The 114,118-nt window shown below is 62.5% G+C and carries 101 protein-coding genes, 1 tRNA gene and 3 pseudogenes (1 of these 105 only partly in view); 47 read left to right on the top strand and 58 right to left on the bottom strand.

Going from position 1 to position 114,118, the window contains the following annotated elements:
* Both J3R84_RS16525 and J3R84_RS16520 read left to right on the top strand, forming a co-directional pair.
* On the top strand, nucleotides 1-89 hold the end of the coding sequence (locus J3R84_RS16525) for a GNAT family N-acetyltransferase (RefSeq protein ID WP_203528594.1). It extends 835 nt beyond the left edge of the window; only the last 89 of its 924 coding nucleotides appear in the window; its start codon lies beyond the left edge, outside the window; its stop codon occupies nucleotides 87-89.
* Between the two features lie 39 nt (nucleotides 90-128).
* Nucleotides 129-1,265, top strand: coding sequence for an AAA family ATPase (locus tag J3R84_RS16520; protein WP_203528592.1), 1,137 nt, complete (start codon nucleotides 129-131; stop codon nucleotides 1,263-1,265).
* A 49-nt stretch (nucleotides 1,266-1,314) separates the two neighbouring features.
* Here the strand turns inward: J3R84_RS16520 and fsa are convergent, their stop codons facing one another.
* Nucleotides 1,315-1,968, bottom strand: coding sequence for a fructose-6-phosphate aldolase (gene fsa, locus J3R84_RS16515; protein WP_025425070.1), 654 nt, complete (start codon nucleotides 1,966-1,968; stop codon nucleotides 1,315-1,317).
* Between the two features lie 178 nt (nucleotides 1,969-2,146).
* On the opposite strand from fsa, the gene J3R84_RS16510 reads away from it, so the two are divergent.
* The 8 genes from J3R84_RS16510 (at nucleotide 2,147) to J3R84_RS16475 (ending at nucleotide 11,896) form a co-directional block, all read left to right on the top strand.
* A complete protein-coding gene (locus J3R84_RS16510; protein ID WP_025425069.1) occupies nucleotides 2,147-4,351 on the top strand; it encodes a primosomal protein N' in 2,205 nt (734 codons plus the stop codon).
* A gap of 132 nt (nucleotides 4,352-4,483) precedes the next feature.
* Entirely contained in the window at nucleotides 4,484-4,870 is a 387-nt protein-coding gene (locus tag J3R84_RS16505) for an AGROH133_08824 family phage infection protein (protein ID WP_025425068.1), read from the top strand.
* Nucleotides 4,871-5,126: 256 nt separating this feature from the next.
* Nucleotides 5,127-5,693, top strand: a complete 567-nt coding sequence (locus J3R84_RS16500; RefSeq protein ID WP_025425067.1) for a F0F1 ATP synthase subunit delta — start codon at nucleotides 5,127-5,129, stop codon at nucleotides 5,691-5,693.
* A complete protein-coding gene (atpA, locus tag J3R84_RS16495; RefSeq protein WP_025425066.1) occupies nucleotides 5,693-7,222 on the top strand; it encodes a F0F1 ATP synthase subunit alpha in 1,530 nt (509 codons plus the stop codon). The genes J3R84_RS16500 and atpA overlap by 1 nt, the downstream gene beginning before the upstream one ends.
* Before the next feature lie 27 nt (nucleotides 7,223-7,249).
* Nucleotides 7,250-8,131, top strand: coding sequence for a F0F1 ATP synthase subunit gamma (locus J3R84_RS16490; RefSeq protein WP_025425065.1), 882 nt, complete (start codon nucleotides 7,250-7,252; stop codon nucleotides 8,129-8,131).
* Between the two features lie 24 nt (nucleotides 8,132-8,155).
* Complete coding sequence (gene atpD, locus J3R84_RS16485; RefSeq protein WP_025425064.1) at nucleotides 8,156-9,670, top strand: F0F1 ATP synthase subunit beta; 1,515 nt, start codon at nucleotides 8,156-8,158, stop codon at nucleotides 9,668-9,670.
* Between the two features lie 126 nt (nucleotides 9,671-9,796).
* On the top strand, nucleotides 9,797-10,201 hold the full coding sequence (locus tag J3R84_RS16480; RefSeq protein WP_025425063.1) for a F0F1 ATP synthase subunit epsilon: 405 nt from the start codon (nucleotides 9,797-9,799) through the stop codon (nucleotides 10,199-10,201).
* Nucleotides 10,202-10,468: 267 nt separating this feature from the next.
* The gene (locus tag J3R84_RS16475) at nucleotides 10,469-11,896 is read left to right on the top strand and encodes a mannose-1-phosphate guanylyltransferase/mannose-6-phosphate isomerase (RefSeq protein ID WP_025425062.1); all 1,428 of its coding nucleotides are present in this window, start codon (nucleotides 10,469-10,471) and stop codon (nucleotides 11,894-11,896) included.
* Nucleotides 11,897-12,021: 125 nt separating this feature from the next.
* On the opposite strand, the gene J3R84_RS16470 is transcribed toward J3R84_RS16475, so the two are convergent.
* Complete coding sequence (locus J3R84_RS16470; protein WP_025425061.1) at nucleotides 12,022-13,125, bottom strand: saccharopine dehydrogenase family protein; 1,104 nt, start codon at nucleotides 13,123-13,125, stop codon at nucleotides 12,022-12,024.
* 126 nt (nucleotides 13,126-13,251) lie between these two features.
* Here J3R84_RS16470 and J3R84_RS16465 point away from each other — a divergent pair, with 126 nt between their 5' ends.
* Nucleotides 13,252-13,683: an Lrp/AsnC family transcriptional regulator gene (locus J3R84_RS16465; protein ID WP_038575742.1), complete on the top strand. Its 432-nt coding sequence runs from the start codon at nucleotides 13,252-13,254 to the stop codon at nucleotides 13,681-13,683.
* Nucleotides 13,684-13,805: 122 nt separating this feature from the next.
* Here the strand turns inward: J3R84_RS16465 and J3R84_RS16460 are convergent, their stop codons facing one another.
* Both J3R84_RS16460 and J3R84_RS16455 read right to left on the bottom strand, forming a co-directional pair.
* Nucleotides 13,806-14,750 carry a DUF6030 family protein gene (locus J3R84_RS16460; RefSeq protein WP_025425059.1) on the bottom strand — a complete coding sequence of 315 codons (945 nt, stop codon included), beginning with the start codon at nucleotides 14,748-14,750 and terminating at the stop codon, nucleotides 13,806-13,808.
* A gap of 148 nt (nucleotides 14,751-14,898) precedes the next feature.
* Entirely contained in the window at nucleotides 14,899-15,114 is a 216-nt protein-coding gene (locus tag J3R84_RS16455; protein ID WP_025425058.1) for a LysR family transcriptional regulator, read from the bottom strand.
* Between the two features lie 334 nt (nucleotides 15,115-15,448).
* Here J3R84_RS16455 and J3R84_RS16450 point away from each other — a divergent pair, with 334 nt between their 5' ends.
* Together J3R84_RS16450 and J3R84_RS16445 are read left to right on the top strand one after the other, a co-directional pair.
* A complete protein-coding gene (locus J3R84_RS16450; RefSeq protein WP_025425057.1) occupies nucleotides 15,449-16,354 on the top strand; it encodes an aminoglycoside phosphotransferase family protein in 906 nt (301 codons plus the stop codon).
* A gap of 362 nt (nucleotides 16,355-16,716) precedes the next feature.
* Nucleotides 16,717-17,462: pseudogene (locus tag J3R84_RS16445) on the top strand (F0F1 ATP synthase subunit A).
* A gap of 47 nt (nucleotides 17,463-17,509) precedes the next feature.
* On the opposite strand, the gene J3R84_RS16440 reads toward J3R84_RS16445, so the two are convergent.
* Genes J3R84_RS16440 through J3R84_RS16425 form a run of 4 tightly spaced genes read right to left on the bottom strand, consistent with a single transcriptional unit; the run spans nucleotide 17,510 to nucleotide 21,052 of the window.
* Nucleotides 17,510-18,361: a metal ABC transporter permease gene (locus J3R84_RS16440; RefSeq protein WP_025425056.1), complete on the bottom strand. Its 852-nt coding sequence runs from the start codon at nucleotides 18,359-18,361 to the stop codon at nucleotides 17,510-17,512.
* The gene (locus tag J3R84_RS16435) at nucleotides 18,358-19,218 is read right to left on the bottom strand and encodes a metal ABC transporter permease (protein ID WP_025425055.1); all 861 of its coding nucleotides are present in this window, start codon (nucleotides 19,216-19,218) and stop codon (nucleotides 18,358-18,360) included. The genes J3R84_RS16440 and J3R84_RS16435 overlap by 4 nt, the downstream gene beginning before the upstream one ends.
* Nucleotides 19,215-20,150: a manganese/iron ABC transporter ATP-binding protein gene (locus J3R84_RS16430; RefSeq protein ID WP_025425054.1), complete on the bottom strand. Its 936-nt coding sequence runs from the start codon at nucleotides 20,148-20,150 to the stop codon at nucleotides 19,215-19,217. Before J3R84_RS16430 ends, J3R84_RS16435 begins: the two co-directional genes overlap by 4 nt.
* Entirely contained in the window at nucleotides 20,147-21,052 is a 906-nt protein-coding gene (locus J3R84_RS16425) for a metal ABC transporter substrate-binding protein (RefSeq protein WP_025425053.1), read from the bottom strand. Before J3R84_RS16425 ends, J3R84_RS16430 begins: the two co-directional genes overlap by 4 nt.
* 121 nt (nucleotides 21,053-21,173) lie before the next feature.
* Here J3R84_RS16425 and J3R84_RS16420 point away from each other — a divergent pair, with 121 nt between their 5' ends.
* The gene (locus J3R84_RS16420) at nucleotides 21,174-21,602 is read left to right on the top strand and encodes a Fur family transcriptional regulator (protein ID WP_025425052.1); all 429 of its coding nucleotides are present in this window, start codon (nucleotides 21,174-21,176) and stop codon (nucleotides 21,600-21,602) included.
* 72 nt (nucleotides 21,603-21,674) lie between these two features.
* Here J3R84_RS16420 and J3R84_RS16415 read toward each other — a convergent pair whose 3' ends face one another.
* Together J3R84_RS16415 and J3R84_RS16410 are read right to left on the bottom strand one after the other, a co-directional pair.
* Entirely contained in the window at nucleotides 21,675-22,586 is a 912-nt protein-coding gene (locus tag J3R84_RS16415) for a DMT family transporter (RefSeq protein WP_025425051.1), read from the bottom strand.
* Between the two features lie 39 nt (nucleotides 22,587-22,625).
* Nucleotides 22,626-24,169, bottom strand: a pseudogene (locus J3R84_RS16410) (nucleobase:cation symporter-2 family protein).
* A gap of 291 nt (nucleotides 24,170-24,460) precedes the next feature.
* On the opposite strand from J3R84_RS16410, the gene J3R84_RS16405 reads away from it, so the two are divergent.
* Nucleotides 24,461-24,922 (top strand): hypothetical protein, encoded by a 462-nt coding sequence (locus J3R84_RS16405; RefSeq protein WP_128090430.1) that lies wholly within the window; start codon nucleotides 24,461-24,463, stop codon nucleotides 24,920-24,922.
* 15 nt (nucleotides 24,923-24,937) lie between these two features.
* Here J3R84_RS16405 and J3R84_RS16400 read toward each other — a convergent pair whose 3' ends face one another.
* A complete protein-coding gene (locus J3R84_RS16400) occupies nucleotides 24,938-25,849 on the bottom strand; it encodes a LysR family transcriptional regulator (RefSeq protein ID WP_025425049.1) in 912 nt (303 codons plus the stop codon).
* Nucleotides 25,850-26,009: 160 nt separating this feature from the next.
* On the opposite strand from J3R84_RS16400, the gene J3R84_RS16395 reads away from it, so the two are divergent.
* Nucleotides 26,010-26,369 (top strand): antibiotic biosynthesis monooxygenase, encoded by a 360-nt coding sequence (locus J3R84_RS16395; protein ID WP_025425048.1) that lies wholly within the window; start codon nucleotides 26,010-26,012, stop codon nucleotides 26,367-26,369.
* 115 nt (nucleotides 26,370-26,484) lie between these two features.
* Complete coding sequence (locus J3R84_RS16390; protein WP_025425047.1) at nucleotides 26,485-27,705, top strand: MFS transporter; 1,221 nt, start codon at nucleotides 26,485-26,487, stop codon at nucleotides 27,703-27,705.
* Between the two features lie 95 nt (nucleotides 27,706-27,800).
* Here the strand turns inward: J3R84_RS16390 and J3R84_RS16385 are convergent, their stop codons facing one another.
* The 8 genes from J3R84_RS16385 to J3R84_RS16350 form a co-directional block, all read right to left on the bottom strand.
* Nucleotides 27,801-29,522 (bottom strand): ABC transporter substrate-binding protein, encoded by a 1,722-nt coding sequence (locus tag J3R84_RS16385; protein ID WP_025425046.1) that lies wholly within the window; start codon nucleotides 29,520-29,522, stop codon nucleotides 27,801-27,803.
* A gap of 78 nt (nucleotides 29,523-29,600) precedes the next feature.
* Nucleotides 29,601-29,885: a DUF2160 domain-containing protein gene (locus tag J3R84_RS16380; RefSeq protein WP_025425045.1), complete on the bottom strand. Its 285-nt coding sequence runs from the start codon at nucleotides 29,883-29,885 to the stop codon at nucleotides 29,601-29,603.
* A gap of 12 nt (nucleotides 29,886-29,897) precedes the next feature.
* Complete coding sequence (locus J3R84_RS16375) at nucleotides 29,898-30,722, bottom strand: carbohydrate ABC transporter permease (protein WP_057210833.1); 825 nt, start codon at nucleotides 30,720-30,722, stop codon at nucleotides 29,898-29,900.
* A gap of 20 nt (nucleotides 30,723-30,742) precedes the next feature.
* A complete protein-coding gene (locus tag J3R84_RS16370) occupies nucleotides 30,743-31,609 on the bottom strand; it encodes a carbohydrate ABC transporter permease (RefSeq protein WP_203528590.1) in 867 nt (288 codons plus the stop codon).
* A gap of 2 nt (nucleotides 31,610-31,611) precedes the next feature.
* Complete coding sequence (locus J3R84_RS16365) at nucleotides 31,612-32,682, bottom strand: ABC transporter ATP-binding protein (protein ID WP_025425042.1); 1,071 nt, start codon at nucleotides 32,680-32,682, stop codon at nucleotides 31,612-31,614.
* A gap of 23 nt (nucleotides 32,683-32,705) precedes the next feature.
* Complete coding sequence (locus J3R84_RS16360; protein WP_025425041.1) at nucleotides 32,706-33,776, bottom strand: ABC transporter ATP-binding protein; 1,071 nt, start codon at nucleotides 33,774-33,776, stop codon at nucleotides 32,706-32,708.
* Nucleotides 33,777-33,827: 51 nt separating this feature from the next.
* Nucleotides 33,828-35,345, bottom strand: coding sequence for a glycerol-3-phosphate dehydrogenase (gene glpD / locus J3R84_RS16355; protein WP_203528588.1), 1,518 nt, complete (start codon nucleotides 35,343-35,345; stop codon nucleotides 33,828-33,830).
* 130 nt (nucleotides 35,346-35,475) lie between these two features.
* Nucleotides 35,476-36,240: a DeoR/GlpR family DNA-binding transcription regulator gene (locus tag J3R84_RS16350; protein ID WP_025425039.1), complete on the bottom strand. Its 765-nt coding sequence runs from the start codon at nucleotides 36,238-36,240 to the stop codon at nucleotides 35,476-35,478.
* A 173-nt stretch (nucleotides 36,241-36,413) separates the two neighbouring features.
* On the opposite strand from J3R84_RS16350, the gene J3R84_RS16345 reads away from it, so the two are divergent.
* The 7 genes from J3R84_RS16345 (at nucleotide 36,414) to J3R84_RS16315 (ending at nucleotide 44,264) form a co-directional block, all read left to right on the top strand.
* On the top strand, nucleotides 36,414-37,181 hold the full coding sequence (locus J3R84_RS16345) for an SDR family NAD(P)-dependent oxidoreductase (protein ID WP_025425038.1): 768 nt from the start codon (nucleotides 36,414-36,416) through the stop codon (nucleotides 37,179-37,181).
* A gap of 10 nt (nucleotides 37,182-37,191) precedes the next feature.
* Complete coding sequence (locus J3R84_RS16340; protein ID WP_025425037.1) at nucleotides 37,192-38,088, top strand: LysR family transcriptional regulator; 897 nt, start codon at nucleotides 37,192-37,194, stop codon at nucleotides 38,086-38,088.
* Nucleotides 38,089-38,260: 172 nt separating this feature from the next.
* Complete coding sequence (locus J3R84_RS16335; RefSeq protein ID WP_025425036.1) at nucleotides 38,261-38,740, top strand: formate dehydrogenase subunit gamma; 480 nt, start codon at nucleotides 38,261-38,263, stop codon at nucleotides 38,738-38,740.
* Nucleotides 38,737-40,293, top strand: coding sequence for a formate dehydrogenase beta subunit (locus J3R84_RS16330; RefSeq protein ID WP_025425035.1), 1,557 nt, complete (start codon nucleotides 38,737-38,739; stop codon nucleotides 40,291-40,293). Before J3R84_RS16335 ends, J3R84_RS16330 begins: the two co-directional genes overlap by 4 nt.
* A gap of 11 nt (nucleotides 40,294-40,304) precedes the next feature.
* Nucleotides 40,305-43,184 (top strand): formate dehydrogenase subunit alpha, encoded by a 2,880-nt coding sequence (gene fdhF, locus J3R84_RS16325; RefSeq protein ID WP_025425034.1) that lies wholly within the window; start codon nucleotides 40,305-40,307, stop codon nucleotides 43,182-43,184.
* 5 nt (nucleotides 43,185-43,189) lie between these two features.
* Nucleotides 43,190-44,044 carry a formate dehydrogenase accessory sulfurtransferase FdhD gene (fdhD, locus tag J3R84_RS16320; RefSeq protein WP_025425033.1) on the top strand — a complete coding sequence of 285 codons (855 nt, stop codon included), beginning with the start codon at nucleotides 43,190-43,192 and terminating at the stop codon, nucleotides 44,042-44,044.
* Nucleotides 44,034-44,264, top strand: a complete 231-nt coding sequence (locus J3R84_RS16315; protein ID WP_025425032.1) for a formate dehydrogenase subunit delta — start codon at nucleotides 44,034-44,036, stop codon at nucleotides 44,262-44,264. Before fdhD ends, J3R84_RS16315 begins: the two co-directional genes overlap by 11 nt.
* A gap of 174 nt (nucleotides 44,265-44,438) precedes the next feature.
* Here the strand turns inward: J3R84_RS16315 and J3R84_RS16310 are convergent, their stop codons facing one another.
* From J3R84_RS16310 to rocF, 4 genes are all read right to left on the bottom strand, one after another.
* Nucleotides 44,439-46,223, bottom strand: coding sequence for a methyl-accepting chemotaxis protein (locus tag J3R84_RS16310; RefSeq protein WP_025425031.1), 1,785 nt, complete (start codon nucleotides 46,221-46,223; stop codon nucleotides 44,439-44,441).
* A 448-nt stretch (nucleotides 46,224-46,671) separates the two neighbouring features.
* The gene (locus J3R84_RS16305; RefSeq protein ID WP_025425030.1) at nucleotides 46,672-47,151 is read right to left on the bottom strand and encodes a chemotaxis protein CheW; all 480 of its coding nucleotides are present in this window, start codon (nucleotides 47,149-47,151) and stop codon (nucleotides 46,672-46,674) included.
* Between the two features lie 431 nt (nucleotides 47,152-47,582).
* Nucleotides 47,583-48,788 carry an ornithine--oxo-acid transaminase gene (rocD, locus tag J3R84_RS16300; protein WP_025425029.1) on the bottom strand — a complete coding sequence of 402 codons (1,206 nt, stop codon included), beginning with the start codon at nucleotides 48,786-48,788 and terminating at the stop codon, nucleotides 47,583-47,585.
* 24 nt (nucleotides 48,789-48,812) lie between these two features.
* Nucleotides 48,813-49,736: an arginase gene (rocF, locus tag J3R84_RS16295; protein WP_025425028.1), complete on the bottom strand. Its 924-nt coding sequence runs from the start codon at nucleotides 49,734-49,736 to the stop codon at nucleotides 48,813-48,815.
* 141 nt (nucleotides 49,737-49,877) lie between these two features.
* Here rocF and J3R84_RS16290 point away from each other — a divergent pair, with 141 nt between their 5' ends.
* Together J3R84_RS16290 and J3R84_RS16285 are read left to right on the top strand one after the other, a co-directional pair.
* On the top strand, nucleotides 49,878-50,312 hold the full coding sequence (locus tag J3R84_RS16290; protein WP_025425027.1) for an Lrp/AsnC family transcriptional regulator: 435 nt from the start codon (nucleotides 49,878-49,880) through the stop codon (nucleotides 50,310-50,312).
* 115 nt (nucleotides 50,313-50,427) lie between these two features.
* Nucleotides 50,428-50,925, top strand: a complete 498-nt coding sequence (locus tag J3R84_RS16285) for a VOC family protein (protein ID WP_025425026.1) — start codon at nucleotides 50,428-50,430, stop codon at nucleotides 50,923-50,925.
* Between the two features lie 37 nt (nucleotides 50,926-50,962).
* On the opposite strand, the gene J3R84_RS16280 is transcribed toward J3R84_RS16285, so the two are convergent.
* The gene (locus tag J3R84_RS16280; RefSeq protein ID WP_025425025.1) at nucleotides 50,963-51,754 is read right to left on the bottom strand and encodes an APH(3') family aminoglycoside O-phosphotransferase; all 792 of its coding nucleotides are present in this window, start codon (nucleotides 51,752-51,754) and stop codon (nucleotides 50,963-50,965) included.
* A gap of 301 nt (nucleotides 51,755-52,055) precedes the next feature.
* Between J3R84_RS16280 and J3R84_RS16275 the strand changes: the two genes are divergently transcribed.
* Nucleotides 52,056-53,141 carry a MerR family transcriptional regulator gene (locus J3R84_RS16275; RefSeq protein ID WP_025425024.1) on the top strand — a complete coding sequence of 362 codons (1,086 nt, stop codon included), beginning with the start codon at nucleotides 52,056-52,058 and terminating at the stop codon, nucleotides 53,139-53,141.
* A gap of 141 nt (nucleotides 53,142-53,282) precedes the next feature.
* Here the strand turns inward: J3R84_RS16275 and J3R84_RS16270 are convergent, their stop codons facing one another.
* The 5 genes from J3R84_RS16270 to J3R84_RS16255 form a co-directional block, all read right to left on the bottom strand.
* A complete protein-coding gene (locus J3R84_RS16270; RefSeq protein ID WP_203528586.1) occupies nucleotides 53,283-57,458 on the bottom strand; it encodes a translocation/assembly module TamB domain-containing protein in 4,176 nt (1,391 codons plus the stop codon).
* 113 nt (nucleotides 57,459-57,571) lie between these two features.
* Nucleotides 57,572-59,485 carry an autotransporter assembly complex protein TamA gene (locus J3R84_RS16265; protein ID WP_025425022.1) on the bottom strand — a complete coding sequence of 638 codons (1,914 nt, stop codon included), beginning with the start codon at nucleotides 59,483-59,485 and terminating at the stop codon, nucleotides 57,572-57,574.
* Nucleotides 59,486-59,763: 278 nt separating this feature from the next.
* Nucleotides 59,764-60,306 (bottom strand): MFS transporter, encoded by a 543-nt coding sequence (locus J3R84_RS38755; RefSeq protein ID WP_309239152.1) that lies wholly within the window; start codon nucleotides 60,304-60,306, stop codon nucleotides 59,764-59,766.
* Complete coding sequence (locus J3R84_RS38750; protein WP_309239151.1) at nucleotides 60,237-60,992, bottom strand: MFS transporter; 756 nt, start codon at nucleotides 60,990-60,992, stop codon at nucleotides 60,237-60,239. Before J3R84_RS38750 ends, J3R84_RS38755 begins: the two co-directional genes overlap by 70 nt.
* Before the next feature lie 236 nt (nucleotides 60,993-61,228).
* Nucleotides 61,229-61,486: a YMGG-like glycine zipper-containing protein gene (locus J3R84_RS16255; protein ID WP_025425020.1), complete on the bottom strand. Its 258-nt coding sequence runs from the start codon at nucleotides 61,484-61,486 to the stop codon at nucleotides 61,229-61,231.
* Between the two features lie 432 nt (nucleotides 61,487-61,918).
* On the opposite strand from J3R84_RS16255, the gene J3R84_RS16250 reads away from it, so the two are divergent.
* From J3R84_RS16250 to hemA, 4 genes are all read left to right on the top strand, one after another.
* Nucleotides 61,919-62,407, top strand: coding sequence for a (2Fe-2S)-binding protein (locus J3R84_RS16250; protein ID WP_025425019.1), 489 nt, complete (start codon nucleotides 61,919-61,921; stop codon nucleotides 62,405-62,407).
* Nucleotides 62,408-62,490: 83 nt separating this feature from the next.
* Entirely contained in the window at nucleotides 62,491-64,839 is a 2,349-nt protein-coding gene (locus tag J3R84_RS16245) for a xanthine dehydrogenase family protein molybdopterin-binding subunit (RefSeq protein ID WP_025425018.1), read from the top strand.
* 15 nt (nucleotides 64,840-64,854) lie between these two features.
* Complete coding sequence (locus J3R84_RS16240) at nucleotides 64,855-65,652, top strand: FAD binding domain-containing protein (protein ID WP_025425017.1); 798 nt, start codon at nucleotides 64,855-64,857, stop codon at nucleotides 65,650-65,652.
* Nucleotides 65,653-65,877: 225 nt separating this feature from the next.
* The gene (gene hemA, locus J3R84_RS16235; protein ID WP_025425016.1) at nucleotides 65,878-67,092 is read left to right on the top strand and encodes a 5-aminolevulinate synthase; all 1,215 of its coding nucleotides are present in this window, start codon (nucleotides 65,878-65,880) and stop codon (nucleotides 67,090-67,092) included.
* A 102-nt stretch (nucleotides 67,093-67,194) separates the two neighbouring features.
* On the opposite strand, the gene dxr is transcribed toward hemA, so the two are convergent.
* Nucleotides 67,195-68,370, bottom strand: coding sequence for a 1-deoxy-D-xylulose-5-phosphate reductoisomerase (gene dxr, locus J3R84_RS16230; protein WP_025425015.1), 1,176 nt, complete (start codon nucleotides 68,368-68,370; stop codon nucleotides 67,195-67,197).
* 252 nt (nucleotides 68,371-68,622) lie between these two features.
* Here dxr and J3R84_RS16225 point away from each other — a divergent pair, with 252 nt between their 5' ends.
* The 3 genes from J3R84_RS16225 to J3R84_RS16215 all read left to right on the top strand — a co-directional run bounded on the left by J3R84_RS16225 (nucleotide 68,623) and on the right by J3R84_RS16215 (nucleotide 70,264).
* A complete protein-coding gene (locus J3R84_RS16225; RefSeq protein ID WP_025425014.1) occupies nucleotides 68,623-69,348 on the top strand; it encodes an META domain-containing protein in 726 nt (241 codons plus the stop codon).
* 227 nt (nucleotides 69,349-69,575) lie between these two features.
* Entirely contained in the window at nucleotides 69,576-69,737 is a 162-nt protein-coding gene (locus J3R84_RS16220; RefSeq protein ID WP_107027568.1) for a Thivi_2564 family membrane protein, read from the top strand.
* Nucleotides 69,738-69,895: 158 nt separating this feature from the next.
* Nucleotides 69,896-70,264: a VOC family protein gene (locus J3R84_RS16215; protein ID WP_025425013.1), complete on the top strand. Its 369-nt coding sequence runs from the start codon at nucleotides 69,896-69,898 to the stop codon at nucleotides 70,262-70,264.
* A gap of 25 nt (nucleotides 70,265-70,289) precedes the next feature.
* Here the strand turns inward: J3R84_RS16215 and J3R84_RS16210 are convergent, their stop codons facing one another.
* Together J3R84_RS16210 and J3R84_RS16205 are read right to left on the bottom strand one after the other, a co-directional pair.
* A complete protein-coding gene (locus J3R84_RS16210; RefSeq protein WP_025425012.1) occupies nucleotides 70,290-72,119 on the bottom strand; it encodes an ABC transporter ATP-binding protein in 1,830 nt (609 codons plus the stop codon).
* A 44-nt stretch (nucleotides 72,120-72,163) separates the two neighbouring features.
* The gene (locus J3R84_RS16205; RefSeq protein WP_025425011.1) at nucleotides 72,164-73,363 is read right to left on the bottom strand and encodes an aminotransferase class V-fold PLP-dependent enzyme; all 1,200 of its coding nucleotides are present in this window, start codon (nucleotides 73,361-73,363) and stop codon (nucleotides 72,164-72,166) included.
* A 230-nt stretch (nucleotides 73,364-73,593) separates the two neighbouring features.
* On the opposite strand from J3R84_RS16205, the gene J3R84_RS16200 reads away from it, so the two are divergent.
* Nucleotides 73,594-74,373: an IclR family transcriptional regulator gene (locus J3R84_RS16200; protein WP_051509186.1), complete on the top strand. Its 780-nt coding sequence runs from the start codon at nucleotides 73,594-73,596 to the stop codon at nucleotides 74,371-74,373.
* Between the two features lie 19 nt (nucleotides 74,374-74,392).
* On the opposite strand, the gene J3R84_RS16195 is transcribed toward J3R84_RS16200, so the two are convergent.
* The 8 genes from J3R84_RS16195 to J3R84_RS16160 form a co-directional block, all read right to left on the bottom strand.
* A complete protein-coding gene (locus J3R84_RS16195; RefSeq protein ID WP_025425009.1) occupies nucleotides 74,393-74,884 on the bottom strand; it encodes a RidA family protein in 492 nt (163 codons plus the stop codon).
* A gap of 44 nt (nucleotides 74,885-74,928) precedes the next feature.
* Nucleotides 74,929-76,140, bottom strand: coding sequence for an amidohydrolase/deacetylase family metallohydrolase (locus J3R84_RS16190; protein WP_025425008.1), 1,212 nt, complete (start codon nucleotides 76,138-76,140; stop codon nucleotides 74,929-74,931).
* 3 nt (nucleotides 76,141-76,143) lie between these two features.
* On the bottom strand, nucleotides 76,144-77,013 hold the full coding sequence (locus tag J3R84_RS16185) for an ABC transporter permease (RefSeq protein ID WP_025425007.1): 870 nt from the start codon (nucleotides 77,011-77,013) through the stop codon (nucleotides 76,144-76,146).
* Nucleotides 77,013-77,954, bottom strand: a complete 942-nt coding sequence (locus J3R84_RS16180) for an ABC transporter permease (RefSeq protein ID WP_203528584.1) — start codon at nucleotides 77,952-77,954, stop codon at nucleotides 77,013-77,015. Before J3R84_RS16180 ends, J3R84_RS16185 begins: the two co-directional genes overlap by 1 nt.
* 114 nt (nucleotides 77,955-78,068) lie before the next feature.
* Nucleotides 78,069-79,598 (bottom strand): ABC transporter substrate-binding protein, encoded by a 1,530-nt coding sequence (locus tag J3R84_RS16175; RefSeq protein ID WP_203528582.1) that lies wholly within the window; start codon nucleotides 79,596-79,598, stop codon nucleotides 78,069-78,071.
* Between the two features lie 328 nt (nucleotides 79,599-79,926).
* Nucleotides 79,927-80,346 carry a BA14K family protein gene (locus tag J3R84_RS16170; RefSeq protein WP_038576546.1) on the bottom strand — a complete coding sequence of 140 codons (420 nt, stop codon included), beginning with the start codon at nucleotides 80,344-80,346 and terminating at the stop codon, nucleotides 79,927-79,929.
* Between the two features lie 103 nt (nucleotides 80,347-80,449).
* Nucleotides 80,450-80,950, bottom strand: coding sequence for a GNAT family N-acetyltransferase (locus tag J3R84_RS16165; protein WP_025425003.1), 501 nt, complete (start codon nucleotides 80,948-80,950; stop codon nucleotides 80,450-80,452).
* Between the two features lie 91 nt (nucleotides 80,951-81,041).
* A tRNA-Arg gene (locus J3R84_RS16160) sits at nucleotides 81,042-81,118 on the bottom strand.
* Nucleotides 81,119-81,382: 264 nt separating this feature from the next.
* On the opposite strand from J3R84_RS16160, the gene J3R84_RS16155 reads away from it, so the two are divergent.
* The 8 genes from J3R84_RS16155 to J3R84_RS16120 all read left to right on the top strand — a co-directional run bounded on the left by J3R84_RS16155 (nucleotide 81,383) and on the right by J3R84_RS16120 (nucleotide 89,787).
* On the top strand, nucleotides 81,383-82,279 hold the full coding sequence (locus J3R84_RS16155) for an ROK family protein (protein WP_025425002.1): 897 nt from the start codon (nucleotides 81,383-81,385) through the stop codon (nucleotides 82,277-82,279).
* 11 nt (nucleotides 82,280-82,290) lie between these two features.
* Nucleotides 82,291-82,785 carry a heme-degrading domain-containing protein gene (locus J3R84_RS16150; protein ID WP_025425001.1) on the top strand — a complete coding sequence of 165 codons (495 nt, stop codon included), beginning with the start codon at nucleotides 82,291-82,293 and terminating at the stop codon, nucleotides 82,783-82,785.
* 4 nt (nucleotides 82,786-82,789) lie between these two features.
* Nucleotides 82,790-83,953, top strand: coding sequence for an AGE family epimerase/isomerase (locus tag J3R84_RS16145; protein WP_025425000.1), 1,164 nt, complete (start codon nucleotides 82,790-82,792; stop codon nucleotides 83,951-83,953).
* A gap of 349 nt (nucleotides 83,954-84,302) precedes the next feature.
* The gene (metH, locus tag J3R84_RS16140; RefSeq protein WP_025424999.1) at nucleotides 84,303-88,076 is read left to right on the top strand and encodes a methionine synthase; all 3,774 of its coding nucleotides are present in this window, start codon (nucleotides 84,303-84,305) and stop codon (nucleotides 88,074-88,076) included.
* Between the two features lie 518 nt (nucleotides 88,077-88,594).
* Nucleotides 88,595-88,804, top strand: coding sequence for a cold-shock protein (locus tag J3R84_RS16135; RefSeq protein ID WP_025424998.1), 210 nt, complete (start codon nucleotides 88,595-88,597; stop codon nucleotides 88,802-88,804).
* 124 nt (nucleotides 88,805-88,928) lie between these two features.
* On the top strand, nucleotides 88,929-89,213 hold the full coding sequence (locus J3R84_RS16130; RefSeq protein WP_025424997.1) for a hypothetical protein: 285 nt from the start codon (nucleotides 88,929-88,931) through the stop codon (nucleotides 89,211-89,213).
* 55 nt (nucleotides 89,214-89,268) lie between these two features.
* A complete protein-coding gene (rpsU, locus tag J3R84_RS16125) occupies nucleotides 89,269-89,505 on the top strand; it encodes a 30S ribosomal protein S21 (protein WP_025424996.1) in 237 nt (78 codons plus the stop codon).
* 57 nt (nucleotides 89,506-89,562) lie between these two features.
* Nucleotides 89,563-89,787: a hypothetical protein gene (locus tag J3R84_RS16120; protein WP_025424995.1), complete on the top strand. Its 225-nt coding sequence runs from the start codon at nucleotides 89,563-89,565 to the stop codon at nucleotides 89,785-89,787.
* Between the two features lie 147 nt (nucleotides 89,788-89,934).
* Here J3R84_RS16120 and J3R84_RS16115 read toward each other — a convergent pair whose 3' ends face one another.
* Nucleotides 89,935-90,960: a DUF1254 domain-containing protein gene (locus J3R84_RS16115; RefSeq protein WP_025424994.1), complete on the bottom strand. Its 1,026-nt coding sequence runs from the start codon at nucleotides 90,958-90,960 to the stop codon at nucleotides 89,935-89,937.
* An 18-nt stretch (nucleotides 90,961-90,978) separates the two neighbouring features.
* Nucleotides 90,979-92,373 (bottom strand): DUF1254 domain-containing protein, encoded by a 1,395-nt coding sequence (locus tag J3R84_RS16110; protein ID WP_057210812.1) that lies wholly within the window; start codon nucleotides 92,371-92,373, stop codon nucleotides 90,979-90,981.
* A gap of 80 nt (nucleotides 92,374-92,453) precedes the next feature.
* Here J3R84_RS16110 and J3R84_RS38485 point away from each other — a divergent pair, with 80 nt between their 5' ends.
* Nucleotides 92,454-92,588, top strand: a complete 135-nt coding sequence (locus tag J3R84_RS38485; protein WP_255569867.1) for a hypothetical protein — start codon at nucleotides 92,454-92,456, stop codon at nucleotides 92,586-92,588.
* Between the two features lie 39 nt (nucleotides 92,589-92,627).
* Entirely contained in the window at nucleotides 92,628-94,844 is a 2,217-nt protein-coding gene (locus J3R84_RS16105) for an adenylate/guanylate cyclase domain-containing protein (protein WP_025424992.1), read from the top strand.
* 11 nt (nucleotides 94,845-94,855) lie between these two features.
* Here the strand turns inward: J3R84_RS16105 and J3R84_RS16100 are convergent, their stop codons facing one another.
* The 9 genes and pseudogenes from J3R84_RS16100 to J3R84_RS16060 all read right to left on the bottom strand — a co-directional run bounded on the left by J3R84_RS16100 (nucleotide 94,856) and on the right by J3R84_RS16060 (nucleotide 104,168).
* Nucleotides 94,856-95,287, bottom strand: coding sequence for a YHS domain-containing (seleno)protein (locus J3R84_RS16100; protein ID WP_107027573.1), 432 nt, complete (start codon nucleotides 95,285-95,287; stop codon nucleotides 94,856-94,858).
* Nucleotides 95,288-95,402: 115 nt separating this feature from the next.
* Nucleotides 95,403-95,993, bottom strand: coding sequence for an ankyrin repeat domain-containing protein (locus J3R84_RS16095; protein WP_025424990.1), 591 nt, complete (start codon nucleotides 95,991-95,993; stop codon nucleotides 95,403-95,405).
* Between the two features lie 187 nt (nucleotides 95,994-96,180).
* Nucleotides 96,181-96,840, bottom strand: coding sequence for an aspartate/glutamate racemase family protein (locus J3R84_RS16090; RefSeq protein WP_057210809.1), 660 nt, complete (start codon nucleotides 96,838-96,840; stop codon nucleotides 96,181-96,183).
* The gene (locus J3R84_RS16085; protein ID WP_057210807.1) at nucleotides 96,837-98,300 is read right to left on the bottom strand and encodes an MFS transporter; all 1,464 of its coding nucleotides are present in this window, start codon (nucleotides 98,298-98,300) and stop codon (nucleotides 96,837-96,839) included. Before J3R84_RS16085 ends, J3R84_RS16090 begins: the two co-directional genes overlap by 4 nt.
* A 327-nt stretch (nucleotides 98,301-98,627) precedes the next feature.
* On the bottom strand, nucleotides 98,628-99,470 hold the full coding sequence (locus tag J3R84_RS16080) for a MurR/RpiR family transcriptional regulator (protein WP_025424989.1): 843 nt from the start codon (nucleotides 99,468-99,470) through the stop codon (nucleotides 98,628-98,630).
* Nucleotides 99,471-99,579: 109 nt separating this feature from the next.
* Nucleotides 99,580-100,500, bottom strand: coding sequence for a polyphosphate kinase 2 (ppk2, locus tag J3R84_RS16075; protein ID WP_025424988.1), 921 nt, complete (start codon nucleotides 100,498-100,500; stop codon nucleotides 99,580-99,582).
* A 135-nt stretch (nucleotides 100,501-100,635) separates the two neighbouring features.
* On the bottom strand, nucleotides 100,636-102,114 hold the full coding sequence (locus tag J3R84_RS16070; protein WP_025424987.1) for an aldehyde dehydrogenase family protein: 1,479 nt from the start codon (nucleotides 102,112-102,114) through the stop codon (nucleotides 100,636-100,638).
* 105 nt (nucleotides 102,115-102,219) lie between these two features.
* On the bottom strand, nucleotides 102,220-103,425 hold the full coding sequence (locus tag J3R84_RS16065; RefSeq protein ID WP_057218335.1) for an MFS transporter: 1,206 nt from the start codon (nucleotides 103,423-103,425) through the stop codon (nucleotides 102,220-102,222).
* 262 nt (nucleotides 103,426-103,687) lie between these two features.
* Nucleotides 103,688-104,168 (bottom strand): annotated as a pseudogene (locus J3R84_RS16060) (DMT family transporter).
* An 89-nt stretch (nucleotides 104,169-104,257) separates the two neighbouring features.
* Between J3R84_RS16060 and J3R84_RS16055 the strand changes: the two are divergent.
* The gene (locus J3R84_RS16055) at nucleotides 104,258-105,175 is read left to right on the top strand and encodes a LysR family transcriptional regulator (RefSeq protein WP_025424985.1); all 918 of its coding nucleotides are present in this window, start codon (nucleotides 104,258-104,260) and stop codon (nucleotides 105,173-105,175) included.
* A 153-nt stretch (nucleotides 105,176-105,328) separates the two neighbouring features.
* Here the strand turns inward: J3R84_RS16055 and J3R84_RS16050 are convergent, their stop codons facing one another.
* The 7 genes from J3R84_RS16050 to J3R84_RS16020 all read right to left on the bottom strand — a co-directional run bounded on the left by J3R84_RS16050 (nucleotide 105,329) and on the right by J3R84_RS16020 (nucleotide 112,852).
* On the bottom strand, nucleotides 105,329-106,369 hold the full coding sequence (locus J3R84_RS16050) for a Tim44 domain-containing protein (RefSeq protein ID WP_025424984.1): 1,041 nt from the start codon (nucleotides 106,367-106,369) through the stop codon (nucleotides 105,329-105,331).
* Between the two features lie 141 nt (nucleotides 106,370-106,510).
* Nucleotides 106,511-108,106: a GMC family oxidoreductase gene (locus J3R84_RS16045; protein ID WP_025424983.1), complete on the bottom strand. Its 1,596-nt coding sequence runs from the start codon at nucleotides 108,104-108,106 to the stop codon at nucleotides 106,511-106,513.
* A 161-nt stretch (nucleotides 108,107-108,267) separates the two neighbouring features.
* The gene (locus J3R84_RS16040; protein ID WP_107027569.1) at nucleotides 108,268-109,254 is read right to left on the bottom strand and encodes a branched-chain amino acid ABC transporter permease; all 987 of its coding nucleotides are present in this window, start codon (nucleotides 109,252-109,254) and stop codon (nucleotides 108,268-108,270) included.
* Between the two features lies 1 nt (nucleotide 109,255).
* Entirely contained in the window at nucleotides 109,256-110,143 is an 888-nt protein-coding gene (locus tag J3R84_RS16035) for a branched-chain amino acid ABC transporter permease (protein WP_025424981.1), read from the bottom strand.
* A 3-nt stretch (nucleotides 110,144-110,146) separates the two neighbouring features.
* Nucleotides 110,147-110,848, bottom strand: a complete 702-nt coding sequence (locus tag J3R84_RS16030; RefSeq protein ID WP_025424980.1) for an ABC transporter ATP-binding protein — start codon at nucleotides 110,846-110,848, stop codon at nucleotides 110,147-110,149.
* Between the two features lies 1 nt (nucleotide 110,849).
* Complete coding sequence (locus tag J3R84_RS16025) at nucleotides 110,850-111,632, bottom strand: ABC transporter ATP-binding protein (RefSeq protein WP_025424979.1); 783 nt, start codon at nucleotides 111,630-111,632, stop codon at nucleotides 110,850-110,852.
* A 14-nt stretch (nucleotides 111,633-111,646) separates the two neighbouring features.
* Complete coding sequence (locus tag J3R84_RS16020) at nucleotides 111,647-112,852, bottom strand: ABC transporter substrate-binding protein (RefSeq protein ID WP_025424978.1); 1,206 nt, start codon at nucleotides 112,850-112,852, stop codon at nucleotides 111,647-111,649.
* 236 nt (nucleotides 112,853-113,088) lie between these two features.
* On the opposite strand from J3R84_RS16020, the gene J3R84_RS16015 reads away from it, so the two are divergent.
* Entirely contained in the window at nucleotides 113,089-114,033 is a 945-nt protein-coding gene (locus J3R84_RS16015; protein ID WP_025424977.1) for a LysR family transcriptional regulator, read from the top strand.
* The last annotated feature ends 85 nt before the right edge of the window (nucleotides 114,034-114,118 follow it).

The raw sequence follows: 114,118 nt of genomic DNA, 5'->3' as shown, positions 1-114,118 counted from the left end.
AGGCACTGGAACGTCACACGGTGTCCGAACTGGCGCGCGACGCCGATGCGGTGTTTCGGCCGATGGTGCGCGCTTCCGTTGCCTGCTGATCCCTTCATGTGATGGCGGGAATGCGCTAAAGCAGAGCTATGCTGCTTCGTTCGATGTTCGCCGAAAATTACCGTTCCCTGAAGTCGATCCGCATGGATCTGACCGGTGTCAATTTGTTTATCGGCGAGAACGGCGTCGGCAAATCCAATCTCTATCGCGCGCTGCAACTGGTGCAGGCGGCTGTGCGCGGCAACCTTGCCCATGAGATCGCCAAGGAGGGCGGCATGTCGTCCGCACTTTGGAGCGGTCGGCGACGGGCCGACAAACCGGCGCGCATCCGGCTCGAGACGGAGTTGATGGACGAGGAGCGGGCCATCACCTTCCGCTACAGGATCGAAGCCGGCTTGCGTCCGCCAAAGGCGGCGGCAGGATTTGCCTATGAACCGCAGGTCAAGGAAGAAGAGCTGAGCGTCGAGACCGGACGACGTCCGGTGACGATGATGAAGCGCGCCGGTCCCGGCATCTTCGTGCGCGGCGACCGCGGGCGGATGGAGGACTATCCCGAGCAGGCGCTGCAATCGGAGACGGCCATCGCGCTGTTGGGCGATGCCGGGCACTATCCCGAGATCGGCACCTTCCGCCGGGCCGTCGATCAGTGGCGGTTCTTCCACGGCTTCCGCACCGATCGCGATTCACCCCTGCGCCTGCCGTGCCTTGCGGTCACCGCGCCGACGCTGGACGAGGACGGTACCAACATGGCGGCGGTCTTTGCGACACTGCGCCATACCCGCGAGGACACCGTCGATCTCGACCGCGCCATCGCCGATGCCTTCGGCGGCGCCTATCTGGACGTGCCGCATCCGGGTCAGTTTGCTGAATTCTCGCTGGTCTTTCCCGATTTCCCGCAGCGGCCGTTTTCGACGCGTGAGCTGTCTGACGGGCAGATGCGGTTTCTGGCGCTTGCGGCAGCGTTGCTTTCCTATCGCCGTCCGCCCTTCATCGCGCTCAACGAGCCGGAAACCAGCCTGCATCCGGATATGCTGCCGGCGCTCGCCGACATGATCGCCAGTGCTTCGCGCGACAGCCAGATCTGGATCGTCACCCATTCGGAGCGTCTGGCCGATGCCATCCGCGAGCGTTGCGGCGTTCGCGCCCGCCGGGTGATCCGCAAGGACAGCGCCACCTGGATCGACGGCATGCGGCTCACCGGCCTGATGGACGACGATGACGCATAAAAAAGGCCCCGCATCGCTGCGGAGCCTTCGAATCTTTATCGCGAAAAGATCAGGCGATCTTCTGGCCGGTCTTCGCCCAATCGGCGAGGAAGGTTTCGAGACCCTTGTCGGTCAGCGGGTGCTTGACCAGTGCCTTCAGTGTTGCCGGCGGTGCGGTGACGACATCGGCGCCGATGAGGGCAGCTTCCTTGACGTGGTTCACGGTGCGGATCGAGGCGGCGAGAATTTCGGTCTCGTAGCCGTAGTTGTCGAAGATGTGGCGGATTTCGCGGATCAGGTCCATGCCGTCGAACGCGATGTCGTCGAGGCGGCCGACGAAGGGCGAAACGAAGGTCGCGCCGGCCTTGGCGGCAAGCAGCGCCTGGTTGGCCGAGAAGCACAGCGTCACGTTGGTCTGATGACCGTCAGACGTCAGGGCCTTGCAGGCCTTGAGGCCGTCAAGCGTCAGCGGCAGCTTGATGCAGATGTTGTCGGCGATCTTCGAAAGAACGGCCGCTTCCTTCATCATCTCGGCGTATTCGGTGGCGGTCACTTCGGCCGAAACCGGGCCCTCGACGATGCCGCAGATTTCCTTGGTGACTTCGGTGATGTCACGGCCCGACTTGAGGATCAGCGAAGGGTTGGTGGTCACGCCATCAAGGAGGCCGAGATCGTTCAGCTCACGGATTTCCTTGACGTCGGCGGTATCAACGAAAAATTTCATGGGGTCACTCCCTTGGGGCACGATTGCCGTTCGGGCGCATATCTACCGGGAGGAATTCCTTTGGCAGAGAACGCGCGCGTTGAAACTCTGGTGGAACCGTGAGAAACCCTGCGCCGGCAAGGCTGCGGTTCGCAGCGCAGTTTTCTTTAACCGAAACACGTGGCAAGGTCACGGCAAAATGACTCGCGATTCAACCGATTTATTCGGGCCTGTTTCCGGCCGTCGCGTCGTGCCAGTTCTGGTGCCGATGCCGGCCTCGAAGGCCTATTCCTACGCGGTGCCTGATGGCATGGCGGTCGAGCCAGGCTCGATCGTCCAGGTGCCGCTCGGCCCCCGTCTGGTCGTGGGCGTCGTCTGGGATGGCGATGATGATGGCAGCGTCGATCCGAAGAAGCTGAAGTCGATCGAAAAGGTCTTCGACTGCCCACCGTTGACGCCCGACATGCGCAGCTTTCTCGACTGGGTGGCGACCTATACCGTGACGCCGCCAGGTCTGGTGGCGCGCATGGCGCTGCGCGCGCCGGCGGCCTTCGATCCGGAACCGATGGTAGAGGCGCTGCGGCTGACCGACATGCGCCCGGAGCGCATGACGACGGCCCGCGAGCGTGTCATCGCAGCGGCCGGCGACGGCTTTGCCTGGACCCGTTCGGGCCTTGCCCATGCGGCCGGTGCGTCATCGAGCGTCATCGACGGCCTTGCCCAGCAGGGCGTCTTCGAGACCGTCTTCATGGCGCCGCCGCCTGTAGTAGCGGCTCCCGACCCGGAATTCGCCGCCCACCGGCTCGAAGGACCGCAGAAGGATGCGGCTGCCGACCTTTTGGCCGCTGTCGAGCAGGGCGGGTTTTCGGTGTCGCTGATCGACGGCATCACCGGCTCGGGCAAGACCGAAGTTTATTTCGAAGCGATTGCCGCGACGCTCAGGGCCGGCAAGCAGGTGCTGATCCTGCTGCCCGAAATCGCCCTGACCGCAAGCTTCCTCGAACGCTTCCAGGATCGCTTCGGCAGCAAGCCGGCCGAGTGGCACTCGGATCTCGCGCCGCGGACGCGCGAAAAAGTCTGGCGGCAGGTGACGACCGGCACGGTGCGCGTGGTCGCGGGTGCCCGCTCGGCGCTGTTCCTGCCGTTCGAGGAACTGGGCCTGATCATCGTCGATGAAGAACACGACCCCGCCTACAAGCAGGAGGACCGGGTGTTCTACAATGCCCGCGACATGGCCGTGGTGCGCGGGCGCATCACCGGTTTTCCGGTGGTGCTTGTTTCGGCAACGCCATCGGTCGAAAGCCGGGTCAATGGCGAGGTTGGTCGCTATAAACCGATCCATCTGCCGACCCGCTTCGGCGATGCGGCGCTGCCGCGGCTCGGCGTCGTCGACATGCGCCAGCATCCGCCAGCGCGCGGCGGGTTCCTGTCGCCGGTTCTCATCAACCAGATCGGCAAGGCCGTCGAGCGTGGCGAGCAGGCGCTGCTGTTTCTCAATCGGCGCGGTTATGCGCCGCTGACCCTTTGCCGCGTCTGCGGCCATCGCTTCCAGTGCCCTGATTGTTCGAGCTGGCTGGTCGAGCATCGCTTCCGCGGCCAGATCCAGTGCCACCATTGCGGCTATGCGGAAAAGACACCCGAGGCCTGCCCGGAATGCGGCACCTTCGATCACTTGGTTGCCTGCGGTCCGGGTGTGGAGCGCATCGCCGAAGAGGTCGAGCGCCATTTTCCAGAGGCGCGCACGATCGTGCTCTCCTCCGATCTGATGGGCGTGAAGCGCCTACGGCTGGAACTGGAGGCGATTGCGCGTGGCGAAGCGGATATCGTCATCGGCACGCAGCTTGTCGCTAAGGGCCACAATTTTCCGCTGATGACGCTGGTCGGCATCATCGATGCCGATCTCGGGCTTGCCAATGGCGATCCGCGAGCGGCGGAGCGCACGTTCCAGCTCTTGTCGCAGGTGACCGGGCGCGCCGGCCGAACGGGTTTGAAGAGCCTCGGCCTGCTGCAGACCTACCAGCCGCAGCACCCGGTGATGCAGGCGATCGTCTCGGGCGATGCGGATGCCTTTTACGACCGCGAGATCGCCGAGCGCGAAAAGGCGCTGCTGCCGCCGTTCGGCCGGCTGGCGTCGCTGATCGTATCGGCCGATACGCGCCAGGATGCCGAGACCCACGCCCGCGGACTTCGAAGTGCAGCGCCGCGCACCGATGGCATTTCGATCCTCGGTCCGGCCGAGGCGCCGCTGGCGCTGATCCGCGGCCGCCATCGGTTCCGGCTTTTGGTGCACGGGCGCCGCAACAGCGACATGCAGGCCTTCGTCAAGGCAATGATTGCCGCCGGCCCGAAGGAGCGCGGCTCGATCAGCGTTCAGCTCGACATCGATCCCCAGAGTTTCCTGTGATCGCGGCCGTGAATGGCCCGTGGGCGATTCACAATGGCTGCAACATGCGCTAGAGGTCTGGGACGCTTCGCTCACGGGGACTGGTCCCGTGGCGACGTGATCAAGATCGGCGCTCATCTGCGGGAACGGGGCATGGAGTTCTATATTCCGACGGAAACCGGCGAGTTCCTCGCCTTCTGTGCGGCGGCGGTGGCGGCGCTGATCGGTGTCGTCATGCTGTTTGCGCCGCGGCTTACCTTTCGCGCCGCCGGCATCGGCATTGCCGAAGGCCGTCGCGGCGGTCTGGCCGAGGCGCGCTCGACCATGGGCGGCATGCATGCCGGCCTTGGCCTTGCCGCCATCCTGCTGGCGCAGCCGATGGTCTACCTCGCTGTCGGCGCCGCTTTTGCGCTCGCCGCCTTCGGCCGCATTCTCTCCATGATGAGCGACAACGGCGGCACGCTCTACAACTGGGTGGCGCTCCTGGTGCAGGCCGCACTTGCCATACTTCCGCTCGCTTATGTCTTCGGAATGATCTGACCGCCGCCCTCGCGTTTTCGCGATTCACATCCTCAGAAACCAATTTACGGCAAATTCGGCCAATCCGGGTCGACTTATGCCGCATTCCTGCCGTTCGCGTGTTGCGAGTCCAAACATCCTATGCTAGACGAACCGCGAATTGCGGGGGAAGTGGGTCGCCAGGCCTCGATATCCTGCAAATTATTGCAGCAAATTCAAAACGTTAAGTTGACGGCTCGCCGCCACCACCGTTCTTGGATGAAATTGAGAGAAGCTTGTGCCCGTGGCAGACACATCCCAGCTTATTTCCGGTGTTGCAGAAAGGTATGCGTCCTCGCTTTTTGACCTCGCTCTCGAAGCGGGTTCCGTCGAGGCGGTCGGTGCGGATCTTACCCGCGTCCAGGCCCTGATCGACGGCAGCGATGACCTGAAGCGGCTGATCGTAAGCCCCGTCTTTTCTGCCGACGACCAGTTCAAGGCCATTTCGGCGATCTCCGCCAAGGCCGGTATTTCTGGTCTCGTCGGTAACTTCCTCAAGGTTGTTGCACGCAATCGCCGCCTCTTCACGCTGCCGGGCATGATCAAGGCGTTTCGCCTGATCGCCGCGCGCCACCGGGGTGAAATCTCCGCCGACGTAATGTCGGCCCATGCGCTCACTGCAGCGCAGGAAACTGAATTGAAGGCGACGCTCAAGAGCGTCACCGGCAAAGACGTGACTGTTAACGTCACCGTCGACCCGTCTATTCTTGGAGGTCTGATCGTCAAGGTCGGGTCCCGCCAGATTGACACCTCCCTTCGCACCAAACTCTCTACCCTTAAGCTTGCACTGAAAGAGGTCGGCTGATGGATATCCGCGCCGCGGAAATTTCCGCAATTCTTAAAGATCAGATCAAAAATTTCGGCCAGGAAGCAGAAGTCTCCGAAGTCGGCCAGGTGCTTTCCGTCGGTGACGGTATCGCCCGCGTCTACGGCCTCGACAATGTTCAGGCAGGCGAGATGGTCGAATTCCCGGGTGGAATTCGCGGCATGGCGCTGAACCTCGAAGCCGACAACGTCGGCGTCGTTATTTTCGGTTCGGACCGTGACATCAAGGAAGGCGACACCGTTAAGCGGACCGGCGCCATCGTGGACGTTCCGGTTGGTCCGGAACTGCTCGGCCGCGTCGTCGACGCGCTCGGCAACCCGATCGACGGCAAGGGCCCGATCAACGCCAAGCAGCGCTCGCGCGTTGACGTCAAGGCTCCTGGTATCATTCCGCGCAAGTCGGTGCATGAGCCGATGTCGACCGGCCTCAAGGCCATTGACGCCCTCATCCCGGTTGGCCGTGGCCAGCGCGAGCTCGTCATCGGCGACCGCCAGACCGGCAAGACCGCGATCATCCTCGACACGATCCTCAACCAGAAGGCCATTCACGACAATGGTCCGGAAGGCGACAAGCTGTATTGCGTCTACGTCGCAATCGGCCAGAAGCGTTCGACGGTTGCCCAGTTCGTGAAGGTTCTGGAAGAGCGTGGCGCTCTTCAGTACTCGATCATCGTTGCTGCGACCGCATCCGACCCGGCTCCGATGCAGTACCTCGCACCGTTTGCAGGTTGCGCGATGGGCGAATACTTCCGCGACAACGGCAAGCATGCCCTGATCGGCTACGACGACCTGTCGAAGCAGGCCGTTTCCTACCGTCAGATGTCGCTCCTGCTGCGCCGCCCGCCGGGCCGCGAAGCTTACCCGGGCGACGTTTTCTACCTGCACTCCCGCCTGCTCGAGCGCGCTGCAAAGCTCTCGGACGACAATGGTGGCGGTTCGCTGACGGCTCTGCCGGTCATTGAAACGCAGGGCAACGACGTTTCCGCGTTCATTCCGACCAACGTGATCTCGATCACCGACGGCCAGATCTTCCTTGAAACCGACCTGTTCTACCAGGGCATCCGTCCGGCCGTTAACGTCGGTCTGTCGGTTTCGCGCGTCGGTTCCGCCGCGCAGATCAAGGCGATGAAGCAGGTTGCCGGCTCGATCAAGGGCGAACTCGCTCAGTACCGCGAAATGGCGGCCTTTGCGCAGTTCGGTTCGGACCTCGATGCTGCTACGCAGCGTCTGTTGAACCGCGGTGCACGCCTGACCGAACTCCTGAAGCAGCCGCAGTTCTCGCCGCTGAAGACGGAAGAGCAGGTTGCTGTCATCTTCGCAGGCGTCAACGGTTACCTCGACAAGCTGCCGGTCAATCAGGTCGGCAAGTTCGAGCAGGGCCTGCTTTCGTACATGCGTTCGGAAGGTAAGGACATCCTGGAAACCATCCGCAAGGACAAGGCGATCTCCGACGACGTCAAGGGCAAGCTGAAGGCTGCAATCGACAGCTTCGCCAAGTCTTTCGCCTGAGCGGATTTCATTTAGGACGGATAACGGATGCCTTCACTTAAGGATCTGAAGAACCGGATCGCCTCCGTCAAGGCGACGCAGAAGATCACCAAGGCGATGAAAATGGTCGCCGCGGCGAAGCTTCGGCGTGCGCAGGAGGCGGCCGAGGCCGCCCGGCCTTACTCGCAGCGCATGGCTGCCGTTCTCGCCAACATCGCCCAGGCGGTTGGCGCGGACGACGATGCGCCGCAGCTGATGACCGGCACCGGCAAGGACGATACGCATCTTCTGGTCGTCTGCACGGCGGAACGCGGTCTTTGCGGCGGCTTCAACTCGCAGATCGCCCGCCACGCTCGCGACCACCTTCGCAAGCTGCTTGCCGCCGGCAAGACGGTGAAGATCATCTGCGTCGGCAAGAAGGGCTTCGATATTCTGCGTCGCGAATACGCGTCGCTGATCATCGATCGTATCGACCTGCGTGAGGTCAAGAAGATCGGCTTCCAGAATGCCGACCAGATCGGCCACAAGGTCATCGCGCTCTTTGAAAAGGGCGAGTTCGATGTCTGCACGCTGTTCTATTCTGAGTTCAAGTCCGTTATCGCCCAGATTCCGACGGCACAGCAACTGATCCCCGCTTCGGCCGGCCCGGTCGCAGTGGAAGCATCGGATGCTTCGGCCGTCTACGAATATGAGCCGGACGCGGGCGCGATCCTGAGCGACCTCATTCCGCGCAACATTTCGGTGCAGATCTTCCGGGCCCTGCTCGAGAACGTCGCCGGCGAAATGGGCGCAAAGATGAGCGCGATGGACAATGCGACGCGCAATGCTGGTGACATGATCAATAAGCTGACGCTGAACTACAACCGTCAGCGCCAGGCTCAGATCACCAAGGAACTCATTGAAATCATCTCGGGCGCGGAAGCGCTCTAAGGTTACGAGAAGAGGGTAAGGATTATGGCTAAGGCAGCTACCCCGAAAGAAACCGCAGCGGCGAAGAAGCCGGCTGCACCGAGGAAGGCAGCTTCCGCCAAGACCGCAGTTGCGGCAGCCGGCGCTGTCGGTCGCGTAACGCAGGTCATCGGCGCCGTCGTCGACGTTGTGTTCGACGAAGGCCAGCTTCCGCAGATCCTGAACGCACTGGAAACCGAGAACCACGGTAACCGCCTCGTTCTCGAAGTCGCGCAGCACCTCGGCGAAAACGCCGTCCGCACGATCGCCATGGACTCGACCGAAGGTCTCGTCCGCGGTCAGCCGGTCACCGACACCGGGGCACCGATCACGGTTCCGGTTGGCGATGAAACGCTCGGCCGCATCATGAACGTCATCGGCGAGCCGGTCGACGAAGCTGGTCCGCTGATCACGTCGGGCAAGCGCGCCATCCACCAGGACGCGCCGTCCTACGTCGAGCAGTCGACGGAAGCGCAGATCCTCGTCACCGGCATCAAGGTCGTCGACCTTCTCGCTCCTTACGCAAAGGGCGGCAAGATCGGCCTCTTCGGTGGCGCAGGCGTCGGCAAGACCGTTCTCATCATGGAACTGATCAACAACGTCGCCAAGGCGCACGGTGGTTACTCGGTATTTGCTGGCGTGGGTGAACGTACCCGCGAAGGCAACGACCTCTACCACGAAATGATCGAGTCCGGCGTTAACAAGCTCGGCGGCGGCGAAGGCTCGAAGGCAGCCCTCGTTTACGGCCAGATGAACGAACCGCCGGGCGCCCGCGCTCGCGTCGCTCTGACCGGTCTGACGATCGCTGAAGACTTCCGCGACAAGGGCCAGGACGTTCTGTTCTTCGTCGACAACATCTTCCGCTTCACCCAGGCAGGCTCCGAAGTTTCGGCTCTGCTCGGCCGTATTCCATCGGCCGTGGGTTACCAGCCGACGCTGGCGACCGACATGGGTCAGATGCAGGAACGCATCACCACGACGACCAAGGGTTCGATCACCTCGGTTCAGGCCATTTACGTTCCGGCCGACGACTTGACCGACCCGGCGCCGGCAACCTCGTTCGCCCACCTGGACGCAACGACGGTTCTGTCGCGCTCGATCGCTGAAAAGGGCATCTACCCGGCCGTTGACCCGCTCGACTCCACGTCGCGCATGCTGGACCCGATGATCGTCGGCGAAGAGCACTACGAGATTTCGCGTAAGGTCCAGACGACCCTGCAGCGTTACAAGTCTCTCCAGGACATCATCGCCATCCTGGGCATGGACGAACTGTCGGAAGAGGACAAGCTGGCCGTCGCCCGCGCTCGTAAGATCGAACGCTTCCTGTCGCAGCCGTTCTTCGTGGCCGAAGTCTTCACCGGTTCTCCGGGCAAGCTCGTCGCTCTCGAAGACACGATCAAGGGCTTCAAGGGCCTCGTCAACGGCGACTACGACCATCTTCCGGAAGCCGCGTTCTACATGGTCGGCTCGATCGAAGAAGCGGTCGAAAAGGCCAAGAAGCTGGCTGCAGAAGCCGCTTGATAGCATCGTGAGCCTCGGCGCAGCGATGCGCCGAGGCTTTCATCCTGCGTTCCGCCATATTGCGGAGCAGGGAAGACATGCACAGCCTGCCACCTCAGGTGGCGCGCCCACGAGAAGTGAATGGTCATGGCCGACAGTTTCAATTTTGAGCTTGTTTCCCCCGAGCGCCTGCTCCTCTCCGAGAAGGTGACGGAAGTCGTCATTCCGGCGACCGAGGGCGAGATGACCGTGATGGCCAATCATGCCCCGACAATGACGACGGTGAAGCCCGGCGTCGTTACCGTGAAAACGGCTGACGGCAAGACCGAGCGGTTCGCCGTCTTCGGCGGCTTTGCCGATATCCTGCCGACCGGCTGCACTCTGCTTGCCGAATCCGCCGTGCACGTCGACGAACTCGACCGCACCGCGCTTGAAAAGCGCATCGAGGCGGTCCGTGCCGAGCTGGACGGTGCCGGCGACGAGAAGAAGACGCGCGCCGAGCAGTTCATCGCCGAACTGACGAAGCTCGGGGAAATCGTGATCCCGGCCTGAAAGGGACATCCCGACGGGATAAACCAATGAAAAAGCCCCGCCTTCGAGCGGGGTTTTTTGTTGCCCGCGATGGCCGCGACAGAGCCGCCTCATCGTTGTGCCGATGCGAATTGGTACGGCGTAAGACGATGGGCAAGCTGGCGTCCTATCCGAAGTGAGGGGCATGCCTCACCTTTGGTGCGGTTTGTTTGCACGGCCGGCTTCAGGCATTCTTTAGCATCGGTCCTGTATGGATGGACTCTCGTTCGATGCGCGCAGAGGCTTGGCATGACGTCTAAGATCGTTCCCGTGATCATGGCGGGTGGAAAAGGTACGCGCCTGTGGCCGCTGTCGCGCTCGGGCGCGCCGAAACAGTTTCTGCAGATCCTGTCCGATCGATCGCTGTTCCAGCAGACGCTGGAACGGGTGAGCGATAGCAGGCTGTATGAGCCGGCGATCATCGTCACCAACAGCGATTTCCGCTTCATCGTCGCCGAACAGGCGCGCGCCGTCGATGCGCCGCTCAGCGATATTCTGCTCGAGCCGGTGGCACGCAACACGGCGCCGGCACTGGCGGCGGCCGCCTTCGTCGTGCTCGCCAAGTTCGGGGAGGCGGCGATCATGCAGGTGCTCGCCTCCGATCACGAGATCGATGCCGGAGCGGTCTACATCGATTGCATGCTGCGGGCGCAGCTGGCAGCCGAGGCCGGTGAACTGGTGACGTTCGGCATCACTCCGACGGAGCCCGCGACCGGCTACGGCTATATCGAACTTGGGGAAGCGTTGCCGGCCGGCGCCAACAGGGTTGCCCGTTTCGTCGAGAAGCCGGATCGCGCCAAGGCAGAGGCGATGCTGGCGACCGAGCGCTATCTCTGGAACTCCGGCATGTTCATGCTGCCGGTTAAGGTGTTCCTCGACGAGATGCAGCTCTATGCGCCTGACGTCTATGCCTCGACAAAGGCGGCCGTCGAGGGCGCCAGCAAGGATCTCGATTTCAGCCGGCTGGAAGCGAAGGCCTTCTCCAAGGCGCCGGATATTTCCGTCGACTACGCGGTCTTCGAAAAGACCGTTCGCGCTGCCGTCGTTCCATCCTCATTCGCCTGGTCGGATCTGGGCAGCTGGGATGCCGTGTGGAAGATCGGTCGCAAGGACGGTGACGGCAATGTCGTTACCGACAAGGCGACGGTAGCGAACACGCGCAACTCATTAGTGCTCTCCCGCGACATCCACCTTGCTGTGCAGGGGCTTGACGATATCGCCGTGATCGCCAGCGAAGACGCCGTCTATGTCGGGCGCCTGGAAGACAGCCAGAGCGTTGGAAACATCGTCAAGGTGCTCGCACGGTCGCAGGCAACCTTAGGGCTTACACAGGAGCACCCGACGTCCTACAGGCCCTGGGGCGCGGTCTCTTCGGTCTCCAGCGGCGAGCGCTACGAGGTCAAGCGACTGAAGGTCAGCCCCGGCAAGAAGATCTCGCTGCAGAAGCATCATCATCGGGCCGAGCACTGGATTGTCGTGCGTGGCACGGCGGAGATCACCATGGCCGGCGAAACCCGTCTGCTGCATGAAAACGAGTCCGTCTATATCCCGCAGGGGACCGTCCACCGACTGCACAATCCAGGCAAGATCCCGCTGGAGCTGATCGAGGTTCAGACCGGGTCCTATCTCGGCGAGGACGACATCATCCGCATCGAGGATGAGTTCGGCCGGACATAATACGGCCATCCAACACGTTTCGGGTCGAAACCGCGGTAATCGAAGCGGCGACGTTCAGTTCGACACATAAAAAATGCCCGGGCAGGACCCGGGCATTATAGTCAGCGCAGACGAGCCGAGTGGCCTCAGCCGGCGACGCGTTCTGTCTCGCCCTTCTGGGCGTAGTAGTGACCGAAGCGGTTTGCGAGGAAGGTATCGAGAGCGATGTCTTCCTGGCGAACGAAGCCCTTGGATGCGATCTTGCCGTTGGCGAGCAGATCGAGCACGGCGCAGATGCTGCCGGCGGTGGTGATCTGGATGCCGCTCTGCATGCGGCCGGCGACGACGCCGCTATAGACCTTGTTGGCGTAGGTTTCCTGGATCAGGCGACCTTCGCGGAAGCCCGAAACCGTCACGAAGATCACGACGACGTCCTGGGTGGTGGTCGGCAGCGCGTTTTCGAAGATGTCCTTGAGGACTTCGCGGCGATGACGCAGACCAAGGTCGTTCAGCAGCGCCTTCATGATGGCGGCATGGCCGGGATAGCGGATCGTCTTGTAGTTCAGGGTGCGGACCTTGCCCTTCAGCGATTCGCAGAGCGTGCCGAGGCCGCCCGAGGTGTTGAAGGCTTCGTAGGTCACGCCGTCGAGCGAGAATTCTTCGCGCTCTTCCATGGCGGGAACTTCGATCAGGCTGCCTTCGACGATCGCTTCGCAGGGCTCGATATACTCGTTGATGACGCCGTCGGTGCTCCAGGTCAGGTTGTAGTTGAGCGCATTCGACGGGTACTGCGGCAGCGCGCCGACGCGCATGCGCACGCTTTCGAGCGTCTCGAAGCGGCTGGCAAGGTCATTGGCGACGATGGAGATGAAGCCCGGTGCGAGGCCGCACTGCGGAATGAAGGCGGTGCTGGCCTTGGCGGCGATCGCCTTGACCTGGCGGGTGGATTCGACGTCTTCGGTCAGGTCGAGGTAGTGGATGCCGGCTTCGGCAGCGGCTTCCGCAATGGCAACCGTCAGGTGGAACGGGGCGGCGCTGAGAACGGCGAACTTGCCGGAGAGAAGGGCAACGAGCGCCTTCTTGTCGCCGATATCGACGGCTGCCGTCGTGATGGCGGCATGCTTCTCGATCTGGCCCAGCTGCTCGGCGCTACGGTCGGCAACGCAGACGCTGTAATCGCCGGTGTGCGCGAGCATGCGAGCAATGGTGGAGCCGATCTTGCCTGCTCCGATGACGACGATGTCCTTCATGACTTTCCCCCAGGGTATGAAATGCGTTTCAGACCCTATTGTCCGACCGAGAGCTGTTGATTTGAAGCTGTAATATGACTAAATCGCCTATAGATATTCGGCAGAATGCCTATATGGACCGACGAAATGCAGATTACCGACAAGGATCGCGAGCTCCTCGCCGTGCTCAGCGAAAACGCCCGCATGCCGACAGCAACGATTGCCCGCAGGCTCGGCCTGTCGCGGACGACCGTGCAGGCCCGGATCGAGCGGCTGGAGCGCGAGGGCGTGATCGCCGGTTATGGCGTCCGCTTGTCGGAGAGCTATGAGAAGGGTCTGGTCAAGGCGCATGTGCTGATCACCATCGCGCCAAGGGCACTCAGCCGCGTCACCCCGGAACTTGCTGCCATCCGCGAGATCCGCACCCTTCATTCCGTCAGCGGTAGCTTCGACCTTATCGCCGTCGTTGCGGCAGCATCGATCAGCGAACTCGACCTGCTGATCGATCGTATCGGTGAAATCGACGGTGTCGACCGCACGCTGTCGTCGATCATCCTTTCGACCCGGATCGATCGCTGACCTCAAGCATGTCGCGCAAAAGTGCGTAGCGGCTTTGCGATAACGACATGCGCGAAACACGAGCTTAAAGCGCAGCGTCCAATAAGACGCGCGCCGCTGTAGAGACCGCGACGCGCTTCAAGTCAGGGTCTTGCGTCAGTGTTTGCCTTCGCAGTGCCGGCACCCTCTGGTGATGCCGGGTCTGCTACGGCGTCGCCGCCTTCGGGTATCTTCGCCGGGCCATTCCACGCCGTCGGGCCGAGAACGAAGCTACGCGCATCGGCGTTGCCATAGGCGAGCCATTTTTCACGGTCGAAATAGAGTTCGGCAATGCTCTTCGGGCGGGCGCGGGCCGGTTGGTTGGCGAGGAAATTGTAGCGTGCCGTGGTCTCGTCCGTTTCGCGCTTGAACTGCACGCGGCTGCCGAAGCGCTTTACGTCAAATTCCTTCAACGCCTGGATCTGCAGCGCAATGCTGCCGCCATCGGCCCAGCGGACATGGTCGAGGAAGACCGACGCGGCGCGCGCGGCGCTTGTTGTCACCACCTGCGCGTCCTCCGGGCGCTCGATGTTGAGCTTGACGCGAAACGAGGTGATCTCTTCTTCGCCGTTGCCCTTGATGAAAATGAAGATCGACGAGATCTTGTCGACCCCAGGGCGCGGAAAGGATACGAGTGAGGAGCATTCCCACTGGCCACGCTCGCCGGCGCTCGATTTCCATTCGAGTTCGCGGAATCCGGCCTCGCGCAGCTCATCGCAGAGAGCGCGGGGATCGCTGCGGAGCACCCGCAGGAACTGCTGTTCCGGCGTCTGCAGATCCTGAAACGTCCAGACCGGCAGGGCGATGCGCGGCGGCTGTCGCTTGACGTGGACCTCCGGGGCCTGCGCCACCGGCTTCTCCGGATCGAGAAACGTCGTCGGAAGATCGAGTGCCTTCAGCAACTGTCTCAGGTTCCTCTGTCCGTTGGCGAGCAGAGCGGTCGCCAGGATCACTGTTGCGATCAATGCAAAGGCAACGAGAAAGAAGGCGATGCCGGTGCGGCTCGGCTGTTTTGGCGGTGTCGTCGCCTTTCCGCGTCCGCCGCTCATGTCGATCTTCCGAGTGCGGCGTGCAGGCGCAGCGCCTCGTCCCTCGATGGCCGGTTGCGGGGCAGGCCGAGAGAGGCCAGCCTTTCCGCGTCGAGGGCGCGCGAAGCGAGATAGTCTGATGATGTGACCGACGAGAGCTCCTCTGCCATCAGCGGCGACAGGTGCCAGCGGGGATGATCGCCCGTACGTGCTGAAACAGCCGCTCGCCCAGCAGCGTCAATTCCAGGTCCTTGCCGCGGCAGCTGACGGCGGCATGAGTGATGTTGATCTCGCGACCGGCGCCAGAAAAATTCATATGCCGGCTGGCCGCGTCGAAAACGCGAAAAGCCTCCAGCGATATGCGGTCGAGCAGCCGGTGTTCCATGATCTCAGGTTATCAAAAAGGCCGAAAATTCGGTGGAGTTGAAAATATCAGATTGTGATGCGGGGTAAAGCGATCATCCCACGGCGACCGGAAGACGGCCTGTCCTTTTCCACTTCCATCATTCCCGGAATCCGCCTGGCAGACAATATCCATGCGACCATCGGGACGGTGACGCGTCCGGCCCGGTGTGGTGCTCGACGAAGGCAGGTTGAAGGCGACGCGTTTCGGCTGGATCGGGTTGTCCGTTCGCCATCCCCGAGCGGAAAAGTTGCGAACAGGCGACGATCGGCTAAAACAGGCGTCCGAGTTTCTGGCGTGAGGCATTTGTCCCGTTATGTCCGATCAATCGACGATCACTCCCACCATCGACGCGCTGCTCGTCCGGCGCCTGATCGCTGCACAGTTTCCGCAGTGGGCCGCACTCGACATCAGGCCGGTGCTGCCCGGCGGGTGGGACAACAGGACCTTCCATCTCGGGCGAGACATGACCGTGCGTCTGCCGAGTGCTGAGTCCTATGCGCTGCAGGTGGAAAAGGAGCAGTTCTGGCTGCCGAAGCTGGCGCCGCACCTGCCGCTGCCTATCCCGGTGCCCTTGGCAAGGGGCGTGCCAGGCGAGGGCTATCCATGGCCGTGGTCGGTCTATCGCTGGCGGCCGGGTGAGACGGCGACGGATGATCGGATCGGCGACCTCAAGGTCTTTGCGCAGGATCTGGCGCGCTTTCTTGTCGCCTTGCGGCAGGTCGATGCGCGCGGCGGGCCGTTGCCTGGCCCGCACAATTTCCTTCGCGGCGGGCCACCTGCCCATTATGACGAGGAAACCCGCCGCGCGCTCGTCGCGCTCGAGGGACGCATCGACACGGAAGCGGCGCGCGATGTCTGGGAGGCCGCATTGGCGGCAAGCTGGCAGAGCGCGCCGGTCTGGTTCCACGGCGATATCAGTTGGGGCAATCTGCTGGTCGAAGACGGTCGCCTGAGCGCAGTCATCGATTTCGGCACCTCGGGTATCGGTGATCCCGCCTGCGACCTTGCCATTGCCTGGACGCTGTTCCACGGGCAAAGCCGGGAGGCGTTTCGCGCCGGCGTGGCGCTCGACGCCGGCACCTGGGCGCGCGGTCGCGGCTGGACCCTGTGGAAGGCGCTGATCGTCTATGCTGGTCTTCCCGGTACCAACTCCGCCGAAGCGGAAAAGAGCTTGGCGGTGATCGAGCAGGTGCTTGCCGACCATCGGCAATTTGGCTGAGCCTCGGCGGGCAGATTGATGCCGGCCCCGATGCCGCAGGCCTATCGGCAGGTATCGTCTCGGCTTGACCTCATCAAAAATTGTCTCTAGGTCAGGCGCACGCGGGACGACCCGCGTCGATGCTTCGCCTGGGGACGGCCCCACTATCTCGACCGCTTGAGATAATGGAGTCGATCGCATCATGCAGCATCCTGGCCTGCGGCACGCCCGCGTGAGCTTTTCCTTCCTGACAGAGCTGAACGTTTGCTTCGGGCGCCATCGCGCCCCGTCTCGCGATCGGCTTTCACCCGCTTCCCACACACATTGATGCGCCCGCGGCCGCCGCGCCGTGGTTGCTCCGTTGCCAACGCACGAGGTTCATGATGGCCGGACCCATCGAACAATTCGAGATCAAGTCGCTCTTCCACATCGCCGAGGTCGGCGGACACGACATCAGCTTTACCAATTCGGCCGTCTACATGGCCGTGACCGTGGCGATCGCCAGCCTTTTCCTGATCCTTTCGACGCGCAGGCGCGGCCTGGTGCCGAACCTTGCCCAGTCGGCGGCCGAGATCCTCTACGAGTTCGTATCGAAGACGTTGCGCGAGAATGCCGGAGAGCACGGCATGCGTTTCTTCCCGCTGGTGTTCTCGCTGTTCATGTTCATCCTGGTCGCCAACCTAATCGGCATGTTTCCCTATGCCTTCACCGTGACGAGCCACATTGCGGTGACCTTTGCGCTGGCGCTGCTCGTGTTCCTGACCGTGACGCTCTACGGCTTGATTAAACACGGTTTCGGCTTTCTCAGGCTGTTCATGCCGTCGGGCGTGCCTTTGGTGCTGGCGCCGATCATCATCCCGATCGAGGTCGTTTCCTGTCGCGCCCGGTCAGCCATTCGGTTCGTCTTTTCGCCGTCATGCTCGCCGGTCACATCACGCTCAAGGTGTTCGCCGGCTTCGTCGTCAGCCTCAGTGGCTTCGGCGCGCTCGGTACGCTCGGCGCGGTCATGCCGCTGATGATGACCGTGGCGCTGACGGGTCTGGAACTGCTGATGTCGGTCATCCAGGCCTATATCTTCACCATGCTGACCTGCATGTATCTCAACGACGCGCTGCATCCGAGCCATTGAGGTTGCAGTGGAGAGGCTCCCTTCCCGGGGGGAGGGGAGCCCCGCCCTCATTCGACCGTCGTTCGCTGGGCCTCGATGCGGGCCGTCCGCCAGGACGACCAGAGGAAAGCTGCGAGGAAGATCACGGTCATCAACAACACGATGGTCGGTGCCGGGGCGCTGTCGATGAAGAACGAGAGATAGACGCCTGAGAACGAGGCGACGGTTGCCACCAGCACCGCAACGATGAGCATGCTGCCCATGGTGCGGGTGATCAGAAACGCGATGGCGCCGGGCGCGATCAGCATGGCGATGGCAAGGATCAGGCCGACGGCCTTCAGCGCGCCGACGATCGTGAGCGACAGGATCGCCAAGAGCCCGTAATGCAGCCAGTTGACGCGCAGGCCGACGGCCTTGGCCTGTGCGGGGTCGAAGGCGTGCAGCAGAAAGTCGCGCCATTTTACCGCCAGGATCCCGGTTGCCACCAGGGCGATCAGACCGGTTTCGATGATGTCGGGCCAGCCGATGCCGAGCATGTCGCCGAAGAGGATATGGTCGAGATGCACGTCGCTCTGGATCTTGGTGTAGAGCACCAGGCCGAAGCCGAACATGCCGGAGAACACCACGCCCATGACAGTGTCCTGCTTGATGCGGCTGTTTTCCTTGAGGTAGCCGGTCAAAAGCGCGCAGGACATGCCGGCGGCAAAGGCGCCGACGGCGAGCGGCAGGCCGACGATGTAGGAGATGACGACGCCGGGAAAGACCGCATGCGAGATGGCGTCGCCCATCAGCGACCAGCCCTTGAGCACGAGGAAGCAGGAGAGCAGGGCCGTCGGGATCGCCACCAGGACCGAGATCAGCAGCGCATTGCGCATGAACTCGAATTCGAAGACGGCAAGCAAAAGGTCGAGCGAGATCATTGCGTGACCTCCAGGGCTTCGGCGCTGCGCCTGCGGGCAGCCAGCAATCCGTGCTTGGGCGCGAAGACGAAGGCAAAGAGGAAGATCAGCGTCTGCAGCACAATGATGATGCCGCCGGTAGCGCCATCGAGGAAGTAGCTGAAATAGGCGCCGAAGAAGCTGGTGAGCGCGCCGATCGCGACGCTGATGACGATCAGCCGCGGAAAGCGGTCGGTGAGCAGATAGGCGGTGGCGCCCGGTGTCACCACCATGGCGATGACGAGAAAGGCGCCGACCGTCTGCAGCGCGGCGACCGTACAGGCGGACAGCAGCGTGAAGAACAGCACCTTCAGGAAGGTCGTCGGGATACCGATCGAGCGTGCGTGGCTCTCATCGAAGAAGGTGACCATCAGATCCTTCCACTTGGCCGTCAGGATGATCAGCGAGATGACGCCGATCAGCGCAAGCTGCAACGTGTCGGCAGGCGTGATGGCGAGGATGTTGCCGAGAACGATCGTCTGGATGTTTACTGAGGTTGGCGACAGCGACACCATGAACAGGCCGAGGCCGAAGAACGAGGTGAAGATCAGCCCGATGATGGTGTCTTCCTTCAACCGGGTGCGCTGGTTGAGAAACAGCATCGCGCCGGCCGCAAGCCCGCCGGAGAAGAAGGCGCCGAGCGAGAAGGGCAGGCCGAGCATATAGGCGCCGGCAACGCCCGGAACGATCGAGTGCGAGAGCGCGTCGCCGATCAGCGACCAGCCTTTCAGCATCAGATAGGACGACAGGAAGGCGCAGACGGCGCCAACCAGCGCGCTGACCCACATGGCGTTGACCATGTAGTTGTAGGTGAAGGGCTCGAAGAGCGTGGCGATCATTTGCCTGCTGCCTCCGGGTCGCTCTCAGGCTTGGCCGGTTGCGACACCATCTGCCCCTTGGCGCCATACATCACCAGCGGACGCTCGTCGTCGGTGATGACGGACAGTTGCCGCGGATCCGCGTCGTCATGCAGGCTGTCGCCACCGAGCACGAAATGCCTGAGGACGCCGCCGAAGGCGAGTTCGAGGTTTTCGCGGGTGAAGGTGGTTTCCGTCGGGCCATAGGCCAGCACCGTGTTCTTCAGGAGAACGGTCCGGTCGCAGAATTCCGGCACGCTGCCGAGGTTGTGGGTCGAGACCAGCATGACGCGGCCCTCGTCGCGCAGGCCGATCAACAGGCGGATGATGGCATCTTCGGTCTTGACGTCGACCCCGGTGAAGGGCTCGTCGAGCAGGATCACGCGGCCGTCCTGGGCAAGGGCGCGCGCCAGGAACACGCGCTTCTTCTGGCCGCCGGAGAGCTCACCGATCTGGCGCTTGCGGAAGTCGCTCATGCCGACACGGGCAAGCGCGGCCCCCACCGCCTCATGGTCGGCCTTCTTCGGGATGCGCAGCATGTTCATATGGCCGTAGCGGCCCATCATCACCACGTCCTCGACCAGAACCGGAAAATTCCAGTCGACCTCTTCGGCTTGCGGAACATAGGCGACAAGGTTCTTCTTCAGCGCCTCCTGGACCGAAAGGCCGAGAATGGAGATTTCTCCGCGCGCCAGCCGGGCAAAGCCCATGATCGCCTTGAAGAGGGTCGACTTGCCGCTGCCGTTGACGCCGACCAGTGCTGTGATCGTGCCGGTCGGGATCTCGAAGGAGGCATCGAGAAGCGCGCGGTGGCCGTTGCGATAGGTCACGGTCGCGCCGGAGACGCGGATGCCACCGCCTGCATCCCCGGAGGCGGCTTCCGGGCCGGAGCGAGGTTTTACCTGAAGGTTCATTGCGAAAGGCCTTTCGCGATGGTTTCGGACGTGACGCGCAAGAGGTCGATATAGGTCGGTACCGGACCGTCCGCTTCGCTCAGGGAATCAACATAGAGCACGCCGCCGTATTTTGCGCCGGTTTCCCGCGCCACCTGCTGTGCCGGGTCGGGCGAAATCGTGCTTTCGGAGAAGACGACCGGTATATTGTTGGCGCGCACCGCGTCGATGACTTTGCGAACCTGCTGCGGCGTGCCCTGCTGATCGGCATTGATCGGCCAGAGATAGAGTTCCTTCATGCCGAAGTCGCGGGTGAGGTAGCTGAAGGCGCCCTCGCTCGACACCAGCCAGCGCTTGTCTTCCGGGATCTTGCCGATCTCGGCGCGGATAGGGGCGATCGCCGCCTCGATCTTCTGCTTGTAGGCTTCGGCATTGGCCTTGTAGGTCTCGGCGTTGCCGGGATCGTATTTGACGAAAGCGTCGCGGATGTTGTCGACATAGATCAGCGCCGCCGAAGGCGACATCCAGGCATGTGGGTTCGGCTTGCCGCTATAGGGGCCTTCCGCGATGCCCATTGGCTCGATCCCTTGAGAAACCACGACGCCGGGCACCTCGTCGAAGTTCTGGAAGAACTTTTCGAACCAGAGTTCGAGATTGAGGCCGTTCCAGAGGATCAGCTTTGCATCGTGCGCCTTCAGGATGTCGCGCGGCGTCGGCTGATAGTTGTGGATCTCGGCGCCGGGCTTGGTGATCGATTCGACGATTGCCGCGTCGCCGGCGACGTTCTTGGCCATGTCGGCGATCACCGTGAAGGTGGTGACGGCCTTGAACTTTTCCTGCGCGCAAGCGGCACCCGGAACGAGCGCGAAACCTGCCAATGCCGTGGCGGCAACCAGGATCGCGCGTCTCATGTGATCGATCATTCCATACTCCCCGATGTTGTCGTTCACAGGACTAGGCGAATGATTTGCATAAGTCAATGCACATGAGAAGCATTCGCAACTAGCTATTTTCAAACTTATCGGCCTTGGCTAGTGTACGACCATGAAACAGAACAAAAATCGCATCGAAGAGCTGGAAGGCGTCCTGAGAGATGGTGGTGTGCGCGTGACGCGGCAGCGTGCGGCAATCCTGAAGATTCTCGCGACCGCCGAAGACCACCCGGATGCGAGCGAATTGCACCGCCGCGCCAAGGAAATCGATGCCACCGTTTCGCTGTCGACGGTCTACAGGACACTGTCGGCGCTGGAGCACCAGGGCGTCGTCCATCGCCACGCCTTTGAAAGTGCCACCGCCCGTTTCGAGACGGCCGACGCTCCGCACCATGACCACCTGATCGACATCGACACCGGCGCTGTGATCGAGTTTCGCTCCGACAAGATCGAGCAGCTGCAGGCGGAGATCGCCGCCGAACTCGGTTACGACCTGGTTCGTCACCGGCTCGAGCTCTATTGCCGCAAGCGCAAGGACTGATCGACATAGCGCCGTGACTGACGAAAGGCGCAGCGGGGCAATCGCTGCGCCTTTTCCGTTTTGGCCTTGAGACTAGCCGCGATCGGCAAGGGCCGGCCCGGCCCGGCGCGCCGGGATGGTCATGGCTGCGACGCCGATGACGACGCAGGCAAGGCCGATCCAGATCGTGTCCGACAATCTTTCTCCGAGAAAGAGAACGCCGATGGTGACCCCGACGGGAACGCGCAGGTAGGCTTGCGCGGTAGCGCCGACCGAACCGAGCGTCTGGATCAGCCGGAAATAGATGGCGAAGGCCAGCGCCGTCGAGAACACCGCCAAGCAGACGAGCGCGATCACCGACTGAGCGGAAGGGGCAAGCGTCCATGGCTGGTCGATGACAAGGCTTGCGGGGATGAGAAGCACGGCACCTGCAAGGAGCGAGCCTGCGGCCGGAACCATCGGGTCGAGGCCCCTGAAGCTCTTTCCGAAGATGGCGGCGCCGGCGTAGCAGACGGTTGCGAAGACCACGGCAAGCTGGGCCAGCAGCTGGTCACCCAGGCCGCCGAAGGCTTCAACGCCGATGATCAGGCTGATGCCGGCCATGCCGGCCACGACGCCGATCAGCTTTCTTGTCGATGCCGGCTCGTGGCGGGTGATCAGCGCCGTCAGCAGGAAGGCGAAGATGGGGGTGGCGGCGTTGAGGATCGAGGCGACGCCGGCGTCGATCGTCTGCTCTGCCCAGGCGATCAGGGTAAACGGGAAGACGCTGTTGAGGCAGGCCTGGAACAGGAAGCGCTTCCATGTGGCTGCGTCGCGCGGCAGCTTGATGCCGCGAAAGCGGAGGACGGCGAGCAGGATGGTGCCGGCGATCAGCGTGCGGGCGGCAATCAGCGTCACCGGGGGAATGGTTTCGACGCCGATCTTGATGAAGGTATAGGATGCGCCCCAAAGCGTTGCGAGAAGAGCGAGCAGCAGAAGCTCGAGGGTGAGGTTGGTCTTGGCCATCGTCGTCGAATCCTTCGGGGCGTTTTCGTTGTCCTCTTTCTACCGTGCCGACACCTGTCGATGCTTCGTTGGCGATCGAAGTGTCGGGGCTTTTTGGAACGGCCTGATGATAAAGCCCCGGCCTCCTCGCGGGGGCCGGGCAGAGCGTTCGACGCTCAATCCGTTGAAGAAGGCGTTGAGCACCACTGCCGAGATCGAGGCGAGCACGATGCCCGATTCGATGATCGGGTGGATCGCATGCGGCATCCACATCAGGAAGTTCGGCGCGATCAGCGGGATCAGGCCGAAACCGACCGAGACGGCAACGACGAACAGGTTGTTGCGCGATGACTTGAAGTCGACGGTCGACAGGATGCGCACGCCGGTGGCTGCCACCATGCCGAACATCACCAGGCCGGCGCCGCCGAGCACGAAGGTTGGAACCGCCTCGACCAGCGCGCCCATCTTCGGGATCAGGCCGAGCACGATCATGATCACGCCGCCCATGACGCAGACATAACGGCTCTTCACGCCGGTGACGCCGACGAGACCGACATTCTGCGAGAAGCTGGTGTAGGGGAAGGTATTGAACAGGCCGCCGATCATCGTGCCGATGCCGTCGACGCGAAGGCCGGCCGTCAGCTGCTGCTGCGAGACTTCCTTGTTGGTTATTTCGCCCAGCGCCAGGAACATGCCTGTCGATTCGATCATGACGACGATCATCACCAGCGACATGGTGGCGATCAGCACCGGATCGAAAATCGGCATGCCGAAACGCAACGGCGTGACGACCGCGAACCAGCCGGCATCCGCAACCCGGTCGAAATGCATCATGCCAAGGCTCGCTGCAAAGACGCAGCCGATGACGATGCCGGTCAGAACCGCAATGTTGCTGATCAGCCCGCGGCCGTAGCGCGCGACCACGAGGATGGAGATGAGCACGAAGGCGGCAAGTACCACATGGCTCAGTTCGGCATAAGCAGGGTTCGGCACCGTTGCGCCAAGCACGACGCCGTCGGGAACGGCCGGGCCGCCTGTCGTGGCGAGCTTCTTCAGCTCGGCCAGCCATTCGGCGTGGGTCGGATCGACCAGCTTCGGTGCCGTCGGTCCGAAGGGATTGCCGAAGATCCAGTTGACGCCGACGCGCATCAAGGTCACGCCGATCACCAGAATGATGGTGCCGGTGACGATCGGCGGGAAGAAACGCAACAGCCGCCCCATGATCGGGGCGAGCAGCAGCGCGACCAACCCGGCGCCGATAATGGCGCCGAAGATCAGTCGGGCGCCCTCCTGTCCGGGCGTCATCGTTGCCATCGACACCATCGGGCCGACGGAAGCGAAGGTCACGCCCATCATCACGGGAAGACGGATGCCGACGCTCCGGGTAATGCCGAGAGACTGGATGATGGTGACGAGGCCACAGACGAAAAGATCGGCGGAAATCAGGAAAGCGACGTCCTGAGGGCTGAGCTGCAGGGCCCGGCCAACAATCAGCGGAACCGCGACGGCGCCACCGTACATGACAAGGACATGCTGAATCCCGAGGGTCGCGAGCTTGCCGATTGGCTCTCGTCCACCGGGTGTATGCTGGATGCGTCGCTCATGGTTACTCCTCCCATCACGTCGACCAGTCCGCTTCCCCCGTCCTCCAACAGGGGGCCCCATCCTCCAACAGGGTAAAGGGTATCTTTGGTGCCGAGACAGAGTGCCGCAAGTGCAACCGTGGAGTAAACACTTTCGGGAATCCGGGGGGAGTGGGCAAAGGGAATGCTGCACCGAAGGCACCGCGGAAAAAGACGCCAACGGATGCAACGTTGCCGCAATGCAGCGCAGGCAGTGTGCACTGGCGTCGAGGCGAAGGCTCGCCTCCGCCGGTGTCCATGGGATTGCAGCATATGAGATTTTCGTCGCCTGCTGGCACGTTTCGCCGTTTGGTCGGCGCATTGATTGCCGTCGCCATTGTTCTGTGGCCGTTTGCCGCCAACGCCGAAACCGAAGATTTTCCGGGGCAGTGGCGACAGATGGTGTCGAACGCCGGCACCTGCGGAACCTGCTGGCTGGCGATCAAGCAGCACGGGCCTATCCTGAAGGTGTCTTCCAACAACGGCTGGTTTGCCTTTGCCCATGCGGACCTGAAGACGGGCTCCACGACTGCGGCCGGCATCGGCCGATGGAGCGAGAACGTCAGCGGCCACTATGGTGGCAAGCCGTTCGATGTCCGCTTCGTCATCGTCGACAAGCAGCTCTACCTCGACATGATCGTGCTGATGGACGATGGCACGAAACAGGCAATCAGAGCGATTTTCGACAAGGATCGGCCGGGCAAAACCGCGCGCCGCGTGATGGCGAAATCGTAGTGCGGCCGCTATCGGTCAAGCCGAGCCCGATGACGCACCACTGGTCGGGAAGAGATTGGCAGCCATGAAGTCGACGAAGACGCGCAGTTTCGGCGCGAGATGCCGGCTGGACGGCCACAGGATCCGGTAGGTGCCGTAGCGGCGCAGCTGGTTATCGAGAACCGATACGAGTGTTCCCTCGCGCATCTGCCGTCTGATCGTGAAGTTGGGAAGGCAGGCGATACCGAGCCCTTCCTCGGCCATATGGATCAGCGGCTCCAGGGCATTGGAGACGGCCGTTACCGGCACATCGACGTTGGCTTCGGCGCCGTCCTGCACCAGCGGCCAGGGCTCGAGCTTGCCCGTCGAGGGAAAGCGATGGTGCAGGCAGTGGTGTTGTTCGAGATCCGCAGGCGCCTCCGGCTTCCCATGTCTTTCGAAGTAGTCGGGTGATGCGACGAGATAGGGGTGAAACGTGCCAAGCTGACGCGTCATCAGCCTGGAGTCGCCGATTTCCCCGCTGCGCACGACCGCGTCGAACCCCTCCTCGATAACGTCGACCATGCGGTCGGAGAAATCGAGATCGATCTCGACCTCCGGATAGGCGCGCATGAAGGCCGTCAGCGTCGGCATCAGCAGCATGCCGGCCATGGGCAGGCTGACGCGCAGCTTGCCGCGCGGAGCCTCCTGGCTCTGAACCAGTTCGGCCTCGGCCGCTTCGATTTCGCAAAAAATCCGCCGGCAGCGTTCGAGAAACAGCGTGCCTTCCGGGGTCAACGTGACGCTGCGGGTGCTGCGATGAAAGAGGCGAACGCTCAACCGCTCCTCCAGCCGGGCAATCGCCTTGCCGACGGCGGAGGGTGAAACGCCGAGCTGGGTTGCGGCCTCCGTAAAGCTGCGGAAGTCCGCCGCCTGCACGAAAGCATTGAGTGCACCAAGGCTGTCCATCCGCCGTCCTCATCCGTTTCGGGAATTGTGGATATTTTTGTCCGATATCTTCGGAGCTGTAGCGTATTTTTCTCTGATTGGAAGCTCGTCATAGTCCGCCCGTCCGACAAACGCGCGTTCGTGACGTGCGAAAACATCGTCGGCGACAGAAGGAGAAAACATGCAGCAGGCACTTGTGGCGGGTTTCCATAGGGATCCGGAACCGACCGTCTTCATCGTCAATGTCATCCACGCCCACCCGGGCAAGCAGGAGGAAGCGTTCCGGCTGATCCAGGACGTCGTGAACTATGTGGCCGAGCGCAAGGAGGGCTTTCTCTGGAGCAACCTCTCCAAGAGCACCGACGGCCAGACGGTGGTCAATATCGAAGCGATAGCCGGCGAAGGAAACGTCGAGGAGTTCTTCACCGACGCGGTCTTCCTGGAAAAGTTCAGGGCGCTGAATTCGGTCTCAACCTGCGAGTTTCACACCTATCGCGTCGATGACATCGTGCTGCCCAAGCGCGCCGTAACCGCAGCTTAGGCACAAACGAGATCGCCGCCCGCTTCGGCCGGCGGCGAACACCTGGCACGCGCTTCCATTCCGCTATTGCCGTCAAGAGAGACGTCACTGGCGATCATCCTGAAAGACACTATCCATGCAATCCACCGACTGCGCGCTTCCGGCTCCGCAGGAAGCAGCATCCACGCCCGTCGTTGTCGCCGGGGCCGGGCTGCCGCTTGCGGCGCTGCTTGCGCTTGCGACCGCCGGCTTCATCACCATCCTCACGGAGGCGTCGCCGGCCGGCCTGTTGCTGCAGATCAGCGCCGATCTCGACGTCTCTCAGTCCCTGGCCGGGCAGATGGTGACGATCTATGCGATCGGCTCGCTGGTCGCGGCCATCCCGCTCGTGGCGCTGACGAAGACCTGGCGTCGGCGGCCGCTGCTGATCACGGCGATCTCGGGATTTGCCGTCGTCAACACGGTCACAGCGCTCTCGACCGACTATGTCGTGACGATGGCGGCGCGTTTCCTTGCCGGCGTCTTTGCCGGGCTGTTGTGGGCACTGGCCGCCGGCTACGCCAGCCGCATGGTACCGCCGCAGCAGCAGGGGCGGGCGATCACCGTTGCCATGCTCGGTGCTCCGGTGGCGCTTTCGATAGGCATTCCCGCCGGCACCCTGCTTGGCGCTATGGCCGGCTGGCGCCTGACCTTCGGCCTCCTGAGCATCATGGCGGCCCTGCTCGTCGGCTGGGTTTTATGGTCGCTTCCCAACTCTCCGGGGCAGCGCGCCGAACGACGCCTGGCGCTTTCGTCGGTGTTCCGGCTGCCCGGGATCCGACCCATTCTGTTCGTGATGTTTGCCGTCGTTTTCGCCCATAACATCCTCTACACCTACATCGTGCCGTTCCTGGAACCGTCAGGGCTTGATGCGCGGGCTGACACGGTACTTCTTGTCTTTGGCATCGCCTCGCTCGTTGTCATTCCGATCATCGGCGCCCTTGTCGATAGGCATCTGCGTTTGCTGGTGCTGGCGAGCATGATGCTCTTTGCGGCAGCGTCACTGCTGCTTGCCGTCTGGGGCGAGCAGTCGGCCGCGATCTATATCGGCGTTGTCGCCTGGGGTCTCGCCTTCGGCGGTGCAGCGACGCTGTTTCAGACCGCCTCCGCAAAGGCGGCCGGGACGGAAGCGGATGCGGCGCAGTCGATGATCGTCACGGCCTGGAACGCGGCGATGGCCGGCGGCGGCTTGGCCGGCGGCGTGCTGCTCGACAGTGTCGGCGCAGCGATCTTTCCAGCGGTCCTGCTGGCGATCCTGCTGCAGGCCCCGGCCGTGGCATGGGCTAGCCGGCATGGATTTCCGTCCCGCTCCGGCTGACAGGCATGAAAAAACCGGGGCCGTTGCCGACCCCGGTGCCGCATCTCCTGATCTTCGGCCGCCCGTTTGCACGGGCGGCCGTCGTCTTGGGCTTGTTACTGCTGCCAGCTTTTGACCAGTTCGTCGTAATTGACGGTCATCGGCTTTTCTTTTTCGTTCTCGATCTTCAGCTGCGGAGCGAGGTTGCCGGCCTTGACGGCTTCAGCGTTCCAGTATTCGAGGTCGTGTTCCTCGGCGAGCTTCGGACCGATCTCGCCCTGGATACCGGCGCGTTCGAGGCGCTGAAGCACCTTCTCCTGCTCGGCGCACAGCGAGTCCATCGCTTCCTGCGGTGTCTTGGCGCCAGAGGAGGCGTCACCGATGGCCTGCCACCAGAGCTGAGCCAGCTTCGGATAATCAGGAACGTTGGTGCCCGTCGGCGACCACTGCACGCGGGCCGGCGAACGATAGAACTCGATCAGACCGCCGAGTTCCGGCGCACGTTTGGTGAAGCTCTCGTGCTGGATCGAGGATTCGCGGGTGAGCGTCAGGCCGACATGGCTCTTCTTCACGTCCACGGTCTTCGACGTCACGAACTGCGCATAGAGCCATGCGGCCTTGGCGCGGTCTTCCGGGGTCGACTTCATCAGCGTCCAGGAACCCACGTCCTGGTAGCCGAGCTTCATGCCGTCCTTCCAGTAGACGCCATGCGGCGAGGGGGCCATGCGCCACTTCGGCGTGCCATCCTCGTTGACAACAGGCAGGCCCTTCTTGACGGCATCGGCGGTGAACGCCGTGTACCAGAAGATCTGCTGAGCGACGGCACCCTGGGCGGGGACCGGGCCCGATTCGGAGAAGGTCATGCCCTGGGCTTCCGGCGGCGCATAGGCCTTCAGCCAATCGAGGTATTTGGCGATCGAGTAGACCGCGGCCGGGCCGTTGGTGTCGCCGCCACGGGCGACGCACGAGCCGACCGGCTGGGATTTCTCGTTGACTTTGATGCCCCATTCGTCGACCGGCAGGCCGTTCGGGATGCCCTTGTCGCCGTTGCCGGCCATCGACAGCCACGCGTCGGTGAAGCGCCAGCCGAGCGACGGGTCCTTCTTGCCGTAGTCCATGTGGCCATAGACTTTCTTGCCGTCGATCTCACGGCCGGTGAAGAATTCGGCGATGTCCTCATAGGCAGACCAGTTGACGGGAACGCCGAGGTCGTAGCCGTACTTCGCCTTGAAGTCCGCCTTGTTCTTCTCGTCGTTGAACCAGTCGTAGCGGAACCAGTAGAGGTTGGCGAACTGCTGGTCGGGAAGCTGGTAGAGCTTCTTGTCCGGAGCGGTGGTGAACGACGTGCCGATGAAGTCGGCGATGTCGAGGCCGGGATTGGTGACGTCCTTGCCTTCGTTGGCCATCCAGTCGGTGAGGTTGCGCACCTGCTGGTAGCGCCAATGGGTGCCGATCAGGTCGCTGTCGTTGACATAGGCGTCGTAGATGTTCTCGCCGGACTGCATCTGCGTCTGCAGCTTTTCGACGACGTCGCCTTCACCGATCAGGTCGTGGGTGATCTTGATGCCGGTGATCGCGGTGAAGGCGGAAGCCAGCACCTTGGATTCGTATTCATGCGTGGTCAGCGTTTCGGAAACGACCTTGATGTCCATGCCGGCAAACGGCTTGGCGGCATCGATGAACCATTGCATTTCCGCTTCCTGGCCGGCGCGGTCGAGCGTGGAGAGATCGCCGACTTCCTTGTCGAGGAACTGTTTTGCCTCGTCCATGCCGGCGAATGCCGTGCCGGTAAGAGCCAGCAGCACTGCCGCTGTCGTCGTGAAAAGGTGCCGTCGCATAATTTCCTCCCTTTGGGTTTTGCGATTGCGTTCATTGCAGTGTCGGAAGGCCCTCCCGGACCTGCCATTTCGATCGCCTCAGACGTAGCGAAAGACGCCGACGGCATAGACGACGGAGAGCGCCAGCGCCCACCAGAGGTCCTGTCCGCCGCCGAAGCCGAGCCATGCGAGGTGAATGAAGGCGCTGCCGAGCAGCGAGACGAAGAGCCGGTCACCTCGGGTCGTTTCGAAGCGCAGGATGCCGACGCGCGGGTTGCCGCCCGGCGAGACATATTCCCACACGCCCATGCCGATGAGCAGCAGCGCGATGGTGATGAAGAACAACGCCGTCGGCAGCGTCCATGCCATCCATGAGAAATTCATCACGAAGCTCCTTTAGACGCGGCCCAGGGCAAAGCCCTTGGCGATGTAGTTGCGCACGAAATAGATGACGAGCGCGCCGGGGATGATGGTCAGCACGCCGGCCGCGGCCAGAACGCCCCAGTCGAGGCCGGAGGCGGACACGGTCCGGGTCATGATGGCGGCGATCGGCTTTGCCGCGGTTGTCGTCAGCGTGCGGGCCAGCAGCAGCTCGACCCAGGAGAACATGAAGCAGAAGAAGGCCGCGACACCGATGCCGGAGGCAATCAGCGGCGTGAAGATCTTCACGAAGAAGCGCGGGAACGAATAGCCGTCGATATAGGCGGTTTCGTCGATCTCCTTCGGCACGCCCGACATGAAGCCTTCCAGGATCCAGACCGCCAGCGGCACGTTGAACAGGCAGTGGGCAAGCGCCACGGCAATGTGCGTATCGATCAGGCCGAAGGCCGAATAGAGCTGGAAGAACGGCAGGGCGAAAACGGCCGGCGGCGCCATGCGGTTGGTCAAGAGCCAGAAGAACAGGTGCTTGTCGCCAAGGAAGCGATAACGAGAGAAGGCGTAGGCTGCAGGCAGGGCGGCTGCCACCGAGATCACCGTGTTCATGACGACATAGATGATCGAGTTGATATAGCCCTTGTACCAGGACGGATCGGTGAAGATCACCGTATAGTTCCGCAGGGTCGGGTTCTGCGGCCACAGCGAAAACGTGCTGAGGATCTCGCTCGTCTCCTTGAAGCTCATGTTGACGAGCCAGTAGATCGGCAGCAGCAGAAACAGGATATAGACCGTCGGGATCAGCCAGGAGAGGCGTTGCGACAGGGGTTGTGTTGTAGCGGTCATGGTTTTTCCTCCCTTCCGGCTCAGCTCTGCGCGTCGCTTGTGGTCATCACGGTGTAGAAGATCCACGAGAGCAGCAGGACGATGAGGAAGTAGATGATCGACAGGGCTGCCGCCGGACCGAGGTCGAACTGGCCGATGGCCATCTTGACGAGGTCGATCGACAGGAAGGTGGTCGAGTTGCCGGGGCCGCCGCCGGTGACGACGAAGGGCTCGGTATAGATCATGAATGAGTCCATGAAACGCAGCAGGAAGGCGATCAGGAGCACGCGCTTCATCTTCGGCAACTGGATGTAGCGGAAGACGGACCAGCGCGATGCGCCGTCGATCTTGGCGGCCTGGTAGTAGGCGTCGGGGATCGAGACGAGACCGGCATAGCACAGAAGTACGACGAGGCTCGTCCAGTGCCAGACGTCCATGACGATCAGCGTCACCCAGGCGTCCATGGGGTTTTGTACATAGTTGTAGTTGAGGCCCAACGCTTCCAGCGTGTGGCCGAGCAGGCCGATGTCGACGCGGCCGAAGACCTGCCAGATGGTGCCGACGACGTTCCACGGGATCAAAAGCGGCAGTGCCATCAGGACGAGGCAGACCGGAACGCCGAGGCCCTTCTTGGGCATGTTGAGCGCAATGATGACGCCGAGCGGAATTTCGATGGCGAGGATGATCGCCGAGAAGATCAGGTTGCGGGTGAGCGCGTCCCAGAACCGGTCTGAGGTCAGCACGTCGACATACCAGTCGGTGCCGGCCCAGAAGAACTCGTTGTTGCCGAAGGTGTCCTGAACCGAGTAGTTGACCACGGTCATCAGCGGGATCACCGCCGAGAAGGCGACGAGCACCAGCACCGGCAGAACCATGAACCAGGCTTTGTTGTTCCAGGTCTTTTCCATGATCAGGCCTCCCCGCCGACGCGCCAGGAATCGGCGTAGATGTTGATGGCCTTCTGGTCGAAGGCGATGCGCGGCTCGGCCGGAATGGCGCCGTCCTCGTCGAGGATGATCGAGATCGGCTGGTCGGCGAAGCGGGCGCGCACGATCTTGTGGCGGCCGATATCCTCGACCTTGGTGATCGCAACCGGCATGCCCTCGCGACCGATCGACACGAATTCCGGGCGAATGCCGAGTTCGGTCTTGGCGCCGGCCTTGATCTCGGGCCGGAAGTTGAGAGCGATGGTCTCGCTGCCGATCGTCGCGGTGCTGCCGTCGATCCTGGCCGGCAGCACGTTCATGCCCGGCGAACCGATGAAGTAGCCGACGAAGGTATGGCGCGGCCGCTCGAAAAGCTCGGCCGGCGTGCCGATCTGCACGATCTGGCCGTCATACATGACGACGACCTTGTCGGCGAAGGTGAGCGCCTCGGTCTGGTCGTGGGTGACATAGACCATGGTGAAGCCGAACTGCTTGTGCAGGCGCTTGATCTGCGAGCGCAGCACCCATTTCATTTCCGGGTCGATGACGGTCAGCGGCTCGTCGAACAGGATGGCGCTGACGTCGGAGCGCACCAGGCCGCGGCCAAGCGAGATCTTCTGCTTCTGGTCGGCCGTCAGCCCTTGCGCCTTTTTGCCCGCCCAGCCGCCAAGGCCGATCATCTCGATGATCTCCTTGACGCGGCGATCGACCTCGGTCTCCGGCACATGCCGGTTGCGCAGGGGAAAGGCGAGATTGTCGTAGACGGTCATCGTGTCGTAGATGACCGGGAACTGGAACACCTGGGCGATGTTGCGGTCCTGCGTGGACAGGTGCGTCACGTCCTTGCCGTCGAAGAGGATGCGTCCCTCGGACGGATTGATCAGGCCCGAGATGATGTTGAGCAGCGTGGTCTTGCCGCAACCGGACGGACCGAGCAGCGCGTAGGCGCCGCCATCGTTCCATTTGTGGTGCACTTCCTTGAGCGCGTAGTCGTTTTCCGACTTCGGCTTGGCGCCATAGGCGTGGCGGATATGTTCGAGATCGATGCGTGCCATTTTCGTTTCCTCCCAGCGCCTCCTCAGGCGGTTCCGCCGATCGCGCGCCCATCCGGCCCGAAGACCATCAGGTGGCGGATATCGACGAAAACCTCGAGGGTTGCGTCCGGTTCGATGTCGTGAATGCCCGGCGCCAGCATGACCCAGCGCGCGCCGGAAAATCCGACGTGGATGAAGCTTTCGGAACCTGCGATTTCCGAGATTGCCGTCTTTACCGTCAGCGGCGTCGCGCCGTCGAAGGGACGGTCGAACGACAGATGGTGCGGCTGGAAGGCGACCGTGCAGGGGCCGTCCGGCAACGCCGACAGATGGGCGGGAACCGACAGCACGTGTTTGCCGTCAAAGGTGAAGATCGAGCCTGATTTGATGAGCTCGATCGTGTTCAGCGGCGGATCGGCGAAGGTGCGTGCCGTCACCAGGTCCACCGGGCGACGGAAGACGTTGATGGTCTTGCCGAACTGGGTGATCCGGCCCTGGCTAAGCGTAGCGGTGTTGCCGCCGAGAAGCAGAGCTTCGGAAGGTTCGGTGGTCGCATAGACGAAGATCGCGCCGGAGGCTGCGAAGAGCTTCGGCAGTTCCTCGCGCAGTTCTTCGCGCAGCTTGTAGTCGAGGTTGGCGAGCGGTTCGTCGAGCAGCACGAGATCGGCATTCTTGACGATGGCGCGCGCCAGCGCCGTCCGCTGCTGCTGGCCGCCGGAAAGGCTGAGCGGCGTCCGGTCGAGATAGGGCGTGAGCTTGAGCAGTTCGGCGGCCTTGCGCACTTCGCGGTCGATCGTGGCTGCGTCCGAACCCTTGATGCGCATCGGCGAGGCGATGTTGTCATAGACGGTCATCGACGGGTAGTTGATGAACTGCTGGTAGACCATCGCTACGGAGCGCTTCTGCACCGGCAGGCCGGTGACGTCGGTGCCGTCGAAGATCAGCGAGCCGGAGGCAGGCTTGTCGAGGCCGGCCATCAGCCGCATCAGCGACGTCTTGCCGGAAAGGGTCGGGCCGAGCAGCACATTGAGCGACCCCCTTTCCAGCACAAGATCGGTCGGGAGGATATGCGTCTCCCCACCCACGACCTTGGATATCTTCTTCATTTCAAGCATTGAATTCTCCGGTGTTCCACCCAGCCATCGGCAGTCTTGAATGCGGGGCCCTCAGGCGGCGGCGTGCGCCGCGCCCCGCATGTATTCCTCCAGCGCCGTCGCCTCGCCGGACGTCAGCTTCAATCCCAGTTTGGTGCGCCGCCACAGCACGTCCTCGGCGTGCCGGGCCCATTCCTGCTCGATCAGCCACTTCACTTCCGCCTCATAGAGGTCGGCGCCGAAATGATGGCCAAGGGCTGCTTCATTCGCTGCCGCTCCAATGAGCGCGGACGCGCGCGTGCCGTAGAGGCGTACCAGCCGACGCACATGGCCGGCGGCAAGGAAGGGATACTTCTTGTGAAGTTTTGCGACTTCGTCGGCGTAGCCCTTGGCCGGGAAGTCCCCGCCCGGCAGGCTTGAGCCGGCGGTCCACTTGGCACCCTTGACGCCGATGGCATCGCCGATCTTCTCGAGCGCGGATTCGCTCAGGCGGCGATAGGTCGTCAGCTTGCCGCCGAAAACGTTGAGGAGCGGGGCCGCGGCCCTGTCGCCTTCGACGCGAAGAACGTAGTCGCGGGTTGCTTCCTGCGCCTTGCTGGCGCCGTCGTCGAACAGCGGGCGAACGGCGGAATAGGTCCAGACGATGTCGTCCTTTTCTATCGGCTCGAGGAAATACTCGCTCGCGGCCTTGCAGAGGTAGTCGACCTCGGCGTCGCTGATGCGGACGTCGGCCGGGTTGCCGGTATAGTCGCGATCGGTGGTGCCGATCAGCGTGAAATCGTCCTCATAGGGGATGGCGAACATGATCCGGCCATCCGGATTCTGGAAGAAATAGGCGCGGGGGTCGTTGAACTTCTTGCGGACGACGATGTGGCTGCCCTGGACCAGGCGCACATTGTGAACGTCGTTCTTGCCGAGCGCGGCTGATAGTACCGCATCGACCCAAGGGCCTGCGGCATTGACCAGCATGCGCGCTCGGATCTGCCGACGTTCGCCGGTCGCGGCATTTTCCGTGTCGACCACCCAGTTGCCGTTGTCGCGCTTTGCCGAGATCACCCGGGTGCGCGCCATGATCCGGGCGCCGCGGTCGGCGGCATCGCGGGCATTGAGCACGACCAGTCGGGCATCGTTGACCCAACCGTCGGAATATTCGAAAGCCTTGGTAAAGAGCCGCTTCAGCGGCTTTCCGGCCGGATCGCGCGTCATGTCGAGCGTGGCCGTTGCCGGCAGCAGCTTGCGGCCGCCAATATGGTCGTAAAGAAACAGGCCGAGGCGGATGAGCCAGGCCGGGCGCGGGCCGCCCTTATGATAGGGAAGGACGAAGCGCATCGGCCAGATGACGTGCGGTGCCATTGCCCAGAGCACTTCGCGCTCCATCAGCGCCTCGCGCACCAGGCGGAACTCATAATGTTCGAGATAGCGCAGGCCGCCGTGGATGAGCTTGGTCGAGCCGGACGACGTGCCGGAGGCAAAGTCGTTCATTTCAGCGAGCGCGACGGAGTATCCCCGACCGACCGCATCACGCGCAATGCCGCATCCGTTGATGCCGCCGCCGATAATGAAGACGTCGAAGATTGCCTGCTCTGCCACTGCTTTTCCCCTCCCACGTTTCGCAATGCACAAATTGATGCAGTCGCGAAAGCGAAATCAGTTAAAGCGAAAAGATATCGAATGTCAAACGAATGTTGTTCGAATCTCAGGACAGTCTAAAAAACGATCTTCAAGCCTCGGTTTCGATCAGGCGAACGTCCTGCTCTGCGCAGATTTTCCGCACGTTATCAATGAGACAGCGATCGGTGATGAAGGTCTGAACCTGGGAGATATGGCCGATGCGGACCGGGGCCGTTCTTTCGAATTTTGTCGAGTCGGAAACGAGGATGACATGGCGGGCATTGGCGATGATCGCCTGGGCGACTTTCACTTCGCGAAAATCGAAATCGAGCAGCGCGCCGTCATGGTCGATGGCCGAGGCGCCGATGACGGCGAAGTCGACCTTGAACTGCTTGATGAAATCGACCGCAGCCTCGCCGACGATACCGCCGTCGGAGCCGCGAACGACGCCGCCGGTGATAACCACCTCGATCGAGGGAAAGACGCGCAAGTGGTTGGCGACGTTGATATTGTTGGTGATGACCATCAATTCCTTGTGGTCGAGAAGTGCTTCGCCGACCGCTTCCGTCGTCGTGCCGATGTTGATGAACAGCGAGGCGTTGTCGGGGATGAGGGCGGCGGCCGCCCTGCCGATCGCCTGCTTCTCCGGTGCGGCGATCTGGCGGCGGGCATCGTATTTGACGTTTTCCTTGCCGCTCGGGAAGATCGCGCCGCCGTGAATCCGGTTCAGGATCTTGGCGTCGCAGAGGTCGTTCAGGTCCTTGCGGATGGTTTGCGGCGTCACCGAAAAGCGCTGCGCCAGCTCCTCGACGAGCACGCGTCCTTCGTTCTTCGCCAGTTCCAGGATTTCCGCCTGCCGCCCCGTCAGATACATTCCGAAACCTCCCGTTTTCGTTTTTTTTCATAATATGCAAAAACGAAAGCTGTGCAATTTCAGAAATCGGCGTTTGTCGCGAATCTGCTTTCGTCGTCGGCTATGTCGATTGCGCGCGTTGCAATCGCCTCGGCGATAGGCGACTTTGGCAATGACGGGAAGAGGGAAAAGACATGTTTCATCCGGCCTTGTTCAAGGGCATGAATGTGGTGGTGACCGGTGGCGGACGCGGCATCGGCCTTGAGGTGGCGCGCCAGTTCCTCGATTGCGGCGCGCGTGTCTTCGTGCATGCCGGGCGATCGGTCGGGGAACTGCCGGATTTTCTGGAGACGGCAGCGACCGAGGGCCGGGCGCATGTGGCTGCAGCCGACTTCCTGGCGGATGGCGGCGTCGAGGCTTTGGCGGAGGCGATCCGCAGCCGATTCGACAGCGTCGATATCCTTGTCAACAATGCCGGCACCATGGTTGGCCGCTTTCCGGCGGCGGAACTGACGGACGAACAGTATCGCACCGTCGTTCAGCTCAACCAGACCTCGGTGGTCGAGATGACACGCGCCATGTTGCCGCTTCTTCGCAAAGGCACGCATCCGGCGATCGTCAACACCGTGTCGATTTCGGCGCTGACCGGCGGCAGCGCCGGCTCCTCGATCTATTCGGCAACCAAGGCGTTCGTCTCCACCTATTCCAAGGCGCTGGCGCGCGAACTGGCCCCGGAAGGCATAAGGGTCAATTGCGTTTCGCCCGGCACCATCACGACAGAGTTTCACGAGCGTTACTCGTCGCCGGAGAAACTGGAGGCAACGCGCAAGACAATCCCGATCGGCAGGCTCGGAACCGCCGAAGACTGCGCGCCGGCCTATCTCTTCCTCGCCTCCCATGCGCTTGCCGGCTACATCACGGGCCAAGTGCTGGAGGTCAACGGCGGCCAGTTGATCGCTTGAGACACGTGTGATGATCGACAAGCTGGAAATGTTCCTGGTGCTCGCTCGCGAAAGGCACTTCGGCCGGGCGGCGCTTGAATGCGGCGTGACGCAACCGACGTTGTCGGCGGCAATCCGCCAGCTGGAAGAACAGCTCGGCGTCATGCTCGTCAGCCGCGGTTCGCGTTTTCAGGGGCTGACCCCGGAGGGGCAGCGGGTGCTGGAATGGGCGCGGCGCATCGTCGGCGATGCCCGCACGATGCGCGAGGAAATGCGCGCGGCGCGCAAGGGGCTCTCCGGGCATATCAGGCTGGCGGCGATCCCGACGACGCTTGCCATGGTGCCGATGATCACCGCGCCGTTTCAGGAGAAGCATCCGGATGTGACGTTCTCGGTGCTGTCGACCACCTCGTTGCAGATCCTGGCGCTGCTCGAAAACCTCGAGATCGATGCCGGACTGACCTATCTGGAGAACGAGCCGCTCGGGCGCGTGACCAGCGTTCCGCTGCAGATCGAGCGATATCACCTCGTGACGGCCACCGGAACGCCGCTTTCCGATCGCGAAACCGTGACGTGGAAGGAGGTTAGCAACGTTCGGCTTTGTCTATTGACCGCCGATATGCAGAACCGCCGCATCGTCAACCAGCATCTTTCCGAGGCCGGCGTCGTCGCTGAGCCGACGCTCGAATCAAACTCGATGATCGTGCTTTTCTCCCATGTGCGCACCGGTCGCTGGGCGAGCATCATGCCGTTTAACGTCGCGAAATCATTCGGCTTTCACGATGATATCAAGATGATTCCGATCGTCGAACCGGATGCCCGCCACACCGTTGGCCTGGTTGCGACCCATCGTGAACCATTCACGCCGCTGGTATCGGCGCTTTTGCACGAAGCGCGCATTCTCGGCGAACGAAATCAGGTTCAATAGATTTTTTCTATCAATCAACGAAACAGCCTTATTGACCCTTCCGGCCAGAAGGGCGAAGCTTTTCACTCTTGGGCAAGGGCGTGGAGGAAACGGCCTTCCCAGAAGATGCCAATTCGAGCTGGGCGAGGTCCGTACAAGGGGCGCTGCAGCCGCGAGCCGGGAGGGCTCCTGAGTGAATATTCACCAGCCGCGTGGCGATGTGCCCGGACGCACGCTTGCGATCGTCGAGGAACTGAAGGGGCTCGAAGGGCCGCTGCTGCCGATCCTGCATGAGATCCAGCACGAGTTCGGATATGTGCCGCAGGACTGTCTGCCTGTCATCGCGCGGGAGCTCAACCTGTCGCGCGCCGAAGTCTACGGCGTCTTTTCCTTCTATCACGATTTTCGCGAGCACCCGGCCGGTCGTCATGTGTTGAAGCTCTGTCGCGCCGAAGCCTGCCAGTCGATGGGCGGCGATGCGCTTGCGGAACGCGCCAAGCACCTGCTCGGCATCGACTTCCACGAGACGACACCCGACGGCGCGGTGACGCTCGAGCCGGTCTACTGTCTCGGGCTCTGTTCCTGCGCACCCTCCGCGATGCTCGACGGAGAGGTGCATGCCCGGGTCGATGCCGACGATCTCGAAGCTCTCGTCGCGGAGGCGCGCCGATGACAACAAAGATCTACATTCCCCGTGATGCCGCAGCATTGGCGCTGGGCGCCGACAAGGTTGCAAAGGCGATGGAGGACGCGGTCGCCGCGCGCGGCCTCGACGTTGCCATTGTGCGCAACGGTTCGCGCGGACTGCACTGGCTGGAGCCGCTGGTCGAGGTGGAAACCTCGGAGGGGCGCGTCGCCTATGGGCCGGTGAAGGCCCGTGATGTTGTCTCTCTGCTTGATGCCGGGCTTGTTGCCGGCGGCGATCACGCGCTCTGTCTCGGGAAGACCGAGGATATTCCGTTCCTGAAGCAGCAGACACGGCTGACGTTTGCGCGCTGTGGCGTCATCGATCCGCTGTCGCTCGACGATTACCGCTCGCATGGCGGTCTTCGCGGACTTGAGAACGCCATCGCCATGGAGCCGATGGCAATCGTTGCCCAGGTGACCGACAGTGGTCTTCGCGGTCGCGGCGGCGCCGGCTTTCCGACCGGGATCAAGTGGAAGACCGTGCTCGAAGCCGCTGGCGCACGCAAATACATCGTCTGCAACGCCGACGAGGGCGACAGCGGCACCTTTGCCGACCGGATGATCATGGAGGGCGATCCCTTCGTGCTGATCGAAGGCATGGCGATATCAGGGCTCGCGACCGGTGCGACCAAGGGCTTCATCTACACGAGGTCCGAATATCCGCATGCGATCGCGACGATGGCTAAGGCGATCGAGATCGCGCGTGCCGCTGGCGTGCTCGGGCCATCGGTGCTCGGCTCCGGCCGGGCGTTCGACATGGAGGTGCGCACCGGCGCCGGCGCCTATGTCTGCGGCGAGGAAACGGCGCTCCTGAACAGCCTCGAGGGCAAGCGCGGCATCGTGCGCGCCAAGCCGCCGTTGCCGGCACACAAGGGCCTGTTCGACTGTCCGACCGTCATCAACAACGTCATCTCGCTCGCCTCCGTTCCTGTCATCATGGACAAGGGTGCTGTCTTCTACCGCGACTTCGGCATGGGCCGTTCGCGCGGCACGATCCCGATCCAGATCGCTGGCAACGTCAAGCATCCCGGCCTATTCGAAACCGCCTTCGGCCTGGCGCTCGGCGAGATCATCGATCATATCGGCGGCGGCACGGCGAGCGGCCGTCGGGTCAAGGCGGTGCAGGTGGGCGGCCCGCTCGGCGCCTATTTCCCGCGCGCGCTGTTCGACACGCCGTTCGACTATGAAGCCTTTGCCGCAAGGGACGGTTTGATCGGCCATGCCGGCATCGTCGTCTTCGACGATACCGCCGACATGCTGAAACAGGCGCGTTTCGCCATGGAATTCTGCGCCATCGAGAGCTGCGGGAAGTGCACGCCCTGTCGCATCGGCTCGACCCGCGGCGTCGAGGTGGCCGACAAGATCGCCGCCGGCATCGAGCCGGAGAAGAACCGCGAATTGCTCTCCGATCTCTGCAACACCATGAAGTTCGGCTCGCTCTGCGCGCTCGGCGGGTTCACGCCCTATCCCGTCGTCAGCGCCATGACGCATTTTCCGGATGATTTTAAACCGGCTCCGCTTGTCGAAGCGGCGGAGTGAGGAGGAAGACCATGTCTCTCATTCATGAAATCGACTATGGAACGCCGGCCTCCCGCTCCGAAACCATGGTGACGCTGACTATCGACGGCCGTGAGGTGACGGTGCCCGAGGGCACGTCGATCATGCGGGCGGCGATGGATGCCGGCATCGAGGTGCCGAAGCTCTGCGCCTCCGACATGATGGACGCCTTCGGGTCGTGCCGGCTCTGTCTCGTCGAGATCAAGGGCCGGGCCGGCATGCCCGCCTCCTGCACCACGCCAGTGGCGCCGGGGCTCGAAGTGTCGACCCAGACGCCGCGGCTGAAGGACGTTCGCCGCGGGGTGATGGAACTCTATATTTCCGACCATCCGCTCGACTGTCTGACCTGTGCCGCCAATGGCGACTGCGAGCTGCAGGACATGGCCGGCGCAGTCGGCCTTCGCGATGTTCGCTACGGCTATGAGGGTGACAATCACGTCAAGGCGCGCAACAACGGCGGCATCAACGCCAAATGGCAGCCGAAGGACGAATCCAACCCCTACTTCACCTTTGATCCGGCGAAATGCATCGTCTGCTCGCGCTGCGTGCGCGCCTGCGAGGAAGTGCAGGGCACGTTCGCGCTGACGATCGGCGGCCGTGGTTTCGACAGCCGCGTTTCCGCAGGCATGGCCGAAGACTTCATGTCGTCGGAATGCGTCTCCTGCGGCGCCTGCGTCCAGGCCTGCCCGACGGCGACGCTGACGGAAAAGTCGGTGATTGAGATCGGCCAGCCGGAGCATTCCGTCGTCACCACCTGCGCCTATTGCGGCGTCGGCTGCTCGTTCAAGGCGGAGATGCGCGGCGAGGAACTGGTGCGCATGGTGCCGTGGAAGGACGGCCAGGCGAACCGCGGCCATTCCTGCGTCAAGGGCCGGTTTGCCTATGGCTACTCGAACCATGGGGATCGCATCCTCAACCCGATGATCCGCGAAAAGATCTCCGATCCCTGGCGCGAAGTGACCTGGGAGCAGGCCTATGCGCATGTGGCCGCGGAGTTCCGGCGCATCCAGTATCAGTATGGCCGCGATTCGGTCGGCGGCATCACCTCGTCGCGCTGCACCAACGAAGAGACCTATCTGGTGCAGAAGCTGGTGCGCGCCGGTTTCGGCAACAACAATGTCGACACCTGCGCCCGCGTCTGCCACTCGCCGACCGGCTACGGCCTCGGCCAGGCCTTCGGCACCTCGGCCGGCACGCAGAACTTCGATTCGGTCGAGTTCACCGACGTTGCGGTGATCATCGGCGCCAACCCGACGGACGGCCATCCAGTCTTTGCTTCGCGGCTGAAGAAGCGTTTGCGTGAGGGCGCAAAGCTGATCGTCATCGATCCGCGCCGCACCGATATCGTGCGCTCGCCGCATATCGAAGCATCCTATCACCTGCCTCTGCAGCCCGGCACCAACGTTGCCATTCTGACGTCGCTGGCGCATGTCATCGTTACGGAGGGCCTCGCCAACGAGGCCTTCATCCGCGAACGCTGCGACTGGTCGGAATATGAGGACTGGGCAGCCTTCGTCGCTGAGCCCTATCACAGCCCGGAAGCGACCGAGGCCTATACCGGCGTCCCTGCCGAACTGGTGCGTGGGGCGGCACGGCTCTATGCCACCGGCGGCAACGGCGCGATCTATTACGGCCTCGGCGTCACCGAACACAGCCAGGGCTCGACCACCGTCATGGCGATCGCCAACCTCGCGATGGTCACCGGCAATATCGGCCGGCCGGGCGTCGGCGTTAACCCGCTGCGCGGCCAGAACAATGTACAGGGCTCCTGCGACATGGGCTCGTTCCCGCACGAGCTGCCGGGTTACCGCCACGTCTCCGACGATGCAACGCGCGAGACCTTCGAGAAGCTCTGGGGTGTCGAGATTTCCAACGAGCCGGGTCTGCGCATCCCGAACATGCTCGACGCCGCGGTCGACGGCACCTTCAAGGGCATCTACATCCAGGGCGAGGACATCCTGCAGTCCGACCCGGATACCAAGCATGTGGCCGCCGGCCTTGCGGCGATGGAGTGCGTCGTCGTGCACGACCTCTTCCTCAACGAGACGGCCAACTACGCTCATGTGTTCCTGCCGGGCTCGACCTTCCTCGAGAAGGACGGCACCTTCACCAATGCCGAGCGCCGCATCAACCGCGTGCGCAAGGTGATGACGCCGAAGAACGGCTATGCCGACTGGGAAGTGACGCAGAAGCTGGCGCAGGCCATGGGTCTCAACTGGAGCTATCGCCACCCCTCCGAAATCATGGACGAGATCGCCGCGACGACGCCGAGCTTTGCGCTCGTCTCCTACGACTATCTGGACAAGATGGGTTCCGTGCAGTGGCCCTGCAATGAGAAACACCCGGAGGGCTCGCCGATCATGCATGTCGACGGCTTCGTACGCGGCAAGGGCAAATTCATCCGCACCGAATATGTCGCGACGGACGAGCGCACCGGTCCGCGCTTCCCGCTGCTTCTGACCACCGGCCGCATTCTCAGCCAGTATAATGTCGGCGCCCAGACGCGGCGCACCGACAATGTCGTCTGGCATGCGGAGGACCGGCTGGAAATCCACCCGCACGACGCCGAGCAACGGGGCATCCACGATGGCGACTGGATCAGGCTTGCCAGCCGCGCCGGCGAGACGACCTTGCGCTCGCAGATCACCGATCGGGTGGCACCCGGTGTCGTCTACACCACCTTCCACCACCCGACGACGCAGGCAAACGTCATCACCACCGACTTCTCCGACTGGGCGACCAATTGCCCGGAATACAAGGTGACGGCGGTTCAGGTGATGCCGTCCAACGGGCCGTCGGACTGGCAGCAGGATTATGACGAGCAGGCGCGGCAGTCACGCCGGATCGCCGGCAAGCTGGAGGCTGCGGAGTAGCCTCCATGTCCGGGCCATCAATGCCGAAATTCCAGATGTCGAAGACCGTGCCGGAAGCCGCCCGTCGCAATGGGGCCTTGCGGGACGGGTCCCGTGTGGTCCCGGAGGAGACGCCGGTGGCCTTCACCTTTGGCGGTTCGACCCATGCGGTGATGATGGCCACCCCCGGGAACCTCGAGGACTTCGCCGTCGGCTTCAGCCTGACCGAGGGTATCATCACCGAGCCCGGCCAGATCGAAGCGGTCGAGGCGATGGCCGACGAGGTTGCCGGCAACCTCGGCATCGACCTGCAGATCACGCTCAAGGACAAGCAGAACGACATGCTGCGCCTGCGCCGCCGCCATATGGCCGGCCCTGTCGGCTGCGGTCTCTGCGGCATCGAATCGATCGAGCAGGCGGTGCGGCCGACGCCCGACGTTTCGGCATCGACGCTTCGTCTGTCGCAGGAAGACGTGGTCAAGGCGGTCGCGCTGCTCAACGGTCAGCAGCCGCTGCATTTCGAAACGCGCGCCGTGCACGGCGCCGCATTCTATGTGCCGGGCAAGGGATTGATCGCGGTGCGCGAGGACGTCGGCCGTCACAATGCGCTGGACAAGCTCGTCGGCGCGGCAGCGCGTGCCGGCTTCCGCGGCTGCGACGGCGCCGTCATCGTTACCAGCCGCGTTTCTGTCGAGATGGTGCAGAAGACCGCTGTCGTCGGCAGCCCAGTCATCATCGCGATCTCGGCGCCGACGGCGCTGGCGATCCGCACGGCGCAAGCGGCGGGCATGACGTTGATCGCGCTGGTGCGCGGCGACGAATTCGAAATCTTCACCCATGCCGAACGCATCAAGTCCGGAGCCGTCGCCGATGTCGCATGACACCAATGCCAAGCTGATCTACATGGCGAACCAGATCGCCACCTTCTTCAAGAGCCAGCCGCAGGACGAAGCCGCTGAGGGCGTTGCGACGCATATCAACAAGTTCTGGGAGCCGCGCATGCGGCGACAGCTGTTCCGGCATATCGATGGCGGCGGCGAGGGTCTGAGCCCGTTGGTGCTTGAAGCGGCGTCGAAGATCAAGCGCCCGGAAGCGGCCTGAGGATCTTGATTGTCAGCTTGTTTGCGGAACCGCCTGACGATGTCGAACACTGGAGAGCGGCTGTCGATCGGTACTCGCCATGCGGCGATGGCGCGATCCCATAGAGTTTTTAGGGAAGGCGGCGACCGGTCGCCACCTTCCCTCATTCCTGAGCGCGGGGTGCAGGGATTGCGCTCAGAAATTCTGCCATCCGTCGTTCAATGGTGCGCCGGCGAGCGCTTGTCTTTGTCCGCCGCGCATGGCGCGGGCGGTGGCGTTCAGTCGTGTTGCCTGCTGTCGTTCCTCGGCGTGACGCTGCATCTCGAACGGCGCCGTGTCCTGGCCGATGCGGAACTGGCGTAGCAGGGCGTGGAGGGCTTCGGCTTCCCGCGACATGTTGTGGCTTGCGGCCGTGCTTTCCTCGACCATCGCTGCATTCTGCTGGGTTGCCTGATCCATCGAATTGACCGCCTGGTTGATCTCCTTCAACCCCGTCGACTGCTCGCGTGCGGCCTCGACAATGGCCGAAACGTTGAGATTGATCTCCTGGACCTGGACCAGAATTTCCTCGAGCGCCGCCCCCGTCTGTCCGACAAGCGATACGCCGTTCTTGACGTGGTCGCTGGAGGCGGTGATCAGCGCCTTGATCTCCTTGGCGGCCTGGGCCGAGCGCTGGGCGAGTTCGCGCACTTCCTGGGCGACGACAGCAAAGCCCTTGCCGGCTTCACCGGCACGTGCCGCCTCGACGCCGGCATTGAGCGCCAGGAGGTTGGTCTGGAAGGCGATGTCGTCGATGACGCCGATGATGTTGGAGATCTCGCGTGACGATTGCTCGATCTGATCCATCGCTCCGATCGCGTTCTTGACGACGTTGCCGGAGCGTTCGGCGCCCGCCTTGGTCTTGGCGACCAGTCCGCCCGCTTCTTCGGCGCGACGGCTGGAATCGACGACTGTCGTGGTGATCTCGTCGAGGGCGGCTGCGGTTTCCTCCACAGAGGCCGCCTGCTGCTCCGTGCGTTTGGAAAGATCGTCGGCGGCCGAGCGGATCTCGCGGGCGCCGGAAGCGATGGCGTTGGCATTGTCGCCAACAGTCTGCATCGCCCGACAAAGCCGATCGATCGCGCCATTGAAATCGGTACGCACCGTTTCCATGCTGGGAACGAAGGGTGTCGGCAGGCTGTGAGTGAGGTCGCCCTCGGCAAGCGCCTGCAGGCCGAGGCCGAGCGCCTTGATTGCGCCCATGCGCTCGCTGACGTCGGTCGCGAACTTGACGACCTTGTAGACCTTGCCGCTCGGATCGCGGATCGGATTATAGGCCGCCTGGATCCAGATCTCCTTGCCGGCCTTGCCGTAACGGACAAACTCGTTGGAGATGAACTCGCCGGCGGCCAGCTTCTTCCAGAATTCGGCATACTCAGTGCCGCGCACATAGCTGGGTTCGCAGAACATGCTGTGATGCCTGCCCTGAATTTCCTGAAGGCTGTAACCGAGTGCGTTGCAGAAGTTCTCGTTGGCCATGAGGATTTCGCCCCCGGGGGTGAATTCGATCACCGCCTGCGATCTCGATATGGCATCGAGTTTGCCGCCATCCTCGTTGGCCTTGATCTTGGCCGCTGTGATGTCGCTTGCGAATTTTACGACCTTGTAGGGCTTGCCGTTGTGAAACACCGGATTGTAGGTCGCCTGGATCCAGATTTCGCGGCCGCCCTTGGCAACGCGCTTGTAGGCATTGGCGTCAAACTCGCCGCGTCCGAGCCGCGCCCAGAAGTCGCGATATTCCTGGGTCTGGACATAATCCGGCGCGCAGAACATGCGGTGGTGCTGGCCGACGATCTCCTGCAGGTTGTAGCCAAGTGCCTGGCAGAAGTTTTCGTTGGCCGTCAAAATTTTTCCCGTGAGATCGAACTGGATCATGGCCTGCGACTTTGAAAGCGCGGCGACGATCTGGCGTGAATCCAGACTCTGCCCGAAAGAGAACATGATTACCCTCTGGTTTGGTTCTTGTTGTTTCAAACCGGAAAGCCGGATCATTGTTGCTTGTGCTGTCGACAGGGCGTGCGGGGCCAAGAGCGGCGCAGACTCCGGGGACAAGGACAAATGCCGGCTTGCCGAAAATTGTCTGGTCCGTCGTCGCCGGCCCAAACGGGGTCAGCGTTTTCGTGCTTCGAGGGGGGAGTTCGAACTCGTGGGCGTTCATGCCCATGACGTCTTGCTTATACAATCTAGATTAGTGGCAGGCTTATTAAGCAGCTGTTAAAATAGCAAACATCAAATTTTAGTTGTGAAAACTCGTATGCTGTTTCTAGGTTGAATTAGCAACTCATCGTTTACGAATCATGGGTGGCGCCACGGGGCCACGCCGCCCGAACGCAAAAAGGCCGCCTTGCCCAGGGCAAAGCGGGCCTTGATGCGACGCAGAATCTGTTGTTTAGGCGGCCATTTCCTCGACTTCGCGTTCCTTGAACATGCGAGCGAGGTTGAGGAAGCAGATCATGCCGTTCTCGTTGGCGATGATGCCTTCGGCAAAGCTCTTGTCGAAGGATGCGGTGACTTCGGGAACCGGTTGCACCTGGTTGCCCTGGACCGTGAGGATGTCGGAGACACGGTCGACGACGAGACCGATCACCATGTTGTGCACTTCGGCGACGACGATGGCGCTGCGCTCATTGGCCGTGGTCGATTTCATGCCGAGCTTGTGGGCAAGGTCGATGATCGGGATCACGGTGCCGCGCAGGTTCATCACGCCGATGACCTCGGGTGGCGAATGCGGAATGGGGGTCGAGGGGGCCCAGCCGCGGATCTCGCGGATCGTGGTGGTCTTGACGCAGAATTCCTGATCGTGGAGGCGGAACGCGATGATTTCCAGCGTCTCGCCGTCGAAACCAGCCGTCCTGAGTGTGCTTGTCATCGAAGGTCCTTCCAGCTTTCCGGTCGACGCCTTAAGGCGCGCGACACCGCCAAACTCGTTACATCTCCGTGCGGTGCGGTCGCGGCTGGCGCGGCCATTGAGCCGATGGGGAGAGTTTTCAAAAGTCCGCCGACGACATCCGGCGGGGCGCAGCTGCATCATGCGCGGAGGAACCGCTTTGCGCTTTGGGAAGGGACTATAGGCCGGGATTCGTTAAGACTTGCTTTTGCAAGTGCTAATACCAACCTGTGCCGATATTGGCCTCCAGCCTGCGTCGATCCTCACCGGACGCTGGGTCCGGTTCCGGTTTTCTCCTTGCCGGAAACCAAAATCGCTCCGGCGCAATAGGCCAGTATCGGCGCAGGTTGGTAGTAAGACATTGCGCCCCGGTCGAAGCCGGGGCGCAATGGAACACAAAGAATGTCAGGGGATCAAGCGGAAGCGAGAACCTTGGCGAACTGTTCCACCGCCCAATCGACCTGTTCGGCGGTGATCACCAGCGGCGGCGCGATGCGGATCGTGTCGCCATGGGTGTCCTTGGCAAGGATCCCGAGCTGCTTCAGCGCTTCGCAATATTTGCGGGCGCCACCGGCTTCCGGCACCAGCTCGACCGCCAGCATCAGTCCGCGGCCGCGAACTTCCTTGATGATGTTCGAACGGATGTCGGTCAGGCCCTTCTGGAAGCGGTCGCCCATGCGCGCCGAGTTCTCGATCATGCCTTCCTCGGTCAGGGCCCTCAGCGCCGCGCGGGCGATGGCACAGGCAAGCGGATTGCCGCCGAAGGTCGAGCCGTGCTGGCCGGGCTTAAGCACGCCGAGCACTTCCGAGTTCGAAAGCACGGCCGAGACCGGGTAGAAACCACCCGAAAGCGCCTTGCCGATCAGCGTCACATCGGCTTCGATGCCCTCGTGTTCTTCAGCCAGCAGCTTGCCGGTGCGGCCGAGGCCGGTCTGAATCTCGTCCAGGATCAGCGTGATGCCGTGTTTGGTGCAAAGCTCGCGCACTGCCGGGAAATAGCCGGAGGTGGGAACCAGAACACCTGCTTCGCCCTGGATCGGTTCGACCAGGAAGGCGACGGTGTTCTCGTTGATCGCGGCGCGGAAGGCGTCGATGTCGCCGAAGGGGACGACCTTGAAGCCCGGCGCAAACGGGCCGAAGCCGGTGCGGGCGTCCGGATCGGTCGAGAAGCCGACGATGCCCATCGTGCGGCCATGGAAATTGTTGGAGCAGACGATGATCTCCGCTTTGTTTTCCGCGACACCCTTGACCTCGTAGCCCCACTTGCGCACCGCCTTGACGGCGGTCTCGACGGCTTCTGCGCCCGAGTTCATCGGCAGCACCTTGTGCGAACCGGTGAGTGCTGCGATCTCTTCATAGAAATGCGCCAGCTGGTCGTTGCGGAAGGCGCGGGAGGTGAGCGTCAGCTTCTGCGCCTGCTCCATCATCGCCTGGAAGATCTTCGGGTGGCAGTGGCCCTGGTTGACGGCGGAATAGGCCGACAGGCAGTCGAGGTAGCGGTTGCCTTCCATGTCCCAGACATAGACGCCTTCGCCGCGTGAAAGCACAACGTCGAGCGGTTTATAGTTGTGTGCGCCGAGCCGGTATTCGGTTTCGATCAGGTCTGCCGTGGTGTTCATCCGTCGTCCTCCGTTGTTTCTATTTCAGGCGCTGCGGGTCGGGCGGTCAAGGACACGGCGGCCGAAAAGGCTCGCGGTCAGCTCGACCAGGACACGCGCGCTCTTGCCGCGATCGTCGAGGAACGGATTAAGTTCTACGACGTCGAGCGAGGACACGAGATCGCTCTCCCAGAGCATTTCCATGATCAGGTGGGCTTCGCGGAAGGTGGCGCCGCCCGGAACGGTGGTGCCGACGCCCGGTGCCAGCTCGGGATCCATGAAGTCGACGTCGAGGCTGACATGCAGGAGGCCGTTGGCCGAGCGCACTTCATCGAGGATATGACGCATGATGTGCGCCATGCCGAGCTCGTCGACCGCACGCATGTCGTAGACACGCACGCCATGTTCGGCGATCTCTTCGCGTTCGCGGTCGTCGACCGAGCGGATGCCGACCTGGAAGACCTTGGTCGGATCGACCATAGGCCGGTCCGCAGGCAGGATCGGGGCAAACTCGGCCTTGCCGCAGTAGAAGGCGACCGGCATGCCATGCATGTTGCCCGACGGCGAGGTTGCCGGGGAGTTGAAGTCGGCATGGGCGTCGAGCCAGAGCACGAACAGCGGTCGGCCGACTTCGGCGGCGTAACGCGCCATGCCGGAAACGCTGCCCATCGAAAGCGCGTGGTCGCCGCCCAGAATGATCGGGAAATGGCCCTTGCGAACGGTGTCATGGACCGAATCGTGCAGCGCGCGGGCGAAGGCGGCGACGATCTGCAGGTTGTTGGCGCCGGGGTGGTTGGCGAGGTCGCGTGCCGGCAGCGGCTTGACGTCGCCTTCATCGTAAACCGTGTGGCCGAGTTCGCGCAGAACGGTGTCGATACCGGCGATACGAAGTGCCGTGGGGCCCATGGCCGCGCCGCGTCGTCCAGAACCTTCCTCGATGGGTGCGCCGATCAGCGTGATGGTCGTCATATCCGCCCTGTTCCTTCTGTCATGATTCCCGTGGATGGCGCGGATTATCCTCAAAACGCGTGACAGCAAAAAGATGGAAAACTGTCGATTGGAAAGGTAAGATCGACAGATTGCTAAGTCCGATTTTGCAAAGTGAGAGATATGGACGACCTTGATCAGGCGCTGATCAGTGCCCTGCGCCAAAATGCCCGTCTGCCTGTTTCGACCCTTTCGGCGCGGACCGGCGTATCGCGCGCAACCGTTGCAGCACGCATCGACCGGCTGGTCGCCAACGGGACGATCGCCGCCTTTACCATTCGCACGGGACAGGAAATCCCGGCCTCCGGCGTGCGGGCCGTGGTGATGATCGAGGTCCACGGCAAGATGGCCGACCGGGTCGCCGGGCAGTTGCGCGGTCTGCCACAGGTGAGGGCGCTGCACAGCACCAACGGCCGCTGGGACTTCATCGCCGAGCTTGAGGACAGGGACCTGGTGTCGTTCGACGAGACGCTGAGGCGGATCCGGCTGATCGACGGCATTACCGTGACGGAGACGAACATCCTGTTGAAGACCAGCAAGCTGACGGGCGCATTTTAGTGCCTTCTTTCCGCGTGGAGGGCGAGGGTCGAAAGTTGCGTTTTTGCGCCAGTCGTTCTTGATTTGTTCTCGTTTTTGTATATGATGTGCGCCTCACCCGAGATTGGAGGATGTCATGGTCATCAATGGCGGCAGGCTGGCCGATCGGCAGATCTGTGTGAAGCTATTTGTCCGGCATGGCGACGAGGATCGCGCCATTGCCTTTTATCGTGATGTGCTGGGTGCCGAACTGGTGCAACGGCATGAATGGCCGAGCGGGATTTTAACCAGCGCCGATCTCAGGATCGGCGAATCCGTCTTCCGGATCGCCGGTGCCAATCCGCGGCGGGACGCGGAGCCGAAACTAGGCGGGCCGAGATCGCCGCATGCGCTCGGCACGACGGCGGTCATTCTCGAACTGCATGTGAAGGATGTCGACCGGGTCATCGGCCGGGCGATCGGGGCGGGTGCCGCCCTCAGAAACCCGGCGGAGACGCTGTCGACCGGAGACCGCGTCGGTGCCTTCATCGACCCGTTCGGCCATATCTGGGCGTTGTTCAACGCCCTGGAAGACATCGACCTCGGCGATGCCGATATCGTCGATCTCAATATCGAGGCCCGCGACGCCGCATAAGGCGGCGCGGGCCATCCTGCGCTTGCTTTCCCCGAGGTCAGAAGAACTCGTCGAGAAGGCAATAGAAGCCGAGTTTTTCGGGATCGGCACGACGGATGCCGTAGAGATCGAGAAACGGCTGAACCCATTCCTCCCCGAGATTGTAGGCAATGCTGCGGCAGGTCAGCGCCAGATCCTGATAGGGGTCGGCGACGCCCAGACGGCTGCAATCGATGAAACCGGCGAAGCGGCCATCCCTGACGATGATGTTTGGAAGGCAGGCGTCGCCATGGGTGACGACCGGCTCTCCCTCCTGAGGGATGCGCGCCTGAAGCTCGACGAAGAGTTCGTCGGCGGTCTTGCCGAGGCGCTCGTCGTCGAAGTCGGTCTCATCGACCAGGTCCGCTTCTGCACGCAGCCTGGCGATCGCGACACGCGCACCAATCCGGTGATCGAACGGGCAGGCATCGACATCGAGCGCATGCATGCGGCGTAGCGCTTCGGCGAGCAGAACAACCTGCTCCGAGGCGGCAAGGGTGCTTGAGGCGAGGTCGATGCCTTCGACCGCCTCCATCAGCAGCCAGTTCTTTTGCGCGTACACGTCGCGGGCGACGACGCGCGGACAGGGCATTCCCTGCTTGCCCAGCCATTCGAGCCGCTCGGCCTCATCGACAAGCTCGTCAAAGGGACCGGCCTCTTCGACCTTGAGAACGAGGGGCGGGCGGTCTTTTGCGTCGAACAGGAAGACGCTGGAGTCTGACTGGCCGAGGCTATCCTTTCGGCAGTCATAACCTGCGAGCAGCGGTGCCAGGGTGGGCGGAAGATCGATATCGAGAAGCTGGAGAGACAAAAAACCACCTGAAAATACGGGTTGTTCCGAAATTGCGGCCTACAGCGCCGCGCGTCTTTTTCGACGTACAAAGGTCGCTGTGGCACTATGAACCGTTGCATGTTTTTAGCCTTAAATCGGATACGATTTAGGGAAACATGCAATTTGCGCGAGAGGGCAGGTAGGGACGGAATTGTGCAAAATCCATGGCGACCCGACCCAAGCGCGAGCATCCTCCGCGAAATCTTGATTCTACCCACACCAAATATCGCTTGAGCCGAACCTAAGGTCATACCTTAGAAGATAGTTCCAGGAGGCTCCCATGAGCGACAAGCGAAACCATGATCCCCTTTTGTCCGCCGCCGAATGTGCCGATCGTCTCGGCCTGACCGTGCGGGCGCTGCGTGTCTACGAGGATCGTGGGCTGATCGCACCGCGCCGGACGGAAAAGAACTGGCGGCTCTATGGCGCTGCGGAAATCGCCCGGCTGACCGAGATCCTCGCATTGAAGCGTCTCGGCCTGAGCCTGACCCGGATCACCGTGTTGCTGGCGGGCGCCGCGCCGGATCTCGGCCAGACACTGACGATCCAGCAATCCGCGCTCGTCGATCTGCGTGATCGGGTCGAGCACAGCCTGTCGCTGATCGGCGCGGCGCTGCAGAAAATATCGAGCGGTCGGGCCGTCTCTATCAGCGAACTCATCACTCTTGCCAAGGAGACCAGGATGACCGACCTATCGCCGGATACCGTCGCGTGGCGACGTTATGAGCAGGCACGGCCTCGAACCGAGGTTCGTTTCGATCCCGAAAAACACGGCTCTGTTGTGGGCGACTTCCAGTTCGAGGCCGGCGATGTGCTCAGCGTCACCCGCCGCGAGGGCGGACTGATGGCGCAGTTGACCGGGCAGAATGCGCTCGAAATCTATCCCGAAGCGGATGACCTGTTCTTCTATCGCATCGTCCAGGCGCAACTCTCTTTCACCCGCAACGAGCAAGGTGAGGTGGAAGGCGTAGTGCTGCATCAGGGCGGCTACGAACAGGCGGCGAAACGCATCGACGAGACGAAGGCGCGTGCCGTTGCCGACGACCTGGAGAAGCGCGTGAAGGATAAGATCCCGTTTCCCGACAGTGAGGCATTGCTTCGCCGCGTCATCGCCGAGCACCAGCGCGGCGAGCCCGACTACGAAGGCATGACGCCGCCGCTCGCAGCGGTGGCGCGCGAGCAGGCGCCCCTCGCCAAAGCCGAACTCGACCGCCTGGGGTCACTGCAGAGCGTGGCGTTCAAGGGCGTGCTGCAAGAAGGTTGGGATGTCTATGACGTGCGCTTCGAAAAGGGAACGCTGGAATGCGGGCTGATGCTTGCCCCCGGCGGCAAGCTCAGTGGCATCTATTTTCGCCCGGGGCTGTGACGGACGACTGATCCGTCCCGGCCGTCCGAAGACGGAAGACGACAAAGAATACGCCCGCGGATCGTTAGCGACCCGCGGGCGTATTCTTTGTGGCGAAGGTAGGCACGCCGTCAGTCAAAACGGTATTGATGACGCGCCGCCTCAATATTCCTTTTCGAAGAAGATGCCGCCCGATGCGGAGCCGTCACCGCCGGCCGCACCCTTCAGCTTGACGCCCTTGCCGACATCGAGATTGATCACGGCCTTGCTGGAGCCTGAATCCGAGCCTTGCTGCAGCTCGATATAGGTGCGGTCGTTAAGATACTTGCCGGCGCGCACCGAGGCGCCGCCGTTCTCGTCGGTGGTGACGTCGAGATCGTCGACGCCGAGCTTGTTGCGCAGACCGTCGAGCAGCGAGGTCGAGCCACCGCCCGCCAGCTGGCTGACGGCAGAGGCAAGCTGAGCAATCTGGAAGGCCGAGAGGTTGGACAGCGAGCGGCTGAAGATCAGCTGCGCCAAAATTTCGTCCTGGGGCAGGGCTGGCGACGACGAGAAGGTGATCTGCGGATTGTTGGCAAGGCCTGTGACGCTGACGGTGATGGTCGTCGCGCCGGCGGTCGATGTCGCCTTGAGATTGAGTGTCGGGATCAGGTCGCCACCGAAGCCGATGGTGCCATCGGTAAAGGTCAGGCGTTTGCCGAGGATTTCCAAACGGCCGCGGCGCATCTCGAAACCGCCCGAAATGGTCGGCTGCACGGCCGTGCCGCGGATCGTCAGGTCGCCGCCGAGTTCGGCATCGATGCCGCGGCCGCGCACGAAGACCTGATTGGCCGTGACGCCAAGGTTGAAGGCGATGACGCCGCTGGCATTGGCGCCTGCCGGCTTCTCGTCCTTGCGGATGTCCCTGGCCATCCGCTTGACCTTGGCCGGCGCATTCTTGTGCTTGATGTCGATAGCCGAGAGCGAGGTCGGCAGTTTCTCGGGAATGGTAATTGCTGCCTTGCGGATCGTCACCTTGCCGCCGAGTGTCGGGGTGGCGACCAGCGGACCTGTCAAGGTCATCTCGCCGGCAAGCTGCGCAGTGAACAGCGTGCCGTCGACATAGGTGGCGTTGTTGAGCCTGATGATCAGGTTGGCCGGAAAGCCGGAGCTGGGTACGGTGCCGACCGTGCCGGTGACCTCGACCGAGCCGCCGGTCGCGAGGTTGGCGGAAAGCTTGGAGATCGTCGCCTGCTTGCCGTCGAGCGCCACGTTGGCCGTCAGGTTGTTGAGCGCGAGGTTGCGCCGGACGTCGACAAGGCGTCCGCCTGAGGTGGTGATCGTGCCGGCAATCTGCGGTGCCTTGGCCGAGCCGGAAATCGAAAGGTCGACGGAGGCCTGGCCCGTGAGCGTGAAGCCCTGCTGGGCCATCAGGTTGGCAACGAGCGCGAAGGGCACATTGCCGTTGAACTTCATGGCGATCGGCATGTTGCCGCCGATATCGACATTGCCGCCGCCCTTGAATGCGAGGCCGCCGGCGCCGGAGAGCGTGGTGTCGAGCGTCACGCGGTTGTTGGCAAACTTGCCATTGGCCGAGATGTCGAAGGCACCGACGCCGGCGGTGCGCGCGGCTGCCAGCGAGGCGCCGGACCATTTGAGGTTATAGGCGACGACCGGCGCTGCCGCCGTTCCGCCGACATCGACGGTGCCGCCGATTGCCCCTTCCGCGCCGAGGCCCGGTGCGAAGGCATTGACCAGGGCTGCCGGCAGGGCGTTCAGCTTTGCGGTAATATCGAGCTTTTGGCCGGCGGTGCCGCTGACCGCGATCGTGCCTTTCGATGCCTGGATCGTGAGCGCATTCAGGCGCACGGTGCCCTTCTCGATCGCGATCACGGTCGGCGCCGCGAGCTTTAGTGCAATCTGTTTCGGCGTCGCGCCGAAGGAGGAAAGACGGATTTCCGTGCGCCCGTTCGAACTCGTCAGGTCGCCCCTCGCCGTCAAAGGCCCGCCGTCATACTTGCCGTCGATGGCAAAGCCTGTCTTGCCGGCCTGCTGGGTGAAGTCGAGGCTCAATCCGGAAACCCGGTTGGCCCCCTGGGCAATTGTCTCTGCCCGGACGCTGCCCTTGATCGCCAGTGCCGAAAGGTCGGCAATGGTGATGTCGGCCGTCGGCTTGGCGATCGTCAGGTCATCGCGCTTGATGCCGCTGCCGCCGGCCTTGAGCACGATGGAGGTGATGCCGTTGGCCGTCCGGATCGCCGCCGATCCAGAGAGATCTCCGGACGCCTTCTGGCCGGCCATGGCGGCAAGCAGCCCAAGGTCCGGAAGATTGAAATCGACAGTGCCGTCGGGTTTGAAGTCGGGGGTGAAGTTGATGGCGCCGTTGAGCGTGTTCTCGCCGATCGTGGCTTCGAGCACCGGGATCGATGTGCGACCGTCCTTCGAGACGACGTCGGCACGCACGTCGATCGGTTGACCGTCGAGCGCACCGGTTGCCGTCAGCTTGGCCTGCGGGCTGCTCTGGTTTGCGGTGGCGTCGGCCTTGATGGTCAGGTCGCTGAGCGTGCGACCGGCGAGCGTCGCGCCGCTCGAGGACAGTTCCGCCTTGATGCCGAGTTCGGCGAGCGGTCCGGTCACAGCGGCGGTGAAGTCGGCCTTGCCCTTGGCGTCGGCGAGCAGCTTGCCGAGATCCGGCAGGACACCTTTAAGATCCGCCGTCAGATTGCCTTCAGCGAGCGCCACGGAGCCGGCAGCCTCGATCGTCCCGGATTTGAGATCGATGTTTTCGACGGTGACGCTGCCGTTGGCGCCGGTCTTGATGCTCCCGGCAAGCGCAATCGTGCCGTCGAATTTTGCAGCGGCAGCGGGCGGCAGGGCGCCTGGGACCGTGAAGAGCTTGAAGGTCGCGGCAACCGTATTGGTTTCGCGCGAGAAGGCGCCTTCGACGGTGCCGCCAACGCCGGGGCTTTCCAGCGTCACCGGCGCAAAGGTGATGCTGTCCTTGGCAACAGTGATGTCGCCGACGATCTTCATCGGCGCCTGGACCAGCCGGACGAGATCGGCATTGTCGAAGCCGACCTGGCCGACCTCGACCGTCGTCTTGATCGGACCCGACTGTGTCGCCAGGTTGAAGCCATCGCTCGCAGCCGACAGCTTGATGGCGCCGAGGGCCACGTCCGGCAGTGCGACAGAGGCGACGTCGGCGGCCGCGTCAAGGATTGCCGATTGGGCATCGCCGATCAGCGACAGATTAACGGTATTGATCAGGACGCGGGCCTCGCCCTTTTCCAGTGGCCAGCGGAAATCGATGGCGCCATTGGTACCGGCGAGCCTTGCCTGCAGATTGTTCTCGCCCTTGCTGTCGAAGGTGCCGAAGGCGGCGAAGGCAAGCGCGCCGGTCGCCACGTGCCCCTTGTCGACGCGCACCATGCCCTTGCCGTCGAAGGCAGCAGCAAGATCGATGCTGGTCTGGCCCTCGAACATCGGGCGCAAGGCCGGCGGCATCAGCGAGCCGAAGCCGCCGCCGCCGGAAAGCGTCAGCCGATGCATGCCATCGGTAGACTGGACGTGACGGCCGTCTAGCTTGAGGATCTCGGTGCCGTCAAGCGCAGCCGTCCCGGCGCCGGCCCAGTCCGAAAGCGGTCCTTCGCCGGTTACCTTGATGTTGACGGCGGGTTCGTTCGGCAGGCGCAGGAGCTTCGCCAGAACGCCGTTGGCGGGCTCATTGACGGTCGCTTCAAGTTTCAGTTCGTTGCCGGCCGGATTGAAGACGATGTCGGCAACGGCACGGGCCTCGGGCCGGTCGCGCTGGGCCGCCGTTATGGCGAGCGCGATGCTCTCGTTGGTGGCGTTTACCTTGCCGCTCGCCGTCAGGAACTGGTCCTCGCCGGCGATTGCCTTGCCGATGACGATTTCCTTGAGGTCGATCGCATCGATCTTGACGTCGACCGGAAGCGCGAAGGTCGAGCGCACTTCCTTGGTTTCGGTCGAAGGCACCGGCAGGCGCTCGACGCGGATGGAGCCTGCCGAAATCGCCGCGGCGTCGAAGCGGAAGGACAAGAGGGCCGCGGGCGACCAGTTGAGCGAGAGATCGCGAACCTCCGCATAGATGCCCTCGCCATCGAACAGCGTCACGCTGCCGGCGGTGAACTGGCCGGTCAGAAGCGGGCTCGGGTCGGCAATCCGCACGATCTGGTCCGGGGTCGCCGCATATTTCTCGATCGCCCAGGCGACAAGGCGGGCGCCGGGAGTCGTGAAGCCGACGAAGGCGACGAGGAGAAGAGCTGCGACCGCAAGCGCGCCAAGCACATAAAGGCAATAGCGCAGCGTCGCGCGAAGGAAGCGGACGACGTGATTCATGATCTACCCATAACGCAACTTGTGTCGCTGCGGAATCTTTGCAGGCAGAAACTCCGGGCGCTCGTGCGAAATTTGCCGGCTGCGGCGCAGAAATCGGCTGGAACCGGCGCGGATCAGAAGGATTGGCCGATACCGGCATAGATGCCGTAGCTGGTGCCGCCGGGATATTTGTTGAGCGGCATCGCCACATCGAGACGGATCGGTCCGAACGGCGTCTGATAGCGAAGGCCGATGCCGGCGCCGGCGCGAATGTCGGAGAAATCGGGCGTGGTGCTGGCAGACACGGTGCCGGCGTCGATGAAGGGCACGATGCCGATCGTGTCGGTGATGGCGATGCGCGCCTCGACCGAAGTGTTGACATAGGAGCGTCCGCCGGTCTCGTCGTTGTTGCTGTTGCGCGGGCTGATCTCCTGGTAGGAATAACCGCGCACCGAGCCGCCTCCGCCAAGATAGAAGCGGCGGTTTGCCGGTATGTCGGCAAGGCCGTCGCCGCCGACCAGAACGCCCGCACCGATCCTGCCAGCAAGAACGAAACGCTTCTCGTCGCCGAGCGCTTGGTAACCCGATGCCGCTGCTTCGAAGGACGAGAAGAAGGTCTGGCCCTTGATCTCGTAGCTTGGTTTGGCGTTGACCAACGCCCGGTAGCCCTCGGTCGCGTTCAGCTTGTCATCGCGGGTGTCGCGCACATATTCGAGCGGAATGGCAGCTGTCAGGTAGGAATTGGAGCCGAAGGCGTCGTCGATATTCGCCCAGCTCAGCTCGCCGCCACCGGAAAAGGTGTCGGTCGGCGACAGTTCGAATGTGGCGCCGGCCGCACCGGTCAGGATCTTGGCGCGATAGGCATCGGGATCCTGGATGTTGGCCTTGAGGCTTGCGGTGAAGGTCGAGGCCGGACCGAAGGCGCCGGGCTTGGCAAAGAGGATGCCCGCGGAATAGTCGAGCTTATCGAGTTCCTGGGTCTCGCCGATACGGTCGATCGAGCCCTCGACACGCAGCGATTCCGCACGGCCGAACAGATTGCGGTGTCCCCAGTAGCCGGAAAGCCCGAGACCGTCCGTGGTCGAGACCTGGGCGCCGAAGCCGAAATACTTGTGCTTGCCCTCGGACACCTCGATCTTCATCGGGATCGAGCCGTCGGGCGAAAGCGTGTTGGCTTCCTTGATGGTCACGCTCGAGAACACGCCGAGTTGACGCAGCCGCTCGGACGCCTTGCGGATGTCCTCGGGCGAATAGGGGCGGCCCTCGTTGAGCCGCGAATAATCGCGAACAAACCCCGGATCGACGGTCTTGGTTCCGGAAACGCTGACTTCGCCAACGGGCGCCACCGGCCCGCTTTCGGCTGATATCACCACGTCGACGGTCGAATCTGCATGATCGGCAACGACGCTGCGCTCGGTCAGCTTGGCAAGCGGCCGTCCCTGCTCGCGCAGATCGTTGACGACCTTTTCGCCGGCCTTGATGATCCGCGTCGAATCCGCCCGGGTTCCGAGCGCGAGATCGTAGTCGGCGGGATTGAGGCCGGCGGCGTCGCCTTCGAACTTGACCGAGCCTAGCGAAAACACCGGGCCCGGCGTCACCCTGACGGTGACGGGTATGGCCTTGCCGTCAGGGAAAGATGGATCGGGTGGCAGGCTGTCGATGTCCTGACCATTGATCTGGATTGCGACGGTGCCGCCGTATCGGGCCTTCTCATAGAGTGCCGCCAGCAGGCGGTCGCGGTCGTCGCGGGCGCGGATCGCAAGGCCAAGGTTGCCTGAAACCGGTTTTTCCTGGCCCTGGACCAGCTGCGAGCTGTTCTCAAGCGCCTCTTTCAATTCCTTGTCGTCGGTACCGGCGTCGAAGGTGAGGGTGTAGTTGACGGGGTCGATGACCTGGGCCGCGTCCTCGTCACCCTCGAAAAACTTCATGCCGAAGATCTTGAACGCATAGGCCTTGGTGACGGACATCGGGCCGAGCGCGCACGAGGCGGCAACGGCGAGCGCAGTCGCTGCCTTCCAGTACGCAATACTCGACCGTGGTGGGGACATTCGCTTCCGCATCCCGTCTTAAGGCGACCCAATACAAACTGCCTTCATGCGGCGGGGTCACTATTGCATGCCTAAGGTTTTCCATCTGTTAACGATGACGGCCGGCCGCATCCACCCCTGAGGCCCAGATTCCGGGTCGATTTCCCTGAAAAAGAGCCGGAATGTTGTCAACGCAGCACAAAAACCGGGCGCCGCCGCCACAACGTCGGCGGTGGCTCCGTGCTCGGGATTGCCGTTTGCGGGGTGTCAGATGGTCGCGCTGATGCGGTTGAATGGGGTCAAGCCGGTTCGGGCAGGCCCTGCAAACGGGGAACCTGGGAGGCGATGATCACCAGGAACTGGATGAGGAACCCGGTCGCCGCGACCACGAGGCAAGCCTTGACGCCGAAGTGGGTGGCGACGAGAGCGCCGAGCGCCGCGCCGATCGGCCTTGCGCCGAATGTCGCCGTGGTAATGAAGGCTGAAACCCGCCCCAGCATCGCGTTTGGGGTGATGGCCTGCCTGAGCGTGAGGGTGGCGATCGACCAGAGAATCGGCCCCGCACCGAAGAGAAAGAAGCTCACTCCCGCAAGCGCGCCGAGGGGGAACCAGACCGTCAGCAGCATGACGACGGCGGCGAGCAGACCACCGAGCGGACCGAGCGCGATCATGACGCCGAAGGGGATACGGCGCGCAAGTGTCGGGGCGGCATAGGCTCCGATCATCATTCCGGCTCCATAGATGCCGAGCGTGACACCGACGCCCGTTGCCGTCAGTCCGAGTGTGCGGACAGCATAGGCGACATAGACCGCCTGCAGCACGAACCAGGATGTGTTGAACACGACCGCGGTGACAAGTATCGGCCGCAGGAGTGCATGGCGGCAAGGAAGCGTGCGCCTTCGATCAGGTCATCAAGCAGATTGCGTTGCGGCCCGGCCGCTTGCTCCTGTTCGCGAAGGCCGGCGAGCAGCACGACGGCGAGAAGGGAGAGCGTGGTGGCCGCAACATAGGCGAGCGAGGCACCGGTCCAGGCGATGATTGCTCCGCCGATTGCCGGACCACCGGAATAGGCGAGGCTGCGGGCAAGCTCCAGCCAGCGATTGGCGTCGGCGAGCTGCGTGCGCGGAACGATGGCCGGGATCAATGCCGGGGCGGCGACACTGTAGCAGACCGTTCCGATTGCGCCGACAAAACCCATGATCGCCAGAAGCGGCAGGGTGAGCATACCGCTCGCAATCAAAAGCAGAGTGGCGACCAGGGAGAGGGCACGCAGCATTTCCGAGAAGACCATTAGCATTCGCCGCGAGGCGCGGTCGACGAGCAGGCCGGCCGGAATGGAGAGCAGCAGAAACGGCAGCGTCTGGGCCATCTGCAGCCAGCCCGATTCCGCGGGGCCAGCCGAAAGCAGAAGGACTGCCGCAAGCGGTGCTGCGGCCAAGGCGATTTGCTCGGAGAATTGCGCAAACAGGTTGGACCAGGCGATGTGTTTGAAAGCTGGCGGCAAGGTAGTTGCAGGCGGTTTCAGCATGGAGTGGGCCTCGATCAAGCTATTTCGAGGCAGCTGACAGGATTGTGTTGTCGCGGGCCACCCGATTCCTGCGCGCTCGATACGGCTGCCGGGATCTGATGGCTGATCGGCAGATTGCCGAGACAGTCAGGAAAACGAAAACCCCTCACGGCAGGTGGCCATGAGGGGCGATGTTTCGTCCGGTCCGTCATTTGACAGGTGGACGTCGTGTCGATGTTGTCGACCGTCCTTGCGGCTTAGCGCGGGCAGGAGTCGATGTAGCGGCGGCCGTAGCGGTCGCGGTAGTAGCACTGGCCCGGCTGTTCGGTGACATGGCCGATGACCGCGCCCGAAACGCCGCCGATCGCAGCGCCCACAGCTGCGCCACGAACGTCACCGGTGATCGCGCCGCCGATGATCGCGCCCGAGACGGCGCCGATGCCGGCACCCTTTTCAGTCTGGGTGCAGCTCGCAACCGACAACGCAACCAGCACAAGTGCGATGGCTTTCTTCATTATTGTTCTCTCCGATCTCTACGGATTTCAGCCTGTCGCCTCGTCCGTCCCTGAGTGATTGGCGCAAAGACGAGATGTCTTTCTCCACTTGAACTTGCAAATTCAGAAAATAAACCGGCCGCTGTGAAAGTCTACAGGAGGTCTGGCGGATTCTCTTCGCCGCCAACATAATGATATCGTTCCTGAACGGGACATGAAGGCCCGATTTCAGCTAACACAACCATCACGCAAAATTTTTATCGCGCCTGACCCTTGGGCGGTTGCGACATTCCAAAAAAAGACAATGATACAAACAAGCCGCGGGAACCCGGAGGAGGGATATCGAGGCGAAGGGCATCGATAGCAGTTGGCGCGTACCTGGTCGCGTGAACAGATCATCACCCGGCTTACCGTTCGCGCTCGTGTTGGCATTGACCCACCCGGAGGAGCGAAATGGCGAAAATTACAATGACGGTCAACGGCCGTCAGGTGAGCGGTCAATGTGATGACCGGACGTTGCTGGTGCATTTCATTCGTGAGAACCTTGGGCTGTCCGGCACCCATGTCGGCTGCGACACGTCGCAATGCGGCGCGTGCGTCGTTCATATGGACGGAATGTCGGTCAAGAGCTGTTCCACCCTCGCTGCGCAGGCGGCGGGCTCACAGGTCACCACCATCGAAGGACTGGCCGCCAATGGCGAGCTGCACCCGGTGCAGGCCGCCTTCAAGGCCAATCATGGCCTGCAATGCGGTTTCTGCACACCCGGCATGGTGATGACAGCGGTCGACATGATCCGCCGGCATGGCGGGCAGCTCGATGAGGCGACCGTGCGCGCCGAACTCGACGGCAATATCTGTCGTTGCACCGGCTACCACAACATCGTCAAGGCGATCCTTGCGGCGGCAGCCGAGATGGGCGGCGCCCGCGTCGCTGCCGAATGAAGTCCGGCCCGCGGCGATGACGTTTCGCCGCGATCACATTTCACCGCAGGACTTTCGCTGGATATCTCGGGAGGAGATCGGCAATGGGCGTTGAAGGTATTGGCGCGCGGGTGGCGCGCAAGGAAGACAAACGGTTCCTGACCGGCAAGGGGCGCTATACGGACGACATGTCGGTGCCGGGCATGAAATATGCGATCTTCGTGCGCAGTCCCTATGCGCATGCGAAGATCAAGTCGATCGACGCGGCGGCGGCCAAGGCCATGCCCGGCGTGATCGGCGTGCTCGACGGCGAGCAACTGCTCGCCGACGGTATCGGCAATCTCATCTGCGGCTGGATGATCCATTCCAAGGACGGATCGCCGATGAAGATGGGCGCCTGGCGGCCGCTCGCGCACGAGACGGTGCGTTACGTCGGTGACGCCGTCGCCATCGTCGTTGCCGACAGCATTGCGGAAGCGAAGGATGCCGCCGAAGCCGTCGTCGTCGATTACCAGGAACTGCCCGTCGTCACCGATGCGACCAAGGCGCTGGAGCAGGGGCAGCCGCAGCTTCACCCGGAAGCACCCAACAACTTGATCTTCGACTGGCAGATCGGCGATGCCGCCGCCACCGACAAGGCGATCGCCTCGGCTGCGCATGTGACCGAGATCACTATCCACAACAACCGCCTGTCGCCGAACGCGATGGAGCCGCGCGCCACGCTCGGGATCTATGATGGCGGCGACGATCACTACACCTGCTACACCACCAGCCAGAACCCGCATGTGGCGCGGCTGGTGATGAGCGCGTTCTATAATGTCGCGCCCGAAAACAAGCTGCGTGTCATCGCGCCGGATGTCGGCGGCGGCTTCGGCTCGAAGATCTTTATCTATCCGGAAGAGGTCGTCTGTCTCTGGGCCTCCAAGTGTACCGGCGTGCCGGTGAAATGGACCTCCGACCGCACGGAAGCCTTCCTGACCGATGCGCATGGCCGCGACCACCACTCGAAGGTGAAGATGGCGTTCGATGCCAACAACCGGATCATCGGGCTGAAGGTCGATACGGTTGCCAATCTCGGCGCCTACATGTCGTTGTTCTCCTCGTCGGTGCCGACCTATCTCTATGCGACGCTCCTGTCGGGCCAGTACGACATACCGGCGATCCACGCCAATGTGCGCACCGTCTACACCAACACTGCCCCGGTCGATGCCTATCGCGGCGCTGGCCGCCCGGAAGCGACCTATCTCCTGGAGCGCACCATGGAGACGGCGGCGCGAGAGCTTGGAGTTTCGCCGGCGGAACTCCGGCGGATCAACTTCATCCGCACCTTCCCGCACCAGACGCCCGTCATCATGAATTACGATGCCGGCGATTACGAAACCTCGCTCAATGCCGCGATGCAGGCCTCCGACTGGAACGGGTTTGCTGCCCGCAAGGCGGAAGCCGCTAAACGCGGGATGAAGCGCGGCATTGGCATGAGCTGCTATATCGAGGCCTGCGGCATCGCGCCGTCGGCGGCGGTCGGCTCGCTCGGTGCCGGCGTCGGTCTCTGGGAATCGGCCGAGGTCCGAGTCAATGCCGTCGGCACCATCGAGGTTCTGACCGGGTCGCACAGCCACGGGCAGGGGCATGAAACCACCTTCGCCCAACTGGTCGCCGATCGCTTCGGCGTGCCGATCGACAGCGTCAACATCGTCCACGGCGACACCGACAAGGTGCAGATGGGCATGGGCACCTACGGCTCGCGCTCGGGGGCGGTCGGCATGTCGGCCGTCGTCAAGGCGCTCGACAAGGTTGAAGCCAAGGCGAAGAAGATCGCCGCCCACCTGATGGAGGCGGATGAAAGCGACATCGTCATCGAGAACGGCGAACTCAAGGTCGCCGGCACCGACAAGACGGTACCGTGGTTCCAGATGGCGCTTGCCGCCTATACCGCCCACAACCTGCCGCCGGGCATGGAGCCGGGGCTGAAAGAGGGCGCGTTCTACGATCCGGCCAACTTCACCTTCCCCGCCGGCTGCTACATCTGCGAAGTGGAGGTCGATCCCGATACGGGGCAGACCAAGATCATCCAGTTCGTCGCCGCCGACGATTTCGGCAACATCATCAACCCGATGATCGTCGAGGGGCAGGTGCATGGCGGCCTGGCGCAGGGCATCGGCCAGGCGCTGCTCGAGGGCGTTCACTACGATCCGGCAAACGGCCAGCTCTTGACGGCAAGCTACATGGATTATGCCATGCCGCGGGCCGACGACCTGCCGTCATTCACGGTCTCGACCTCGAACACGCCCTGCCCGAACAATCCGCTCGGGATCAAGGGCTGCGGCGAGGCCGGCGCCATCGGCTCGCCGCCGGCGCTGATCAACGCCATCACCGACGCCATCGGCAACAACCGGCTGACGATGCCGGCGACGCCGCAAAAGGTGTGGGCTGCCGCCCATGCCGCAAACTGAGCGGGAGGACGTGTCATGTACGAGACCCATTATCACCGGGCGTCCTCTATCCAGGATGCCGTCAAACTCAAGCAGGCCGCAGGCGAGGGCAAATATCTCTCCGGCGGGATGACGCTGATCCCGACGATGAAGCAGCGGCTTGCCGCACCGACCGACCTCATCGATCTCAGGCATGTCGCGGAAATGAAGGGCATCAAGGTGACGGGGCGAACCGTGAGGATCGGTGCTGCGGCCACCCATTTCGACGTGGCGTCCTCCGCCGAGCTGGCGGCCGTGTGCCCGGCGATCTCAGGGCTTGCCAGCCATATCGGCGACCCGCATGTGCGCCACATGGGCACGATCGGCGGCTCCATCGCCAACAACGATCCGGCTGCCGACTACCCTTCGGCGATGCTGGCGCTCGATGCGACCATTGTCACCGATAGGCGGGAAATTGCCGCCGGCGATTTCTTCACCGGTCTTTTCGAGACCGCGCTCGAAGACGGCGAACTGGTGACCGCGATCGCCTTCGAGGCTCCGGCAAAGGCAGCCTACCAGAAGTTCGCCAACCCGGCCTCGCGCTACGCCATGACCGGCGTCTTCGTCGTGCGCCGGGACAATGGCGATGTTCGCGTCGCGGTGACGGGGGCCGGATCGAGTGGCGTCTTCCGGCACAAGGACATGGAGGCGGCGCTTTCGTCGCAGTGGTCGCCGGATGCGCTTGCCAATGTGCCGGTCGACGCTTCCGACCTGCTTTCCGACATCCACGCGGATGCCGCCTATCGCGCCAATCTGGTCAAGGTGATGGCAAAACGCGCGGTGGCTGCAGCATGAGCAATGCGGGCCTGTCTTGATGCGTCAAAAAGGGCGGTTTCGGCCGCCCTTTTTTCGTCCAAGCTTGACTTCGATCAAGCTTGGAGGGATTTACATGCGCTAAGGCTTTCTTTGGAACGGTTCAAAACTAGAGGCCTTTTGCCGCAGGCGGCGGCCGCGTCGCATTGCGGGGTTGACCCCCGGTCGCTTTGAATCAAAAAAAGCGGCAGGGCACTGGAGAAGATGATGGATTTCGAGAATTTCTTTAAAACCGAGCTGGACGGGCTGCATCAGGAAGGTCGCTACCGGGTTTTCGCCGATATCGCTCGCCATCGCGGCAACTTTCCGAAGGCCGCGCGCCACACGGCTGAAGGCATTCAGGAAGTCACCGTCTGGTGTTCCAACGACTATCTCGGCATGGGCCAGCACACCATCGTCACCGAGGCGATGAAACGCGCCATCGACGAATGCGGCGCCGGTGCCGGCGGCACCCGCAACATTTCCGGAACCAACCACTACCATGTGCTGCTCGAGCGCGAGCTCGCAGATCTGCATGGCAAGGAATCGGCGCTTCTGTTCACCTCGGGTTACGTGTCCAACTGGGCCGCCCTTGGAACGCTCTGTTCGAAGATTCCCGGTGTCATCGTCTTCTCAGACGCCGGGAACCACGCTTCGATGATCGAGGGGATTCGTCATTCCAAGTGCGAACGCGTCATCTTCAAGCACAACTCGGTGGCCGACCTCGAAGCCAAGCTTGCCGCAGCCGATCCGCGCGCGCCGAAGATCATTGCCTTTGAATCCGTCTATTCGATGGATGGCGACATTGCCCCGATCAAGGAGCTCTGCGATCTCGCCGACAAATACGGCGCGATGACCTATCTCGACGAAGTGCACGCCGTCGGCATATACGGCCCGCGTGGCGGCGGTATCGCCGAGCGCGAAGGCCTGATGCATCGCCTCACCGTCATCGAAGGCACGCTCGGCAAGGCCTTCGGCGTCATGGGCGGCTACATCACCGGCTCGACGGCGCTTTGCGATTTCATCCGCTCCTTTGCTTCGGGCTTCATCTTCACGACGGCGCTGCCACCGACGCTTGCGGCCGGTGCGCTTGCCTCCATCCGTCATCTGAAGGAAAGCCAGATCGAACGCTTCGCCCATCAGGAGCGCGTGCGCCGGCTGCGCTCGCTGCTCGACCAGCGCGGCATTCCGCATATGCCGAACCCGAGCCATATCGTGCCGGTCATGGTCGGCGACGCCGCCAAGTGCAAGTGGATCTCCGACCTGCTGCTCGACCATTTTGGCGTCTATGTGCAGCCGATCAACTACCCGACGGTGCCGACGAAGACCGAGCGCCTGCGCATCACTCCGACGCCGCTGCATTCGGATGCCGATATCGACCATCTGGTCGGCGCGCTGCATTCGCTGTGGTCGCGCTGCGCGCTGGCACGGGCCGTCGCGTAAGGCTTCACTTATCTTTCGAGAAATCTGCCCCTAACCTTCTCTCCGCGTGCGGGGAGAAAGTGGCGGCAGCCGGATGAGGGGCGGGAACGCCCGATCAGCAAACTATCGGATCAGCCCGGCAGCCAGTTGTCGGGCTTTTTCGTCGGCGGCAAAGACATCGTCCATGGTGACGGCCGCAGGCAGGTCCGAGAGCTTGTCCATTACCTGCTCGACAATTTCGGCCATGTCCAGGAACCCGGCCCGACCGGCGATGAAGGCTTCCAGCGCCGTCTCCTTGGCGCCGTTCAGCACGGCCCCCTGCACGCCGCCCTGTTCCATGGCGCGGCGCGCCAGGCGGATTGCCGGAAACCTGATTTCATCGGGCGCTTCGAAATCGAGGCGCGACAGCTTGGCGAAGTCGAGCCGTTCGATCGGCAGGTCGCAGCGGCTGGGATAGGAGAGCGCATAGCCGATGGCGGTGCGCATGTCGGGGCAGCCGAGCTGCGCCAGCACCGAGCCATCGGTGTAGCCGACCATCGAGTGGATGACCGACTGCGGATGCACGATCACCTCGATCTGCTCCGGCCTGAGGCCGAACAGGTGCTTGGCTTCGATCATCTCCAGCGCCTTGTTGAACATCGAGGCGCTGTCGATCGAGATCTTCAGACCCATCGACCAGTTCGGATGGGCGCGGGCGACGTCGGCCGTCACGTGGCGCATCTCTTCGAGTGTCTTGGTGCGGAAGGGGCCGCCGGAGGCTGTGAGGATGATGCGCTCGACGGCATGGCGCTGGTGCTCTTCCAGCACCTGGAAGATGGCGTTGTGTTCGCTATCGACCGGCAAGAGGCGGCCGCCGCCCTTCCTGACCGCTTCGATGAACAGGCTGCCGGCGGAAACCAGGCATTCCTTGTTGGCAAGCGCGATGTCGGCGCCGCGGCTTGCGGCGGCCAGCGTCGGGGCAAGTCCGGCATTGCCGACGATTGCCGCCATCACCCAGCCGGCGTCGCGCTCCGCCGCCTCGATCAGGCCGCTCCTGCCTGACGCAACCTCAATGCCGGTGCCGGAGAGCGCTGTCTTCAGGCTGGCGTAATGGCTGTCGTCGGCGGTAACGGCAAGCTCTGCGCCGTGGACAATCGCCTGCTGCGCCAGCAGCGGAATGTTGCCGTTTCCGGTCAGAGCGACGATCTCGAAACTGTCGCGACCGCCCAGCCGCTCGACGACATCGAGCGTATTGGTGCCGATGGAGCCGGTCGAGCCCAGGATCGTCAGTCGGCGCTTCGCGTTTTCGCGGGATGCCATGCCAATTCCCATGTTCTTGTTCGTTCTTCCAGCCTTACAGCGGGGCGGGGGCGCAAGCGCCCGGCCGAGCGCCTAACGCTCGCTCCGACAGAGGGAAGCCGCGTTTTGGTTTTGCCGAAAACCGATGCCGATCTTCATTGTATGCGCTAGGCTCTACAGGCGAAATCGACGTGCAACAAGGGCGCGGTCTTCAATCCGGCGTGTGATCGGGCTAAGAATCGGACGACGAGTCGAAGCGCGAAGGAGTTCCCGATGCTGAAAGTCGCCACCGCCCTTTCCTGCGCCTGCGTGCTGATCGAAATGGCCTCAATGCAGACGGTCGCTGCCGAAAACGTGCCGCAACAGCTTGTCGGCATCTGGCTTGCCGAAGATATCGCCGGCCGCGGGGTGATCGACAATCTTCAGTCGACGCTGGAGATCCGCGACGATGGAACCTATGGCGGCATGGCCGGCTGCAACCACTTTACCGGTACTTTCAGCCTTTCCGGTGCGAAGATCACCTTCGGCCCGGCGGCCTCGACCCGCAAGATGTGCGTGCCGGCGGTGATGGATCAGGAACAGAAATTCCTGGCGGCACTGCGCACCGAGCTTTCCTGGGATGTCGAAGGGTCGAAACTGATCCTCGGCAAGTCGGCCGGCGCGCCGGCGCTGACGCTGGCGTCGATGGCAGCGGGCGGATCGGGCAGTGTCGATGTCACGATTTCGGTTCCGGGGGCAGAGACCGTCGATCGCCAGTCGGCGCGCTATGACTGCGGCGGCAAGACGGTCGAAGCCGAATACATCAATGCCGGCCCGGCCTCATTGGTGACCTTCACCCTCGACGGCAACTTCACCGTCGCCTCTAACGTGATTTCCGCATCGGGTGCCAAGTATGCCGGCGGCCAGTATATCTGGTGGACGAAAGGTGACGAGGCAACGCTCTACGATGCGACGAAGGGCGAGAATGATGCCGGGATCGCCTGCAAGGCGGCCGGCTGACACCCTTCTCCCGATCTTCCATGCAATCAACGCTGATGAGCCAGTCGTGCGCGGCATGATCGCCGCGAGCTCTGATTTCGTGTGCGCGGAACTGCTGCCAGTCGGCAGGGACGGAGGCCGGAACCCAGCCTTATCTAAATAAGTATTTGCCAGTATTGGAACTTTTCGGCTCGCCTCATAGTTACAACTCAGACGACTTCGCGTCGCCTTGAAAAGGGAGTTTGTCTATGGGGCTTCTTATCAGCATTCTGATCACGTTCCTCGTCATCGTGCTCGTGCTTTATCTGGTTCAGCGCCTGCCGCTGGACGGCCGGGCGAAACAGATCGTGCAGGCTATCGTGCTCGTTATCGGTATCATCTCGCTGTTGAAATATCTGGCCGTCTTCTGACGCAGACGCCGACCTCAGTGGTTAGCATGGTCCGACAAGGCCGCCGGCTCCATCCTCGGAGCGGCGGCTTTTTTGCGCCGGGCATGATTTCGATGCTGACAAAAGCTGACAGTGGCACGCGCTAGCTTGCGACCATCGAACAACGGAGATGATCGACGATGCTGACCCCGAACCTCATCCTGCTTTACGTGGAAGATCCTGAACAGAGCGCCGCCTTCTACACACGGCTGCTTGGCCGTGGGCCGGTTGCGGCCTTTCCGGCCTACGTCGCCTATGCCCTCGATAACGGCCTGAACTTCAGCCTCTGGTCCACCAAGGCCGCGAACTTCGTCTCCTCCGGTTCGGGCCACCGGATGGAGATCGCCTTCATGGTCAAGGACGACGCCGAGGTCGAGCGGCTTTACGCGGAATGGCGCAAGGCTGGGATCCCGATCGAGCAGGACCTGATGACCGCCGTCTTCGGCCGCACCTTTGTCGCGCTCGATCCCGATGGCCATCGCCTGCGCGTCTGCACGCCAGACAAGTGACGGCGCGGTTTTAAGCGCCCGCTTTCTACACTTGCACGAAGTGCTCCGCCGAAATCTGGCGGTACTGCCGCTCGCCCACGACATAGTCGGGCGCGCGCATCGGGCTCTTGATCTCGTCGCTGGCGACATTGCGCCTGGTGTGCCGCCGGGTCGGATCGGCGATCGGCACGGCTGCCATCAGCTTGCGGGTGTAGGGGTGCTGCGGGTTTTCGAAGATATCGGTGCGCGGGCCGATCTCGACGATCTCGCCGAGATACATTACCGCGACACGGTGGCTGACGCGTTCGACGACGGCCATGTCGTGCGAGATGAAGAGATAGGCAAGGCCGAGGCTCGCCTGCAGGTCGAGCAGAAGGTTGATGACCTGCGCCTTGATCGAGACGTCGAGGGCCGAGACCGATTCGTCGGCAACGATGACCTTCGGATCGAGCGCCAGCGCCCGCGCAATGCAGACACGCTGGCGCTGTCCGCCGGAGAATTCATGCGGGTAGCGCGCGGCCATGTCGGCCTGCAGGCCGACGCGCTCCAGCAGGTCGGCGACCTTGTCGCGGGCCTGGCTCGCGGTGCCGAGCTTGTGCTCGAGATAGGGTTCGGCGATCGCAGCCCCCACGGTCATGCGAGGATTGAGGCTGGCGAAGGGATCCTGGAAGATCATCTGCATGGTCCGGCGCATTTCGCGCAAGCGTTTGCGATCCATGGCCAGCACGTCCTGGCCGTTGAGAACGACCGACCCGCTCTGCGGTTCGATCAGCCGCATGATGGCGCGACCGGTGGTCGACTTGCCGCAGCCGGATTCGCCGACGAGCGACAGCGTTTCGCCCGGCTGCAGGCTGAAGGAGACGTTTTCGATGGCGTGCACGCGGCCCTGCAGCTTGCCGAGCAGCCCGGCATGAATGTCGAAGCGCTTGACGAGGTTTTTCACCTCAAGGATCGGGCGGGTCTGAGCGACCGTGCTCGTTCCCTCGGCCGGCGTATCCGGCAGGCCAGTGACGCTGTCGATAACAGGAAAACGCAGCGGCTGCGGCTTGCCCTTCATCGAGCCGAGCATCGGTACGGCCGAGAGAAGTGCGCGGGTATAGGGATGTTTGGCGCGCAGGAAGATGTCGTCCGTCCGGCCGGTTTCCACCGCTTCGCCGCGGAACATCACCACGGTGCGGTCGGCGATCTCCGCAACCACGCCCATGTCGTGGGTGATGAACAGGACGGACGTTCCTTCCTCCTCCTGCAGCACCTTGATGAGGTCGAGGATCTGTCCCTGGATCGTCACGTCGAGGGCGGTCGTCGGCTCGTCGGCGATCAGGAGCTTCGGACGGCTGGCAAGCGCCATGGCGATCATGACGCGCTGGCGCATGCCGCCGGAGAAGCGGTGCGGGTATTCGTCGAAACGGGAAGCGGCCGACGGGATCCTGACCTTGTCGAGCAGGCGAATGGTCTCGGCCTTCGCTTCCGCCTTGCTCATCGGTCGATGGCAGAGCAGCGCTTCGGAAATCTGGTCGCCGATGGTGAACAGCGGGTTCAGGCTGGTCATCGGCTCCTGGAAGATCATCGCCACTTCGTTGCCGCGCACGCGACGCATGTCGCTTTCCGGCAGATCGAGGATGTTGCAGCCGCCGAGCATGACTCGCCCTTCGGTTCGGCTCATGTCCTTCTGCAGCAGGCGCATGATCGAAAGGGACGTCACGCTCTTGCCCGAGCCGGATTCACCGACGATCGCCACCGTCTCTCCCGGCATGACCGAGAACGAGATGTCCCGCACCACAGGCTTCCAGGCGCCGTCGACCAGAAACGAGGTTGTCAGGTTCTCGACCGAAAGCACAGCTTTCGACGGATCGGTGGCAGCGTCGGTGCGGGTCATGTCTCACATTCCTTGTCGTTCTGCACGGGGTGGGCGGATCGGTCTCAGTCGGGCCAGCGCAACAGGCCGGCGAAGCGGCGGGCATTGCGCTCATGAAGCGGCGTGGCGATGATCTCGTTGGAGCTGCGCGCCTTTGTCAGCTCCTCGGAAAGGCGGTCTGCCACGATGGTTTCCTGGCCGGGGTGCAGGTTGCAGGGGTCGAGATAGAAGTAATTGTGCTCGACCTCGTGGTCGCGCACGATGATCGGCGGCTGACCGCGCGCCAGCGCATCGGCGAGATCCCAGGCGGTGATGTGGGCTTCCTGCGGATCGATGGTGACGCGCAGGCGGTCGAGCGGATTGCCGGTCGGGTCAGCTTCGATCACGTGCTTGACGCCCGGGCGGCCGTCGAGCGTGTCGCGCCAGAGATGGAGATAGCCGGCCTCGCGGTCGCGGATCCCCTGGTGGTCGCGCGTTTCCCAGGCGATGAGGGCTGCCATCACGCCGAGCATGCTTTCCTTGCCGACCTTCATGCCGCGGCCGATGCCGAGGTTCTGCAGGAAGGCGTTGCGCACCAGCGTCTTTTCGCCGGCGACGATGCCGGAGGTCGGGCCGCCCAGGAATTTGTGACCGGAATAGAGGACGATGTCCGCGCCCTGTTCGAGGAAGATCTTCAGATCATATTCGGATGCGGCATCGACGATGACCGGCACGCCCTTGGCATGGCAGGCCTCGGCGAATTCCTTGAGCCCGATAAGGCCGTACTGAACCACATGGTGGGAGACGACATAGATGGCAGCCGCCGTGCGCTCGTTGATGGCGCCTTCGATGTGATAGCGATAGGCCGACGTCGCCTGGCCGACGAGCACCGGCTTGCCGCCGGCAATGCGGATCGCCTGGTCGACCGGCGCACCATAGCTGACGACATGGCCCATCTGGATGATGACTTCGTTCTTCAAGCCCGTGGCATCGGGCAGGCGCTCGATCGCGGCGAGGTCGTTGCCGGTCATGGTGCCGGCGACTGCAAGGCTGATGCCGGCGGAGCAGGAGGCGGTGATGAAGCCGGCCTCGGCGCCCGTCAGCCGGGCAATCACCGGGCTGATCTTGCGCTGCAGGTCGTTGATCTCGACGAATTGCGGCAGTATGCCTGTCATCGCGGCGATCGCTTCCGGAACCACGATCGATGCGCCGAGGCTGGTCATCGTGCCGGATACGTTGATAACGGGCCGAAGTCCGAGAGCTTCGCGGATGTCGCGGTCAGGCATGGTGGTCTCCATATGATTTTCTGGCAGTCGGAACAGGTTAAGCTATTCCGTTTTCGCGGAATATCTACCATAGTAATGAGATATGAACGGGCCGTTTCGGATCGCCGAACCGGCCGTTGTCGCGGGTGAGACGGAAAGCCGTTGCTGACCGCCCATCTGATGCGAATTTCGAATTGCATGGGAGTAGACCCTTGGACAAGACGACGATTGCCGCCGAAGCCGGCGACGACATGGAGCCGACCGGCAAGACCCGCCGTTCGCGCGTAAGCGGCATGGATCGGGCATTGCAGGTGCTCGACTTCCTCTACGAGACCGGTTCTCCGAGCGGCGTCTACGCGATTGCCAAAGCGGTCGGCGCGCCGCTGTCGACGGCCTATGTCATCGTCGACGACATGGTGGAAAAGAACCTGCTCAGCCGCGATGCCGACGGCCAGGTCTGGCTCGGTGACAGGCTCTACCATTACGGTCTCGCCTATGCGCGCTCGCTCGATTTCCTCGGCGTGGCGACGCGGGAGATGCATGATCTCGGTCGCGAGGTTGCCGAAACCATCCAGCTCTGCGGTCGCGACGGCGACTACATGCAGGTGCTCGCCATGGCGGACGGCCCCGGCCATTTCCAGGTGACATCCAGGGTCGGCACCCGGGTGCCGCTTAACTGGACGGCCTCCGGACGATTGCTGGTCGGCCATCTGCCCTCCGACGAGAGGTTGGAGCTGTTCCGCCGTTGCGCCCGCACATCGCCGACGGGCCGGGCCGATGTAGATCCGGCCGCACTGTCGAGCCAGGCCGAGACGGCGCTTGCCGCCAAGCTTTCGATCCAGGCCGGTGAATCCGACTATGCGGTCGCCTGCGTCGCCGCCCCGATCCTCGACGACAAGGGCAGTTGCGTCGCGACCATCTCCATCGTTCTGCCCGAACAGAAGATCGTCGACGATCGCAACTTCTACGCCGATCACGTCAGGGTTTCCGCCGAGCGGATCGAGAAGATGATGGGCTGGCGCAGCCATTGATCCGACCTCCCTTAAACCGTCACTCGTGAAGCGAGACGATCGCTTCGATCTCGACGGTGATGTTGCCGGGAAGCGATCCGAAACCGACGGCCGAGCGGGCATGCTGCCCCGCTTCGCCGAAGACGTCGATCAGCAGGTCGGAGCAACCATTGATCACCTGCGGATGATCGGCGAAGTCCGGTACGGCGTTGACCATGCCGAGGAGCTTGACGATGCGCTTGACGCGGCCGAGATCGCCGAGCGCATCATGCATCACCGCCAGCAGATTGATGCCCGTCAGCCGCGCGTGCTCATAGGCGCTTTCAACGTCGACGTCGGCGCCGACCTTGCCGGCATGCAGGTGGCCGTCGACCTCGCGCGGGCCCTGTCCGGAGAGGTAGAGAATGTTGCCCTCCTGAACATGGGTGACGAAGTTGGCGATCGGCGGCGGTGCCGGGGGCAGGTCGATGCCGAGGGCTGCAAGCCTCTGGTAGGGCGAAGCCGGCACACGGCCCTTGGTCTTATGGTCCAAACTGTTCACGCGATATCCTGCCAGTTTCTGTGTTCTGTGATGGTTCAACGGTAGCTGAAGCCGTGGCTGTGGTCGGGGCATTCGACATGCTGCGGCTGGTATCTGTTTGCCGCCACGACGTCCGTGCCCATGAGCGCATATCGCGGCTCGAAGAGGCGGTTGAGATGCGCTTCGGCTCCAAGTGAATCGAAGACGCGCAGTTCGGAATCGACGAGATCGAAGAGGGTGAACTCGGCGCGCGCGCCGACGGTCAGAAGCCCGTCCATCGGCAGGCGAATGACCGAGGCCGGAGCCTGCGTCACGGCCTCGACGACCTTTTCGAACTGCATGCCGACGCTCAAGAGCTTCGACATGGTGGTGCCGAGGTCCCAGACTGACTGGTTCATGCTGCGCAGGTGCACATCGGTGGAGATCGAGAAGGGCAGCAGGCCGCGGGCGATGGCGACTTCCGCGACGCGGAACGAAAACGACGCGCCGCCATGGCCGATGTCGAGCCGGATGCCTTCGCCGGCGCAGCGCTCGGCAAGCTCGAACAGGTCTTCGTCCTCGATGATGCTACTGCCGGCCTTGCCGTTGAAGCAATGGGTGACGATGTCGCCGGGGCCGAGGATTTCAAGCACTTCGTCATAGAGCGCCGGCGGTTCGCCAACATGCACCATCATCGGGATCTTGAGGATCTTGGCGATCTTCTTGCCGAGCTTGACCGGGGTTACGCCCCAGGAGCCGGTGATCACGTGGCTGGCGCGCACTTTCAGGCCGACGATATGCTCGCGGTTTTCCTGGTAGCAGGCGATGATGCGGTCGATGTCAATCGAGCGGATGTCGCTGAGCTCGCTGACGCGGTTGCAGGCGACGAGGCCGATCGAGCCGAGATTGAGGAAGGCCTTGATGCGCTCGCGCGCCGGCTCGATGATGTATTCGCGAAAACCATGGAAGTTGGCTTCGCCGGCCGAACCGGCGTCGACGATGGTGGTGACGCCGCGCTCCATGCCGCAGAGTTGCGGCCGGACCGAAATGTCGGTGCCGCCATGCCAGACATGGGCGTGCAGATCGATCCAGCCGGGCGAAATCCAGGCACCCTTGCCGTCGATGCGCTGGGTGCCTTCAGGCGCCGACAACTGGCTGCCGATGCGGGCAATGGTGCCGTCGCCACCGATCAGGATGTCGACGGTTTCGCTCGGTGCCGCCATGCCGAAGGCGACGGGCTTCACGTTGCTGATCAGCACGGGGCTGGTGCTACGGGTTGCGGTGGGCATGGATCACAGGTCCTTTCTGAGGCGGGGGTCGAGCATGTCGCGCAAACCATCGCCAACCATCTGCAGGGACAGAACCGAAAGCACGATGGCGATGCCGGGAAACAGCGTCACCCAATCGGCCTGTCCGATATATTGCCGGCCCGAGGCGATCATCGTGCCCCAGGTCGGGATCTCAGGACTGACGCCGACGCCGAGGAAGGAAAGCCCGGCTTCGGCCAGCATGGCATGGGCAAACAGGAACGTGCCCTGCACCAGGATCGGCGAGAGCAGGTTGCGCAGCACATGCCGCGTCATGATGTGCGGCGTCGAGATGCCGAGCGCGCGAGCCGCCTCGACATAGGGCAGCTCGCGGATCACCAGCGTCGAGGCGCGCACCACCCGCGCCAGCCGCGGCGCGTAGACGACGCTGAGCGCGACGATCACCGTCGTCAGCGACGGGCCGAGGGCGGCGACGAGCGCGATCGCCAGCAGGATATCGGGAAAGGCCATCATCGCGTCGATCAGGCGGGCGATCGGCGCGTCGAGCTTCGGAAAGAAGCCGGCGACGAGGCCCATGACGACACCGACGATCGTTGCGAGCGTGACGACGGCGGCGCCGACGAGCAGCGAAAGCCGGCCGGCATAGAGCGTGCGCGAAAACACGTCGCGCCCGAATTCGTCAGTGCCGAAGAACCATTGCAGGCTCGGCGGCGACAGGCGGTTGACGATCGACAGCTTGCCGGGCGCATAGGGCGCGATCAGCGGCGCGAAGACGGCCAGGAGCACGAAGACGACGAGAACGAAGAGACCGAAGGCAACGGTCTTGCGCTTGAGCAGGCGGCGCAGGAACTTGGCACGCTCGCTTGCGACAGGGGTTGATACGGTGGCGGTCATCAGTAGCGAACCCTTGGATCAACGAGGAGATAGAGCATGTCGATCGCGAAATTGATCAGCACGTAAAGAGCGGCGATGACGAGCAGCGCGCCCTGGATCACAGGGTAGTCGCGCCTGAGCACGGCGGAGACGACGAGATTGCCGACGCCCGGAAGGCCGAAGACGGTTTCTGTGACGACGGCGCCGGAGATCAGAACCGCGGCGGTGAGACCGATGATGGTCAGGATCGGGATGAGGGCATTCTTCAGCGCGTGTTTCATTACCACCTTGCGTTCGCCGAGACCCTTGGCGCGGGCGGTGCGGATGAAGTCGTCGCCGAGCACATCGAGCATCGAGGCGCGGGTAAAGCGCAGGATCAGCGCCGAGGAGACGACCCCGAGCGCAATGGCCGGCAAGGTCAGATGGTACATGCGCTCTGCGAAGGATGAACCCGGCCCGCCGTAACCCGAAACCGGGAACCAGCCGAGGCGGACCGCGAGGAACTGGATGAGGATCAGGCCGAGCCAGAAGCTCGGAATGCTGGCGGCAAGCATCGCCAGCGTGGTGGCCGCCTGGTCGACGAAGGAGCCGCGGCGGTAGGCGGCGTAGATGCCGATCGGCAGCGCAATGCCGCTGGCGATCAGAATCGAGAACAGGGTCAGGAAGAAGGTCGGCTCGGCACGCTCGGCAAGCGCCGAAGTGACCGGCTGGTTGAGGAAGATCGACTGGCCGAGATCGCCCTGCAGCAGCTGCCCGATATTGTAGACATATTGCAGGCCGAGCGACTGGTCGAGACCAAGCTTGGTGCGCAATTCGGCGATGTCTTGCTGCGTCGCTTCCGGTCCGAGCATGACGGCGGCGGGATCGCCGGGTGTCACGCGGACGATGACGAAGACAATGGTGACGACGAGCGCCATGACCACGATCATGCCGAACAGGCGCTGGAGAATATAGCGTATCATGGGTGCCTCGAACTTCTTCCGCACGGGCACTGGCAAGGCAGCGCCGGGCTATCCGGCGGGCAGCAATCCGTGAAGGGAAAGACCGCCCGCCGAAGGCTTCAAGTGGATGAAAGCTTACTTCTTGATCGAAGCGTTCCAGAAGTAGGGCCACGGCGCGGGGGAGACGCCGTCAAGCGTCTTGGTCTTTGCCGACAGGGCGTTGAAGTCGCCGATCTTGATGAACGGCACTTCCTCGTAGATCACCTTCTGGACGTCGGCCCAGAGTGTGACGCGCTTGCCAGCATCCGATTCGGCGTTGAAGGCATCGACGGCCTTGGCGCGGGCCGGCGTATCCCAGTTTCCGGGCGCCTTGGTCGACATCATGCCGATCAGCGCCGGTTCCGGCAGGAACGGGCTGTGGGTGATATAGATATCCCAGAGTGTCGGGTCGGCGCGGCGCTGGGTGAGCGTTGCCCAGTCGACCACCTGCAGATCGACGGTGAAGCCCGCGAGCTTCAGATACTCGGCGGCGACCTGTGCCATTTTGTAGTGGAACTCGTACTGGCGGCTGGTCAGGATGCGCAGCGGCTCACCCTTGTAGCCGGTAGCCTTCAAGAGTTCGCCTGCCTTTTCCGGATCGGCGACATTGTAGCCGCCTTCCGTGCCGGCTTCGGTGCGCCAGACATACTGCGCCGGGTAGAGGGCGGCATCGAGCGCGTAGAAGTCGGTGCTGCCGAAGGCGGCCGCCATCATGTCTTCCATGCTGAGTGCGGCGCGGATCGCCTTGCGCAGTTCCAGATTCTTGGTCATGCCGTTGCCTGAGTTGAGGACAAAGACAGGCCAGCCGAAAGGCTGCAGCATCACAGGTTCGGAAGCGCTCGAGCCTTTCACCCGTTCGAAGGATTCGACCGGCAGCGAATCGACGTAGTCGTACTGACCGGAGACGGCGGCCTCGACACGGGTGTTCGGGTCGGGAACCGGCACGAAGCGGATCTCGTCGGCATACTGGTGACGCGCGCCGCCATAACCGTTGCTTTCGCCCTCGGGCGAGACATAGCCGTCGTAACGCTCAAGCTGGATGTACTGGTCGGCCTTGCGCTCCTTGAGCTTGTAGGGGCCGGTGCCGACGAAATCGACCATCGGCTCAGCCTGCTTTTCCGAAGGCAGTACGATTGCCGCGGAATTGTTGAAGGCGAGCAGCGAGACCAGCGGCGCATAGGGGGTGTTGAGCGAGATCTTGACCGTGGTCGGGTCGACGGCCTCGATGCCGGCGATCGTCGTTGCCGTCTGCTTGCCGCGCGAGGCGGTCTTCGTCCAGCGCTCGAGCGAGGCGACGACGTCGGTCGTATCCATGTCGGTGCCGTCATGGAACTTGACGCCGGAGCGCAGCTTGATCGTGTAGGTTTTGCCGTCGGCGCTGATTTCCGGCATGGCCACAGCCAGAAGCGGCGTCGGCTTCCAATCCTTGTCGAAGGTGTAGAGCGTCTCGAACATATGCTGCGAGACGATGCCGACCAGGTCGGCCGTCGAAGCCATAGGGTCGAGCGTCGGCGGCTCGCCGACCGTGGCGACGTTGATGACGCCGCCCTTTTCCTGCGCGAAGGCGAAGGACGAGGAGGCGATGAGTGCCGTTCCCAGAAGCAGTGCAATCCTTGCTGATTTCATCTTATGTTCCTCTCTTATAGTTATATCATAGTTATGTACTAAGATACTTTATATTGGAATGATAAGGTCAGCCTTACGGAAATGTCAAGCCGCAGCCAAAACCGACGGTCATCATGGCAGCGGGGCCGGCGACGCTGATCAGTCAGGGGAGGGATCGATGAGGGAGCACTTTTCGCTTTGGGCGGGCACGCATTGATCAAGCGGAGCGCGCTGCTCGACGCTTGAACACGACGAAATCGGCTGTCCTGCGCTCAGGAAAGTGCTTGCCTTACATCAGGTTATGCTTTCACCCGCCGCCCAGACGGGCGGCAGGGCCTTCATCGCAGGTTTACCGATAAGGCGAGTAGCAGGCGCGGCGGGCGCCATAATAGGGCTGGAAGGTATTGTCCCATGCCCGGTAGGAGCTGTATCGACTGTAGCACCAGCTCGTATGGGCGTTGCCGCCATAGTACCGTCTCGGCTGGGCCATCAGCCCGCCGATGATGGCGCCGGCGGCAAGGCCGCCGATGATCGCGCCTACATTGTCATCGTCGTCGTCGTCATCCCAGTGGCGGTGACGGTAATAGCGCCGATCGCCCCGCCATCGGTAGCCATCGTATCCGCGATACCAGCGGCGGTGATAGTACTGCACGGTCTCGACGTCGGAGATGCCTGCCTTCATGGGTGTTACCGACGGGAATGCCTGTACCGGGGCTGCGCTGGAGAAGGCCGTTGCCAGCGAAAGCGCAACAATTGCCAGCTTTTTCATTGGCTTCACCATTTCCTTTCATTGGGGAAATGGATGAGGGCATGTTTTGTGCCGGAGAACGGGCAGAAACTCACGGCTTCGTGAATGCGCGGCAATCGGTTGGCTAGACGCTGAACTCTTCGAGCCTCTGCATGAAAATGCCGAAGCCGGCGCGGCGATAGGTGTCCTGTGCCTTGGCGTGATCCCAGGTATCCGTGTGCAGCCAGACGCGATCCGGTGCCCGATCCCAGATGGCACGCAGTGAGCCATCGAGAAGAAACGGCCCCAGCCTTCTTCCCTGCGCTTGCGGGATCAGGCCGAAATGGGTGAGTTCGACATCGGAAGTGTCAGCGCGCTCGAATTCGCAGAGCCCGACGGCACTGCCTTCCACCCGCAGGATATAGAGCGCGGTCGACGGGCTGCGCAAAAAGGCATCGAGCTCATCGGCAGGCATGCGCAGTCGCTGATCCCAGCGCAAAGGTTCGGCGACTGCGCGGTAGAGCGAGAGGAATTCCTCTGCTGCCAAGCGCTCAGGCGCAAACGCCGTGCCCTCGACAGGCGGCAGCAAAGGCTCGCCAGTCGGCCGAGTGCGCATTTCCATGTAGGTCACAAGCAGCTGAACCATGATCGCTTACATCGGCATCGGGTGCATCGGCATCGCAAGAGCCGGCTCGGCGGAGCGTCGCGCCTGTGATTTGTCCTGCTGACGAGAAGGATGGTGATCCCGGCGCGATTCGAACGCGCGACCCCCAGATTAGGAATCTGGTGCTCTATCCTGCTGAGCTACGGGACCACTCGGATAGCACCCATACAAAAGCAAGGCCTCTTCGCCAAGTGTTTTTGCGCGGTGCCTTCGCGAAATAGGGCATGGCGTGCGGTGCCGGGAATGCAGGGGATTGCGGAAGGCGCCTGTCCAATCCGGTTTCCTCCTCTACCGAGGCGTGCCGAAATCGGGGGCTGGTGTTTCCCGTCTTTCGGATGCTAAGCAGTGATCAGCGCCGGCTTGAGGAGGCTGGCGCTCCTTCATGCGACCTTCACCCAGAGACCTGATCCAGACATGTTCATCGGAATTGATTGGGGCGGCACGAAAATGGAAGTCATCGCGCTTGATCGCGATGGTGAAACGCGCGCCCGCCACCGCGTCGCGACCCCGACCAGCGGCTATGACGACTGCATTCTGGCCGTTCACGGCCTTGTTGCCGCCGCCGAAAAGACGGCGGGCGAACAAGGATCGATCGGCATCGGCATTCCCGGCAGTCCCAATCCGCGCACCGGTATCGTGCGCAACTCCAACGCTGTGCTGATCAACGGCAAGCCGCTCGGGCGCGACCTCGAACAGGCGCTCGGCCGCAAGGTGCGGCTCGCCAACGACGCCAATTGCCTGGCGGTGTCGGAGGCAGTCGACGGTGCCGGCAAGGACGCGCAGACAGTGTTCGGCGTGATTGTCGGCACCGGCCATGGCGGCGGGCTGGCGATCGGCAAGAAGGTGCATGCCGGCTACCAGGGCGTCGCCGCCGAAATCGGCCACTATCCGCTGCCATGGATGACCAAGGACGAGTATCCCGGCCACAAATGCTGGTGCGGCAAACACGGCTGCCTCGACATGTACGCCTGCGGCACCGGGGTCGAGCTCGACTATCGCCTGACCACCGGCGTCGAAAAGCGTGGTCGCGATATCATCGAGGCGAAGCGGGCCGGCGATCCGGCGTCAACAGGCGTCTACAATCGTTTCGTCGACCGGCTGGCGCGCAGCCTTGCGCTTTTGACCAACATCGTCGACCCGGATGTCTTCGTGCTCGGCGGGGGCATGTCGAATGTCGACGAGATCTATGAGGATGTGCCGCCGCGGGTGGTCAACTACCTCTTTGGCGACAGTTTCGAAACGCCTGTTCGCAAGGCGATGCACGGGGACAGTTCCGGCGTGCGCGGCGCGGCTTGGCTCTGGAAGGATTGAGCGGAGGCTTCATGAATATCGACAATGATCTCAAGCGCATCGGCCAACAGGAGCGCGAGCTGCAATTCGACAGTTTCGACCTGGAAATGGCATGGCAACTGGGCACGACGTTGCGCCGCATGGCCGCCGAACGCAAGCTCGGCGTCGTCATCGATGTCACGCTGTTTTCGATGCAGGTGTTTTATACCGCGCTTGAGGGCGCGACGCCTGACAATCCGAACTGGGTGCGCCGCAAGCGCAACACCGTTTTTCGCCTGTTCAAGAGCAGCTACTCGACCGGCCTCGGGCTGTTGAAGCAGCAGACCAATCTGCAGGCGAAGCTCGGGCTTCCGGATGCCGAATATGCGGCCCATGGCGGCAGTTTCCCGATCGTCGTCAAGGGCACGGGCTGCATCGGTGCGGTGACCGTGTCCGGCCTGCCGCAGCGCGAGGACCACAACATGGTGGTCGAGGCGCTGGCCGAGCTGCTCGGCAAGAACCATGATGAACTGAAGCTCGAGGGCTGAACCGTTGCCGCAGGATATTTTCTCGCAATCCGCTATCTTGTCGGCGTGGCTGGCCGAAAGGGCCCTGCCGCTCTGGCGCGAAAAGGGCGTCGATGCCACGGGCGGCGGTTTCGCCGAAACCATCGACATGGCCGGCGAGCCAACGCGGGCCAATCGCCGGGCGCGGGTGCAGCCGCGTCAGGTCTACTGTTTCGCCGAGGCCGGCAGGCGCGGCTGGGCGGGCGACTGGAAGAGTGCCGCCGAGGGCGGGCTTGCCTATTTCGATCGGGTCTATCTGCAGCCGACGGGCTTTTACGGCGCGCTTGCGGATGCCGACGGCAACCTCATCGATGCCGCCTTCGACCTCTACAATCAGGCTTTCGCGTTGCTGGCCTTTGCCTATCTGGCCGAGGTCTTCCCCGAGCGCAGGCCGGAAATGATCGAGCGCAGCAACGGTTTGCGCCAACGCATCGAGGCCCACTGCAAGCACCCGCTCATCGGCTTTGAAGAGGACGATCCGTCGCGGCTGCCGCTCTGCTCCAATCCGCACATGCATCTGTTCGAAGCGTGCCTGGCGAGCGAGGAGGTCGTCGGCTTTGATCGCGTCGCCTGGTTCAACCTTGCAGACGAGATCGCGCATCTGGCGATGGATCATTTCATCGACGGCGGTACCGGCGCGTTGCGGGAGTTCTTCGACCACGACTGGGCGCCGTTCCCGGGTGACAAGGGGCGTATCGTCGAGCCCGGCCATCTGTTCGAATGGGCGTGGCTGTTGCTGCGCTGGGCCGAGCGGCGCGGCAATGCCGAGGCGATCGTCAAGGCGCGGCGGCTGTTTGCGATCGGCGAGGCGCACGGCATCTGCCCGACCCGCAATGTCGCGGTCATGACGCTCTTCGACGATTTCTCGGTCGCCGACCCGATCGCACGGCTTTGGCCGCAGACGGAATGGCTGAAGGCTTCGGTTCGTTTTGCAGCCCTCACAGAAGGCGCGGAGCGTGAGCGCTATCTCGCCTCGGCGGCGCGGGCGGCTTCGGCACTCAACCTGTTCCTGGAGACACCGGTGGCCGGGCTGTGGCGCGACAAGCAGAAACCAGATGGCAGTTTCGTCGACGAACCGGTGCCGGCGAGCAGTTTCTACCATATTCTCTGCGCCATCTATGAAACGCAGGATTGCCTCGGCCGTCTTTAGAGCATTTCCAGGAAAAGTGCGAAGCGGTTTTCCGTCAGGAAATGCGGAAAAACGAAGCGACAGAGCGTTTCCGCGGCTCAATTTAAGCCAGAAACGCTCTGAGTTTGTCTTCTGATGGCATTCGCATGGCTCGCAGCGGTCGCGGCGGGCCATTTTCTTTGCCGTGGCGTTCACCCAAAAGGCGGAATCGCCTTTCTGTCGCTCCTGTGCGCAGACTGAAACCGCATGCGCCAAGGCTACCAAGCCAACGTCATTGCGGCAAATTAAATCCGTTCATATGTTGACATAAAGATGTCTTTATGTGATTGACTTGACTATTGCTTGTCGTTTTCAGAACGGGAGATTTCCCATGTCCGCCATCGACGCCCTTTTCGGCGACCTTTCCTCCAAGCCGGATGGCTCCGAAGTCATGCGGGCGCTGAAGCAGGCGGCCAGCGAGCGCATCCTGATCATGGATGGTGCAATGGGCACGGAAATCCAGCAGCTGGGTTTCGTCGAGGATCACTTCCGTGGCGATCGCTTCGGCGGTTGTGCCTGCCATCAGCAGGGCAACAACGACCTGTTGACCCTGACGCAGCCGAAGGCGATCGAGGACATCCACTATTCCTACGCCATCGCCGGCGCCGACATCCTGGAAACGAACACGTTCTCCTCGACCCGCATTGCCCAGGCCGACTACGGCATGGAAGACATGGTCTACGACCTCAATCGTGACGGCGCCCGCCTGGCGCGCCGGGCGGCAAGGCGCGCCGAAGCGCATGACGGCCGTCGCCGGTTCGTCGCCGGAGCGCTCGGCCCGACGAATAGGACCGCGTCGATTTCGCCTGACGTCAACAATCCGGGCTACCGGGCGGTGACCTTCGACGATCTCAGGATCGCCTATGCCGAACAGATCCGCGGCCTGATCGACGGCGGCGCCGATATCATCCTGATCGAGACGATCTTCGATACGCTCAACGCCAAGGCGGCGATCTTCGCCACCAAGGAAGTGTTCGCAGAGAAGGGTATCGAACTGCCGGTGATGATCTCCGGCACGATCACCGATCTTTCCGGCCGTACGCTGTCGGGCCAGACGCCGACGGCGTTCTGGCATTCCGTGCGCCATGCCGAGCCTTTCACCATCGGGCTCAACTGTGCGCTCGGCGCCAATGCCATGCGCGCGCACATCGACGAACTTTCGAGTGTCGCCGACACCTTCGTCTGCGCCTATCCGAACGCCGGCCTGCCAAACGAATTCGGGCGATATGACGAGACCCCGGACCAGATGGCAGCCCAGGTCGAAGCCTTTGCCCGCGACGGTCTCCTCAACATCGTCGGCGGCTGCTGCGGCTCGACGCCCGCCCATATCAGCGCGATCGCCAAGGCGGTTGCCAAACACCCGCCACGCCTGATCCCCGATGTCGCGCCGCTGATGCGGCTCTCGGGCCTCGAGCCCTTCACGCTCACCTCAGACATTCCCTTCGTCAATGTCGGCGAGCGCACCAACGTCACCGGCTCGGCCAAGTTCCGCAAGCTGATCACCGCCGGCGACTATTCCGCAGCGCTCGATGTCGCCCGCGATCAGGTCGCCAACGGCGCGCAGATCATCGACATCAACATGGACGAGGGCCTGATCGATTCGAAGCAGGCGATGGTCGAGTTCCTCAACCTTATCGCTTCCGAACCTGATATCGCCCGCGTGCCCGTCATGATCGATTCGTCGAAGTGGGAGGTGATCGAGGCCGGATTGAAATGTGTCCAGGGCAAGCCGCTGGTCAACTCGATCTCGATGAAGGAAGGCGAAGAGGCGTTTCTGCATCACGCCAGGCTTTGCCGCGCCTATGGCGCTGCCGTCGTCATCATGGCCTTCGACGAGGTTGGGCAGGCAGATACCAAGGCGCGCAAGGTCGAGATCTGCACCCGCGCCTACAAACTGCTGACCGAAGAAGCCGGCTTCCCGCCCGAAGACATCATCTTCGACCCGAACATCTTTGCCGTCGCGACCGGCATCGAGGAACACAACAACTACGGCGTCGACTTCATCGAAGCAACGCGCGAAATCATTGCGACGCTGCCGCATGTGCACATCTCCGGCGGGGTCTCCAACCTGTCGTTCTCCTTCCGCGGCAACGAACCGGTGCGCGAGGCGATGCACGCCGTGTTCCTCTACCATGCCATCCAGGCGGGCATGGACATGGGCATCGTCAATGCCGGCCAGCTTGCCGTCTATGACGGCATCGATGCCGAGCTGCGCGAGGCCTGCGAAGACGTGGTCCTGAACCGCCGCGCCGATTCGACCGAACGCATGCTGGAGATTGCCGAGCGCTATCGCGGACAGGGCGGCGCCCAGGCCAAGGAGAAAGATCTTTCCTGGCGTGAATGGCCGGTCGAAAAGCGACTCGAGCACGCGCTGGTCAACGGCATCACCGAATATATCGAGGCCGATACCGACGAGGCGCGGCTTTCGAGCGCCCGGCCGCTGCATGTCATCGAAGGTCCGTTGATGGCCGGCATGAATGTCGTCGGCGATCTTTTCGGCTCGGGCAAGATGTTCCTGCCGCAGGTGGTGAAATCGGCGCGCGTGATGAAGCAGGCGGTTGCCGTTCTGCTTCCGCACATGGAAGCCGAGCGGCTGGCCGCCGGTGGCGAAGGCGAGCGCCAGAGCGCCGGCAAGATCCTGATGGCGACGGTCAAGGGCGACGTGCACGACATCGGCAAGAACATCGTCGGCGTCGTGCTTGCCTGCAACAATTACGAGATCATCGATCTCGGCGTCATGGTGCCATCCGCCAAGATCCTCGAGGTGGCCAAGGCGCAGAAGGTCGACATCATCGGCCTTTCCGGCCTGATCACGCCATCGCTCGACGAGATGGTGCATGTTGCCTCGGAGCTCGAGCGCGAAGGTTTTGATATCCCGCTGTTGATCGGCGGCGCGACGACGAGCCGGGTGCATACGGCGGTCAAGATCAATCCGCGCTACGACCGCGGCCAGACGGTCTACGTCACCGATGCGAGCCGTGCGGTCGGGGTCGTCTCCAGCCTGTTGTCGTCGGAAGCCAAGGGCTCTTACGTCGAGACGATCCGCGCTGAATATCGCAAGGTTGCCGACGCCCATGCTCGCAACGAGGCGGAAAAGCGCCGCCTGCCGCTATCGCAGGCGCGCGCCAATGCTCACAAGATCGACTGGAGCGGCTATCAGGCCAAGGCTCCCTCGTTTCTCGGTACGCGGGTGTTTCAGGGGTGGGAGCTGGACGAGCTGGCGCGCTACATCGACTGGACGCCGTTCTTCCAGACCTGGGAACTGAAGGGCGTCTATCCCAAAATCCTCGATGACGAGAAGCAAGGGCAGGCCGCACGTCAGCTGTTCGAGGATGCGCAGGCCATGCTTGCCAAGATCATCGCCGAGAAATGGTTTGCCCCGAAGGCGGTCGTCGGCTTCTGGCCGGCCGGAACCGTCGGCGACGACATCCGGCTGTTTACCGAGGAAACGCGCGGCGAGACGCTCGGCACCTTCTTCACGCTGCGTCAGCAGCTGAGCAAGCGCGACGGGCGACCGAACGTGGCGCTGTCGGATTTCGTCGCACCTGTCGACAGCGGCAGCAGAGATTATCTCGGCGGCTTCGTCGTCACGGCCGGTATCGAGGAAGTGGCGATCGCCGAGCGCTTCGAGCGCGCCAACGACGACTATTCGTCGATCATGGTCAAAGCACTGGCCGACCGGTTCGCCGAAGCCTTTGCCGAGCGCATGCATGAATACGTGCGCAAGGAACTCTGGGGTTATGCTGCGGACGAGACATTCTCGCCGCAGGACCTGGTCGGTGAGCCCTATGCCGGTATTCGCCCGGCACCTGGCTATCCGGCTCAGCCCGACCATACGGAAAAGGAAACGCTGTTCCGGTTGCTCGACGCCGAAAAGGCGATCGGCGTGACCTTGACCGAGAGCTTTGCGATGTGGCCCGGTTCGTCCGTCTCCGGTCTCTATGTCGGCCATCCCGAGGCCTATTATTTCGGTGTCGCCAAGGTCGAGCGGGATCAGGTGGAGGATTATGCGGGGCGCAAGCGTATGCCGGTGCGCGAGGTCGAACGCTGGCTGTCCCCGATCCTCAACTACGTGCCGATGCCCGAAGCAGAGGCAGCCGAGTAATCTCGGGAATCCAACAATAGTGCTGGCGGGCAATCATGCCCGTCAGTCTCGCGCTTGAAGCGAGGCGGTCTGCAAGGCCGGCCATGCGGCGAAACCGTCTTTCCCACTTGCCTCAATCCAAGATGAAACTGCGCCGAGCGCTTGGCGATGCCGGCACTTGCCGATTTCTTGAAGCCTCTATGCTTTCCTGAACTGGGCTATTGCTCTGTATTCGTCGTTTATGGTCGGTAGCGCCAATATATTTCTTGAGGCGCCCAAAAATAATGGGATGGAAATTCCGAAAGGATTCCAATCGAAACGAACGTGATTCAACGTTGTTTTTCGGCAGTGCCGCTGCATTTCGGGCCGTATTCCAAATGAAACATTGAAAATCCCGAAAAAAGAATTATATGGGTGCAATCGAATATTGCTTGCGACCTTTGTCAAAGCGCTGAAAAGCGTTGTCAGATTTCCTCTCAACATCGACACGGCTCGGCGAATACCCGTCGAGCGAAATCAACGATTGAAAGGAGATCGTTATGAATTCAGGCACTGTAAAGTGGTTCAATGGCACCAAGGGTTTTGGCTTCATCCAGCCGGATGACGGTACGACCGACGTGTTTGTTCATGTTTCCGCTGTAGAGCGTGCAGGCATGGGCTCGCTGGCGGAAGGCCAGAAGGTCACCTACGACATCGTCCGCGACCGCAAGACCGGCAAGAACTCTGCCGACAATCTCCGGGCGGAATGAATCGTCATCTGCCTCCCCCGACCACGGATGTACTGGCTGGGGACGTTTGATTGACGGGAAGAGGTCGGGTGAAGCCCGGCCTTTTTGCGTCCGGACCCTGCACATTCCGGGGAAGGAAACTATCATGACCCGCAGAATTTGTGCCGTTGGCGACACGGTGACCGTAAGGGCCGATTTCACCAAGCTGGCACCCGCCGTCAGGACGTGCCGGATCATCGGTGTTCTGCCCGCCGACCACGGCGAGACCCAATATCGCGTCCGTTTCGACGGCGAGAACTTCGAACGTCGCATCGTTGCAAGCGACGTCGAGACCACTGAGGCGGCCTCTCCCATCGAAGAGGGACCGTCGCGCATCATTGCCAAGGGTGAACCCTGGCTGAAACCGTCGCGCATCCGGATCGGAAGATAGCTACAGCAATCTCGGTCCGCCGATGTGCGGCCCCAACCAAAGGGAAGGATACATCTTGCAGGTACTCGTCAGAGACAACAACGTCGACCAGGCACTCCGCATTCTGAAGAAGAAAATGCAGCGCGAGGGACTGTTCCGCGAATTCAAGGCGCGCAGCGCCTATGAAAAGCCGTCGGAAAAGCGCGTTCGCGAAAAGGCCGAAGCCGTTCGTCGCCAGCGCAAGCTCGCGCGCAAGAAGCTTCAGCGCGAAGGCCTGCTGCCGGCACCGAAGAAGGCTGTCCGCACCCGCTAAATCTGAGGTACCGATGCCGATTTCGGCATCGGTCCACGCCCGAGCGAGGAGGTACGCATGACGTCGACGAAGAAAGATCTTTTCAAGCCTGAGCGTTTGTCGGCAGCCGACAAGGCTGCGGCGACCGACCATACGGCCCGCGGTATCGTTGCGGCGGAAAAGCTGGCGCGCGAGAAGAAGACCGAAAAGCTCAAGGCTCAGCGGTTGTTGCAGGAGGCTGACGCCGAACCCGTGGCCCCGGCGCCCAAGCGCCAGCCGGCACGCAAGCGCACGAGCGCCTGATTGCGCTCATCGGCCGGGCGCAGCCATTGCCCGGCAATGTTCTGCCAACCAAGCCCGACATAACCTCCTTGATAGATCGTCCGCCCGCCGCGCATCCCACTCGACGCGCGGCTAGGCAATGTTTGTGCAGTTGGTTCCAACGCCGGGCTAGTTGACCGCGCTCGGCTCAGGAAACTGCCACTTTCCATCCAGTATTTCCTGCCGCGGCCGATAGAGACGCACCGCGTAGTTCCAGCCCTTGGTTGTCGGCAGGCAGTTGGCGATCTTGCCGTCGCAACCGCCGAACTGGATCGCCACCGTGCCATCATCGCCCTTCTTCGCGGTGATATCGTTGACCGTGTAGGCATCATACTTGTTCTTCTCGAAATACCCGGCAGCATTGTAGACGCTCACCGACCAGAATGCGTCGACGGGCACGTCTTTCACATCGAGCTTGTACACAGTCGCGCCGTCATTTTTGGTCGGCGTGATGTTGAGATAAACCGCATCCTTATCCGGATTCCCGCCCCAGCCCGACGCCGTGCCGATCAGATGGCGAACGGGATCGACTTGCTCCTTGGTCCCGAAGGCTTTCTTGAAGTCGGGCATCGTCGCGCCGAGCACGAGCAATGCCTCGCGCACCGTCTTCTGGCTCGCCGGATCCCAGGCGGGGACCTCGAAGCTGCCGCTCTTCGCCTGACTGGCCTTGATCGCGTCCTGCAAGGCATGGACCGCTTCGATATCCTTGGCGTCGGCCGGGTCGACGAGCGTGCGAATTGCCACGACGACATAGCGCGTGCCGACACCCTCCTTCGTCAGCGTGTGCTCTCCGGCATCGTAGACGACCTCGGGCACGTAGTGATCCTCGTTGATCACCTGCATCGACATGAAGCGCTTTCCTGCATCGGGCAGCGTGATGGTGACAGGACCGGCATCAAGGTCGAACACCGCCGAGGAATAGAGCGTGTCGCGGTTGAGGCGTATGACCGTCTGGTTGTCGATCGAGGCGGGCTCGCGGCGGTGCAGGAACTTGCCCAGCGCCCCGTCCTTGACCATGGCCGCGGCATACATGTCGCTCTCGGCGCGGATGAAATTGTCGACTCCGACGATTACAGGATCTGCGGCGGTGGCCGGCAGGATGCCGATCAAGGCAAGGGTCGCCGCGAGAGCAACAGTGGTTCGAAATGTATTCATGCTGGTCATCCTCTCTGCTCATGTCGCAGATTTCAGTGGCGGGGCTTTCCATTTGCCGTCGAGGGCATCGGGTTTTGGCCAGTAGAGGCGCATCACCACGAAGAACGGGCCCTTGGGAGCCGGTAGCCAATTGCTCTCCCGATCTGCGCCTGGGCTCTCGTTCTGGACATGAAGCGTCAGGCCGCCGTCGGCATCCTGCTTCAGGCTCGGGAGCATCGGCGAATTGATGAGATAACGGTTGAGCGGATTGGCGTAGAGCAGGCTTGCCGGCAGTTCGTAGAGCGTCAGCGACCAGAAGGCATTGACGGGGGGCAGTTGGCCGTGTTCGAAGCGCAACGCATATTTGCTCGCGCCGGAGAGCGGTTGCTTCTGATCGTCGATGAAATAGGCAGGATAGATCGCCTCTTCCTTGGAGTTGCCGTAGATGCCGAGCACAGCACCGGACATGCGCTGCATGTAGTCGTTCTTCAGGAAGGCTCGGGTTCCGAAGCAGTCGGCGCTCGAGAGCTTGCCGGTATCGATCATGGTTTCCTTGTGTTCCTTAAAGGCCGCCCAGCCGTCGGCCATGCCGTCGGTGATCGCCTTCTGGATATCCGGCGGGAAGGCCGTGAAGTCGAATGTCTTGCCAGCACCGATGTTGAGCTCGGAAAAGCGTGCCATCAGCTCCTTTTCCGAAGGATCGGTCGGGCAGAACTGCAGAATGAAGTTGAGTTCGCTGAAGACCTCGGGCGACGTCTTTTCCTCCTCCGCACTGAGCGGCGTGAAGAAGTCGACGGCGGGGGCGGGCGCAGGCGCCGGCTTTCCGAGAAATGCCGACAAGGGCTCGACCTTGTAGCCGGCCTGGATCTTCTTGACGTTCTCGATATCGCCAGGATTGAAGAGCTGCGTGCGGTAGAGCACGAAGGCAAACTCCGTTTCCGAGCGGATGACGTCCTTGATGCCGGGAGGGGTTTCGCCCTTCCAGTTCGGCCCGGCAAGCAGGTAGCTGCCGGCATCGTTGCCTGTCGCGCGGCTGCCGACATAGGCGAAGTTGAAGGTGTACTGTTCGATGAACTGAAGCGAGTAGTACCGTTCCTTCTCGATTGCCGGCACGGTGAACACCAACGGTTCGGCCCTGAGATCCGCGCCGACATAGGAGTAGGGCGTGTCTGAATTCGGCGTCTGGATCGCCTTGTCGTCCGGCGTATAGACCCGGGCATTGTTGAACAGCGTGTTCCACGGCGCCTTGAACTCCGGCCCGCCGGCGTCGACGAAATAGGAATGTTGCACGCGGTAATTGTCGACCAGCGGAAATCCGTAGATCGTTGCCTCCTTGGCGATCGCCCGCGCGTCATCAGGCGTGAGGGCCGCATCTGCGGCGAAGGACGGCAAGGCTGTCACATGGGGAAGCGCGGTAGCAAGCGCGCCGTACATCAGAATGGTCCGTCGTTTAATCATGGCAAAATCCTCCGGATGAGCGCGCAAAGCAGATAACCGAAGGACAATCCGACGGCATGCGCAAAGCCGTGCGGGGCCAGCAATGCTTCGATGGTGCGCGATGGGCGGAAAACCGCAAGTACGTAACAGTTACTACGGTGCTGGTGCCGTTCGCTGCCGACGCGATGGCGGCGCCTGACGACCTGCGGTAACATCGTCGCTGGAATACATCGCACGTGAAGAGACCGTCGATGGAGCGCCGCCTCGCAGCCGTCCTGATCGCCGACGTCGCCGGATACAGTCGCCTGAGCCGGCTCGACGAGGAGGGAACGCGCGCCAATTTCCAGAGCGACCTGCATGACATTCTGGAGCCGCAGTTTGCCGAACATCACGGCCGGCTGGTCAAGACCATGGGTGACGGGCTGCTGGTGGAATTCCGCAGCGTCGTCGATGCACTCCGCTGCGCGGTGGAGATCCAACAGCGCAAGGCCGAACAGGCCGACAAGGTCACAACTGACCGGCGGCTCGATTTCCGCATCGGCATCAATCTCGGCGACATCATCGTTGAAGGCGACGACATTCACGGCGATGGCGTCAACACCGCCGATCGGGTGCAGGGGCTGGCCGAGCCCGGTGGCATCGCGATATCGGGTACGGCCTACGACCAGGTTCGATTGAAGCTTAGTGTCGGCTACGCCTCGCTCGGCGAGCAGACGGTCCGGGGGATGGCCGAACCGATCCGCGTCTATCACGTGCTTCTCGACCCTGATGACGCTGGCAAGACCATCGTCAAGGATACGCAGCAGCATTTTGCGCGAAGGAGCATGCTCATTGCCGGCGCCCTCATGTTGCTCCTCGCATTTGTCGCCGCCTGGTGGCAGCCGTGGACGCTCATCCTGCCGGAGACGCCGACCGAGCGCTTTGCCTATCCCCTGCCGGACCAGCCATCCGTCGCAGTCCTGCCGTTCATCAATGTCAGCGGCGACCGGGATCATGACCATCTGGCCGAAGGGTTGACCGACGACCTGATCACCGAGCTTTCGAAGGTGTCCGGCCTGTTCGTAATCGCTCGCCATTCGGTGTTCGCGATGAAGGACAACGCTTCGAAGATCCAGGACGTGGCAGCGGAGCTTGGCGTTCACTACATTCTGGAGGGCACGTTGCAACGGGCCGACCAGCGGCTGCGCATCAACGTCAAGCTGATCGATGCGATGAGCGGTCTATCGCTCTGGGCGGAGCGCTATGACCGGCAATATGCCGATCTCTTCGCGGTCCAGGACGACGTCATCGGCAAGATCATCGCGGCGCTGGAGGTCAAACTCAGCGAAGGCGAACGCGACCAGCTGGCGCGCATCCCGACCGACAATCTCGAAGCCTACGACTACTACATGCGGGCCGAGCAGCAGGGGCTCATCTATAGCGATGTCGATACCTATCGCCAGACGCTGGCCTTCTATCAGAAGGCGATCGATCTCGATCCGCGTTTCGCCGATGCCCATGCGGGGATCGCGCGGGTCGCCGTCGACGTCTGGCGCAATGACTACAATTATCTCTGGTCGGCGGCCGTTGCCCGCAAGATCGCTTATGACGCTGCCGGCCAGGCCCTGAAGCTCGACGCCAACAATGCGCGCGCGCACACAGTGCTGGCATTGCTGCAGCTCGTCGACGGTCGCGAAACGGAGGCGCGGGAATCTGCCGCCAGGGCGGTCACGGCGCAGCCGAGCGATCCAGAGGCCTTTGCCAACCTGGCGCTGATCCTGGCGCAAACCGGCGAACACGAACAGGCAATCGCCGATCTGGAACGGGCATTGAGGCTCGATCCGTCACCGTCTCCGAGTTTCCGGCTGCTGGCGGGCATCGTCTACTACACCGCACGCGACACCGACCGGGCGATCCCGCTGATCGAAGCAGCCGGCGAGGCCCTACCGAATGCGGAGGCTGCACGGGAGTATCTGGCCTCGGCCTATGCCCAGCGCGGCGATCGGGCGCGCGCGGTGGCAGAGGGCGCAAAGCTGCTTCAGCTCTTTCCCGACACCAACCTCACCTATTACAGCTACCTCTATGATTACTGGCGCGAAGAGGACCTCAATCGCCACCTCTACGGACTGCGCACTGCCGGCATTCCGGAGTGGCCCTTCGGCTTCGTCGGGGCGGCGGCGGACAGGCTCGGGCCGGCGGAACTTGGCACGCTGACCCAAGACAAGACCTGGGCCGGGCAGCACAAGAATGGCACGAGCTTCGTGCAATTCTTCGATAAGGCCGGCAACACCGCCTATCGCAGCGCCAACACAAACATCACCGGGCGCGCCGAGGTGAAGGGCAACCAGCTCTGCGAGAAATTCGACGGATATTTCCTCGACCGCATGGTCTGCGGCTATGTCTATCGCAACACGGCCAAGGGCGAGCGCGGCGCAGACTTCATCCACGTGACGCCGCAGGCGCTAAAATTCTTCTCGATCGAGCAGTGATCGCTATCCGGTCAGCGCGCCGCCTGCCAGGTCGTGCCGAGCTTTTCCGAAATGAGCGTGTTCTCCACTTCAGACCAGTGCTTCTTCGAATCGACCAGCTTGTTCGGGTTCTTCTCGAAGCCTTCTGCCGCACCCGGATCGTAGCTCAGGAACAGCTTGCCCTCGATGATGCGCCAGGCCTTCGGATCGATATTGGTGGTCACCGTGCCAAACGACACACCGTCGGCGCAGTAGCCGCCATATTGCGGGGCGTAGCGGGTGGGTTCGCGGATGAAAAGCTCACGGTTCTCGGCGCTGGCAAACTGCCAGTTCGCTCCGAGCCAGCGGTAGGAAAATTGCGGCGAGCCTTCGAGCGCCTTGCTCTCGGTGAAATAGGCGACCGGGTCGTAGCCCTTGATGGCGACATCGCCGAAGTAGCCGGTGTTGACGAGGTCTTCCGCCATTATCGGCCCGGACAGTGCCAGAAACGCCGTCGCAGCGAGGCCGACGGCGCATGCGTATCGATTGTAAAACATTCCTCTTCTCCGATTCCGGATGCGGCTGGCGCACGCTCTGGCGTCACTTCCGCTTCGTGCATTCGGTATAAAGCCAGTCGCCGACGAGGTCGGCCTTCTGGCAGGTGGCGCCCGCTTTCAGCAGAAGCTCGGCGGCGTCCCAGTGCGAGCGCCAGCCGGCCTGTGTCAGTGGCGTGTAGCCGTTGCGTTCCTTCGCCTCGACCTCGGCCTTTTGGGTAAGCAGCACAGCCACGACATCGGCGTGACCCTCCTCGGCTGCGGCATGAAGCGGCGACATCTTGTAGAAGTTCTTGGTGTCGTTGACGTCGGCGCCCTTGGCGAGCAGCAGCTTGACGGTGTCGAGATTGCCGCCATAGGCCGCGGCGTGCAGGGCGGTCAGCCCGCCCTTGTTGCGGATCTCGATGTCGCAGCCGCGATCGAGCAGCAGGGCGACGACATCCGGCCGTCCGGCAAGGGACGCGACCAGCAATGCCGGCTCGCCGGCCGTATCCGGCTCGGTGATGTCGGTACCCTGATCCAGCAACAGCGTGACGCGCTTGACGTCGCCGTCTCTTGCCGCGTCATGCAAGGGACCCGCAAAAGCCGCCGAGGTGAAAAACGCTAGCCCGGCGACCGAAGCACAAACATAGTTCATAGCGCCACCTCCGCCCCAGCTTCGGTTTTGCATGTAAGAATGTTCGAAAATATCACAGAGTCCTTGCCGTCAACAAGGTCAATCGCCCGGCAAGGAGCGGGGGGCGAGGCGTTTGCTTAGAGCACTACCAGGAAAAGCGCGAAGCGGTTTTCCAGTTCTGACGGTCGATATATCGATCTGATGCGGGTCAGGCGTTGACCCGCATCAGATCGAGCACGCGCTCCACCGCACAAGGGATGGGGGCGATGATCGGCGTGGTGAAATGCGGCTGCAACTGTTCGGCCGCCTGGCCGAGCGGGCCGCCGCCGATGATGACGGCCTCGGCGCCATCAAGCTCGATGCATTGCCGCACCGCCTCGTCGAGTGCTTCCCGCAGCAGCTTTTCGTCGCCGGCAAGCGCGAGCGGATCGCCGGGCGTACAGCGGATGCCGGTATATTGGCCGGCAAGGCCGAGGTCGCGGGCGCGGTCGTCGATGGCCTCGATCAGGTCCGGCGTCGTGGTTGCGACGCCGAACTTGCGGCCGCTCAGCGCGGCTTCGATCATCGATGCCTCGCAGATGCCGACGACGGGGATGTCGACACGGTCCCTGAGGGTAGCAAGGCCGGGATCGCCGAAGGCACTGACGATGATGCCGAGGCAACCGGCGCCATGGGCCGCGCCGATCTCGATGACCTCGCCGGCCGCAGCGGTCAGCTGCTGCGGCGTGACGATCATCTGCGGGTTCCGCACGGCCGTGGCGACTGCCACGGCCGTGCGTCCGGTTACAGCCCGCTCAGCGATGGCGAGCATCATGCTGCTTGTTGCCTGCGAGCTGTTCGGGTTGATCAACAGGATATGTGCGGTCACGTTCTGACTTCCATGCCGACATTGACCTGTTTGGGCTCAGCCTTGGCGAGGTCGGCGTCCGCCGGCTGGTCCAGATCTTCCATCGACATGCCATAGGTCTCGGGACCGAGCTGGATGCAGAATGCGAAGACTGCGTACATGCCGGCTGCCAGCCCGAACACCCCGACCATGCCATAGGTGTCGAACAGCATGCCGGAGATCGTTGGCACGAAGGAGCCCGCGGCCGACCCTGTCGCCAGGATAAGTGCTACGCCGAAGGCGCGAATGCGTGTCGGGAAGAGCTCCGGCGCGTAGATCCAGATCGAGGTGTTGAGCAAAAGCACGAAGAACTGGAAGATCGCTCCAAACATCAGGACGAGGTAGATGTTGGTTCCGAGATAGGCGATCGAAATGGCCGCCAGGCACGCGAAGACCGCACCGAACGTCAGCACTTTCTTGCGCGGGAAATAATAGCCGAACATCGAGGCGGCGATGGCGCCGAGCACGCTGCCGCTCTGGATGATCATGCTGTAGAGCAGGCTGCCCTGCAGGGTGTAGCCCATCGACACGAAGATGATCGGCATCAATGTGAGCACCGATAGCTGGGCGCCGTAGCTCATCAGGATGGCGATTGCGACGGGAATGGTTCTGCCGATGAACGGTGCCCGGAAAAGCTCCTTCCAGTCGCTCTTGGCAGGTGCTTCGTCCTGGAGATGATCCTTGGTCAGGTATTCCTGAACCTTCAGATTGCGGGGCCGCAGTGATCCGGAGGCCAGAATCGACAGCACCTTGTTGGCCTCGTCGATCTTTCCCTGCGAAGCAAGGAAGCGCGGTGTCTCCGGCACAAACCGGCGATAGAAGACCACGAGCAGCGCGGGCAATGCCAGCGAGGCGAAAAGCCAGCGCCAGCTGTTTTCACCGGGAAAGAGCGTGAAGATCAACAGGCCGAAGGCGGGGGCAAGGAAGTTGCCGAAGCCGCCGGCGCCAACATTGACGAGGCCGGCCGCCGTCCCGCGGAATTTCGGCGAGCAGAATTCCGACAGCATCGTCACCGCGGTCGAGATTTCGCCGCCGACGCCGAAGCCGACAATGGCGCGGGCAAAGCACAGCGCTGCGAAATTCGGCGCGAGTGCGCAGGCGGCCGAGCCGATGGTGAAGAGCAGAAGGTTGATCGTCAGCATCACGCGGCGGCCGTAGCGATCGCCGAGAATGCCCGACAGCAACCGGCCGAGAGCGGCGCTGCCGAAGGTGATGGTGTTGAGGAAGCCGATATCCGTGCCGGTCAGGCCCCAATGTTCCTTGAGGATCGGGCCGGCGACGCCGATGGTGTTCTGCTCGAAACTGTCGAACAGGCAGCCGATCAGAACCAGGGCGATGATCTGTTTGTGGGCGCCGGTGACGCCGATCTTGGTGAAGGCTGATTCCAATTGTCGAATGACCGGCGAAGACTTGCCGGACGGCACCATATTTTCCGCTGCCATGGTTTGTTCCCCTTTATGGCTTAACTGGCGTGAAAACTTAGTTTCATGATGCTATATCAAGAAATCACAGTTTCATACAAGAATCTTGCTCCGAAACGGATGAGCCGGACGTTTCGCGCCTGACGGGCGCTCTTGCCGGACAGCACAATTCACCTTCGAAACAACGCCATTGAGGAATGCAGGTTTCATGCCAAAAGGTTAGAAACTACAGTTTCTCCTTTTCAATCAAAGATATGGAGCGCCGTTGGTCGGTATCTACGACTTGAAACTGTGGTTTCTTGTGATCGAATAATGCACTGCTGTTTCAGGCAGATGCCCAAACAACGATCACAGCTCTTCGAGCGCGTCGTTTAACGCTTCGATGCCGCGCAGACGGTTGCGGCCGCTGATGCCTGCCGTTTCGATGCAACGCGTCGTCAGCAGATGGCAGAGCGCCATGACCGAGACGTGGTTGAAGAGCGGCCCGGGTGCCAGCGTCTGGCAGCGGAAATGCCACTCGGCCTGGCTGAGGAAGGGCACGCCCTCGTCGGTGATATAAAGCAGGCGGGCACCGGATTTTTCCACCTGGTTGATGAGCGCATCCATCAGGGCGATGCGGCGGCGCAGGCCGAAGACGATGACGACGTCGTCGGGCGTGAAGCTGACGAGATGTTCGCCCAGCGTCTGGCCGCCTCCGGGAATGGCCGAGATGTTCTCGATCACCTGCGTCAGCTGCCATTGCAGATAGGTGGCGAAGGAGTGGCTGGCACGAAAGCCGATGACCCAGACCTTGCGTGCCTTCAACAGCGCTGCCGACGCAGCGTTGATCTGTGTTTCCGATATCGCAAGGAAGGTCGCCTCGATATTGGCGACCCCTTGGGCCACATGGGCGGTAACGGATTGCTCGCCGGCCGTATCGGCGCTTGTCGCCAGGAAGAGCCGTGATCCCGTCTGCTTGTCGGCGCGCGCATGGCGGCGCGCCTCTTCGTAGTTTTCATAGCCGAGCCGCTGGATGAAACGCGATACGGTGGCCTTCGACACATGCGCCAGTGCCGCCAGCTCCTGGGCGGAATAGCTGGCGACCTCGCCGGGAAAGTCGCAGAGAAAGTCTCCAAGGCGTCGCTCTGCCGGATGGAGTTCCGGCAGGACCTGACGAACGCGAGTGAGGAAGGATCGCTCTTTGGGACTCATTGCCAATTCCATGAAACTGTCGTTTCACGGACTGTCCGATTTCCACGGGGTGTTTGCAAGTGCGCAGGCCCGGAAAGCCAGGCCTGCGCCATTTCGCGTTGACGTCGCCTTAGTATTTTGACGGCACGTAGAGTTCAGGCGGCAGCACCTTGCGTTCGTAGTCCGGGTTGAACACCCGCTCCGGCAGGGTGATCTCCTCGTGCGGCACATCCTCATAGGGGATCTGCTGCAGCAGGTGGTCCATACAGTTCAGCCGCGCCCGCTTCTTGTCGTTGCCTTCGACGATGTGCCACGGCGCCTCGGGGATGTTCGTTCTGGCGAAGGTCTCTTCCTTGGCCTTGGTATAGGCCTCCCAGCGCACGCGCGATTGCAGATCCATCGGTGACAGCTTCCACTGCTTCAGCGGGTCGTGGATGCGCACCAGGAAGCGCATCTGCTGCTCCTCGTCGGTGATCGAGAACCAGTATTTGACCAGCCGGATGCCGGAGCGCACCAGCATGCGCTCGAACTCCGGCACGTCGTTGAAGAACTGCTCGACCTGGTCTTCGCTGGCAAAGCCCATGACGCGCTCGACGCCGGAGCGATTGTACCAGGAGCGGTCGAACAGCACGATCTCGCCGCCGGCCGGTAGATGCGGCACGTAGCGCTGGAAATACCACTGGGTCTTTTCGCGGTCCGATGGGGCGGGCAAGGCCGCGACCCTGACGACACGCGGATTGAGCCGCTGGGTGATGCGCTTGATCACGCCGCCCTTGCCGGCGGAATCGCGCCCCTCGAAGATCACCACGACCTTTTCCTTGTGGTGCACGACCCAGTCCTGCAGCTTGATCAGCTCGGACTGCAGCGCGATCAGAGCGCGGAAATAGTCGATGCGTGGCAGCGACGGCGGGTGGCTCTTGCGGTAGATCTTGCGGATCTCTTCCGAAAGCGCCGGCTCGGAAAGCTCGAGTTCATAGTCTTCATCGAGCGTATCGGCGAGTTCCGCCTCGAGCCAATCCTGTCCTTCGAAGTCGCCAGTTGATCTGTTCATCGCATCCCTCCAGCGCGCAAATCGCGCAATGCGGCAGCCCCGCGGCATGATGCTGCCGTCATCTGGCTTATTCCATAGCCGCATGAAGGGAATTTGACGCTGTCCTTGGCGGCCGACGCCGTGCTGCGGGGCGCTCTACGCCTTGATGTACCAGCCCCACGGCTCGTCGGTATCGAAGCTGGTGATCTGCTTGGTCTCCAGATAGTTGGAAAGGCCCCAGCGACCGAGTTCGCGACCGATACCCGATTGCTTGTAGCCGCCCCAGGGCGCCTCGGGGAAGGTCGGTTGCGAGCAGTTGATCCAGATGATGCCAGCGCGTAGCGCCCGGGCGACGCGTTCGCAGCGCTCCTTGTCCTCGGACATGACCGCCGCGGCAAGGCCGAAGCGGCTGTCGTTGGCCATGCGCACCGCATCGGCCTCGTCCGCGAACGGCTTGACGCAGACGACAGGCCCGAAGATCTCCTCGCGCCAGACATAGCTGTCTTCGCTCATGTCGGTCAAAACGGTCGGCTCGATGAAGTAACCGCTGTTGAAACCGGCGGGCCTGCCGCCGCCCGCCGCGATGGTGGCGCCGTCCTGGCGGGCGCGGTCGATCGCGGTCAGGATCTTGTCATATTGTCCCTTGGAAACGATTGGCCCGAGCAATGTGCCCTCGTCGAGGCCGTTGCCGATGGTGATCTTGCCCGCCTCTTCGCAGAGCCTTTTGACGACGGTATCGTAGATCGGTTCCTCGATGAGCACGCGCGAGGTTGCCGAGCAGACCTGCCCCTGGTTCCAAAAGATGCCGAACATGATCCATTCGACGGCCTTTTCGATATCGCTGTCGGCAAAGACCACGAAGGGCGACTTGCCGCCAAGCTCGAGGCTGATGTTCTTGATGTCCTGGGCGCCGGCCATCATCACCTTTCGCCCTGTCGGTACCGAGCCGGTAAAGGCGAGTTTGTCGACCAGCGGGTGCTCGGTCAGCGGCTGGCCGGCATCCTGGCCGGTGCCGGTGACGATGTTGAGCACGCCGGGCGGAAGCTCGACCTCCTCGGCGATTGCGCCCAGTTCCAGAGCCGTCAGCGGCGTCAGCTCGGACGGTTTCAGCACCATGGTGCAGCCGGCGGCAAGCGCCGGCGCCACCTTCCAGGAAACCATCAGCAACGGATAGTTCCAGGGCGTGATCGCGCCGACGATGCCGAGGGGTTCGCGGATGGCACGGGCTCTGAACCTGGTGTCGCCGACGGCGATCGTTTCCTCCGGGTTGGCGTCGAGTTCCTCGGCAAGCCCGGCATAGTAGCGGAAGCACCCGGCGGCATCGTCGATATCCCACAGTGCTTCCGGCAGCGGCTTGCCGTTATCGGTGACTTCGAGATGCGCCAGCGCATGGCGTCTTTCCTCGATCTTCTCGGCAATCGCGCGGAGATAGACGGCCCGCTCCGTGCCGGTAAGCTTCGGCCATGGGCCGCTGTCGAAGGCGATGCGGGCAGCTTTGACGGCGCGGTCGATATCGTCGTAGGTGGCGGCCGGCACGCGGTGGATGACCTCCTCCGTTGCCGGATCGATCACGTCGAGCATACCGCCGCGGCGGGGTTTCTCCCATTTTCCGTCAATGAATAGTTTGTCTCGCATGCCCGTGCCCTCATTTCAGCCCGGGAGAGTATGACCCGCACGGTGGCGATCGCGCCAGCCGCCGGCCATACTTTTTCTGGGCCATGTCGCTTTCGGTTCAGGCCCTTACGATCTTCGGCAAGGTCTGAAGGCAAGAAACGGAAGAACGGGAAGGATAGCGCCGGCACTGGCGACGAACCAGAACTGCCGAAGCGTCATCCAGCCGCCGCTGTGCAAGGTGCCGGCGAGGACGCCCGCCACCATGAACAGATCCATCAACGGCAGGCTCAGCGCATAGAAGACGGCCTGGCGCTCAAGGTTCAGCCGCTGCTGGAGCAGCGTGAAATAGGCGGCAAAAGCCACCATCTCCGGTATGCCGCCGATGATCAGCACCACCGTCGCCAACGCATGGGTCGGGGCGAAGACCAGCGCAAGCGTCGTCACGCCTTCGAGAAGGCTTGCGACGAGATAGGCCATCAGCAGCGAGTGTGTATCGATCAGCGTTCGCGCCAGGCGGTTTGAGACCAGCGCGCCGATGACGGCACCCGTCCCTTGCGCTGCAAGCAGCACGGTCCACGTGGCGGCGCCAAGCCCGAACTGGTCGTGATTGAGCCAGAACAGGAAGGGCTGCAGCGCGCCGAGAGAAATCATGTAGCCGAGAGCAGGCAGGACGAGTACCCAAAGAACCGGGTTCTCGCGCATGGTCGCCGCGGCCTCTCGGAAAAGACCGGATCGAGCGGCTGGCTCCCGTTTGACCCGCATCTGCTCCGGTGTTGCAACGCCCCGGCAAAGGGCGAACGCGGCCACGAGGTGGCCGGCTGCAAGCGCAAGGAAGGTGAGGGCAGGGGATATAACCGTCAGCATGAGACCTGCCGTCGGCGGGCCAAAGATTTTGGCGAGACGATCGATCGTCTGAAACGTCGTGTTGGCTTCCATATTGCGGCCGGAAGGCACGGCGGCGGCGCGCAACGCCAGCAGGCCTGGAACGACAATCGTGTCTGCAAAGCCGATTGTCAGAACCACCATCTGAAGCGTGCCTGCGTGTTCGACGCCGGCAAGGGCGAAGAGGCACAATGCAGTGACGATCAGCCCCGCACCAACGGGCAGCCGAGAGCCCGCGCGGCGGATCAGGCTGGCGGCAGCCGGGGCAAACAGGATGCGCGGTGCGAGCCGCAGCGCAAGGCTGCCGACAAGGTCTGTGCCGGTGCCGAACCGTTGGGCGACGAGAAGTGGCAGTGCTGCGACCAGCATCCACGAGCAGAAGGAATAAAAGGCGAGAGCGAACCCGACGCGCCGGAAGTCGGCCGATTTCCAGGGGGATGGCGATGTCATAACGAGCCCGAATGGCAGTCGATTGCCTCGCGCTCCCGATCATCGTGGCGACCTGTCGTTGGGCCGTGCCGTCGATCTAGGAGAAGGAGATCAATCGAATCAACGAAGACCAGCCCGTGAGACACGGGCGACTTTGGGCTCGCTGCTGCAAGCCCCGCCTTGCGGGGCTCGTCACGCCATCAGGTGTGGTTCGGTCGACATGACCGTGTGTTAACATGCTTGCGGGGTCAGCGACAAGAATTGTGGTTGGAGGCGTGCATGCTCACCGGGCCTGGCTTGCCAGCGCGGGCATGGTGCTTGCAATTTGCGTGATGACCATACCGCCGATGATCAGCGCAACGCCGACGAGGCGGGCGAGGCTGACCGGCTTTTCCGGAAAGCCCATCAGGCCGAAATGATCGATGACGACAGAGACCGCCATCTGTCCGGCGATCACCGCGACAATGAAACTGGCGGCGCCGAGTTTTGGGGCGAGCAGCAGTGCGGCAGTGATGTAGATGACGGCCGCCGATCCAGATCCACCAGGGACCCTTCAGTGTCTCACCGAGCGTTGGCATCGGTACGCGAACGGCGATCATGATGGGAATGATGAGGGCGAGGCTGGCGCCGAGCGAAACGACCGTCGCCCAGAGGGGATGACCGATTAACCGGCCAAGCATGGCGTTGGCGCCGGGCTGGAACGGCACGACGGCTCCGGCGAAGACAGCGGCGAGGATGAGGAGGAGTGATCCGGCATTTGGCATGACAATATTCCGATCTGTTTGACCGCCCGATGGTTCATCATCCAAATGAAGAATGGAAATTCGCAGTTCGCACGATCTATATTCGTTGAATGAATAATCTGACTGGAATCGATCTGAACCTGCTGGTCGTGCTCGATGCGTTGCTGACTGAGCGCCATGTCTCGCGTGCGGCAGTCCGTCTGAACAAGAGCCAGCCTGCGGTCAGCCATGCGCTGGCGCGCTTGCGCGAACTCTTCGATGATCCCCTGCTGGTGCGCCACGGCGGGCGGCTGGAGCCGACCATACGGGCGCTTGAGCTCGCGCCACGGCTCGTGGAGGCCATGGGTCGCGTGCGGTCGTTGCTTGCGCCCGCAGGTTTTGATCCCGCAACGGAGCGGCATGTGTTCCGATTGGCAATGTCGGATTACGGGGCTGCCGTTCTGCTGCCGAAGCTGATGGCGACCCTGCGGGCCGAGGCACCATATATCGATCTGATCGTCAGCCAGGCGAGCCGCGAGGTCATGGCGTCGCAGGTGGTGGACGGCGAGATCGATCTGGCGCTGGGCGTGTTCCCGACGCACGGCGGAGGCATCCGATCATCGTTGCTCTTTCGGGAAAGCTTTGCCTGCCTTGCCGACGCGTCACAGCTTGGCGGATCGCTGGCCATCGATCTTGGTGACTATCTCGCCCGACCGCATGTGCTGGTGTCATTGCGTGGCGACGCCGGCAACGAGATCGATCTTGCGCTCGCGGCGACCGGCAAGACGCGCCGCATCTGTCTTGCGGTTCCGCATTGGAGCGTCGCACCGGGCTTGGTGCGCGGCACGGATCTTGTCCTGACCGTGGCGCGCCGCATCCTTCCACAGGGGGACGGTCACGGGCTGGTCGTCTTCGAGCCGCCCTTTGCCATTCCGCTGTTCGACTTCGAGCAGATCTGGCATCGTCGTCGCGACGGCGATCTGGGGCATCGCTGGTTGCGGACGCTGATCGAGCGCCTTCTCGGCGATGAGGAGCCGGTTGCGGGCTGATGCGGAGTTATCACTCGTCTGCGTCCTTGCACGAACCAGGTGGGCCTGCGCTTCACCCCGTCGCGCGCTAGAGTCGGGCGGTGTCGCAAGCGCAAAAAAAGACCCGGTCGGATGGGCCGGCCGGGTCTCAAAGGTTTTGGATTGTTGGCGCTATCAGGCGTGCCCGACGCCCTGGATCGCCGACACCTGCCATTCGCCTTCGGGCTTGCGTACGAAGGTCCAAAGCTCGACGGCTTCGGTCAGGTTGTCCGGATCGCCGCTGATCACCTTGCCGGTCGTACGGTCGCGCATGACGTCGATGCTCTCGTAGCGCATGGCGACGGTCGCGAAGTCGGTGCCGTTTTCCGACCAGGCCTCGGCGACATCGCCCTGGACGAGATGGACTTCGGTGACGTCGTTCTTGACGCCGCTGGTGGCGTTGTCGCTGAGTTCTTCGGCCAGGTAGGACATGGCTTCCGGCGTCGTCAAACGACGCAGGGTGCCGTAGTCCTCTGCCGCATAGGCTGCTTGAACGTCCTTCAGCATCTTCTCGAACTGTTCGAGATCGGACTGGCCGACACCGATTTCATCGGCCGGGCCGTCGGTGACGGGGGCTGGTGTCGGTACGACGGTCGGGCGTGCATTCGATTGGCCGCCTGCCTGGCCACCGCCGATGCTCGGGATCTTGAACGACGGTACGCCAGTCGAAGGCGAGTGGGCCGACGAACGCTCGGACGGACCGGCATAGGCCGGCTGGCGGTTGCGGCCGAAGAAGCGCATAGCGAGCATGATCACGCCACCGATCAACAGCATCTGCACGATCAGGCCGAGGAAGCCGGCAGCACCGCCGAAGCCGCCGCCCATCAGCATGCCGATCAGGCCGCCGACCATGAGGCCACCGAGGAGCGAACCACCGAAGCCGCTGAAGAAGCCGGGCCGTGCGTTGGGCGTGTTGGCGCCGGCGGGGCGCGTCTGAGCTGCCCCGGGATTGGTCGTCGTTGGGCCGGCGTCCTGGCGCGGCGTCATCGTGCGGTCGATCGGTGCCGCGTTTGTCGGCGCGGTGCGGGTGGCTGGCGGCTGCGAAAAGGTGCGCGTGCCACGGCTGCCGAAGCCGCCGCCCGAGCGCCGGGCCTCGGCGACATCCACAACCGTGAGCGCGACAGTGAGACCGATCGCCATCATCGCCAGAGCTCGTCCAAAACGCTGCATTGCCATTCAAACCCCTTGTATTGTGCTTGGGCCCATGAGGCCTTCACGGGCTCATATAGAGGTTCCGGTCCCGGAATTTAAGGTTTTCGAGTCGCTTTTGGCCTGGTTTACCGTAATCCCGACGGTGAAATCGGCCCGGAAAAGCCCTCAGCGGTTGGCTTCCAGGATCATCGTCGCCGCTTTTTCGGCGATCATGATCGTCGGCGAATTGGTGTTGCCCGAGGTGATTGTCGGCATGATCGAGGCATCGGCAATCCGCAGGCCTTGCAGGCCACGCAGCCGCAATTCCGGGTCGACGACGCTTTCCGGATCCGCGCCCATCCGGCAGGTGCCGACCGGGTGGAAGATCGTCGTGCCGATATCGCCGGCAGCACGCCGCAGATCCTCGTCGCTCTCATAGGAAGGTCCCGGCTTGAACTCGGTCGGGTTGAAACGGGCGAAGGATGGCTGGCTGACGATGCGACGCGTCAGGCGAATGGAACGGACCGCGACATCGCGGTCGGCCTCTGCCGTCAGATAGCGCGGGCGAATGTCGGGTGCTGCGGCGAAATCGGGCCCTTTGAGATGCACCGACCCCCGGCTTTCGGGGCGAAGATTGCAGACGCTGGCGGTAATCGCCGGAAAGGGATGAACCGGCTCGCCGAACTTTTCGAGCGTCACCGGCTGGACGTGATATTGCAGGTCCGGCGTTTCCTTCTCGGGGCCGGAACGGGTGAAGATGCCGAGCTGGCTCGGTGCCATGGCCATCGGGCCTGAGCGCCTGGCGAGATATTCGAGGCCGATCGCCGCCTTGCCGAGAAACGTGCTTGCCTTCTCGTTCAGGGTCGGCACCCCGGTCACCTTGTAGGCGAGGCGCAGTTGCAGATGATCCTGCAGGTTTTCGCCGACGCCGGCCAACTCGTGCCGGACCTCGATCCCATTATCCCTCAGGACATTGCCCCGGCCAACACCGGAAAGCTCCAAGATCTGCGGCGAGCCGATGGCGCCCGCCGAAAGAACGGTTTCGCGGCGACAACGAACACGCTTGACCAAACCATCGTGCTGGAATTCGACGCCGGCGATGCGACCTTCCTCGATCACCAGCCGCCGGACATGCGCCTTGGTCAGAATGGTGAGATTGCTCCGGCCGCGTGCGGGCCGCAGAAACGCCTTTGCCGTGTTCCAGCGGATGCCGGAACGCTGGTTGACGTCGAAATAGCCGGAGCCTTCATTATTGCCGCGGTTGAAATCGGGCGTTTCCGGGATGCCGGCCTCGGTCGCTGCCTTCTGGAAAGCGTCAAGCACGGCCCAGCGAACGCGCGCCTTCTCTACCCGCCACTCGCCGCCGGCGCCATGCATTTCGTCGGCGCCGCGATAGTGGTCTTCCGATTTGCGGAAGTGCGGAAGGACGTCATCCCAGCCCCAACCGGTGCACCGGAGCTGGCGCCAGTGATCGTAGTCGCGCGCCTGGCCACGCATGTAGATCATGCCGTTGATCGACGAGCAGCCGCCGAGCACCTTGCCACGCGGGTAGCCGAGAGCACGACCGTTCAACCCTTCTTCTGCAGCTGTGGTGAAACACCAGTCGGTGCGGGGGTTGTTGATGCAATAGAGATAGCCGACCGGAATGTGGATCCAGTGATAGTTGTCGCTGCCGCCGGCCTCGAGCAGCAGGACGCGGCGATCCGGGTTTTCGGAAAGGCGGTTGGCCAGAACGCAACCGGCGCTACCCGCTCCGACGACGATATAGTCGAACGTGTCCATGGGCTCATCACTCTCTTGTCGATGCCCGGTCCGGCCGTGAGCCAATGTCTCCGACCTGTCTAGAGAGCGTTTCCGGTTAAACGGCGTCGCGGAAACGCTCTAGCTCTCTGTTTTTACGCATTTCCTGACGGAAAACCGCTTCGCACTTTTCCTGGAAATGCTCAGTGTCGATGTTCAAAGCCGAGCTTGCGGCCGAGCCTCGAATTATAGAACTCGCCGACGATACCGCGCCGGAAGAGCAGCACGCAGACCATGAAGACCAGGCCGGTAATGATGGTGACCGGGAATTCGGAGGTCGCGAGATAGTTCTGCAAGGTCACGACCAGGCCGGCGCCGAACAGCGGTCCGATCAGCGTGCCGATACCGCCGAGCAGCGTCATGAGGATGACCTCACCGGACATCTGCCAGCTGACGTCGGTCAGCGTCGCGAACTGGAAGACCAGCGCCTTCACGCCGCCGGCAAGGCCGGTGAGTGCCGCCGACATGACGAAGGCCGCAAGCTTGTAGTTGCGCACGGAGTAGCCGAGCGACACGGCGCGCGTCTCGTTCTCCCTGATCGATTTCAGGATCATGCCGAAGGGCGAGTGAATGATCCGCCAGATGATCGCCACGCCGATGATGAAGACTCCGAGCACGAAGTAATACATGTTCGCCGACTGGCTGAGATCGATGAAGCCGAAGAGATGGCCGCGCGGCACGGACTGGATGCCGTCCTCGCCCTTGGTAAACTCGGCCTGCAGGCAGAAGAAATAGAACATCTGCGCCAGCGCCAGCGTGATCATGGCGAAGTAGATGCCCTGCCTGCGGATAGCGAGGAAACCGATGATCGCGCCAAGAAACGCGGCTCCTGCGACACCGACGAGAATGCCGAGTTCCGGCGGCAGCCCCCATTCCTTCACCGCATGGGCGGTGAAATAGGCGGCGCCGCCGAAGAAGGCCGCGTGTCCGAAGGACAAGAGGCCGGTGTAACCGAGCAGCAGGTTGAAGGCGCAGGCAAAGAGCGCGAAGCACAGCAGCTTCATCAGGAATACGGGATAGAAGAACAGAGGGGCGAGCACCAGCAGCGCAAGACCCGCCGCCAGGAAGATCGTTTGTGCGACGACCGGCTTCTTTTCCCTGGGCTTATCGATATCGAGTGTCAGTGTCATATCAAACATCCCGGCCGAAGAGGCCTGCCGGCCGTATCAGGAGAACGATGGCCATGATCACGAAGATCACGATGTTGGAGGCTTCGGGGTAGAACACCTTGGTCAACCCCTCGGCAACGCCAAGCAGATAGCCGGTGATGATTGCTCCCATGATCGAGCCCATACCGCCGACCACCACCACGGCGAAGACGACGATAATGATGTTCGATCCCATCAACGGCGAGACCTGGTAGATCGGCGCCGCAAGCACCCCGGCAAGGGCGGCAAGTGCAGCCCCCAGCGCGTAGGTGAGCGTCAACAGGAACGGCACGTTGATGCCGAAGGACTGGACGAGAATAGGGTTTTCTGTCGCCGCCCGCAGATAGGAGCCGAGCTTGGTCTTTTCGATCACCAGCCAGGTGCCGATGCAGACGACGAGCGAGAAGGCGATCACCCAGCCGCGATAGACGGGCAGGAACATGAAGCCGAGATTGGTGCCGCCGGCAAGGGCTGCCGGCGTGGCATAGGGCTGGCCCGAAGCGCCATAGAGATAGCGAAAGGTGCCTTCGATCGTCAGCGCCAGGCCGAAGGTGAAGAGCAGGCCATAAAGCGGATCGAGCGTGTAGAGCCTTCTCAGCATCGTGCGCTCGATGACGGCGCCGACAAGCCCGACGGCAAGCGGTGCCACGATCAGCGCCGGCCAGTAGCCGATGCCGAAATAGGAAAGCAGCATCCAGGCGAAGAAGGCGCCGAGCATGTATTGCGCGCCGTGAGCGAAGTTGATGACGCGCAAGAGGCCGAAGATGATCGCAAGGCCGAGGCTCAGGAGTGCATAGAACGAGCCGTTGATCAGGCCGATCAGCAGTTGGCCGAGGAAGGCTTGCAGTGGAATTCCAAAGATCATGGTCATGGCTCAGACCCCCAGCACGTCATGCAGCATGCCCATGCGATCGGAGAGCTCCGAGACCGGAAACTCGCCGACCATGCGGCCATGATCCATCAGGTAGAAACGGTCGGCAACCTTGCTGGCGAAGCGGAAGTTCTGTTCGACCAGAAGAACGGTCATGCCGCGCTCCTTCAATGTCTTGAGCACGTCGCCGATGCGCTGGACGATGACCGGGGCGAGTCCCTCGGTCGGTTCGTCGAGCAGCATCATGCGCACGCCGGTTCTCAAGATCCGGGCAATCGCCAGCATCTGCTGTTCGCCGCCGGAAAGCTTGGTGCCCGGGCTGTTGCGGCGCTCGTGCAGATTGGGAAAAAGCTCGAAGATTTCGTCGACCGTCATGCCGCCCTTGGCCACGGCCGGCGGCAGCAGCAGGTTTTCATAGACCGAGAGCGTCGAGAAGATGCCGCGCTCCTCGGGGATGAAGCCGAGGCCGCGATGGGCGACCCGGTGCAGCGGAACCTTGATCAGGTCCTCGCCAGAAAAATCGATCGCGCCCTTGCGATTGCGCACGATTCCCATGATCGAGCGCAGGGTGGTGGTCTTGCCGACGCCGTTGCGCCCGAGCAGGGTGACCATCTCGCCTTCGCCGACCGTCATGTCGACGCCGTGCAGGATGTGGCTTTCGCCGTACCAGGCGTTGAGGCCGGAGACTTTCAGCAGCGGTTTCATCTCAAGCCTCCTCGGTGCCCATGTAGGCGGTGCGCACCCGCGGGTCGGCCGACACTTCTGCATAGTCGCCCTCGGCGAGGATTTCTCCCCGCTGCAGCACGGTGACGTGGTGGCAAAGGGTCGAGACGACGGAAAGATTGTGCTCGACCATCAGCACGGCGCGTTCGCGCGCCACCTCGCGGATGATCTCGGCCACCATGCCGACATCCTCGTGGCCCATGCCGGCCATCGGCTCGTCGAGCAAGAGAACCTTCGGGTCGAGCGCCAGCGTGGTGGCGATCTCCAGCACCCGCTTGCGGCCATAGGAAAGATCGGCGGCAACCGCGTTTCTTTCCTTATCGAGACCAACGGAGCGGATGAGATGATCGGCCTTTGCCGTCAGCCCGTCGAGCGCCGACATCGGCTTCCAGAACTGGGTGGCAAGTCCGTTCGGCCGCTGCAGCGCCACCCGCACATTTTCGAGCACGCTCATATGCGGAAACACCGCCGAGATCTGGAACGAGCGCACCAGCCCCATGCGCGCCACCTTGTCCGGCGCCATGCGGGTGATGTCTTCGCCGAGCAGCGTGATCGTGCCGTCGGTCGGCTGCAGGAACTTGGTCAGAAGGTTGAAGACGGTCGTCTTGCCGGCGCCGTTCGGACCGATCAGTGCGTGGACCCGTGCATCGTGGACGTCGAGGTTGACGTTGTTGACGGCGGTGAAACCGCCGAAATCGCGACGGAGACCGCGGGCGGACAAAACCACCCGCGGCGCTCCATTCTGTTCTGGCAAGACAGCGGTCATCGCGATCCGACCGCTCACGACTTCACGAGGTCGCAGCCGCTCTTGGCCGGATCGATGAAGGCGTCGGAACCGGGGATGGTGGCGAGCACTTTGAAATAGTCCCAGGGCTCCTTGCTTTCGTCCGGCTTTTTCACTTCCAAGAGATACATGTCGTGGATCATGCGGCCGTTCTCGGCGACCTTGCCGTTTTCGGCAAAGACGTCGTTGACGGGCAGCGCACGCAGTTCCTTCGAAACGGCATCGCCGTCATCGCTGCCGGCCTTTTCGATCGCCTTCAGATAGGAAAGCACGGCGGAATAGGTGCCGGCATGGACCATGTTCGGCATCTTGCCGGTGCGCTCCATGAAGCGCTTGCCGAATTTTGCCGTTTCCTCGTTGCGGTTCCAGTAGAAGCCTTCGGTCAGCGTCAACCCCTGTGCCGCTTCAAGGCCGAGGCCATGGACTTCCGCGAGCGTGAAGAGCAAGGCCGCCAGGCGCTGGCCGCCCTGGACGATGCCGAATTCGGCGGCCTGCTTGATGGCGTTGGAGGTATCGAGGCCGGCATTGGCGAGGCCGATGACCTTGGCGCCGGAAGACTGCGCCTGCAACAGGAAGGATGAGAAGTCGGTGGTCGCCAGCGGATGGCGAACCGAGCCGACGACGGTGCCGCCGTTTTCCTTGACGTAGTTGCCGGTGTTTTCCTCGAGCGAGTAACCGAAGGCGTAGTCGGCGGTCAGGAAGAACCAGCTGTCGCCGCCCTGCTTGACCAGCGCGCCACCGGTGCCGACCGCAAGCGCATGGGTGTCATAGGCCCAGTGGAAACCATAGGGCGAGCATTGCTTGCCGGTAAGCTCTGTGGTGGCAGCGCCGGTATTGATGGTGATCTTCTTCTTTTCCTTCGACAGTGCCTGGACGGCGAGGCCGACCGAAGAACTCGTCAGCTCCATGATGCTGTCGACCTGCTCGGTGTCGTACCATTGCCGGGCGATGTTGGAGGCGATGTCGGCCTTGTTCTGGTGGTCGGCGGTAATCACTTCCACCGGCACACCCAGAACCTTGCCGCCGAAATCCTCGACCGCCATCAGCGCTGCCTCGTAGGAGGATTTGCCGCCGAAATCGGCATAGACGCCGGACTGGTCGTTCAAGATGCCGATCTTGACCTTGCCGTCGGATGCATCGGCGAGCGCCGCGGTGCTGCTGGCAAGCATCATGGCAAATGCGGTAAGCAGTTTCTTCGTCATCGTGTCCTCCTCCAAGGGTCATCAGTCCGGCACAAACCATGCGAAATCCCGCTCGGCTCCGGCAAGCGCATGGCGTTGCCGGACCATCGGTCCCGTTCTGTTCAAATTTGGCCAGACATGCTCCTCAGATGTCGGCTCCGACGATACAATCCGGAAAAATTCGCTTGGACGCAAGCGCTGCTGCCCGTAAATTGCAAACAGGGTCTGTTCATTTTCGAACAGATGGGGGCAGCGAGATGAATCCGAACTTCACCTGGGACGACCTGCAGTTCTTTCTGGCGGTCGCCCGCACCGGGCAATTGTCGACCGCGGCAAGGCGGTTGCGCACCAGCCACGCGACGGTTTCCCGTCGGATCGACCGGCTGGAATTTGCGCTCAAGGTCAAGCTGTTCGAGCGCAATCCGCGCGGCTACGTGCTGACGGCGATCGGCCAGCGGTTCGTCGAGACCGCCGAGCGCATCGAGCGCGAGACCGAGCAGCTGCAGCTCGATATCAGCGACGGCCTGACGGCGCAGCGCGGCGTCGTCAGGCTGAGCACACTCGAAGGTTTCGGTAACTTCTTCCTGTCGGACAGGCTTTCGAGCTTCGCCGCGACCTACCCCAACATTTCGCTGGAGCTGGTGGCGATCCAGCAGATCATGTCGCTGTCGCGCAAGGAGGCGGATCTGTCGGTGGCGCTGACGGCGCCAAAGGCCGGCCCTTACCATTCAGAGGTGCTGACACCCTATACGCTGCATGTCTATGGTTCCCGCAGCTATCTCGCCAGTCATCCGCCGATCAGGAGCCGCAACGATCTCGCTGCCCATCGTTTCGTGGGTTACATCGAAGACATGATCTTCGCGCCCGGGCTCGATTATCTCGGCGAGATCCAGCCGGGCCTCAGGGCGCATTTTCAGAGTTCCAGCATCCTCACGCAGCTGAAGGCCGTACGCCAAGGGCTTGGCCTCTGTGTGCTGCCGCATTTTATGGCGCGCGACGAAAAGGACATTGAGATCGTGCTGCCCGACGAGATCGAGTTGAAGCGGACCTATTGGATGATCTGCCACCGCGACTTGATTGCCGTGCCGCGGGTGAGGGCGGTGCGCGAGTTTCTGACGCAGATCGTGCGGGAGAACCGGGGGTGTTTCAGCCGCGAGCGAGTGTTGGCGGTGGTGCCAGGTGGTCTGGCGCTGCGGCCATAATCGGCTGCCGGCCAGATCCCTTCCGCGGTTCCCTGGCTCTTGGCAACGCTTTTTGACCGATTGGCCAATGATTCTGGTTTTGGTT

It is taken from the genome of Ensifer canadensis (genome assembly GCF_017488845.2).
GTDB classification, from domain to species: domain Bacteria; phylum Pseudomonadota; class Alphaproteobacteria; order Rhizobiales; family Rhizobiaceae; genus Ensifer; species Ensifer canadensis.
This window is presented reverse-complemented; position numbering and strand designations above follow the sequence as displayed.

Coding starts and splice junctions, on each gene's coding strand:
- J3R84_RS16190 (WP_025425008.1), bottom strand. CDS start 76,140: ATGCCCACCGCAACCCGTAGCACCAGCCCCGTGCTGATCAGCAACGTG.
- J3R84_RS16150 (WP_025425001.1), top strand. CDS start 82,291: ATGAATATCGACAATGATCTCAAGCGCATCGGCCAACAGGAGCGCGAG.
- J3R84_RS16080 (WP_025424989.1), bottom strand. CDS start 99,470: ATGAGTCCCAAAGAGCGATCCTTCCTCACTCGCGTTCGTCAGGTCCTG.
- atpA (WP_025425066.1), top strand. CDS start 5,693: ATGGATATCCGCGCCGCGGAAATTTCCGCAATTCTTAAAGATCAGATC.
- J3R84_RS16100 (WP_107027573.1), bottom strand. CDS start 95,287: ATGGCGGAAGACCTCGTCAACACCGGCTACTTCGGCGATGTCGCCATC.
- J3R84_RS16330 (WP_025425035.1), top strand. CDS start 38,737: ATGACAACAAAGATCTACATTCCCCGTGATGCCGCAGCATTGGCGCTG.
- fsa (WP_025425070.1), bottom strand. CDS start 1,968: ATGAAATTTTTCGTTGATACCGCCGACGTCAAGGAAATCCGTGAGCTG.
- rocD (WP_025425029.1), bottom strand. CDS start 48,788: ATGAACACCACGGCAGACCTGATCGAAACCGAATACCGGCTCGGCGCA.
- J3R84_RS16120 (WP_025424995.1), top strand. CDS start 89,563: ATGACGTCGACGAAGAAAGATCTTTTCAAGCCTGAGCGTTTGTCGGCA.
- J3R84_RS16490 (WP_025425065.1), top strand. CDS start 7,250: ATGCCTTCACTTAAGGATCTGAAGAACCGGATCGCCTCCGTCAAGGCG.
- J3R84_RS16015 (WP_025424977.1), top strand. CDS start 113,089: ATGAATCCGAACTTCACCTGGGACGACCTGCAGTTCTTTCTGGCGGTC.
- J3R84_RS16385 (WP_025425046.1), bottom strand. CDS start 29,522: ATGCGACGGCACCTTTTCACGACGACAGCGGCAGTGCTGCTGGCTCTT.
- J3R84_RS16210 (WP_025425012.1), bottom strand. CDS start 72,119: ATGACCCGCACCGACGCTGCCACCGATCCGTCGAAAGCTGTGCTTTCG.
- J3R84_RS16435 (WP_025425055.1), bottom strand. CDS start 19,218: ATGATCGCCACGCTCTTCGAGCCCTTCACCTACAACTACATGGTCAAC.
- J3R84_RS16065 (WP_057218335.1), bottom strand. CDS start 103,425: ATGACATCGCCATCCCCCTGGAAATCGGCCGACTTCCGGCGCGTCGGG.
- J3R84_RS16055 (WP_025424985.1), top strand. CDS start 104,258: ATGAATAATCTGACTGGAATCGATCTGAACCTGCTGGTCGTGCTCGAT.
- J3R84_RS16250 (WP_025425019.1), top strand. CDS start 61,919: ATGGCGAAAATTACAATGACGGTCAACGGCCGTCAGGTGAGCGGTCAA.
- J3R84_RS16390 (WP_025425047.1), top strand. CDS start 26,485: ATGCAATCCACCGACTGCGCGCTTCCGGCTCCGCAGGAAGCAGCATCC.
- J3R84_RS16405 (WP_128090430.1), top strand. CDS start 24,461: ATGAGATTTTCGTCGCCTGCTGGCACGTTTCGCCGTTTGGTCGGCGCA.
- J3R84_RS16240 (WP_025425017.1), top strand. CDS start 64,855: ATGTACGAGACCCATTATCACCGGGCGTCCTCTATCCAGGATGCCGTC.
- J3R84_RS16245 (WP_025425018.1), top strand. CDS start 62,491: ATGGGCGTTGAAGGTATTGGCGCGCGGGTGGCGCGCAAGGAAGACAAA.
- J3R84_RS16215 (WP_025425013.1), top strand. CDS start 69,896: ATGCTGACCCCGAACCTCATCCTGCTTTACGTGGAAGATCCTGAACAG.
- J3R84_RS16265 (WP_025425022.1), bottom strand. CDS start 59,485: ATGTCCCCACCACGGTCGAGTATTGCGTACTGGAAGGCAGCGACTGCG.
- J3R84_RS16430 (WP_025425054.1), bottom strand. CDS start 20,150: ATGAACCTTCAGGTAAAACCTCGCTCCGGCCCGGAAGCCGCCTCCGGG.
- J3R84_RS16510 (WP_025425069.1), top strand. CDS start 2,147: ATGACTCGCGATTCAACCGATTTATTCGGGCCTGTTTCCGGCCGTCGC.
- J3R84_RS16370 (WP_203528590.1), bottom strand. CDS start 31,609: ATGGAAAAGACCTGGAACAACAAAGCCTGGTTCATGGTTCTGCCGGTG.
- J3R84_RS16200 (WP_051509186.1), top strand. CDS start 73,594: ATGGAGCCGACCGGCAAGACCCGCCGTTCGCGCGTAAGCGGCATGGAT.
- J3R84_RS16045 (WP_025424983.1), bottom strand. CDS start 108,106: ATGGACACGTTCGACTATATCGTCGTCGGAGCGGGTAGCGCCGGTTGC.
- J3R84_RS16290 (WP_025425027.1), top strand. CDS start 49,878: ATGGACGACCTTGATCAGGCGCTGATCAGTGCCCTGCGCCAAAATGCC.
- J3R84_RS16340 (WP_025425037.1), top strand. CDS start 37,192: ATGATCGACAAGCTGGAAATGTTCCTGGTGCTCGCTCGCGAAAGGCAC.
- J3R84_RS16110 (WP_057210812.1), bottom strand. CDS start 92,373: ATGTACGGCGCGCTTGCTACCGCGCTTCCCCATGTGACAGCCTTGCCG.
- J3R84_RS16050 (WP_025424984.1), bottom strand. CDS start 106,369: ATGGCAATGCAGCGTTTTGGACGAGCTCTGGCGATGATGGCGATCGGT.
- J3R84_RS16275 (WP_025425024.1), top strand. CDS start 52,056: ATGAGCGACAAGCGAAACCATGATCCCCTTTTGTCCGCCGCCGAATGT.
- J3R84_RS16105 (WP_025424992.1), top strand. CDS start 92,628: ATGGAGCGCCGCCTCGCAGCCGTCCTGATCGCCGACGTCGCCGGATAC.
- fdhF (WP_025425034.1), top strand. CDS start 40,305: ATGTCTCTCATTCATGAAATCGACTATGGAACGCCGGCCTCCCGCTCC.
- J3R84_RS16085 (WP_057210807.1), bottom strand. CDS start 98,300: ATGGCAGCGGAAAATATGGTGCCGTCCGGCAAGTCTTCGCCGGTCATT.
- J3R84_RS16310 (WP_025425031.1), bottom strand. CDS start 46,223: ATGTTCTCTTTCGGGCAGAGTCTGGATTCACGCCAGATCGTCGCCGCG.
- J3R84_RS16035 (WP_025424981.1), bottom strand. CDS start 110,143: ATGACCATGATCTTTGGAATTCCACTGCAAGCCTTCCTCGGCCAACTG.
- J3R84_RS16440 (WP_025425056.1), bottom strand. CDS start 18,361: ATGATCTCGCTCGACCTTTTGCTTGCCGTCTTCGAATTCGAGTTCATG.
- J3R84_RS38750 (WP_309239151.1), bottom strand. CDS start 60,992: ATGCTGAAACCGCCTGCAACTACCTTGCCGCCAGCTTTCAAACACATC.
- J3R84_RS16360 (WP_025425041.1), bottom strand. CDS start 33,776: ATGCTTGAAATGAAGAAGATATCCAAGGTCGTGGGTGGGGAGACGCAT.
- J3R84_RS16420 (WP_025425052.1), top strand. CDS start 21,174: ATGAAACAGAACAAAAATCGCATCGAAGAGCTGGAAGGCGTCCTGAGA.
- J3R84_RS16155 (WP_025425002.1), top strand. CDS start 81,383: ATGTTCATCGGAATTGATTGGGGCGGCACGAAAATGGAAGTCATCGCG.
- J3R84_RS16175 (WP_203528582.1), bottom strand. CDS start 79,598: ATGAAATCAGCAAGGATTGCACTGCTTCTGGGAACGGCACTCATCGCC.
- J3R84_RS16255 (WP_025425020.1), bottom strand. CDS start 61,486: ATGAAGAAAGCCATCGCACTTGTGCTGGTTGCGTTGTCGGTTGCGAGC.
- J3R84_RS16225 (WP_025425014.1), top strand. CDS start 68,623: ATGCTGAAAGTCGCCACCGCCCTTTCCTGCGCCTGCGTGCTGATCGAA.
- J3R84_RS16205 (WP_025425011.1), bottom strand. CDS start 73,363: ATGCCTGACCGCGACATCCGCGAAGCTCTCGGACTTCGGCCCGTTATC.
- J3R84_RS16040 (WP_107027569.1), bottom strand. CDS start 109,254: ATGACACTGACACTCGATATCGATAAGCCCAGGGAAAAGAAGCCGGTC.
- J3R84_RS16180 (WP_203528584.1), bottom strand. CDS start 77,954: ATGATACGCTATATTCTCCAGCGCCTGTTCGGCATGATCGTGGTCATG.
- J3R84_RS16395 (WP_025425048.1), top strand. CDS start 26,010: ATGCAGCAGGCACTTGTGGCGGGTTTCCATAGGGATCCGGAACCGACC.
- J3R84_RS16350 (WP_025425039.1), bottom strand. CDS start 36,240: ATGTATCTGACGGGGCGGCAGGCGGAAATCCTGGAACTGGCGAAGAAC.
- J3R84_RS16505 (WP_025425068.1), top strand. CDS start 4,484: ATGGAGTTCTATATTCCGACGGAAACCGGCGAGTTCCTCGCCTTCTGT.
- J3R84_RS16285 (WP_025425026.1), top strand. CDS start 50,428: ATGGTCATCAATGGCGGCAGGCTGGCCGATCGGCAGATCTGTGTGAAG.
- J3R84_RS16455 (WP_025425058.1), bottom strand. CDS start 15,114: ATGGAACACCGGCTGCTCGACCGCATATCGCTGGAGGCTTTTCGCGTT.
- J3R84_RS16365 (WP_025425042.1), bottom strand. CDS start 32,682: ATGGCACGCATCGATCTCGAACATATCCGCCACGCCTATGGCGCCAAG.
- J3R84_RS16030 (WP_025424980.1), bottom strand. CDS start 110,848: ATGAAACCGCTGCTGAAAGTCTCCGGCCTCAACGCCTGGTACGGCGAA.
- J3R84_RS16305 (WP_025425030.1), bottom strand. CDS start 47,151: ATGACAAGCACACTCAGGACGGCTGGTTTCGACGGCGAGACGCTGGAA.
- J3R84_RS16095 (WP_025424990.1), bottom strand. CDS start 95,993: ATGAACTATGTTTGTGCTTCGGTCGCCGGGCTAGCGTTTTTCACCTCG.
- J3R84_RS16170 (WP_038576546.1), bottom strand. CDS start 80,346: ATGAAAAAGCTGGCAATTGTTGCGCTTTCGCTGGCAACGGCCTTCTCC.
- J3R84_RS16465 (WP_038575742.1), top strand. CDS start 13,252: ATGCAGATTACCGACAAGGATCGCGAGCTCCTCGCCGTGCTCAGCGAA.
- J3R84_RS16185 (WP_025425007.1), bottom strand. CDS start 77,013: ATGACCGCCACCGTATCAACCCCTGTCGCAAGCGAGCGTGCCAAGTTC.
- rocF (WP_025425028.1), bottom strand. CDS start 49,736: ATGACGACCATCACGCTGATCGGCGCACCCATCGAGGAAGGTTCTGGA.
- J3R84_RS16460 (WP_025425059.1), bottom strand. CDS start 14,750: ATGAGCGGCGGACGCGGAAAGGCGACGACACCGCCAAAACAGCCGAGC.
- J3R84_RS16480 (WP_025425063.1), top strand. CDS start 9,797: ATGGCCGACAGTTTCAATTTTGAGCTTGTTTCCCCCGAGCGCCTGCTC.
- J3R84_RS16115 (WP_025424994.1), bottom strand. CDS start 90,960: ATGAATACATTTCGAACCACTGTTGCTCTCGCGGCGACCCTTGCCTTG.
- J3R84_RS16520 (WP_203528592.1), top strand. CDS start 129: ATGCTGCTTCGTTCGATGTTCGCCGAAAATTACCGTTCCCTGAAGTCG.
- J3R84_RS16475 (WP_025425062.1), top strand. CDS start 10,469: ATGACGTCTAAGATCGTTCCCGTGATCATGGCGGGTGGAAAAGGTACG.
- J3R84_RS16470 (WP_025425061.1), bottom strand. CDS start 13,125: ATGAAGGACATCGTCGTCATCGGAGCAGGCAAGATCGGCTCCACCATT.
- J3R84_RS16070 (WP_025424987.1), bottom strand. CDS start 102,114: ATGCGAGACAAACTATTCATTGACGGAAAATGGGAGAAACCCCGCCGC.
- J3R84_RS16220 (WP_107027568.1), top strand. CDS start 69,576: ATGGGGCTTCTTATCAGCATTCTGATCACGTTCCTCGTCATCGTGCTC.
- J3R84_RS16380 (WP_025425045.1), bottom strand. CDS start 29,885: ATGAATTTCTCATGGATGGCATGGACGCTGCCGACGGCGTTGTTCTTC.
- ppk2 (WP_025424988.1), bottom strand. CDS start 100,500: ATGAACAGATCAACTGGCGACTTCGAAGGACAGGATTGGCTCGAGGCG.
- hemA (WP_025425016.1), top strand. CDS start 65,878: ATGGATTTCGAGAATTTCTTTAAAACCGAGCTGGACGGGCTGCATCAG.
- J3R84_RS38485 (WP_255569867.1), top strand. CDS start 92,454: ATGCGCAAAGCCGTGCGGGGCCAGCAATGCTTCGATGGTGCGCGATGG.
- J3R84_RS16130 (WP_025424997.1), top strand. CDS start 88,929: ATGACCCGCAGAATTTGTGCCGTTGGCGACACGGTGACCGTAAGGGCC.
- J3R84_RS16400 (WP_025425049.1), bottom strand. CDS start 25,849: ATGGACAGCCTTGGTGCACTCAATGCTTTCGTGCAGGCGGCGGACTTC.
- fdhD (WP_025425033.1), top strand. CDS start 43,190: ATGTCCGGGCCATCAATGCCGAAATTCCAGATGTCGAAGACCGTGCCG.
- J3R84_RS16450 (WP_025425057.1), top strand. CDS start 15,449: ATGTCCGATCAATCGACGATCACTCCCACCATCGACGCGCTGCTCGTC.
- J3R84_RS16135 (WP_025424998.1), top strand. CDS start 88,595: ATGAATTCAGGCACTGTAAAGTGGTTCAATGGCACCAAGGGTTTTGGC.
- J3R84_RS16425 (WP_025425053.1), bottom strand. CDS start 21,052: ATGATCGATCACATGAGACGCGCGATCCTGGTTGCCGCCACGGCATTG.
- J3R84_RS16165 (WP_025425003.1), bottom strand. CDS start 80,950: ATGGTTCAGCTGCTTGTGACCTACATGGAAATGCGCACTCGGCCGACT.
- dxr (WP_025425015.1), bottom strand. CDS start 68,370: ATGGCATCCCGCGAAAACGCGAAGCGCCGACTGACGATCCTGGGCTCG.
- atpD (WP_025425064.1), top strand. CDS start 8,156: ATGGCTAAGGCAGCTACCCCGAAAGAAACCGCAGCGGCGAAGAAGCCG.
- J3R84_RS16375 (WP_057210833.1), bottom strand. CDS start 30,722: ATGACCGCTACAACACAACCCCTGTCGCAACGCCTCTCCTGGCTGATC.
- J3R84_RS16345 (WP_025425038.1), top strand. CDS start 36,414: ATGTTTCATCCGGCCTTGTTCAAGGGCATGAATGTGGTGGTGACCGGT.
- J3R84_RS16315 (WP_025425032.1), top strand. CDS start 44,034: ATGTCGCATGACACCAATGCCAAGCTGATCTACATGGCGAACCAGATC.
- J3R84_RS16270 (WP_203528586.1), bottom strand. CDS start 57,458: ATGAATCACGTCGTCCGCTTCCTTCGCGCGACGCTGCGCTATTGCCTT.
- metH (WP_025424999.1), top strand. CDS start 84,303: ATGTCCGCCATCGACGCCCTTTTCGGCGACCTTTCCTCCAAGCCGGAT.
- J3R84_RS16415 (WP_025425051.1), bottom strand. CDS start 22,586: ATGGCCAAGACCAACCTCACCCTCGAGCTTCTGCTGCTCGCTCTTCTC.
- J3R84_RS16020 (WP_025424978.1), bottom strand. CDS start 112,852: ATGACGAAGAAACTGCTTACCGCATTTGCCATGATGCTTGCCAGCAGC.
- J3R84_RS16025 (WP_025424979.1), bottom strand. CDS start 111,632: ATGACCGCTGTCTTGCCAGAACAGAATGGAGCGCCGCGGGTGGTTTTG.